This window comes from Streptomyces sp. NPDC030183, assembly GCF_055573455.1.
The window spans coordinates 124458-236065 of the sequence record NZ_JBVIBK010000014.1; the positions used below are offsets into that span (position 1 = coordinate 124458).

At 71.9% G+C, this 111608-nt stretch carries 94 protein-coding genes and 1 pseudogene (1 of these 95 only partly in view); 48 read left to right on the forward strand and 47 right to left on the reverse strand.

The genetic code is table 11. The features are described 5' to 3' along the window. The 5 genes and pseudogenes from ACZ4Z2_RS18660 to ACZ4Z2_RS18680 form a co-directional block, all read left to right on the forward strand. Positions 1-877: the 3' portion of an ATP-binding protein gene (locus tag ACZ4Z2_RS18660; protein WP_468077285.1), read on the forward strand. Its footprint begins 89 nt before the window's first position; 877 of the gene's 966 nt are visible here — the last part of the coding sequence; its start codon lies beyond the left edge, outside the window; its stop codon occupies positions 875-877. Positions 878-975: 98 nt separating this feature from the next. Beyond that, entirely contained in the window at positions 976-1368 is a 393-nt protein-coding gene (locus tag ACZ4Z2_RS18665) for an SCO5389 family protein (protein ID WP_468077287.1), read from the forward strand. Between the two features lie 323 nt (positions 1369-1691). Next, positions 1692-2021 (forward strand): annotated as a pseudogene (locus tag ACZ4Z2_RS18670) (PAS domain S-box protein); the annotation flags it as partial. Positions 2022-2735: 714 nt separating this feature from the next. Further along, the gene (locus tag ACZ4Z2_RS18675) at positions 2736-5372 is read left to right on the forward strand and encodes a SpoIIE family protein phosphatase (protein WP_468077461.1); all 2637 of its coding nucleotides are present in this window, start codon (positions 2736-2738) and stop codon (positions 5370-5372) included. Between the two features lie 286 nt (positions 5373-5658). Further along, positions 5659-6924, forward strand: coding sequence for an SdrD B-like domain-containing protein (locus ACZ4Z2_RS18680; protein ID WP_468077289.1), 1266 nt, complete (start codon positions 5659-5661; stop codon positions 6922-6924). Between the two features lie 176 nt (positions 6925-7100). On the opposite strand, the gene ACZ4Z2_RS18685 is transcribed toward ACZ4Z2_RS18680, so the two are convergent. Then, on the reverse strand, positions 7101-7904 hold the full coding sequence (locus ACZ4Z2_RS18685; protein WP_468077291.1) for a hypothetical protein: 804 nt from the start codon (positions 7902-7904) through the stop codon (positions 7101-7103). Positions 7905-8083: 179 nt separating this feature from the next. Here ACZ4Z2_RS18685 and ACZ4Z2_RS18690 point away from each other — a divergent pair, with 179 nt between their 5' ends. Beyond that, complete coding sequence (locus ACZ4Z2_RS18690) at positions 8084-8434, forward strand: LuxR C-terminal-related transcriptional regulator (protein WP_468077293.1); 351 nt, start codon at positions 8084-8086, stop codon at positions 8432-8434. Between the two features lie 263 nt (positions 8435-8697). Here the strand turns inward: ACZ4Z2_RS18690 and ACZ4Z2_RS18695 are convergent, their stop codons facing one another. Further along, positions 8698-9138 (reverse strand): hypothetical protein, encoded by a 441-nt coding sequence (locus ACZ4Z2_RS18695; protein ID WP_468077295.1) that lies wholly within the window; start codon positions 9136-9138, stop codon positions 8698-8700. Positions 9139-9387: 249 nt separating this feature from the next. Beyond that, entirely contained in the window at positions 9388-9939 is a 552-nt protein-coding gene (locus ACZ4Z2_RS18700; RefSeq protein WP_468077297.1) for an RICIN domain-containing protein, read from the reverse strand. Positions 9940-10097: 158 nt separating this feature from the next. On the opposite strand from ACZ4Z2_RS18700, the gene ACZ4Z2_RS18705 reads away from it, so the two are divergent. Further along, positions 10098-10589, forward strand: a complete 492-nt coding sequence (locus ACZ4Z2_RS18705; RefSeq protein WP_468077299.1) for a DUF3515 domain-containing protein — start codon at positions 10098-10100, stop codon at positions 10587-10589. A gap of 136 nt (positions 10590-10725) precedes the next feature. Next, positions 10726-11319, forward strand: a complete 594-nt coding sequence (locus ACZ4Z2_RS18710; protein ID WP_468077301.1) for a TlpA family protein disulfide reductase — start codon at positions 10726-10728, stop codon at positions 11317-11319. Here the strand turns inward: ACZ4Z2_RS18710 and ACZ4Z2_RS18715 are convergent. Further along, positions 11306-12427: a hypothetical protein gene (locus ACZ4Z2_RS18715; protein WP_468077303.1), complete on the reverse strand. Its 1122-nt coding sequence runs from the start codon at positions 12425-12427 to the stop codon at positions 11306-11308. The genes ACZ4Z2_RS18710 and ACZ4Z2_RS18715 overlap by 14 nt on opposite strands. Before the next feature lie 283 nt (positions 12428-12710). Here ACZ4Z2_RS18715 and ACZ4Z2_RS18720 point away from each other — a divergent pair, with 283 nt between their 5' ends. After that, entirely contained in the window at positions 12711-13898 is a 1188-nt protein-coding gene (locus ACZ4Z2_RS18720) for a hypothetical protein (protein ID WP_468077305.1), read from the forward strand. Positions 13899-13991: 93 nt separating this feature from the next. Here the strand turns inward: ACZ4Z2_RS18720 and ACZ4Z2_RS18725 are convergent, their stop codons facing one another. Beyond that, positions 13992-14732: a L,D-transpeptidase gene (locus ACZ4Z2_RS18725; RefSeq protein ID WP_468077307.1), complete on the reverse strand. Its 741-nt coding sequence runs from the start codon at positions 14730-14732 to the stop codon at positions 13992-13994. Further along, positions 14722-15225, reverse strand: coding sequence for a SigE family RNA polymerase sigma factor (locus ACZ4Z2_RS18730; RefSeq protein WP_468077309.1), 504 nt, complete (start codon positions 15223-15225; stop codon positions 14722-14724). The genes ACZ4Z2_RS18725 and ACZ4Z2_RS18730 overlap by 11 nt, the downstream gene beginning before the upstream one ends. 133 nt (positions 15226-15358) lie before the next feature. Here ACZ4Z2_RS18730 and ACZ4Z2_RS18735 point away from each other — a divergent pair, with 133 nt between their 5' ends. The 4 genes from ACZ4Z2_RS18735 to ACZ4Z2_RS18750 all read left to right on the forward strand — a co-directional run bounded on the left by ACZ4Z2_RS18735 (position 15359) and on the right by ACZ4Z2_RS18750 (position 17857). Continuing rightward, a complete protein-coding gene (locus ACZ4Z2_RS18735) occupies positions 15359-15523 on the forward strand; it encodes a hypothetical protein (protein WP_468077311.1) in 165 nt (54 codons plus the stop codon). 133 nt (positions 15524-15656) lie between these two features. Further along, a complete protein-coding gene (locus tag ACZ4Z2_RS18740) occupies positions 15657-16238 on the forward strand; it encodes a hypothetical protein (RefSeq protein ID WP_468077313.1) in 582 nt (193 codons plus the stop codon). 114 nt (positions 16239-16352) lie between these two features. Beyond that, entirely contained in the window at positions 16353-17012 is a 660-nt protein-coding gene (locus ACZ4Z2_RS18745) for a SigE family RNA polymerase sigma factor (protein WP_468077315.1), read from the forward strand. Then, a complete protein-coding gene (locus ACZ4Z2_RS18750) occupies positions 17009-17857 on the forward strand; it encodes a hypothetical protein (RefSeq protein WP_468077317.1) in 849 nt (282 codons plus the stop codon). Before ACZ4Z2_RS18745 ends, ACZ4Z2_RS18750 begins: the two co-directional genes overlap by 4 nt. Positions 17858-17904: 47 nt before the next feature. Here ACZ4Z2_RS18750 and ACZ4Z2_RS18755 read toward each other — a convergent pair whose 3' ends face one another. Continuing rightward, a complete protein-coding gene (locus ACZ4Z2_RS18755; RefSeq protein ID WP_468077463.1) occupies positions 17905-19248 on the reverse strand; it encodes a tetratricopeptide repeat protein in 1344 nt (447 codons plus the stop codon). A 1086-nt stretch (positions 19249-20334) separates the two neighbouring features. On the opposite strand from ACZ4Z2_RS18755, the gene ACZ4Z2_RS18760 reads away from it, so the two are divergent. Further along, positions 20335-20682 (forward strand): MerR family transcriptional regulator, encoded by a 348-nt coding sequence (locus ACZ4Z2_RS18760; protein ID WP_468077319.1) that lies wholly within the window; start codon positions 20335-20337, stop codon positions 20680-20682. A gap of 15 nt (positions 20683-20697) precedes the next feature. On the opposite strand, the gene ACZ4Z2_RS18765 is transcribed toward ACZ4Z2_RS18760, so the two are convergent. Continuing rightward, entirely contained in the window at positions 20698-21465 is a 768-nt protein-coding gene (locus tag ACZ4Z2_RS18765; protein WP_468077321.1) for an alpha/beta fold hydrolase, read from the reverse strand. A gap of 834 nt (positions 21466-22299) precedes the next feature. Here ACZ4Z2_RS18765 and ACZ4Z2_RS18770 point away from each other — a divergent pair. After that, positions 22300-23364, forward strand: a complete 1065-nt coding sequence (locus tag ACZ4Z2_RS18770; RefSeq protein ID WP_468077465.1) for an SGNH/GDSL hydrolase family protein — start codon at positions 22300-22302, stop codon at positions 23362-23364. 67 nt (positions 23365-23431) lie between these two features. On the opposite strand, the gene ACZ4Z2_RS18775 is transcribed toward ACZ4Z2_RS18770, so the two are convergent. Together ACZ4Z2_RS18775 and ACZ4Z2_RS18780 are read right to left on the reverse strand one after the other, a co-directional pair. Beyond that, the gene (locus tag ACZ4Z2_RS18775; RefSeq protein ID WP_468077323.1) at positions 23432-23713 is read right to left on the reverse strand and encodes a DUF397 domain-containing protein; all 282 of its coding nucleotides are present in this window, start codon (positions 23711-23713) and stop codon (positions 23432-23434) included. After that, positions 23673-24521, reverse strand: coding sequence for a helix-turn-helix domain-containing protein (locus ACZ4Z2_RS18780; RefSeq protein ID WP_468077325.1), 849 nt, complete (start codon positions 24519-24521; stop codon positions 23673-23675). Before ACZ4Z2_RS18780 ends, ACZ4Z2_RS18775 begins: the two co-directional genes overlap by 41 nt. A gap of 162 nt (positions 24522-24683) precedes the next feature. On the opposite strand from ACZ4Z2_RS18780, the gene ACZ4Z2_RS18785 reads away from it, so the two are divergent. Further along, the gene (locus ACZ4Z2_RS18785; protein ID WP_468077327.1) at positions 24684-26657 is read left to right on the forward strand and encodes a YncE family protein; all 1974 of its coding nucleotides are present in this window, start codon (positions 24684-24686) and stop codon (positions 26655-26657) included. A gap of 90 nt (positions 26658-26747) precedes the next feature. On the opposite strand, the gene ACZ4Z2_RS18790 is transcribed toward ACZ4Z2_RS18785, so the two are convergent. Continuing rightward, a complete protein-coding gene (locus ACZ4Z2_RS18790; protein WP_468077329.1) occupies positions 26748-29546 on the reverse strand; it encodes a hypothetical protein in 2799 nt (932 codons plus the stop codon). Positions 29547-29948: 402 nt separating this feature from the next. Between ACZ4Z2_RS18790 and ACZ4Z2_RS18795 the strand changes: the two genes are divergently transcribed. The 4 genes from ACZ4Z2_RS18795 to ACZ4Z2_RS18810 all read left to right on the forward strand — a co-directional run bounded on the left by ACZ4Z2_RS18795 (position 29949) and on the right by ACZ4Z2_RS18810 (position 36753). After that, a complete protein-coding gene (locus ACZ4Z2_RS18795) occupies positions 29949-31931 on the forward strand; it encodes an Ig-like domain repeat protein (RefSeq protein ID WP_468077331.1) in 1983 nt (660 codons plus the stop codon). Positions 31932-32126: 195 nt separating this feature from the next. Next, positions 32127-34121, forward strand: coding sequence for a YncE family protein (locus tag ACZ4Z2_RS18800; RefSeq protein WP_468077333.1), 1995 nt, complete (start codon positions 32127-32129; stop codon positions 34119-34121). A gap of 234 nt (positions 34122-34355) precedes the next feature. Continuing rightward, on the forward strand, positions 34356-35072 hold the full coding sequence (locus tag ACZ4Z2_RS18805; RefSeq protein ID WP_468077334.1) for a response regulator transcription factor: 717 nt from the start codon (positions 34356-34358) through the stop codon (positions 35070-35072). A gap of 88 nt (positions 35073-35160) precedes the next feature. Next, positions 35161-36753, forward strand: coding sequence for a sensor histidine kinase (locus ACZ4Z2_RS18810; RefSeq protein WP_468077336.1), 1593 nt, complete (start codon positions 35161-35163; stop codon positions 36751-36753). 247 nt (positions 36754-37000) lie between these two features. Here the strand turns inward: ACZ4Z2_RS18810 and ACZ4Z2_RS18815 are convergent, their stop codons facing one another. After that, the gene (locus ACZ4Z2_RS18815; protein ID WP_468077338.1) at positions 37001-38254 is read right to left on the reverse strand and encodes a hypothetical protein; all 1254 of its coding nucleotides are present in this window, start codon (positions 38252-38254) and stop codon (positions 37001-37003) included. A 104-nt stretch (positions 38255-38358) separates the two neighbouring features. Next, positions 38359-39639: a PP2C family protein-serine/threonine phosphatase gene (locus tag ACZ4Z2_RS18820; RefSeq protein ID WP_468077340.1), complete on the reverse strand. Its 1281-nt coding sequence runs from the start codon at positions 39637-39639 to the stop codon at positions 38359-38361. Between the two features lie 177 nt (positions 39640-39816). Between ACZ4Z2_RS18820 and ACZ4Z2_RS18825 the strand changes: the two genes are divergently transcribed. Both ACZ4Z2_RS18825 and ACZ4Z2_RS18830 read left to right on the forward strand, forming a co-directional pair. Beyond that, a complete protein-coding gene (locus ACZ4Z2_RS18825) occupies positions 39817-40287 on the forward strand; it encodes a hypothetical protein (protein WP_468077342.1) in 471 nt (156 codons plus the stop codon). A gap of 298 nt (positions 40288-40585) precedes the next feature. Then, entirely contained in the window at positions 40586-41515 is a 930-nt protein-coding gene (locus ACZ4Z2_RS18830; RefSeq protein ID WP_468077344.1) for a hypothetical protein, read from the forward strand. Here ACZ4Z2_RS18830 and ACZ4Z2_RS18835 read toward each other — a convergent pair. Further along, on the reverse strand, positions 41421-42878 hold the full coding sequence (locus ACZ4Z2_RS18835; protein WP_468077346.1) for an aminotransferase-like domain-containing protein: 1458 nt from the start codon (positions 42876-42878) through the stop codon (positions 41421-41423). The genes ACZ4Z2_RS18830 and ACZ4Z2_RS18835 overlap by 95 nt on opposite strands. A 116-nt stretch (positions 42879-42994) precedes the next feature. On the opposite strand from ACZ4Z2_RS18835, the gene ACZ4Z2_RS18840 reads away from it, so the two are divergent. From ACZ4Z2_RS18840 to ACZ4Z2_RS18860, 5 genes are all read left to right on the forward strand, one after another. Then, positions 42995-43774 (forward strand): alpha/beta fold hydrolase, encoded by a 780-nt coding sequence (locus ACZ4Z2_RS18840; RefSeq protein ID WP_468077348.1) that lies wholly within the window; start codon positions 42995-42997, stop codon positions 43772-43774. A 99-nt stretch (positions 43775-43873) separates the two neighbouring features. After that, the gene (locus ACZ4Z2_RS18845) at positions 43874-44344 is read left to right on the forward strand and encodes a DUF7144 family membrane protein (RefSeq protein ID WP_468077350.1); all 471 of its coding nucleotides are present in this window, start codon (positions 43874-43876) and stop codon (positions 44342-44344) included. A gap of 138 nt (positions 44345-44482) precedes the next feature. Next, positions 44483-45496 (forward strand): endonuclease/exonuclease/phosphatase family protein, encoded by a 1014-nt coding sequence (locus tag ACZ4Z2_RS18850; RefSeq protein WP_468077352.1) that lies wholly within the window; start codon positions 44483-44485, stop codon positions 45494-45496. 93 nt (positions 45497-45589) lie between these two features. Continuing rightward, positions 45590-47620, forward strand: a complete 2031-nt coding sequence (locus ACZ4Z2_RS18855; protein WP_468077354.1) for an FUSC family protein — start codon at positions 45590-45592, stop codon at positions 47618-47620. Positions 47621-47736: 116 nt separating this feature from the next. Further along, entirely contained in the window at positions 47737-47952 is a 216-nt protein-coding gene (locus ACZ4Z2_RS18860; protein WP_468077356.1) for a hypothetical protein, read from the forward strand. Between the two features lie 105 nt (positions 47953-48057). Here ACZ4Z2_RS18860 and ACZ4Z2_RS18865 read toward each other — a convergent pair whose 3' ends face one another. Further along, positions 48058-50127, reverse strand: coding sequence for a PhoX family protein (locus ACZ4Z2_RS18865; protein ID WP_468077358.1), 2070 nt, complete (start codon positions 50125-50127; stop codon positions 48058-48060). Positions 50128-50371: 244 nt separating this feature from the next. On the opposite strand from ACZ4Z2_RS18865, the gene ACZ4Z2_RS18870 reads away from it, so the two are divergent. From ACZ4Z2_RS18870 to ACZ4Z2_RS18880, 3 genes are all read left to right on the forward strand, one after another. Beyond that, complete coding sequence (locus tag ACZ4Z2_RS18870; protein ID WP_468077360.1) at positions 50372-52480, forward strand: VWA domain-containing protein; 2109 nt, start codon at positions 50372-50374, stop codon at positions 52478-52480. Positions 52481-52636: 156 nt separating this feature from the next. Continuing rightward, positions 52637-54352 carry a methionine--tRNA ligase gene (gene metG / locus ACZ4Z2_RS18875; RefSeq protein ID WP_468077362.1) on the forward strand — a complete coding sequence of 572 codons (1716 nt, stop codon included), beginning with the start codon at positions 52637-52639 and terminating at the stop codon, positions 54350-54352. Positions 54353-54426: 74 nt separating this feature from the next. Beyond that, positions 54427-54792: a PH domain-containing protein gene (locus ACZ4Z2_RS18880; protein WP_468077364.1), complete on the forward strand. Its 366-nt coding sequence runs from the start codon at positions 54427-54429 to the stop codon at positions 54790-54792. 319 nt (positions 54793-55111) lie between these two features. Here the strand turns inward: ACZ4Z2_RS18880 and ACZ4Z2_RS18885 are convergent, their stop codons facing one another. Next, complete coding sequence (locus tag ACZ4Z2_RS18885; protein WP_468077366.1) at positions 55112-55477, reverse strand: cupin domain-containing protein; 366 nt, start codon at positions 55475-55477, stop codon at positions 55112-55114. A gap of 283 nt (positions 55478-55760) precedes the next feature. Between ACZ4Z2_RS18885 and ACZ4Z2_RS18890 the strand changes: the two genes are divergently transcribed. From ACZ4Z2_RS18890 to ACZ4Z2_RS18900, 3 genes are all read left to right on the forward strand, one after another. Then, positions 55761-56432, forward strand: coding sequence for a nucleotidyl transferase AbiEii/AbiGii toxin family protein (locus ACZ4Z2_RS18890; protein ID WP_468077467.1), 672 nt, complete (start codon positions 55761-55763; stop codon positions 56430-56432). Next, positions 56429-56617 (forward strand): hypothetical protein, encoded by a 189-nt coding sequence (locus ACZ4Z2_RS18895; protein WP_468077368.1) that lies wholly within the window; start codon positions 56429-56431, stop codon positions 56615-56617. The genes ACZ4Z2_RS18890 and ACZ4Z2_RS18895 overlap by 4 nt, the downstream gene beginning before the upstream one ends. Before the next feature lie 126 nt (positions 56618-56743). After that, on the forward strand, positions 56744-57169 hold the full coding sequence (locus ACZ4Z2_RS18900; RefSeq protein ID WP_468077370.1) for a hypothetical protein: 426 nt from the start codon (positions 56744-56746) through the stop codon (positions 57167-57169). Positions 57170-57280: 111 nt separating this feature from the next. On the opposite strand, the gene ACZ4Z2_RS18905 is transcribed toward ACZ4Z2_RS18900, so the two are convergent. Genes ACZ4Z2_RS18905 through ACZ4Z2_RS18915 form a run of 3 tightly spaced genes read right to left on the reverse strand, consistent with a single transcriptional unit; the run spans position 57281 to position 59721 of the window. Continuing rightward, the gene (locus ACZ4Z2_RS18905; RefSeq protein ID WP_468077372.1) at positions 57281-58069 is read right to left on the reverse strand and encodes an ABC transporter permease; all 789 of its coding nucleotides are present in this window, start codon (positions 58067-58069) and stop codon (positions 57281-57283) included. After that, on the reverse strand, positions 58066-59022 hold the full coding sequence (locus ACZ4Z2_RS18910; protein ID WP_468077374.1) for an ATP-binding cassette domain-containing protein: 957 nt from the start codon (positions 59020-59022) through the stop codon (positions 58066-58068). The genes ACZ4Z2_RS18905 and ACZ4Z2_RS18910 overlap by 4 nt, the downstream gene beginning before the upstream one ends. 30 nt (positions 59023-59052) lie before the next feature. Then, entirely contained in the window at positions 59053-59721 is a 669-nt protein-coding gene (locus ACZ4Z2_RS18915; protein WP_468077376.1) for a DUF4097 family beta strand repeat-containing protein, read from the reverse strand. Between the two features lie 224 nt (positions 59722-59945). Between ACZ4Z2_RS18915 and ACZ4Z2_RS18920 the strand changes: the two genes are divergently transcribed. Further along, on the forward strand, positions 59946-60716 hold the full coding sequence (locus tag ACZ4Z2_RS18920) for a GbsR/MarR family transcriptional regulator (protein WP_468077378.1): 771 nt from the start codon (positions 59946-59948) through the stop codon (positions 60714-60716). Positions 60717-60799: 83 nt separating this feature from the next. Here the strand turns inward: ACZ4Z2_RS18920 and ACZ4Z2_RS18925 are convergent, their stop codons facing one another. From ACZ4Z2_RS18925 to aspS, 3 genes are all read right to left on the reverse strand, one after another. Beyond that, a complete protein-coding gene (locus ACZ4Z2_RS18925; protein ID WP_468077380.1) occupies positions 60800-61399 on the reverse strand; it encodes a GOLPH3/VPS74 family protein in 600 nt (199 codons plus the stop codon). A gap of 32 nt (positions 61400-61431) precedes the next feature. Continuing rightward, on the reverse strand, positions 61432-61776 hold the full coding sequence (locus tag ACZ4Z2_RS18930) for a hypothetical protein (protein ID WP_468077382.1): 345 nt from the start codon (positions 61774-61776) through the stop codon (positions 61432-61434). Positions 61777-61953: 177 nt separating this feature from the next. Continuing rightward, positions 61954-63717, reverse strand: coding sequence for an aspartate--tRNA ligase (gene aspS, locus ACZ4Z2_RS18935; protein ID WP_468077384.1), 1764 nt, complete (start codon positions 63715-63717; stop codon positions 61954-61956). A gap of 362 nt (positions 63718-64079) precedes the next feature. On the opposite strand from aspS, the gene ACZ4Z2_RS18940 reads away from it, so the two are divergent. Then, complete coding sequence (locus ACZ4Z2_RS18940) at positions 64080-66380, forward strand: SpoIIE family protein phosphatase (RefSeq protein ID WP_468077386.1); 2301 nt, start codon at positions 64080-64082, stop codon at positions 66378-66380. A 206-nt stretch (positions 66381-66586) separates the two neighbouring features. On the opposite strand, the gene ACZ4Z2_RS18945 is transcribed toward ACZ4Z2_RS18940, so the two are convergent. From ACZ4Z2_RS18945 to ACZ4Z2_RS18960, 4 genes are all read right to left on the reverse strand, one after another. After that, positions 66587-67627 (reverse strand): AI-2E family transporter, encoded by a 1041-nt coding sequence (locus tag ACZ4Z2_RS18945; RefSeq protein WP_468077388.1) that lies wholly within the window; start codon positions 67625-67627, stop codon positions 66587-66589. A gap of 220 nt (positions 67628-67847) precedes the next feature. Further along, on the reverse strand, positions 67848-68504 hold the full coding sequence (locus tag ACZ4Z2_RS18950) for a hypothetical protein (protein WP_468077390.1): 657 nt from the start codon (positions 68502-68504) through the stop codon (positions 67848-67850). Between the two features lie 80 nt (positions 68505-68584). Continuing rightward, complete coding sequence (locus ACZ4Z2_RS18955; protein WP_468077392.1) at positions 68585-69556, reverse strand: pirin family protein; 972 nt, start codon at positions 69554-69556, stop codon at positions 68585-68587. A 155-nt stretch (positions 69557-69711) separates the two neighbouring features. Further along, positions 69712-70218: an SseB family protein gene (locus tag ACZ4Z2_RS18960; RefSeq protein ID WP_468077394.1), complete on the reverse strand. Its 507-nt coding sequence runs from the start codon at positions 70216-70218 to the stop codon at positions 69712-69714. Between the two features lie 149 nt (positions 70219-70367). Between ACZ4Z2_RS18960 and ACZ4Z2_RS18965 the strand changes: the two genes are divergently transcribed. From ACZ4Z2_RS18965 to ACZ4Z2_RS18975, 3 genes are all read left to right on the forward strand, one after another. Continuing rightward, positions 70368-72194: an acyl-CoA dehydrogenase gene (locus ACZ4Z2_RS18965; protein WP_468077396.1), complete on the forward strand. Its 1827-nt coding sequence runs from the start codon at positions 70368-70370 to the stop codon at positions 72192-72194. 180 nt (positions 72195-72374) lie between these two features. Continuing rightward, positions 72375-73673, forward strand: a complete 1299-nt coding sequence (locus tag ACZ4Z2_RS18970; protein WP_468077398.1) for a M18 family aminopeptidase — start codon at positions 72375-72377, stop codon at positions 73671-73673. 119 nt (positions 73674-73792) lie between these two features. Further along, positions 73793-74032, forward strand: coding sequence for a DUF6458 family protein (locus tag ACZ4Z2_RS18975; RefSeq protein ID WP_468077400.1), 240 nt, complete (start codon positions 73793-73795; stop codon positions 74030-74032). Positions 74033-74081: 49 nt separating this feature from the next. On the opposite strand, the gene ACZ4Z2_RS18980 is transcribed toward ACZ4Z2_RS18975, so the two are convergent. Beyond that, a complete protein-coding gene (locus tag ACZ4Z2_RS18980) occupies positions 74082-75932 on the reverse strand; it encodes a thioredoxin-like domain-containing protein (protein ID WP_468077401.1) in 1851 nt (616 codons plus the stop codon). A 176-nt stretch (positions 75933-76108) separates the two neighbouring features. On the opposite strand from ACZ4Z2_RS18980, the gene ACZ4Z2_RS18985 reads away from it, so the two are divergent. Then, positions 76109-76603, forward strand: a complete 495-nt coding sequence (locus ACZ4Z2_RS18985) for an LURP-one-related/scramblase family protein (RefSeq protein WP_468077403.1) — start codon at positions 76109-76111, stop codon at positions 76601-76603. Positions 76604-76694: 91 nt separating this feature from the next. Here the strand turns inward: ACZ4Z2_RS18985 and ACZ4Z2_RS18990 are convergent, their stop codons facing one another. Then, on the reverse strand, positions 76695-77489 hold the full coding sequence (locus ACZ4Z2_RS18990; protein ID WP_468077405.1) for a carbon-nitrogen family hydrolase: 795 nt from the start codon (positions 77487-77489) through the stop codon (positions 76695-76697). Positions 77490-77725: 236 nt separating this feature from the next. Between ACZ4Z2_RS18990 and ACZ4Z2_RS18995 the strand changes: the two genes are divergently transcribed. Further along, positions 77726-78550 (forward strand): maleylpyruvate isomerase family mycothiol-dependent enzyme, encoded by an 825-nt coding sequence (locus ACZ4Z2_RS18995; RefSeq protein ID WP_468077407.1) that lies wholly within the window; start codon positions 77726-77728, stop codon positions 78548-78550. 96 nt (positions 78551-78646) lie between these two features. Here the strand turns inward: ACZ4Z2_RS18995 and ACZ4Z2_RS19000 are convergent, their stop codons facing one another. Further along, positions 78647-79957: an MFS transporter gene (locus ACZ4Z2_RS19000; protein WP_468077409.1), complete on the reverse strand. Its 1311-nt coding sequence runs from the start codon at positions 79955-79957 to the stop codon at positions 78647-78649. Next, positions 79954-80640, reverse strand: coding sequence for a GntR family transcriptional regulator (locus ACZ4Z2_RS19005; protein ID WP_468077411.1), 687 nt, complete (start codon positions 80638-80640; stop codon positions 79954-79956). The genes ACZ4Z2_RS19000 and ACZ4Z2_RS19005 overlap by 4 nt, the downstream gene beginning before the upstream one ends. Positions 80641-80939: 299 nt before the next feature. On the opposite strand from ACZ4Z2_RS19005, the gene ACZ4Z2_RS19010 reads away from it, so the two are divergent. Beyond that, a complete protein-coding gene (locus ACZ4Z2_RS19010) occupies positions 80940-81791 on the forward strand; it encodes a D-alanyl-D-alanine carboxypeptidase family protein (RefSeq protein ID WP_468077412.1) in 852 nt (283 codons plus the stop codon). A 186-nt stretch (positions 81792-81977) separates the two neighbouring features. Further along, on the forward strand, positions 81978-83045 hold the full coding sequence (locus tag ACZ4Z2_RS19015; RefSeq protein ID WP_468077414.1) for a BRO-N domain-containing protein: 1068 nt from the start codon (positions 81978-81980) through the stop codon (positions 83043-83045). A 117-nt stretch (positions 83046-83162) separates the two neighbouring features. Here ACZ4Z2_RS19015 and ACZ4Z2_RS19020 read toward each other — a convergent pair whose 3' ends face one another. The 4 genes from ACZ4Z2_RS19020 to ACZ4Z2_RS19035 all read right to left on the reverse strand — a co-directional run bounded on the left by ACZ4Z2_RS19020 (position 83163) and on the right by ACZ4Z2_RS19035 (position 88938). Then, complete coding sequence (locus tag ACZ4Z2_RS19020; protein ID WP_468077416.1) at positions 83163-84620, reverse strand: dihydrolipoamide acetyltransferase family protein; 1458 nt, start codon at positions 84618-84620, stop codon at positions 83163-83165. Positions 84621-84631: 11 nt separating this feature from the next. After that, the gene (locus tag ACZ4Z2_RS19025; RefSeq protein ID WP_468077418.1) at positions 84632-85651 is read right to left on the reverse strand and encodes an alpha-ketoacid dehydrogenase subunit beta; all 1020 of its coding nucleotides are present in this window, start codon (positions 85649-85651) and stop codon (positions 84632-84634) included. Between the two features lie 2 nt (positions 85652-85653). Further along, complete coding sequence (pdhA, locus tag ACZ4Z2_RS19030) at positions 85654-86877, reverse strand: pyruvate dehydrogenase (acetyl-transferring) E1 component subunit alpha (protein WP_468077420.1); 1224 nt, start codon at positions 86875-86877, stop codon at positions 85654-85656. A 492-nt stretch (positions 86878-87369) separates the two neighbouring features. Then, positions 87370-88938, reverse strand: coding sequence for a protein kinase domain-containing protein (locus ACZ4Z2_RS19035; protein WP_468077422.1), 1569 nt, complete (start codon positions 88936-88938; stop codon positions 87370-87372). A gap of 390 nt (positions 88939-89328) precedes the next feature. Here ACZ4Z2_RS19035 and ACZ4Z2_RS19040 point away from each other — a divergent pair, with 390 nt between their 5' ends. Further along, positions 89329-90969: a protein kinase domain-containing protein gene (locus tag ACZ4Z2_RS19040; RefSeq protein ID WP_468077424.1), complete on the forward strand. Its 1641-nt coding sequence runs from the start codon at positions 89329-89331 to the stop codon at positions 90967-90969. 118 nt (positions 90970-91087) lie between these two features. Here the strand turns inward: ACZ4Z2_RS19040 and ACZ4Z2_RS19045 are convergent, their stop codons facing one another. Further along, complete coding sequence (locus tag ACZ4Z2_RS19045) at positions 91088-91630, reverse strand: bacterial proteasome activator family protein (RefSeq protein WP_468077426.1); 543 nt, start codon at positions 91628-91630, stop codon at positions 91088-91090. A 202-nt stretch (positions 91631-91832) separates the two neighbouring features. Between ACZ4Z2_RS19045 and ACZ4Z2_RS19050 the strand changes: the two genes are divergently transcribed. Beyond that, positions 91833-92237 carry a hypothetical protein gene (locus ACZ4Z2_RS19050; protein WP_468077428.1) on the forward strand — a complete coding sequence of 135 codons (405 nt, stop codon included), beginning with the start codon at positions 91833-91835 and terminating at the stop codon, positions 92235-92237. A 242-nt stretch (positions 92238-92479) separates the two neighbouring features. Here the strand turns inward: ACZ4Z2_RS19050 and ACZ4Z2_RS19055 are convergent, their stop codons facing one another. Continuing rightward, on the reverse strand, positions 92480-93460 hold the full coding sequence (locus ACZ4Z2_RS19055; protein ID WP_468077430.1) for an NAD(P)H-quinone oxidoreductase: 981 nt from the start codon (positions 93458-93460) through the stop codon (positions 92480-92482). A gap of 264 nt (positions 93461-93724) precedes the next feature. Here ACZ4Z2_RS19055 and ACZ4Z2_RS19060 point away from each other — a divergent pair, with 264 nt between their 5' ends. Together ACZ4Z2_RS19060 and ACZ4Z2_RS19065 are read left to right on the forward strand one after the other, a co-directional pair. Beyond that, positions 93725-94747, forward strand: a complete 1023-nt coding sequence (locus ACZ4Z2_RS19060) for an ATP-binding cassette domain-containing protein (protein ID WP_468077432.1) — start codon at positions 93725-93727, stop codon at positions 94745-94747. After that, positions 94744-95592, forward strand: a complete 849-nt coding sequence (locus tag ACZ4Z2_RS19065; RefSeq protein WP_468077434.1) for an ABC transporter permease — start codon at positions 94744-94746, stop codon at positions 95590-95592. Before ACZ4Z2_RS19060 ends, ACZ4Z2_RS19065 begins: the two co-directional genes overlap by 4 nt. 60 nt (positions 95593-95652) lie before the next feature. Here ACZ4Z2_RS19065 and ACZ4Z2_RS19070 read toward each other — a convergent pair whose 3' ends face one another. From ACZ4Z2_RS19070 to pdhA (ACZ4Z2_RS19095), 6 genes are all read right to left on the reverse strand, one after another. Then, on the reverse strand, positions 95653-96744 hold the full coding sequence (locus ACZ4Z2_RS19070) for a potassium channel family protein (RefSeq protein ID WP_468077436.1): 1092 nt from the start codon (positions 96742-96744) through the stop codon (positions 95653-95655). A 112-nt stretch (positions 96745-96856) separates the two neighbouring features. Beyond that, on the reverse strand, positions 96857-98218 hold the full coding sequence (locus ACZ4Z2_RS19075; protein WP_468077438.1) for a molybdopterin molybdotransferase MoeA: 1362 nt from the start codon (positions 98216-98218) through the stop codon (positions 96857-96859). Further along, the gene (locus ACZ4Z2_RS19080) at positions 98215-99255 is read right to left on the reverse strand and encodes a DUF6457 domain-containing protein (RefSeq protein ID WP_468077439.1); all 1041 of its coding nucleotides are present in this window, start codon (positions 99253-99255) and stop codon (positions 98215-98217) included. The genes ACZ4Z2_RS19075 and ACZ4Z2_RS19080 overlap by 4 nt, the downstream gene beginning before the upstream one ends. A gap of 163 nt (positions 99256-99418) precedes the next feature. Next, complete coding sequence (locus ACZ4Z2_RS19085; RefSeq protein ID WP_468077441.1) at positions 99419-100957, reverse strand: dihydrolipoamide acetyltransferase family protein; 1539 nt, start codon at positions 100955-100957, stop codon at positions 99419-99421. After that, positions 100957-101961, reverse strand: a complete 1005-nt coding sequence (locus tag ACZ4Z2_RS19090) for an alpha-ketoacid dehydrogenase subunit beta (RefSeq protein WP_468077443.1) — start codon at positions 101959-101961, stop codon at positions 100957-100959. Before ACZ4Z2_RS19090 ends, ACZ4Z2_RS19085 begins: the two co-directional genes overlap by 1 nt. Further along, positions 101961-103094, reverse strand: a complete 1134-nt coding sequence (gene pdhA, locus ACZ4Z2_RS19095) for a pyruvate dehydrogenase (acetyl-transferring) E1 component subunit alpha (protein ID WP_468077445.1) — start codon at positions 103092-103094, stop codon at positions 101961-101963. The genes ACZ4Z2_RS19090 and pdhA (ACZ4Z2_RS19095) overlap by 1 nt, the downstream gene beginning before the upstream one ends. Before the next feature lie 189 nt (positions 103095-103283). On the opposite strand from pdhA (ACZ4Z2_RS19095), the gene ACZ4Z2_RS19100 reads away from it, so the two are divergent. Then, positions 103284-103769 carry an Lrp/AsnC family transcriptional regulator gene (locus ACZ4Z2_RS19100; protein ID WP_055542543.1) on the forward strand — a complete coding sequence of 162 codons (486 nt, stop codon included), beginning with the start codon at positions 103284-103286 and terminating at the stop codon, positions 103767-103769. A 175-nt stretch (positions 103770-103944) separates the two neighbouring features. On the opposite strand, the gene ACZ4Z2_RS19105 is transcribed toward ACZ4Z2_RS19100, so the two are convergent. Together ACZ4Z2_RS19105 and ACZ4Z2_RS19110 are read right to left on the reverse strand one after the other, a co-directional pair. Then, positions 103945-104535: a TetR/AcrR family transcriptional regulator gene (locus tag ACZ4Z2_RS19105; RefSeq protein ID WP_468077447.1), complete on the reverse strand. Its 591-nt coding sequence runs from the start codon at positions 104533-104535 to the stop codon at positions 103945-103947. Then, positions 104532-106049, reverse strand: a complete 1518-nt coding sequence (locus ACZ4Z2_RS19110) for a 3-hydroxyacyl-CoA dehydrogenase (protein ID WP_468077449.1) — start codon at positions 106047-106049, stop codon at positions 104532-104534. The genes ACZ4Z2_RS19105 and ACZ4Z2_RS19110 overlap by 4 nt, the downstream gene beginning before the upstream one ends. Before the next feature lie 147 nt (positions 106050-106196). Between ACZ4Z2_RS19110 and paaN the strand changes: the two genes are divergently transcribed. Beyond that, complete coding sequence (gene paaN, locus ACZ4Z2_RS19115; protein WP_468077451.1) at positions 106197-107888, forward strand: phenylacetic acid degradation protein PaaN; 1692 nt, start codon at positions 106197-106199, stop codon at positions 107886-107888. A gap of 159 nt (positions 107889-108047) precedes the next feature. Here the strand turns inward: paaN and ACZ4Z2_RS19120 are convergent, their stop codons facing one another. Genes ACZ4Z2_RS19120 through ACZ4Z2_RS19130 form a run of 3 tightly spaced genes read right to left on the reverse strand, consistent with a single transcriptional unit; the run spans position 108048 to position 111260 of the window. Then, positions 108048-108887 carry a TrmH family RNA methyltransferase gene (locus ACZ4Z2_RS19120; RefSeq protein WP_468077453.1) on the reverse strand — a complete coding sequence of 280 codons (840 nt, stop codon included), beginning with the start codon at positions 108885-108887 and terminating at the stop codon, positions 108048-108050. Between the two features lie 19 nt (positions 108888-108906). Beyond that, positions 108907-110274, reverse strand: a complete 1368-nt coding sequence (locus ACZ4Z2_RS19125; protein ID WP_468077455.1) for an HTTM domain-containing protein — start codon at positions 110272-110274, stop codon at positions 108907-108909. Then, positions 110271-111260 (reverse strand): DUF5819 family protein, encoded by a 990-nt coding sequence (locus tag ACZ4Z2_RS19130; protein WP_468077457.1) that lies wholly within the window; start codon positions 111258-111260, stop codon positions 110271-110273. The genes ACZ4Z2_RS19125 and ACZ4Z2_RS19130 overlap by 4 nt, the downstream gene beginning before the upstream one ends. Between the last annotated feature and the right edge of the window lie 348 nt (positions 111261-111608).

Consider the following 111608-nt stretch of genomic DNA (forward strand, 5'->3'; position numbering starts at 1 on the left):
GCTCGTGGCGATCGACGGGGACATCAACCAGCATCTGGCGCACGCGCTCGGCCTCGACGAGGACGAGACGTTCGGCGCCCCGCCGCTCAGCTCCCGCACCGGTGAGATCAAGGACCACCTGCGCGGCGGCAACCCACGGATCGTCTCCCGCGAGGCGATGGTCAAGACGACCCCGCCCGGCCGGGGTTCGCGCCTGCTGCGGCTGCTCGGCGACGACGACGTCCACCGCACGCACGTACGCGAGGTCGGCGGCGTCCCGCTCATGGTCACCGGCGCCTTCGACGAGAGCGACCTCGGCGTCGCCTGCTACCACTCCAAGCTCGGCGCGGTGGAGCTGTACCTCAACCACCTCGTCGACGGGCCCGGCGAGTACGTCGTCGTCGACATGACCGCCGGCGCCGACGCCTTCGCCTCCGGGCTGTTCACCCGGTTCGACATGACGTTCCTGGTCGTGGAGCCGACCCGGAAGAGCGTGTCGGTGTACCGGCAGTACCAGGAGCACGCCGCCGAGTTCGGCGTCCCCGTCGCCGTCGTCGGCAACAAGGTCACCGGCGAGGACGACCTCCTCTTCCTCAAGGAGCACGTCGGTGACGACCTGCTCGCGCACTGCGTGCAGTCCTCCTACGTCCGCGCGCAGGAACAGGGACGCGGACAGGGCGAGTTGGAGTCGCACAACCGGCGCACCCTGGAGCGACTCAAGGAGGCCGTCGACGCCCGCACGAAGGACTGGGCGGCCTTCCAGCGCCACGCCGTCGAGTTCCACCTCCGCAACGCCGCGGCCTGGGCGAACGCGGCGACCGGCCATGACCTCGCCGCCCAGGTCGACCCGGAGTTCCGCCACGGGCCGCAGGCCCTGACGCCGGCGACGCCCTCCTGAGCCGCCGAGGCCGAGCCGACGTCCGGCCCGGCCCGCCGACGCACCCCTCTCCCTTCCCCTTCCCCCTTCCCCGGCACATCCACAGAACAGGAACACCCATGTCGCTCGACGTCTCCCCGCAGTTGCTCGCCGACGCAGAGAAGGACGAGGTGCGGGAGGAGGAGTTCGTGGAGACGGTGCGTACGTCGCTGCCGTACGCGTACGACCTGATCTCCGCCCTGGCCGATGAACTGCGCGCGGGCGGCGCGGAGTTCGCCGACAACCAGACGCCGCCGCCGTCGGAGAAGGAGCGCGGGCAGCTGCTGCGGGCGCTGTCCAGCGACGCGATCCGGGGCAGCCTCGAACGGCACTTCGGGGTGGCGCTGGCCTTCCAGAACTGCCACCGGGTGGCGGTGTTCCCCGCGGAGGCGCGCGGCGGGGCGACGTACACGAAGTTCACGTCGCTGCGGTCGCAGATCCTCAACCAGTCGCCGGAGTTCCGCGACTGCTGACGCCCACGCGTCCCCGAGCCGGACCGATCGTCCCCTCCGCCCCCTCTCGCGGAGGGGGGCGATCGGTCCGACACATGGGAGCGCGGGGGGCGTACGGGGGCGCATTACCGGCGTACGGCCGCACGGTCAGCCGGGTCGGGTGCGGCGGTGTCGTCGGCTCGTCGGCCTTCGCGCGTACGGCTTCGTCCCGTTCCCGCCCGATCCCGGCGCCGAGCGCGTCGCGGTCGGGCGCCCCTGGTGCGGCCGTCCCCGCCCTCGGGGCGCGGTGCCGGGTGAATCGGGCCGTCACGAGTTGGCCTGTTCGCGATCACACAAGGTGAATAATGGGGTCAGAGGGCGTCTCAGCGACAGAGAGGGTCGCCGTGGGGACCGACAGGGACAGTGCAGTCACCCGTCAGCGCTTCGACGTGGCCGACGCCGCGCCGCTGCTCATCGACGCGGACGGGATCGTGACGAGCTGGACCCGGGACGCCGAGCGGCTCTTCGGGTACCCGGCCGACGAGATCCTGGGCCGCGGCGTCCGTACCCTCCTGACCCCCGAGGACGGCGCCCGCATCGCCCACCTGGCCGACACCCACCGCCCCCGCGGCGGCTGGTCCGGCATCCTCACCGCCCGCCACCGCGACGGCCACTACATCCGAGTGATGGTACGCGTCATCCCGGCCTGCGAGTGGACGCAGGAGACGTCCGCCGGGGGGACGGAAGCGGACACGGCGAGGGGGGTGGGCGAGGACCCAGCCTGGGCCCGAAGGAGTCACTCCGCCGCCGAAGGCGAGGGTTGCAGCGCCGGGGACGGGGGTTGGAGCGCCCCGAGCGACGAGGGCGTTGCGAGCGCCGGGGGCGGGGCCGAAGGGCGGGGTGCTGCCGGGCCGGAACGGCCGGGTATCGCCGGCAAGGCCGAACGGCGGGGCATTCCCGCCGAGACCAACAGGCCGCGCGTCACGACGAGGACCGACGCCGGGACGTACCAGACCGACAGGACGACGCCGGCCGCCCACACCACCCCGGCCGAACCGACCGGTCCAACCCGCCCGGCACCCGAACCGACCGGTCCAACCCACCCGGCACCCGAGCACACGGCTCCGGAACACGCGGCACCCGAACCGACCGGTCCAACCCGCCCGGCACCCGAACCGACCGGTCCAACCCACCCGGCACCCGAACCGACCGGTCCAACCCACCCGGCACCCGAGCACACGGCTCCGGAGCACGCGGCACCCGATCGCACCGCCCCGACCCGCCCGGCAGGCGGTCGCGCCGCACCCGTTAGGCCAGTTGGTGGAGCGGCGGGGCGGGAGCAGGCGTTCCGTTCCGGTGTCGAGCCGGTTGAGCCCGGGGCGGCGTCGTGGCGGTCCGCCGGGGTTCCCGTGCGGCCCGTGTCCTCGGCCGAGCCGCGCCCGAGTGACGCCGGAGGAAGCCGGTTCGGTCCTCCGGGCTCACCGCCGCGAGCCCAACCCGGGCCGTCCCGGGGGACCACGCCTCAGTCGGCGGGCCCACGCCCCGCCCACGAGCCCGCGCCCCGGCCCACGCAACCGCCCAGCGGCGCCCCCCAGCCACCGACGAACCCGACCCCCGCGTCCCGGCGCCCGCCCGCCCAGGGCCCCGCGCGCCCCTCGCCCGGCACCCCCCACACGCCGCCGCAGCCGTCCCCCCAGGGCCCGCGCCCCACCGCGCCGCCCGCGGTCCAGCCCTCGCCCGGTGCCCCCCAACGCCCCGGGGGCCCTTCGCGAGATGCCCTCCGCCCGGTCGTACCGCCGTCGACGGCCGCGCGCGACAACGCCCCGCCGGAACCGCACCCCGGTGCGAACCCCGCATCCCCCGCGCTCCCGCCGTCGGCCCCCGGCCATGAGTTGAGCACCGGCGCCGACGCCAGCCAGGGCGCCGGCGCCGGTACCTCCCGGACCGCTCACTGGATCGCTCTCGTGTCCGACGCGACCGAGGCGCCCGGTTGGGACATGAGTCGGACCGTGCTGGAGCGGATGACGGCCCGGTCCCCGATCGGGATCGCGATCGTCGACACGGACCTGCGGTTCGTGTGGTCGAACACGGCGTTGGAGCGGTTCGGCGGCGGACGCGCCCACGAGCGGGTGGGGTTGCGGCTGGGCGAGGTGCAGCCGGGCCTGGCCGCGGACCGCATCGAGGCCCAGATGCGCAAGGTCCTGGAGACCGGCGTCCCCGTGCTCGACTACGAGCACGTCGGCCGGGTCAGGTCCGCCCCGCACCGCGAGACCGCGCACGCCATGTCCTTCACCCGCCTGGAGGACGACCACGGGCGCCCCATCGGCGTCTACTACACCGTGATGGACGTGTCGGAGCGCCACCGCGCCCGCACCCGCCTCGCCCTGCTGGACCGGGCCGGTGAGCACATCGGCCGCACCCTCGACGTCCGCCGTACCGCCCAGGAGCTGGCCGACGTCGTCGTCCCGGCGCTCGCCGACTTCGTCACCGTGGACCTCCTCGACTCCGTGCTGCGCGGCGCCGAACCGGGCCCCCTCGGCGACGGCTCGGTCCCGCTGCGCCGCACCGGCCAGCAGTCCGTGCGGCCCGGTGTGCCGGAGGCCGTCGTGGAGATCGGCGCCGTCGCCTCGTACGCGGCCGGCTCGCCCCCCGTGCGCGCGCTGGTCAGCGGACGGTCGTGGTCGGAGCCCGGCCTGGACCCGAGGTCGGCGCAGTGGGCCGCGGCCGTCCCCGGCGGCCGGGAGCTGCCCGCCGACGCGCTGGGCCTGCACAGTGCGATGATCGTGCCGATCCGGGCGCGCGGCATCACCCTCGGCATCACCACGTTCTTCCGCCGCGACCGCCAGGACCCCTTCGACGCCGTCGACCTGGGCCTCGCCGAGGAGATCGTCGGCCGCGCCGCCGTCTGCGTCGACAACGCCCGCCGCTACACACGCGAGCGCGACGCCGCGCTCGTCCTGCAGCGCAGCCTCCTGCCGCGCCGGCTGCCCGACCAGGACGCGGCCGAGGTCGCCGTCCGTTACCGCCCCGCCGACGAACTCACCGGCGTCGGCGGCGACTGGTACGACGTCATCCCCCTCTCCGGCGCCCGCCTCGCGCTCGTCGTCGGCGAGGTCGCGGGCCACGGCATCGACGGCGCCGCCGCCATGGGCCGCCTCCGTACGGCCGTCCGCACCCTCGCCGACCTCGATCTGCCGCCGGAGGAGGTGCTCGCCCACCTGGACGACATGGTCGCCAAGTCGGCCCGGCAGGAGGGCGAGGAGCCGGGCGGGGGCAGCGTCGAGACGGTCGGGGCGCGCTGTCTGTACGTCGTCCACGACCCGGTGTCCGGCGCCTGCTCCATGGCCACCGCCGGCCACCCGGCCCCCACCCTGGTCGCCCCCGACGGCACGGTCACCCGCCCCGAACTGCCCGAGGGCCCGCCCCTCGGCGTGGACGGCCAGCCCTTCGAGGCCGTGGAACTGGAACTCCCCGAGGGCACCGTCATCGCCCTGCACACCGACGGCCTCCTCGCCGAGGCCGGCCCCGACGCCCTGTGCCGTGCCCTCGCCCGGCCCGAGTCCTCCCTCGACCGGCGGGCCCAGCGCGTCCTGGACGCCCTCGCCCCGGCCCGCCCCACCGACGACGTCGCCCTCCTCCTCGCCCGCACCCGGCGGCTGCCCGGCCACCGGGTCGCCTCCTGGGAGATCCCCGCCGACCCGGCGTTCGTCGCGGAGGCCCGCAAGACCACCGCCCGCCAGCTCGGCGTCTGGGGCCTGGACGAGCTGGCTTTCACCACGGAACTCGTCGTCAGCGAACTCGTCACCAACGCCATCCGGCACGCCGCCGGGCCCATCCGGCTCCGCCTCATCCTCGAACGCACCCTGATCTGCGAGGTGTTCGACGGCGGCCCGACCGCACCCCATCTGCGCCACCCGCGCACCACCGACGAGGGCGGCCGCGGTCTGTTCCTCATCGCCCAGTTCACCCAGCGCTGGGGCACCCGCTTCCTTCCCGAGGGCAAGGTCATCTGGGCGGAACAGTCCCTGGCGGACCCGCTGGGGTGAGAGGGGGCGTCCGTGCCGTACTCCGGGTGGGGGCGTCGCCGCCGGGGCGGACGGGTGAAACGGGACGAGAGGGCCCTGGCCGCCGTCCGCGCCCCGAGCGGGTCCTGTGCGTCCGGCCGCGTCCTGTGCCCCGTTCAGCCTGATTAGCGGTTCTCCGCGCTTCGTATGAATGCAGAGCCGACGTCGGGCACCGGGCTCCGTCGCCTCGGCGCGGACCAGGAACGGGCGGGCAGCGCGAATGCGAGACGTGGTGCAGCGAGGAAGACGGGGACGGTGTGCGGGCCTGGTGCTCGCCGTGGCGGCGGCCCTGGCGGTCGCCCCGGTCACCGGGACGGCGGCCGGCGCCGCAACGGCGGGCGCCACGGCGGCGGGTGCCACGGCGGCGGGTGCCACGGCAGGTGCCCCGGCGCGTGGTGACGGCACGGTGACCGTACGGGTCGTCGAGGAGGTCGACGCCGACGGGCTGTACGACCGGGAGCGGGAGGCGGGCATGCCGGGCGTGCGGGTCACGCTGACCGACGACCGCGGCACCGTGCTGGCGGGGACGACGGACGCCGACGGGGTCGTCCCGTTCCGCCCGGCGGGCTCCCCGTTGCGGGGCGGGCGGTACCGCGTCCAGGCCCACAACCCCGACCTCGCCAACCTCCGGCCGGCTCTCGCGGGCCACGGTGACGGCCCGGACGTCATCCGGAGCCCCATCGGCTTCGTCGACGTCTCCGGCGCCCGCGACACCACGTACACCACGGGCTTCTGGGCGCCCGGCGTCCACCGCCGGGAGAACGCCGAGCCGGAGCCGGAGGCCCGCCGGGCACCGGTGCAGATCGGCGACCGCGTCTGGTTCGACACCGACGGCAACGGCGTCCAGAGCCCGTCCGAACCGCCGGTGCCGGGCGTGCGGGTGACGTTCGAGCCGACGTCGTCCGGGCCGGTCCTCACGACGACGACGGACGCCGACGGGGAGTACTACGTCGGCACGGCGCAGGGGCTGCTGCCCGGCACCACCTACCGGGTGTCCTTCGACCACCGCGGCGTCGACGCGAGCGCGCTGCCCGGGCGACCGGACAAGGCCGAACTGCTGTGGACGGCGCGGGAAGCGGGCTCCCACCGGCTCCTCGACTCCGACGTCGACACGTCCGGCGTGAGCACGGTGTACGTCGGCGACCCCGGCTATGTGAACCACACCGTCGACGCCGGTCTCACCAAGGCGCTGCGGCTGACGCTCGCGAAGGTCGACGGGGAGACCCGGCGTCCGCTGGCCGGCGCGGTGCTCGGCCTCTGGGAGGACAGCAACGGCACACCCGGGCTCCAGCGGTCCGGCCCCGGCGGGGACAGACTCGTCGGGGACTGCGCCACGTCCGGCGAGGGCCGCTGCTCGTTCGGGAAGCTGGCCGCCGGCACGTACTACCTCGTGGAGACCGGCGTTCCCGAGGGCCACGTCCTGCCGGCCGACCCGGTCAGCGGCCCGTACGCCCTCACCCCGAAGAACGCCTCCCAGGGCACCGGCCTGCTCGTCCGCCTCGACGGCGAGCGCGCACAGCAGCCCCGGCGGTGACGACCGGGCGGGTGGTGGGACCGGACGACACGGCCGGGTCCGGGCGCGCCACACGGCACCCCCGATGGGACCGGCCCTGACCAGGGGCCTGAGGGTGCCGTGCGCGGCCCGGGGAGTGGGGCTCCCGGGGGAAGGATGGGAGCCGCTTCCCCCGGGAGAGCGAGGGAGACCGGACGTCAGCCGTGGATCAGCTGGGCGGTCCAGGTCTTGGTGTGGCCGGTGACGGCCTGGTCCTTCGCCACGGCCTTGCCGACGGACTGGACCCGCGGGGTGGCCTTCCACGTGACGTCGGCGCGGGCGATGCCCTTGACGGCGACCTTCACCGCGCCGCCCTTGATCGTGTACGCGGCGTTGACGTTGGTGACCTGGGCCTGGGCGCGGGCGTTGCGCTGGACCTTGCCGTTGACCACGTTGTAACGGAGGGTCAGCTTCTCGGTGGTGACCGGGATGTTGTAGATCTTCTCGGTCGCCGTGTAGGTCACGAGGTGGCCGCCCTTGAGGCCGCCCTTCGAGGACACGCTGTGGACGAACTTGACGTCCGCGTTGTACGAGGTGACGTCCGTCACCGGGGTGTTGAGGGTGCCGTTGAGCTGCTTGAAGAGCGACCCGTAGATCTTCCCGTCCTGGAGGTACGTCACGAACCGGGCCTTCTTGGCGGCCGGCAGCGCGGAGAAGGCCTTCAGGGTGCTCTTGGCCTCGGGCGTCTTCTGGGACTTGAGGTAGGCGACATAGCTGCCGACCGTCAGCTTCGCCGGCAGCTTCCCCGCGGTCCCGGCGGCGACCGTCTGTACGTCCTGCTGCGGGCCGGACACGGCGGCGGACGCGGCCGGCGCGAGCACGGCGACGGCGGCGGCTCCCGCGACGGCGGCGGCGGTGAGGCGGCGCGCGCTGAGGCGGCGCGTGGTGAAGCGGCTGTGCACAGTGATCTCCCCGTTGATGATGTGCCGTTTGGTACTGCTCGCGATGAGCTTAGGGAGCAACGGAGTTGACCGAAATTGTCCCTTCGGGCAGTGGCCTTGGGGGATCCCCCCACTGTGACGTGGCCGTGTCATTACAGGGTTCTTCTTGTCAGTAGCGGACGCTAAGTTGGAGGGAGATCGCCGCCGCACCCGGGGCACGGGGCTCTGTCGGGAAAAGCGGCATCGGGAAGGACAGACCCATGACCAAGAGGTCTGACGTAGGAGACACCGCGTGCGCCTACCGGCGCACGGGAGCCGATCCGGTCCGGGACATCAGCAGGCTCAAGACGCTGACGGACCGGGAGAAGGAAGTCCTGCTTCTGCTGGGAACGGGCCTGGGCAACCGTCAACTCGCCCGTGAACTCGGGATCGCCGAGCGGACGGTGAAAGCGCATGTCGCCCGAATAGTGGAGAAACTGCAGCAGGAGACCCGGCTTCAGGTCGCGGTGCTCTCCGTCCTCGCCCATGAGCTGCTGTGCGCCGATCCCCGGTGCGCGTGCGGCTCGACCACGCCGCTGTCGTCCCGCCTCGTCGGGGCGTCCGCGGTCTGAGCGTCGGCCGCGACCGGCCCAGCGTCCTCGACCACCGGTCCCCAAGGGCGTTGCACGGCGTGGATTTGATGTTCGCTTGTGGAAATTTCAACTCTCCTCAGCGGGAGAGACGAACCAACTCATCGCAACGGAAACGACTTACGGGGTGAATATGACTATGCGTCGAATGTCCGAAGCCATGCGGGTGGCGGCCGGACCCGGATCGGGGTCCGGCCCGAGGAGCTGACCTGAGGGTGGGGGCCCGCCGCAGGGCGGGCCCCCGCTCAGGTCCGGATCACCCGGCCCGAGGGCGCCGTCGGCACGAGGCGGTCGTAGCCCCAGGCGCTCAGGCCCATCGCCATCACGAACTGAAGGTCCAGCAGGGCGACGGTCATCATCACGAAGGCCCAGTCGACCGACTCCGCGAGACCGCCCCCGCCCCACACCCCGCCCAGCACCGCGCACACCAGCACCAGGAACGCGTAGACCGAGACGTCGATGGTCGCGGTGCGCCAGCGCGACAGCGCGGGGAGCGCCTTGCGCACGACGGTCAGCACGGCGACGGCCAGGGGAGGGAAGAGCAGCCCGCCCCCGGCGATCATCCCGAGCCCGAGGTCGGCGAGGGAGAACCCCCCGCCCACGTGCACCACGAGCGTGCCCCACAGCCAGGAGGGCAGGGTGACCAGGGCGGCGTACCCGGCCGCTCGGCTCCACGATGTCAGCATGTGCGCGCTCCTCGGATCCCCGTCGCCACCGGTGGTCGACCGGCGGCGGTCCCCGCCGTGGTCGGCCGGCGGAGGACCACAGGAGTCTCTCAGCCGGGCGGGTGCCCGCACGGGCCGGGTGCCCGCGCGTCGGGTCGCGGGCCGGCCGGGGTCCCGGCACCACGGGTGCGGCGAACGGCCTGCTCACCCCCTCGGGCGAGCAGGCCGTTCACCATGTCCCCGCCGCGGTCGGCGGGACGGGCGGGTGGGTCAGGACAGACCCCACTCCTGCTTCTTGCGCGCGGCGTCCGAACCGCCGGACGGCGTGATCGTGATCTTGGTGCCCGAGGCGTCGCTGTTGGCCGTGATCACCTTGTTGGCGAGCCTGCTGATGATCTTGCTGCCGCCGAGGGCCCACTGCTGACCCTTGGACTTGTTGCAGCTCGACTGCTTGACCTGGGTGTTCGTCGCGGCCGACGACACGGACAGGCACTTCTTGGAGTGCTTGTTCTTGATCACGAACAGCCGGGCCTGGTTCGGCTTGTTGTTGTTGATCCACACGAGGTCCCACCGCTGGGTGGTCGCCGTCCTCGAACAGCCCCGCAGTTTCAGCACGGCCCCGTTGCCCTTGGCGTTGTCCATCGACAGGCACATACCGCTCTTGCCCCACACCTTCTCCAGGCGCACGTTGCCGTAGCCCTTCGGAATGGTGTCCTGCGCCGCCGTGGAGGCCGCCGATGCCGGAATCGCCCCGCCCGCCAGCAGCGCACCCGCGACACCCGCGAGCACCAGGCCCTTCGCCCCGTTCTTCACCAGGACCACGTCTCCTTCGCAATCGCGTACTCGGATCACCAGGAGCCTAGGTTCCCGCAGGTGAGAGGGGTATTGACTCTTAGGTCACTGCCCCAAGGTGCAACGTGTCACCATGGCCGCCCCGGCCCGCCGGAAGGGCCCGCGACCGCCCGCCGTACGATCGCGTCATGCTCCGCCGAACCCGTATCGCCCTCCTGGCCACCGGCGCCGTGGCGCTCGTCACCGCCGCCACGGTCACGGTGCGGGTGCTCAGCGAGCCCACCTACAGCTTCACCGCCGCCCCCCACGCCGGGAATCCCGCGTGCGCCCGGGTCAGCGCGCGGTACCCGGACCGGCTGGCCGGGCTGGACCGGGCGGACACCGACACCGAGGGCGCCGCCGTGTACGGCGACGGGGCGATCGTCGTGCGCTGCGGGTTCCCGAGCCCCAAGCCCACCGAAGACCCGTGCACCCAGGTCGACGGCGTGGACTGGGTATGGCGCGCGGACGAGCGGCGCGAGGGCCGGCAACTGCTGATCACCTACGGCCGGGAGCCCGCCGTCGAGGTCCAGGTGGCCCCCGACCGGGCCGCCACCGACGCGGTCCTGGTCGGCCTGTCCGGCATCGTGAAGCCGCTGGAGCAGAGCGGCGAGTGCCTGTCCCTCGCGGACACCCCGTAGCGGACGGACGCCCGGTGGCGGGGCGCTGCACGGCCCCTTCCGCCGAGCCCGGCGAGGGGGGTTCTAGGCCCTGTCGCCTAGGGTGGAGGGCGGGTCCGGCCGGTCGGCGGATCCGGGGCAGGGAGTAGGGACACAGGTGGCGACGAAGAGGATCTCGCGGGCGGTCGTGTGCGCGATCGCGGCCGGTGTGGTGCTCGCCGGCTGTACGACGACGAAGACGCTCCGGACCGACGAGGCCGGGGCCGGGCAGTCCGACCGGTCGGAGGGGTCCGCGCTCCGGCGCGTCGCGGCGGCCCAGCGCGAGGACGCGCCGGACTTCTCCGGCACCACCGTCGACGGCCGCCCGATCCGCCTGTCCGACTACCGGGGCGACGTCGTCGTGGTGAACGCCTGGGCCACCTTTTGCGGTCCCTGCCGCGCCGAGTCACCCGCGCTGGACCGGGCGCAGCGGGAGCTGAAGGACCAGGGCGTACGGGTGCTGGGCGTCAGCTACGACGCCGGCCGGAAGAACGCCCTGGCCTTCCAGAAGGAGCTGGGGCTCTCCTACCCCAGCCTGCACGACCCGGGCGGCAGACAGTTCCTGAAGCTGCCGCGCGGCCTGGTGAACCCGCAGCTCCTCCCCTTCACCCTCTACATCGACCGCGAGGGCCGGATCGCCGGGGCGACCCAGACCCCCGTGACCACGGACGACGTGCGGAACGCCGTCACGCCGATCCTCAAGGAGAAGTAGCCCGGGCCTCGTCCCGGTACTCGTCCGAGGAGTCGTCTGAGTCACTGGAGTCACCGGAGTCCCCTGACTCGTCGGCTTCGCCCGAGTCGCCGGAGCCGGTGTCGCCGTCCCCGGTGGCCTCCTCCGCTGAGCCGTCGGTGTCGTCGTCCGGGGCCGTCCCGGCGGACTCGTCCGAGGGCTCGCCCCGCCCGCCCGAGTCCTCCCTGCCGGTCTCCTCCTCGTCCCGCTCCGCCGACGGCGTCCCCTTCTCGCCCTTCTTCGGCTCGCCCTTCTTCGTCCCGCCCTTCTTCGTCCCGTCCTTCTTCGTCTTCTGCTCCGCGAGGACCTGCCGGAGCCGCTCGGCGCCGGCGCGGGCGGCCTCGCGGGTGGCGTCGTCGTCGATGCCGTACAGGCCGCCGTGGGTGAGGAGCACCGCGGTGTCGCCGATACGGATCACGGCCAGGTCGAGGGTGAGGGCGCCCTCGTCGCCGTCGACGTCGCCGCTGACGACCAGCCGCAGCCCCTGCCGGGCGTCGCCGAGGCCATCGGGCAGGTCGACGGGGCTGACCTCGGCGGCGTACTCGCGGTCCCCGAACCCGGTGATCGTGAACTCGCGGCACTCCTGTGCGAGCCCGCGGAAGTGGTCTAGCCGTTCGTCGACCTGGGCCCTGTCGTAGGCGCCCACCTGGTAGCGCAGCTGGGAGCCGTACTCGCCGTCGTCGAAGCCGGTGACGGCCCGGCCGCCGCGCGGCTTGCCGAGCAGGTCCTCGGCGTAGAAGGCGTCGAGGAGTTCCTGGCACTCGGGGCGGTCGGTGCGGCCCTTGAGGAGGCCGTCCCGCCAGGTCGCCGCGCCCTGGGTGCCGGACCAGGCGCCGCCGAGGTCGCCCTCGCGGAGCAGCGCGCTGCGGGCGCGGGCGTCGGTGAGGGCGGGGGCGGACCGGGCGGTCGGCGAGGCGGGGAGCGTGGCCTCGTCGACGGCGGCCTCGGGGAAGCCGCGCGGCGGCCCGGCCCGGTCGGCCACGCAGGCCGTCACCGTGCCGAGGAGCAGCCCGGCGCCGAGGAGCGGGGCGAGGACACGGCACGTACGGGGCGTACGACGAGACGTACGAGGACGCGTACGACGGCGCATGACGGAGCCTTTCGGGAACAGGGCGTTTGGCTCTACCGCAGCACCGCCCGGTCCGGCCCACCAGCGGAAGGGGGACGTACGGGTGAGCGGTGCCGGACGGCCCCGTCCCACGGCGCGGCGCCTTGCCCTTAGGGGCACTGCCCTCAAGGGCACTGCCCCAGGAGCCACTTACGCACCGTCACCTCCCTTACCTACGGTCATGGCAGGCGCCTGACACGAGACACCCGAAGGCTGTCCCTCCCACGGGCGCCGGCGTCATCGCAGTGGACGAAGGAGAAGAAACATGCGGCTTTCCCGGTTGGCGAAGGCAACGGCCCTGTCCGTGGCTCCGCTCACCCTTGTCGCGGGCGCCTACCAGGCGACCGCGCTCGCCGGCCAGGACACGGCGGCCCCGCGGCCGGCCGCGGGTGCGTTCTCCGCGTCCGCGCTGTCCGCGAAGGCCGACGCCGGTCTGAAGGACGTCTCCGGCTTCGCGGCGGACTCGGCGCAGAGCAGGAAGCTGAAGACGCAGGGCTTCTCAGTGGTGAGGTCCGCGGCCGGCGAGACAGCGGTCGTCGACTCCTCCATGGCCCGCGAGGGCGTCACCACCGCCGCCGGCAAGGGCTTCGTGGAGCTGTCCTGGAAGGGCTACGCCGAGGACGCCCGGTACGTCGTCGCCCGCGACGGCAAGGACATCGCGACCCTGGGCGCCGGGGTGACCTCCTTCCGCGACACCGCGGTCGAGGCGGGCGCCCGGTACACGTACCAGATCATCCCGATCCTGCCGAAGGGCGGCGCCAAGGGCTCCCAGCTGTACGGCGTGAAGGTGGCCGTGCCGGAGTCCTCGTCGCTGACGGGGATGCGGGAGGCGGCGGTCGAGCGGGCCACCGCCGCGGGGGCCGCCTCGACGACCACGCTGACGTGGGTGGGCTTCATCCCGCAGAAGTACGTGGACGCCCCGCTGGCCGGCTGTGACTACGGCAAGAACTTCAAGTTCGGCGGCGACAACCACAGCGACTTCGACTGGAAGTCCAGCAAGTTCCGCTTCGCCCTGCACGCCACCATCACCTGGCGCGACAAGAAGGTGGTGGCCAACAAGCACATCAACCCCACCACCGTCTATGTGAAGAAGACGAGCAAGTTCGTCGCGAAGAAGACCGCCAGCGCCAAGAACGTCTACGCGAAGAAGCTGGGCGGCAGCGGCAACTCCGTGGACATCCGCATGAACGTCCACGCCACCAACCCGTTCTGCAAGGGCCTCGGCGGGGTGAAGGGCGCGGCGTCCGGCGCGTTCACCATCAACATGACCAAGAGCGGCAACTGGACGATCCGCTCCGGCAAGCACCGGCTGTACCCGAACCACTTCATCTACATCTACGACGGTGGCCAGGTCACCAAGGTGTACACCCGCAAGCACGGCAGCACCGCGTGCCTCATCGGCTCCGCGACCTGCCCCGAGGCGGACCTGACGGGCCGCTACGGCAAGTTCTAGGGGTGGCCCTTGGGGGTGTGCTGGGCGTCCCGAGCGCCGGGCACACCCCCCTTTCTTGCGTGTCCCGGTCGCGGGGGTGGCGTCACGGTGGGCTCACGGTGCCGTGGTCGAGGCCGTGGACGGGGCCGTGGTCCGGGCCGCGGTGGGTGTCGCCGCCGACGCGACGATCTCGATCACCGCGCCCTCGGGCAGCTGCTCGTAGAGCCAGGCCGCGTCGGTGCGCCCGAGGGCGATCCAGCCGGTGGTGGCGTCGTAGCCGCCGGACGCCTTCTGGTCGGTGAGGGCGGCGGCGACATAGGTCCGGGGGCCGGGCTTCTCGCCGGGCGGGGTGCCCGTCCTGTCCAGCGGGGACAGTTCGAGGACCCAGCGCAGGCGCACCTCGTAGAAGTCGTCGAGGCCCGCCGTCCCGCCGGAGACCAGCCGGACGGTCTTCTTCCCGGTGACGGTCATCAGGCCCGTCGGCGTCGGTGTCCTCGCGGCGCCCACGGATACGGGGAGTTCGCGGCCCTCCGTGGCCAGCACCCGGCGGGACAGGTCGACCGTGGCATAGGGGACGCCCTGGCTGGGGGAGGGGGCGGGTACGGAGCTCTCGAGCGGCGACGAGCGCTGTTCGGCGCCCAGGCCGGCGCCGTGGCCGGTGCCCTCGCCGGTGACGTGCCCCGTGAGGACGGCGGCCAGGGTGGCGGCCGCGCAGCCCCCGGCGAGGAACGCGGTCGTCCGGCGGCGGTGCCGGCGGCGTCCGGCGACGGCACGGATCCCGGCGCCGGGCATCCGCGGCGCCGTCTCGGCGGCTTCGGCCAACTCCCGCAGGCGGCGGGTGAGTTCATCGGACACGGCCGTGCTCCTTCTCGCCCCCGCCGGGGGCCAGTTCGCGTGCCAGGGCCGCCCGGCCGCGGGACAGCCTGGCCTTGACGGTGCCCACGGGCGCACCGGTCTCGGAGGCTACCTGCTCGACACTCAAATCGCACAGATGGTGCAGGACGACCGCCATGCGCTGCGCCTCCGGCAGTCTTCGCAACGCGTCCACCAGCACCGCCCGCTCCGGTTCCGGGCCGGGCGCGTGCTCCGGGGGCGGGTCGCGGCGCATCAGCTCCAGCCAGCGGCGCGCCCGCCGCCACCGGCTCACCGCGAGCCGCATCGCCACCGTCCGTATCCACGCCTCGGGCGCCCCGTCCGCGAGGAACTCCCGCCGCCGGTCCCAGGCCCGGACGAACGCCTCCTGCACGACGTCCTGCGCCTCGCCGTGATCCCCCGTGAAGGCGAAGAGCTGGCCGGTAAGCCGGGGGAACGCGGTGGCGTAGAACGCGTCGAACTCTTCCTCGGTCATGTCCCCGCCGTCATCGACTATGTCACCGGGCCGCTGTGCAACCCGGTCGCCCCCGTCGTGCGTACAGGTCCCGGACGTACGCCACGTACGCCCGACATCGAAACACACGCAGGACTCATCGCAGGGGGGACCAATGACCTCGGGAGCCGGGCGGACACGCCGACGTCTCGTCCGTGTGCTGACCGCCGGCGCGCTGGGCGCCCTGGTGCTGGCGGGCTGTTCGAACAGCGGAGAGGGGGTGCGGGACGAGGGGCCGAGCAAACTCTCCACGGCCCGGCACATCGCGGTGCGCCACTGACCGCCGGGCCGGGAACCCCGTGCGGAACCTTTTTCGCCCCGCGTGTCATCCGACCCGTGCGGCACAGGGGTTTACGGGGTGTCAGACCAACAGAGCCACATGGCACATCTATGGGGGTTGTCCGTTCATGCACATGGCACGGATGCACAAGTACGTCGCCGTCGCAGCGCTGACCACGCTGCTGGCGGGGGCGCCGACGCTGTCGTACGCCGTCTCGCGGGGGGAGACGGCGCACGGCACGGCGGTCGCGGCCGAGGCGGCCGCCGCCGCGAGGAAGGCGCCGACGCCGAGGATCGTCAAGCCCGGTGAGCACGTCGTCGCCGCGCCCGGCTTCGAGCTGTGGCTCACCGCCGAGGGCAAGCACTGGGTGGAGCCGGACCTGCCCGACATGGAGCAGTTCCGCAGCGTCGTCGACGGCAACATCGACCTGAGCCGGCCCGGCGTCTCGCTCCAGGCGGGCGGCCACGAGGGTGTCTACCACCTCTCCGGGATCTACTACGGCGGCAAGGGAACCGCCTCCCGCGTGCAGGTGCGGACGAGCGAGGGCATCGTCCACGGCAAGCTGATCGAGCTGGCCGGGAAGCCGGGCTGGGGCGTCTGGTACGCCACCACCCCGCTGCCCGACGACGACAGCGGCGAGGACTTCCTGCGCGGCGTCACCGTCTACGACACCAAGGGCCGGGTCTACTCCCAGCTCCGGATCCCGGGGGTCTGACCAGGCGCCCCGCAGGGCGCACCGACACCCACGTGACCGTGCGGGCGCGGGAACCGACCATTCCCCGCCCGCACGGCACGCTCCCCCACGCTCCCGACCCGAGGACCGTCGTCCGTGCCGCACGAGAAACCCGGATCGCCCGAGGACGGCGACTTCGCCGCGTACGCCACCGCCGCCTGGCCCCGTCTGGTGCGCACAGCGCACATGCTGACCGGCGACTTCCACGAGGCCGAGGATCTCGTGCAGACCACCCTGGCCAAGGTGTACGCCCGCTGGCGGCGCATACCCCGCGACGACATCGACTTCTACGTACGGCGCTCGCTGGTCAACAACAACATCAGCCGTGTCCGCAAGAGACGTGTGGCCCATCTGCTGACCCCGTTCCTGCCCGAGCGGGTGCACGAACGGCAGGCCGGGCACGCCGACTCGGTCGCCCAACGGGCAGCGCTCGACCAGGCGTTGGCGGCGCTGTCGGCGCGGCAGCGGTCCGTGCTGGTGCTGCGGTTCTGGGAGGACCTCAGCGAGACGGAGACAGCCCAGCTGCTCGGTTGCTCCCTCGGCACGGTCAAGACCCACGTCCGCCGCGGCCTGGCCGCGCTGCGCACCCACCCGGCGTTCACCTCCGACGACCCCCCGGCCACCGCGACCACCGACGGCGGCCGGGGCGACCCCGCCCCCGCTGGGGGCACCGCCGCCCCGGTCGAGGGCGGCCGGGCCGCCGCCGCCCCGTTCCCCCCGTCGCCCCGCTCGCCCGTCCCCGGAGCCCGCCCATGAACCACCCGACCACCGGGACAGACGACCCGACCGGCACCGGTGCCGGTGCCGAAGCAGGAGCCGAAGCCAGTGCCGGGGCCGGGGCCGGTAGTGAGAGTGACGCCGAGGCGACGGGGCGGCGGTTGCGGGCGGTGTTCGCCGAGGCCGCGGGCGGCATCGCCCCGCCGCCGGTACCGCTGGAGGCCATCCGGCGCGACGGCCGCCGGCGGTTGCTGCGCCGCCGGGCGGCCGCGCTGAGCACCGGCTGCGGCCTGCTGCTGCTCCCGTTCCTCGTCCTGGCCTTCCGCCCCGACGGCCCCGCGGACTCCGTCGAGCCGATGGCACCGCCGGTCTCGGCCCCCGCCGCGACCCGGTCCTCGCCGCCCCCGTCGAAGCCGCCCGCCGGGAAGGTACGCGTCCTGGCACCCGGCGAGCGGGTCACCGCCGAGGACGGGTCGGAGTTCTGGCTCACGGCGGAGGGCAAGCACTGGATCACACCGGAGCCCGAGCCGGGCGTGACCCCGATGGAGGAGTTCCGCAGCGTCGTCGACGGCAACCTCGACACCTCCGAGCCCGGTATCTCCCTCCAGGGCTCCGGCTCGGCCTCCGGCGGCTACCGCGTCTCCGGCCTCTTCTACGGCGTCCGCACGGCCGCCGCCCGCGTGGAGATCCGGGCCTACGACGGCACCGCGATCAACGGCACGGTCCTGCGGCTGCGCGGCAACACCCGCTGGGGCGTCTGGTACGGCCAGGTGGAGGCCCCGAAGGAGACCGCCGACCCGACGGAGTTCGAGGACCCGGTGCGCAAGGTCACGATCTACGACGGCGAGGACAAGGTGATCGCGGAGATGGACTTCGGACACTGACGGGAGACGGACGACGGCAGCGGTACGGCCGCGCCGAGGCCCTGTCGTCAGAGCGGGGGCTGGGCCGGGGCGGGCCCGAGGGTGGTGGTGCCCGGGGCCGTCCGGTGACCGAGGCCCGTGCGGTACGCGTCGAGCGCGGCCTCGACCCGCCCCGTCCGGCGGAAGAGGTCGCCCAGCAGCCGGCACAGGTCGGCGAGGTCGCCCGCCGCTCCCGCCCGCTCCAGCAGGCTCAGAGCGCGGACGTAGTGCTCCTCGGCTGCCTCGGTGTCCCGGGCGTCCTCGGCGATGATGCCGAGGAGGCGGTGGGCGGCGGCGGAGTGCAGGGCGCCGCGTTCGGAGTGGAGGTCGGCCAGGACCTCCCGGAGGAGCTCGGCGGCTTCCTCGGACTTGCCGCGGCGGTGCAGGACGTCGGCGAGTTCGACGGCGACCTGGCTGGTGTAGAGGGCGGCGCGCTTGGCGCAGAGCATGCGGCGGGCTTCGCGCAGCTCGGCCTCGGCGCGTTCGTAGTCGCCGTTCTGGGCGTGGAGGTAGCCGCGCATCCAGTGGCAGTTGGCCAGCTCGGTGCGGATCTGGAGCTGCCGGTACAGCTCGGCGGCCTTGGCGAGGGACGCGTCGGCCTCGGCGATCCGCCCCTCGGCGATCATCGTGCGGGCGACGGACCGGTGCATCCGGGCGACGAGGGCCGGGTCGCCGGACCGCGGGGCGAGGGCGAGGGCCAGCTCGGCGGCCTGGGCGGCGCGGGCGTGGGCGCCCATGTCCATGTAGGGCGCGATGACGCCGGTGTAGAGGAGGAGCAGGGCGTCGGGATCGTGCAGGCCGTTGCGGTTCAGCTCGTCGAGGGTGGACTCGAACAGGTAGCAGGAGTAGCGGAGTTCGCCGGCGAGGTAGTGGGCGACGGCGCGGCCGCGCAGGGCGGGGACGCGGGCGGGGAGGGGCGCGTCACCGAGCCGCCGCTCGGCCTGTTCGAAGCGGAGCCGGGCGGTGTCCAGGTCGCCGGTCTCCAGCGCGCACTCGCCGAGGCCCAGCAGGGAGTCGGCCTGTTCCGCGACCAGTCCGTGCTCGTCGGCCTCCGCGAGCACGGAAGCGAAGCACTCGGCGGCGGCCTCCGTGGCGCCGGTGCCGAGGGTGCGCTGCGCGCCGGTGAGCCGCAGCCGCAGTTCGGTGGCGAAGCCGGCGGGCCGTCCGGTGGCCAGTTCCTCGTAGCCGACGCCGAGCCGCTCGGCGATATGCCGCAGGGCGGGTTCCGAGGCGCGGACGCGTCCGGACTCCAGGGTGGAGATGTACGCGGGGGTGTACGCGGGCTCCGCCAACTGCCGTTGTGTGAGGCCGCGTTCCGTCCGCAGTCGCTGCACTCTGCGCCCTATGACCTCGGGGTCGTCACGCTCGGCCATACCTGCCATGACGTAAGCATGCCAGTAAGCCGGCTTATGCCGGCCGCTTTACCCCAACTGCTCACGTGCCTCTTGCCGTTCACAGGCCCAAGTCCTACGTTGAGCGACGCGCTGTGCGCGTTCGGCCACGCGGTCAGCCCCGCACCCTCCGCCGCTGAGCCACCCAGCCACCCAGCCACTCAGCCCATCGCCGGCAGTCGCCCCCGCTGCCGCCGCAGCCGCTGCGAGGTCGCCGTGCTCCGAGAACTCCTCACCCGCCTCGCCCGTCCCCTGGCCGCCGCGCTGCTGGCGGTGGCGGCCCTGATGACCCTGGCCGGCGCCGTCCCGCGCTGAGCCGGACGGGGTACGGCACCGGGGGCGCCCTCCGGCCGCTCAGAACTCCGCCGTGTCCAGCGCGAACCCGAGGGGCGCGGGCAGAGACACGGTGAGCCCGAGCTTGCACCGGGAGCTCTTGGCGTACTCGTCCGCCGAGGGCTCGGAGCGGATGACCGCCTCCCGCCTCCCCGGCCTCCCTGTCGATCAGCGGGTAGAGCGGGATCCCGGCGCGGGCGTAGCCCTGGATCTTCTTCTCGCGGTCGCGCTCGGCGGTGCCGTCGGAGGTGACGGCGCTCTCGGCGTAGACCGGCAGCACCCAGGGAGAAGCCTTCGAACAGCTGACCGACAGAAAGACTCCCCTGACCTTGTTCCGAAAATCTGCAGCCGCCGCAGTAGACATTTTCCCGGCAACGTCCTACCGTTTTTCCCGTACCCCTTGAGTCGAAGAGGGCACGGCAGACATGAACTGCCGTGCGAGCAGGTCAAGCAGTACCGCGTCATCCAGAAGTACGACCGTGCAATCGAAGGTAAGGAGCAGACGCCATCAGGATCGCCCGGGCGAGGAAGAAGTCCGCCCGGGTCACCGCAGGCCCCGGATTGGAAGGTGGTCCCCGGTCACGCATCCGCGATCCCCGCAGTCCCGCCCTCCCAGGCGGACCCTGCGGATACAGAAGACCGGCGCAGCGCGCCGGTAGATGGTGGTAGAAGCTCGGGGCTCGGGTGCCGTACGGCGCCCGAGCCCCCCGACGTGTTCTCCGAAAGAAGAGGTCTATGCCCCCTGCCAGTTCCCGCCTCACCGACAATCTCGACGACGACGACTACCCCGCCTACACGATGGGCCGGGCCGCCGAGATGCTCGGCACCACCCCCGCCTTCCTCCGCGCCCTCGGCGAACACCGCCTGATCACCCCGCTGCGCTCCGAAGGCGGTCACCGCCGCTACTCCCGCTACCAGCTGCGCATCGCCGCCCGGGCCCGTGAACTCGTCGACCAGGGCACCCCCATCGAGGCCGCCTGCCGCATCGTCATCCTCGAGGACCAGCTGGAGGAGGCCCAGCGCATCAACGAGGAGCTGCGCGCGCGGGGCGGCGGCGCGTCGCGGCCGAGGTCCACGGCCTGACCGGCAGCGGGCGCGTCAGCCGGTCAGCGCCGCCGCCGTCGCCCGTACGAACGCCTCCGGGTTGTCGAGCATGACGTTGTGGCCGCAGTCCGGGACGGGTACGACGCCCACCCCGGACGCGGTGAGGGCGTCGGCGCCGGGGAGGGGGCCGTCCGCCTCGGGGTACAGATACGTACGCGGGATCGTCAGGCCCAGGAGCAGCTCACGCATGGTGGGGCGCGTGCCCCGGGCGAGCCCGACCGCACTGCGGTACAGCGCCTCCGGTCCGGCCAGCCGCATCGTCGCCCACCACCGCGCGCCGGCCCGCTCGGCGAACTCCTCCCGGCCGCCGGACAGGAACTCCTCCTCGGAGTAGGCGGCGATGCCGTTGCTGCCGACGACGCCGTGGGCGGGCGTGAGCGGATCGAGGTTGGAGTCGACCAGCACCAGCCTCGACACGAGGTCCGGGTGCCGGGACGCCAGCACGATCCCCACGGAGCCGCCCATACTGTGCGCGACCAGCTCGGCACCGGCGACCCCCGCCGCCGTCAGCGCCCGGGCGAGCGCGTCGGCGTGCGCCTCCAGGGAGTAGTCGAAGTCCGCCGGGCGGTCGCTGATCCCGTGCCCCAGCATGTCGACGAGCAGCGACCGCCGCCCGGAGAGCGAGGGGTGCGCGGCCACGGCCGTGAAGTACGGCCCCGACGCGGCCCCCAGCCCGTGCACATACACCCGGCAGGGCTCGGCCCCCGCCCACTCCACCCACCGAATCCGGTCCCCGGCCTCCGTCACCACGGCCTCACGCACGCGTTCTCCCCCTTCACTTGACCAGAGGAGAACCTACCTACCGCCGACGTCGGATCCCTCGGCCGGCTGACTCTGCGCTCGGTTACGTCGCGGCACCGGAGCCCCCACCGGCATCGAGCACGGCGCCGGGGAACGCCGGAGGCGTGCGCGGTCGTTCGCCGCCACCGGCCTCCCCCAATCACCACGGTCGGCTGAAACTGCGGGACCGGTTATCTGTCGGACCGTGAATTCACCTGAGTACGGGATGAGTTGAAGCACAGCACTCGATGGCGGGAACGATGCGCCACGCGTTCCGACTCCGCGGAATGGGTGGACCGCATTGACCTCAACGGCGCTATTCCGCAATCCGCTTCATTCGACCAGTCGAACATGAGGAGCCGGCGTTTAGTCGACTTGTCGAACAACAGACCAAGCACTGCTCCCGCGCAGGTGACGGACGTTCGCGAGGACTTTCGCCGCCCGGTCGATCACTCAGTGAATGGCTACCGACGGGTCCGGTCACCAATTCCCGCCCCGTCGGGACTTTCTGGTGATTACACGTGTCGTCGTGACCTTCTACTTGTCCTTTCCCCATACCGAATTCGGTGACAACACTGCTAGATTGACGCCGCGTCTCCGACGTCCGAGTCAAACAGGCTGCGGACCAGGAGACATTCTCCCCCTGGCCTTCACAAGAAGTCCACATTCGGGTACCCGGAAACCGTAGCGGCCCAGTTTCGCTGCTTCCAGCGAGCTTCACCCCGCTCCTCGGGTATTCACCCCCCCATCACCAGAAAGCACACCCAAGTGAAGAGATCCCTTCGGCGCTTCGGCCCCCCTGTCGCCGTCGCCGCCCTGACGATCGCGCTGGGCACGCCCGGTCTCGCCACCGCCGACGAGGCGGCCGACAGCCAGGACGCCACGTACTACATCTCGCTCGGCGACTCCCTGGCCTCCGGATACCAGCCGGACGTCGACAAGGACACCGACGCCGCCTACACCGACCAGCTGTACGCGCAGCTCAAGCAGCGCACCCCCGGGCTGAAGCACATACGCCTCGGCTGCACCGCTGAGACCACCGAGTCCCTGATCAGCGGCGGCAAGTGCGACTACCCGAACGCCAAGTCCCAGCTGGACGCCGCCGTGAAGGCCATGGCCCAGCACCGCGGCAAGGTCGCCTACGTGACCCTCAGCGTCGGCGCGAACGACATCCTCCTCAACTGCGTCAGCCCGGTCGGCACCCTCGACGGCGCGTGCCTGAACAGCCGCAGCCAGAGCATGGCGAAGAACCTCGCCCAGATCACGGGCGCGCTCCGCCAGGCCGGCGGCAAGAACACCCAGTTCGTGGGCTCGACGTACCACAACCCGTTCCTGGCGGCCTGGGCACAGGGCCCCGCGGGGCAGCAGGCCGCCAAGGAGTCGGCGCCCCTGATCAAGGCCGCCAACACCGGGATCACCCAGGTGTACAAGTCCACCGGCTTCAAGGTGGCGGACGTGGCCGCGGCGTTCTCCTCGGACGACTTCACCACCCAGGTGAACGTGCCGGGCGTGGGCGAGGTGCCGGCGAACGTGGCCAAGATCTGCCAGCTGACCTGGGCGTGCACGAAGAAGGACCCGCACCCCAACGCCGAGGGCCACAAGGTGATCGCGGGGGCGTTCGCGTCGGTGATCACCAAGAGCGACGCGCCCGGTCCCGGCGCGTCCCCGAGCCCCACCGAGTCGGCCACACCCGGCACCGGCACGGACGGGGACTCGGACAAGGGCGAGGAGGCGAACGACCCGAAGACGAACGGTGGTCTCGCCGAGACCGGCGGGTCCAGCAGCACGCCGCTCATCGCGGGTGCGGGCGCCACGGTCGTGGCGATCGGTGCGGCCGCGATCTACTTCGCGCGTCGGCGCCGCGCGGGCGAGGACAGCTGACGAGCAGCGGGCCGCCCCCGACGACGCGGGCGGCCCGCTCCCCGTCCGACCTCGGCTACGGCTGCGGCTACGGCTGCTGACCGCCGGACGACACGTGGCCCAGGAAGACGGAGAAGGCCGCGGCCGAGAGGGTGAGGGTGCCGCCGCCGGGGTTCTTGGAGTCGCGGATGGCTATGTGAGGGGTGAGGGGGGCTACTTCGACGCATTCGCCGCCGGTATTGCCGCTGTGGGAGGACTTACGCCACTGGGCGGTGCCGAGGGGGGCGCACTCGACGCACTGGCCGCCGCTGCTCCCGCTGTACGACGACTTACGCCACTGAGTGCGCGTCAGATCCGGGCTGCTCCTCATAGCGGTCCTCCATCACACGGGCGATCAACGCCGCCGACTCCCTGGGGGAGAGTGCTTCGGCCTGCAAGCGAGCGTAACCGACCGAACGCTCCCTGATTACTTGCGGATTGGCCGTCATATGGCCTTGGTCGTAACTCTCGCTGTAGTGGAGGTCAGGGTCGTCGTCGAACCGCAGAAGAGTGAAGGACCCCATCATGCCGGCGTGCTGGCCGACCGAGAACGGGAGCACCTGTAGCTCCGTCCAGGGACGCCCGAAGAAGCCGAGCAGGTGGGCCAGCTGTTCCCGCATGACCGCTCGGCCGCCGATCTCCCGGTACAGGACCGCCTCGTCCAGCACCGTCCACAAGATCGGTGGTTGCGCCCGCCGCAAAATGCGCTGGCGCTCCATCCGCGCCGCGAGCATCTCGTCGAGCTTGTCCCGTTGTTCCACGCCCAGCACCGCGCGTGCGTACGCCTCGGTCTGGAAAAGCCCGTCCACCAGCTGACACTGGTACGTGGAGACGTACGTCGCCCTCGCCTCCATCTCCGCGAACGGCTGGAACCACGTCGGCAACTGGCTGCGCAGCACCAGCCCCACCAACCGCGAGAAGAACCCGTCCGTCATGAGCGCCGCGTCCAGGCGCTCCGCGAACTCCCTCGTCGGGACCTTGTTGCCCGTCTCGATCTGCCCCACCAAGGAACCCGTGCAAAAGATCGTTGAGCCCAGGTCCCCCTGCGTCAGGCCCGCCTCCTCTCTGCGGCGGCGCAGCTCCGAGCCGAAGTAGTCCAACGGCGAGGCACTGGGGTCCAGTCGGCGTACGTTCGACATGCACCGAGCGTAACCACGCGAGCACAGGTACGTGGTCGAAAACGGGAATGACCCCCCGTGCCGCTTCTGTCAGAGGCGTGACTTAGTCTTCGCTCACTCGCCCGCGAGTCGAACAGACATACGCGGCGCTCTCTCGCTTTTCGTTCCGGGGGGTTCGAAAACGTGCGTATCCGCACTCTTCCGGCTGCCACCGCGCTGGCAGTCCTCTTCAGCTCGGCCGCGCTCGCGGTCGGGACGGCCGCCCCGGCGGCGGCCGACAGCACCATGGTCCTTCCGGTCGCGTCGAGCGCGGACATCGCGGTGGACGGCGTCCACCAGCGGGTCTTCATCAGCGACCCGCACAGCGGCAAGATCGTCGTCACCGACTTCCACGGCATCGTCGTCAAGCAGCTGACGAACCTGCCCGGCGTCCAGGGCCTGGAGCTGTCCGCGGACTCCGGCACGCTGTACGCGGCGGTACGGGACGCGGACGCCGTCGTGGCCGTCGACACGGCGACGAACACCGAGTCCGCCCGCTACACCGTGGGCGACGCCCCGGTGAGCGTCGCGCTGGCCGGCGGCAAGGTCTGGTTCGGTTACGGCGCGGCCGGCAGCGGCGACCTCGGTTCGCTGGACCTGTCCGGTGAGCAGCCCGTGGTCGCGCTCGACCAGGACACCACGCACCTCTGGTACTACGCGCCGATCCTGGACGCGGCGCCCGGCGCCGGCTCCCTGCTCGCGGGCGAGACCGGCGGCAGCAAGCTCGCCGTGTACGACGTCGCGTCGGGCACCGCGAGCCGCACGGCGGCCGTGGACACCGGTGGTTCGAACATGGGCGACCTCGCGGTCACCCCGGACGGGCAGCGCGTCATCGTGGCGAGCGGGGCCCCGTACCACCACCAGGTGTTCAAGACCTCCGACCTGACGGCGGACGGCACCTACGCCAGCGACACCTACCCGAACTCGGTCGCCGTCGCGGCGGACGGCACGGTCGCGGCGGGTATCGACGGCATCTACGAGCCGGACATCTACGTCTACAAGCCCGGCTCCACCACCTCGGTCCGGGAGTACGACTTCCCGAACACCGGCGGCAGCAGCGGCGGCGACGAACTGCCCGACTCGGGCCTGGCCTGGGTGCCGGACGCGTCCCGCCTGTTCGCGGTGACGTACAACGACGAGGGCGTGTACTCGCTGCGTGTGCTGGAGGCGCCCACCAAGGCCACCACCGCCATCAGCGTGAACGCGCCCGCCACGGCCACCCGCGCCAAGCAGCTCACCGTCACCGGAAAGGTCACCTCGAAGGCGGCGCTCCCGGCCGGGGTGAAGCTGACGGTGACCCGCACCGACCTGGAGAACACCTCGGGCAAGGCCCTCGCGGACGTGACGGTCGCCGCCGACGGCACGTACTCCTTCACCGACACCCCGACCGTCGGCGGCAAGGTGAAGTACACGGTGCGCTACGCGGGCGACGCCGACCACGCGCCGGGCTCCGCCTCCGACACCGTCGAGGTCTCCCGCGCCACGCCCACGCTGACGCTCAACAAGAACCGCAACACCTACGCGTACGGCGCGGACGTCACGTTCACCGCGCACCTCGGGACGACGTACAAGAACCGCAAGCTGGAGATCTGGGCCGACCCGTACGGCTCCGACAAGCCGAACACACTGGTCAAGTCCGGCACGGTGAACTCCTCGGGCAACCTCTCGGTCACCCTCGACCTGAAGCGGGACACCAAGGTGTCCGTGAAGTTCGCGGGCGACGCGCGCTACAAGCCGAGGACGGTCACCAACACCGTCTACACCAAGGTCAGGATCTCGTCCTCGATCGGCGGCTACTACAAGACGCAGTGGGCGTGGAACCACACCTACCACTACATCCGCCAGTCCAAGGACCCCGTCCTGAAGACGACGATGACGTACTACCCGGGCCGCAAGCAGCGCCTCCAGCTCCAGGCGTACTACCAGGGCGCCTGGCGGGACGCGGGCTCGGAGTACTTCGCGCTCGGCACGTCCGGCGTCTCCGAGGTCACGCTCACGGGCACCCCGACCACGAACGTCCGCTTCCGGTTCCGCTCGGAGTACCACGACACGACCTCCGGCGACAACGTCAACACCACGACGTACGGCGCCTGGAAGTACTTCATCTTCACCAGCTGACGCGCCACGCCCGGTCCGCGGGCCGAGCACGGCGGAGGGGGCATGGACCATCACCTGGTCCATGCCCCCTCCGCGTTCCGGACGCGTGTCCTACGAGGCGTCCACGACCGTCCCCGTCGACTCCAGGCCCGGCAGCGGTTCGCCGTCCCAGCCGGTCAGCGCCAGACGCAGCGACTCGGCCGGCTCGGTCACCCGGTCCTTCACCGTCGGGACGGCGACGTCGGCGGAGGTGCGCCCCGCCCGGACGTAGAACGTGATCCACAGGCCGCCCGCCTGCGACAACGGGCGCTCCGGGCCGGGCAGCTCATCGAAGCTCCCCAGCCAGCGCGGGTCCACGTCCTTCGTGGACAGCTCGACGCCCTCGGTGACCGGCAGCACCCGGGCCTCCTGGTGGAGGTCCACCTCGGCCGGCGCCGAGAACGTCACCCGCCAGGTCAGCTTCTCGCCCTCGGTCACCCGGCCGGCCACCGGCTTCAGCGCCATCACGGGCGCCGGGTCGTCGTCCTCCACGACGACACCGCCCGCGTACGTGCCGACGACCGCGCCGCGCACGGCCTTGGCGAGGAGGGAGTGGTACTCCTCGCCACCGAAGCGGGTGTCGCCCTTGACCACGACCGGCACGTCGATGGGGCTCACCCCGGGCCGCACGGTGACCGTTCTGTCCACGGTGCGTCCGGTGTCCCGGTCCAGGACCGAGAAGCGGACCTTGCCGCTGCCGTGCCCGGAGACCGCGACGGGGACGTGGTAGGTGCGGGTGCCGGAGTCGCCCTCCTTGACCCTGAGCCGGCCGATGTCGACGCGCGGCAGGGCGGCGGCGGTGACCGCCGGGGTGCCCGGCGCCCAGCCCCAGGCGTCCATCATCCAGGCCTGCCCGGAGCGCGACCGCGGGGTCAGAGTGAGGGACTTGACGTGCTTGAGGTCGAATCCGCCGCGGCCGGCCGCGGTCAGCGGCACCCGTAGCTCCCGCGCCCAGTAGGAGGCGGTGCGCTCGGTGCCGGGCAGCCCGTCGGCCTTCACCCGGCCGAGCTTCGCGCGGCGTCCGGTGGAGTCGGTGAGGGACACGTCCAGTGCGGTGCCGGAGGTGTTCGGCGGCACGATCACCCGCAGCGCCAGATGCGTGGCACCGGACAGGGACACCGGCTGGGCCGGGGTGACCTTCGTCGCCCTGCCCGCCGCGGACCACTTCATCGCGACGGCGCCGCGCCCGGTCTCCTTCTCCGACTGCCACCAGGCGAAGTGCGGGGACGCCCCCTTGACCTTCCTGCTCAGGCAGACCCTGGAGGGGGACGGGTCGACCGCGGCGCACAGCCGGCCGCCGGTCACCTTCACCCCGTTGTCGGGCAGGAACCCGCCGGTGCGGCGGGCGCCGACGGCGTGGGTGAGCACCCTGGCCGGGTCGGCCGACGGGGCGCGCCGGTTCGAGCCGTCGAGCAGCGGGCGGACCCGGTCGTCGCCCGCCACGAACAGCCGGGCCGCGGCGGCCGTGTAGGTGGCGCCGGCCTTCTGCTGCTGGCCGGCGGTGAGCCGGGTGCGGCTGCGCGGGGAGCACACCTTGTCCCGGTGGTGGCCGTCCGGGTCCTCCCAGAAGTCGTCGTCGGCGGGCGCCTGGGCCTGGCCGGGCGTCCACTCGCTGTTGAAGAAGTTGTGGTTGGCGCCCACGACGTACACGGCGCTGTGCAGGGCCTTGCCCTTGCTGACGCCGCGCGTGCCGTCCACGTACACCTCGCCCTGGAGGTCGGCGACGTCGCCGTCGCAGCCGGGCAGGATCGTCACGGACGGGACGTCGGCGACGGGGTTGTGGCCGAAGATCGTGGGCCCGATGAGCACGGTGCCGCGGATCTTCCAGCGGACGGGACCGCGGTAGCCGTCCTGCGCGGCGGGTGCCGGATAGAGGCTGTCCATCGCGGCCCGGTTGACGCCCTCGCCGCCGCGCGAGTGGCCGACGAGCAGGACACGGGCGAGGTCGGTCTCGGGCGCGTCGCGCACCACGGCCGGGGCGTCGCGCCGGTGGGCGGTCCAGTCGGCCCACTTGGCGAGGTGCTGGCGCACCAGCGAGGAGCGGGCCTGCGCGCCGCCGTCCTCGGCCTCACCGTCCTGGCCGTTGATGCCGTTCGCCGAGATCGACACCGTCATGTAGCCCTGGGAGGCGAGCAGCTTCTGGTCGCGCAGATAGCCCTTGTAGCTGGGGATCGCCTTCTGGCCGGCCGGGCAGGGCCAGTCGCCGCTCACGTCGTCGCCGCCCGGCTTGTAGCAGGTGCCGTGCCGGCCGTGCAGGAACAGCGCGAGCGGCCGCTTGCCGGTGGCGCCCTTCGGCGCGACGACGACGGCCCGCATCTCGACCGGCTGGGCGAAGCCGGGCAGCTTCACCGGGGGGAGGTCGTACTCGCCGGAGACCGTGCCGTACGGGCCCGGCTTGCCGGGGTCGACGGCGTTCGCCGAGGGCTGGGCCGGAAGTCGCCCCTCGTCCGGCGCGGCGCTCCCGCCGCCACCGGAGCCGCCGCCGTCACCGGAGCCGTCGGCCCTGCCGGTCCCGGCGTCCAGCCGCCGCCCGGCCGCGAGCACCCGGAGGTCCTCCAGCGGGGTGTCCTGGTCGAGGGCGAGCCGGAACGTACGCCCGTCGGCCGCCGCCCTCGGTACACCGAGCAGCCGGTCTCCGGCGTGGAACTCGACCCGGGCGTCACCCATGGGCACGGTCCGCTCGGACCGCCAGACCAGCTCCCGCTCCGCCCCTTCACCGGTGACACGCCACCCCGGCGGCAGCCCTCCGTCCGAGGCCGTCGCCGACGCCTCGGTCACCGACGGCGGCCGGGCCTGCGCCGCCCCGGGTGCTCCCGCCAGTGCCGCGAGCACGACCACGGCGGCGACACCGGTTCGCCGGGCATGGTTCAAGGGTCCCTCCCCACGCTTCGAACGCGGGCGCCCCACCCGTACCGGAAGCGCCTCACGCCACGGAGGAGGCGAAACGGAATCCGTAGGTTGCCTGTGCCCTCGAACCGGCTTGCGCATCACGGGACATGGGCCGTCGACAGCTGGCGAAGAGCCCGGGGTGTGTCTCGAAATACACCCAGAGACAACCGTGCGGGGTCGACATGAACCGACGACTGCAAGGGCGCAAAACCGCAGTTCATGGCGAGCTGGAGAGCAAAGGAGGACTCCGTGGGGACTCCTGAGGGCCCCCTCCGGAAACCCGACCGATGGCTTGATCTAGTCTTCGCGCAATGCGCCCGTGTACCGCCCTGGAACACGCGACGCTCTCTCGTTCCGCGTTCCGGGGGGTTCGAACACGTGCGTATGCGCACTCTTCCGGCTGCCACCGCGCTGGCCGTCCTCGTCAGTTCGGCCACGCTCACCATGGGGGCGGCCTCTCCCGCGGCGGCCTACGCCGAACTGCCGGTCACGTCGGTCGGTGACATCGTGGTGGACGCCGTCCATCAGCGAGTCTTCGTCAGCAACCCGCTCGGCGGCCAGATCGTCGCCACCGACTACGCGGGCAGGACTGTGAAGACCGTGCCCTCGCTGCCCGGTGTCAGAGGTCTGGAGCTGTCCCCCGACTCAGGCACGCTGTACGCGGCGGTGCCCGGCGCCGACGCGATCGTCGCCGTCAACACGGCGACCCTGACCGAGGTCAAGCGCTATGCGACGGGCGGGGGCACCGACCCGCAGTACCCGGCGTGGGCCGGCGGCAAGCTGTGGTTCGGCTACGGCACCGCCGACCAGGGCGACATCGGCTCGCTCGATCCGTCCGCCGCCTCCCCTGTGATCACACTGAACCAGGACCCGAACCACCCCTGGTCCGCGGCGCCGGTCCTGGCGACCCACCCGGGGGCACCCCACACACTGGTGGCGGGCGTCAAGGACGTCAGCCCGTTCTCCCTGGCGGTCTACGACGTGTCCTCGGGCACGGCCACCCGCACGGCGAGCGGCCCGAACGCCGTCGACTCCGTCGGCGGCAATCTGCGGGACCTCGCGCTCGGCGCCGACGGCTCCCAGATCGTCACGGCCGGCGAGTCCCCGTTCCACCACCAGGCGTTCAGGACGTCAGATCTGGCCCCCGACGGCATCTACCCGAGCACCTACTGGCCGACGGCCGTCGAGATCGCACCCGACGGCACGATCGCGGCAGGCGTCGACCACTGGAGCGACCCGGTCGTCTACCTCTACGAACCCCACGCGACCACACCTGTCCGCACGCACACATTCAGCGATAGCAACGGCGCCGGCAACGGCCGGGTCGTGCCCGGCGGCCTGGCCTGGACACCCGACGAGTCCCGCCTGTTCGTGATCACCAAGGACGAGGACGGCTCCTTCACCTTGCGCGCGCTGACCGACCCCACCAGGGCGGCGACAACCGTCTCGGTCGACGCACCGGCCACGGCCACCCGTGCCAAGGAACTGACGGTCACCGGCAAAGTGAGCTCGGACCTCGCGTTCCCCGCCGGGACCACCGTCGCGGTGACCCGCACCGACCTGGAGTCCCCGTCGGGCAAGGCCCTCGCGGACGTGCCGGTCACTGCCGACGGCACGTACTCCTTCAAGGACATCCCGCCCTCCGGGGGCACCGTGAAGTACACGGTCTCCTACCTGGGCGACGCCGACCACACGACGAGTTCCGCCTCCGACACCGTCGCGGTCTCCCGCGCCACGCCCTCACTCACGCTCAACAAGAACGGCAACGTGTACGCGTACGGCGCGGACGTCACGTTCACCGCGCACCTCGGCACCACGTACAAGAACCGCAAGCTGGAGATCTGGGCCGACCCCTACGGCTCCGACAAGCCCAACCAGCTGGTCAAGTCGGGGACCGCGAACTCCTCGGGCAACCTGTCGGTCACCCTCGACCTGACCCGTGACACCAAGCTCACCGCCAAGTTCGCCGGCGACGCCCGCTACAAGCCGGTCACGGCGACGAGCACCATCCACACCAAGGTCAGGATCTCGACCTCGGTCAGCGGGTACTACACGACCCGGTCGGTGTGGAACCACACCTACCACTACATCCGCCAGTCCAAGGACCCGGTCCTGAGGACGACGATGACGTACTACCCGGGCCGCCAGCAGTTCCTCCAGCTCCAGGCCTACTACCAGGGCTCCTGGCGGGACGCGGGTGCGCAGTACTTCCCGCTCTCCACGTCCGGTGTCTCCGCGGTCACGCTCACGGGCACCCCGAGCACGAACGTCCGCTTCCGTTTCCGCTCCGAGTACCACGACAGGAACGGCGACAACGTCAACACGACGACGTACGGCGCCTGGAAGTACTTCATCTTCACCAGCTGACGCGGCCCCGAGTTCCCTGTCCGGAAAACGCCGCTCGGCAGCCTCTCCACCTCGGCACCAGCGGACGTAGCGGGGTTCGGGACGCCCCTGTGGGTCCCGTGTCAGTGGCTTGATCTAGTCTTCGCTCAATGTGTCCGTGTACCGCCCAGGTACTCGGGCCGCTTTCTCGCTTTCGTTCCGGGGGGTTCGAAACACGTGCGCAGACGCACCCTTCCAACGGCCACCGCACTGGCCGTTCTGTTCAGTTCGGCCGCGCTCGCGGTCACCGGGGCCACCCCCGCCGCGGCCGACACCAGCACCCCGCTGCCGGTGCAGTCGACGGGCGACATCGTCGTCGACGGGGCCCACCAGCGGGTCTTCGTCTCCGACCCGGCCGGCGGCAAGGTCGTCGCCACCGACTACGCGGGCCAGGTCGTCGGCACCGTGGCGTCGCTGCCCGGCGCCAAGGGCCTGGAACTGTCCCCCGACTCGGGCACGCTGTACGCGGCGGTGCCGGGCGACGACTCCATCGTGGCCATCGACACGGCGACGGTCACCGAGGCGAAGCGGTACCCGACGGGCGAGGGCACCGACCCCCAGTACCCGGCGTGGGCCGGCGGCAAGCTGTGGTTCGGCTACGGCGCCGCCGCCCAGGGCGACATCGGCTCGCTGGACGTGTCCGGCTCCGACCCCGTGGTCACCCTCAAGCAGGCCGGCGGCTGGTACACGGCCCCCATCCTGGCCTCCACGCCCGGCGCCCCGAACACCCTGGCGGCCGGCGTCGAGGGTGTGAGCCCGGCCACCGTGGCCGTCTACGACGTGTCGTCCGGCACGCCGGCGAAGACGACGACCGGCCCGAACACCAACGACTACGTGGCGAGCAACCTGCGCGACCTCGCCCTCACCCCGGACGGCTCCCACCTCGTGGTGGCCAGCGGCGCCCCGTACTACCAGCAGGTGTACAAGACGTCCGACCTGACGCCGGACGGCAAGTACCCCACCGACGCCTACCCGAACGCCGTCAGCATCGCCCCCGACGGCACGGTCGCCGCGGGCATCGACGGCATGTACGAGCCGGACGTCTGGGTCTACGAGCCGGGCACCACCACCTCCGAGCACGTCTACGACTTCACGGACACGGCCGACGGCACCGGCGCGGGCACCCTCGTGCCCCGCGGCCTCGCCTTCGCGCCCGACGAGTCGCACCTGTTCGCGGTGGTCGCCACCAGCACCGGCGGCTACGCGCTGCGCGACCTCGACGACACCGTCCCGGCGCCCACGACGCTGACGGTCGCCGCGCCCGCGACGGCGACCCGCGCCAAGGAGCTGACGGTCACCGGCAAGCTGACCTCGGACACCGCGTTCGCCCCCGGCACGTCCCTCACCGTCACCCGCACCGACCTGGAGTCCCCGGCGGGCAAGGTGCTCGCCCCGGTCACGGTCGCCGCGGACGGCACGTACTCCTTCAAGGACACCCCGCCGGCCGGCGGCTCGGTCACGTACACCGTCTCCTACGCGGGCGACGCCGAGCACGCCTCCGCGAACGCCTCCGACACCGTCGAGGTCTCCCGCGCCACCCCCACCCTGACGCTCGACAAGAACGGCACCACGTACGCGTACGGCGCGGACGTCACGTTCACCGCGCACCTCGGCACCACGTACAAGAACCGCGCGGTCGAGATCTGGGCCGACCCCTACGGCTCCGACAAGCCGAACAAGCTGGTCAAGTCGGGGACCGTGAACTCCTCGGGCAACCTGTCGGTCACCCTCGACCTGACCCGTGACACCAAGCTCACGGCTAAGTTCGCGGGCGACGCCCGCTACAAGCCGGTCACGGCGACGGGCCGCGTCTACACCAAGGTCAGCGTGTCGACGACCCCGAGCCGCCACTACAAGACCAACTACGCCTGGAGCCACACCTACTACTACTTCCGCAAGTCCGTGGACCCGCTGTTCACGACGCGGATGACGTACTACCCGGGCCGCAAGTACCGGGTGGAGATCCAGGGGTACTACGAAGGTGCCTGGCACACCACGGGCAAGGAGTACTTCGCCCTGGAGTCCGGCGGCGTGGGCGCGGTCGAGCTGACCGGCACCCCGAGCACGGGGGTGCGTTTCCGGATCCGGTCCGCGTACATCGACACCACCTCCGGCGACAACGTCAACACGACCACGTACGGCAGCTGGAAGTACTTCATCTTCACCAGCTGACGCCCCGTCGTCCCCCGATCACCACACGAGCGCGTCCGGATCAACTCCGGGCGCGCTCAGGGGCGTTGGGGACGGATGAGGGGGAGGCAGGGTTCCCGTTCCCGCTGTGAGGAACGAGTCATTCCGAATCATTCCGAAAGCGGTCTCCCTTACCTGCCGGTACGTGTGAGGATACGCGGACCCTGCCGAAACTTGAGATCTCAATCTGAGGTCACGGTCGCAAAGGAACAGGACATGACCGCCCCTGTGCCCTCTGTTGTCTCTTCGGACTCGGGCCGTCTCCTCGTCGTCGACGACGAGGAGGGGATCCGCTCCATGCTCACCATGGCCCTGGAGTTCCTCGGCTACCAGGTGATCCCCGCGGCCACCGGGCGCCAGGCGCTCCAGGCCGTCACCCGCCACGACCCGGATCTGATCCTCCTCGACGTCAACCTGCCCGACCTCGGCGGCTTCGAGGTCTGCCGGACGCTGCGCGAGCGCGGCAACGCGGTACCGGTGCTCTTCCTCACCGGGCTCGGCGGCGTCGACGACCGGGTGCGCGGTCTCGACATGGGCGGCGACGACTTCGTCACGAAACCCTTCGAACTGAAGGAGGTCGCGGCACGGGTCCGCGCGCTGCTCCGCCGCGCGGGCGGCGCCCCGCCCGCCGCCGACCGCAACCGGCTGCGCGCCGGGGAGGTCCAACTCGACGCGGACGCCCACCAGGTGTGGGCCGCCGGCCGTCCCGTCGACCTCACCACCACCGAGTTCGCCCTCCTGCGCTACCTCATGGAGAACCCCGGCCGCGTCCTGTCCCGCGGGCAGATCCAGGAACGCGTCTGGAACCACCGCGACGAGGGCTCCGGTGTCGTCGACACGTACATCTACTATTTGCGCCGCAAACTGGGCGAACCGGGCCAGTCGCTGATACGCACGGTCCGGGGGGTGGGCTACCAGCTGTGCACGAACTGAGCGCACGCGGGAACGCCGCCCACGGCAGGAGGGCCGGCGAGAGCGCCGGGACAAGGGCGCGCCGCCGCCCCCGGCGAGGAGCGGACGGATGAGCGGGTTCACCGGACTGGGCGAGACCATCAGGGCCGCCGGACTCCTCGCGACGGACACCCCCGGCGAACAGCCCCGCCGGGACGCCGGCCGCGCCGTGCCCGAACACCCGGCCCGCCCCGCTCTCGCCTGCGGACGCACCGTCGCCTTCTGGCTGATCGCCACCCTGGCCACCCTCGGCACCGTCGGCGCGCTCTCCGCGCACACCCTCGCCCACCACCTGACCAGCCGCGCCGACCGCGAGATAGAGCGGTTCAGCCGCCTCGCCTTCCCGCCGTCGGCAGCCCCCGGACAGTCGGCGCCGGGCCCGTCGTCCAGGTCGGAGGCAGGAACGTCCACGGCAGCCGGACCGGACCCGGCGGCGACACCCCGGTCGAAGACCGCCACCCCGGCCACCCCTGCCGCTCCCGGTCCGGCGGCCACGCCCAGGTCGAAGACCGCCACCCCTGCCGCCCCTGGTCCGGCGGCGACACCCCGGTCGAAGACCGCCACCCCGGCCGCCCCCGGTCCGGCCGCGCCCCGGACGTCCCGGCGGTCCTCCGCCCCGCTCGCCCCGCCGCTCCTCGACAGCAACACCCTCGTCCTCGTCCTCGACGCGCGCGGCCGGGTCGTCGAGCGCTACCCCGGCTCGGCGGGCCTGCCCGCCTTCCCCGCCCTGAACCCCGGCCGGCTCAAGGCGTACGCGGCGCGGTCCGACCCCGCCGGGTTCGGCGAGGCGTACCGCGCCCAAGTGGTCCGCGTCCCGCTGGCCGGCCGCACCCACGCGGGCAGTTACGTGGTCACCGCCCGCTCCACCGCCGAGGACCGGCGCGCCGTCGAGCGCCTGCTCCAGGTGGAGACCACCGCCGCCCTGCCCCTCCTGGCCACCGTCCTGTTCGGCGCCCGCCGCCTCGGCCGCCGCGAGATGCGGGAACGGCAGGAGACGGAACGCCGGCTGCGGGAGTTCATGGCGGCCGCCGGCCACGAGCTGCGCAACCCGCTGACCACGATCTCCGGCTACGCCGAACTCGCCCGCGTCGGCGACCCCGCCTTCGAGCCCATGCGGCAGGAGGCGCTCGGCCGGATCGCCACCGAGGTCGGCCGGATGAGCACCCTCATCGACGAACTCGTCCTGCTGACCCGTCTCGACCTCGGCCAGCCCCTGCACCTGACCTGCGTGGACCTGGCCCAGCTCTGCCGCGACGCCGCCTCCGCCGCCCGGGACTGCCACCCCGACCACCCCGTACGGCTGCTCCTCGCCCCCGGCGACCACACCGTCACCGGCGACCCGCTCCGCCTCCACCAGCTGGTCGCCAACCTGCTGAACAACGCCCGCGTGCACACCCCGCCCGGCACCACCACCACACTGGGCCTCGGCACGGAGGACGGCTACCGCGTCATCGAGGTCATGGACGACGGCCCCGGCATCCCCCGGGAACTGCGCGCCCGCCTCTTCGAGCCCTTCGTCCGCGGCGAGGCGACCAAGGCCCCGGGCAGCGGACTCGGCCTCAGCATCGTCACCGCGATCGCGACGGCCCACGGCGGCACGGTCCTGCTCGAACCGTCCAGCGACGGCGCGTGGTTCAGGGTGCGGCTCCCGGCACCCCTGTGATGCGGAGGAGGTGTGAACAGTTGGCGAGGGGAGGTGCTTTTTACCGAGACTTGACGAGTTTCGGATCAGCCTCTGATCACCCCTGGATCCGATCCGGATCCGCGCCCGCTTAAGTGATCGACGTGCGGGGGCGCATCAATGGTGCGACCTCGCACAACTCCCCCTCCGAGGTCGGCCCGGCGCACACCCTGATCGACGGCTCATCGATCTACGACGAACGGAACGACGGCTCATCGGCCCGGCTCGGCTAACCGGGTACGTGCTGGGCCGACCTCAACTCGGCCAGATGCTCCCGCACATGCCGCAGCGCCCCGGCCCGCCGCCCCGGCACCCGGCTCCGCAAATCCGCCAGCCGCAGTCCCAGTTCACCGGCCCGCTTCGGGTCGCCGATCTGCCCCCACTGGTGGTGGGCCCGGTCGACGGCCGTCTCCACCGCCGGGTCGTCCGCCTCCTGCCCCGCCGCCAGCCGCGCCTCGGCCACATCCATCCAGGTCGCGCAGCTCCGCGCCGCGTCCCCGGCGAACATCGCCAGGTCGGCCCGTACCTCCCGCCAGTGCAGCACCTCCGCCGCGCCCGCCCCGAACTCCCGCCGGGCGGCCTCCTCCCGGCGGGCGGCCAGAGCGTCGGCCTCGGCATGCCGCCCGTCCTGCACGGCCGCCGTGATGGCGAGATGAGGGTCGTCGGACTCGCAGACCCCGGCCCCCGCGGGCGGCGCGCCGGCCGGCTGCGGCAGGACGGGGGGCGGGTCCGCCAGGTCGCCCGCCGGGTACGGCAGGACGGGGGGCGGGTCCGCCAGGTCGCCCGCCGGGTACGGCAGGACGGCGGGCGGGACCGGCAGGGCGGCGCGGGGGGCCGGCAGGGAGCCGCCGCCGGGGGCCGTCGGGTCCTGGGCCAGGAGGATGTCCCCGTACTCCGTCGTGCGCAGCAGCACCTGCTCGTGCAGGACCGCGGGCGCCGGGCGCTGTCCGCTGCGCAATATCGTCGCGAGCGCCTTCATGTACTGCGGTACGGCCACGCCCCGCCGGGACGGCGGCGGCGCGATCCGCCCGTACACGCGCACCCCGGGCCCGGCCCCCAGCGGCCGCCCCGCGAGCTGCCGCCACACCTCCGCGTCGGCGTGCAGATCGAGGAACAGGGTCGTGGACCCGGGGGCGCGCAGCCGGAGTTCCTCGGCCAGCCAGTGCCAGGGGAAGGCGGTGTAGCGCACGGTCGCCGGGGTGGTGCGGGCCAGCGCGAGATGCACGAGCCGCTGCTTGCGGTCGAGTTGCAGCTGTCCCGTGAGGTACACCGTGAGCGGGCCGGGCGCGGTGGCCGCCGCCCGCAGCCGCGTGAGCACGGCCTGCGGTTCCAGGGGGTCGGCCAGTTCGACGACGTTGGCCGTGCCGGTGCCGGACAGCACCTCGGGCGAGACGGCCGCGAGCACGGGAAGCACGGAGGCCGCGTCCACCAGACACCCCTTGCCCACGGGCGAGGCCGCGAGCAGCAGCACGGTTCCGGGCATCGTTCCCTCCCCATCGATCACGTACGCCATCCAGCACCGTAACCGCTGCGCGTGCAAACGGGGGAAAGTACCGGGTGGGAACGCCCCGTTCAGGGAGGTTCCGGTCAGGGGACCGCGTCGGCGCCGGGAGGACGCCCCGTACCGGTACCGCGGCGCACCACGAAGATCGTCGTGTCGTCGTCGAGATGGCCCCCGGTGTGGCCGAGGACGCCGTCGTGGACGAGGCGCACAAGGGCGTCCGGGTCGGTGGCGGCACGCGGATCGGCGGCGAGCGCCCGGCTCAGATACGCGTGCAGCGGGAAGAACACCCCGTCCCCGTCCCGTGCCTCCGTCACCCCGTCGGTGACCAGCAGCAACGACTCGTCGGGAGCGAGGCGCACGGTGACGCCCGCGCCGGGGCCACCGGCCCCCGCTCCGGACGGGCCACCCGGGACGGCCGGCCCCGGTCCGTCCGCGGGCTTCAACTCGCTCAGGCCCAGCGGCAGTCCGTCGCGCAGGGTGAGGACGCGTACGCCGTGGGGGGAGACCAGGAGCGGGGGTTCGTGGCCGAAGTTGATGATGTCGACGGTGAGGGTGCCGAGGCCCTTCGTGTCGGGGCCCCAGTCGGTGCGTTCGCTGCGCAGCTCGGGGAAGTCGAGGAGGACGGCGGTCGCGAAGCGCTCCGCGTCGTCGCGCCCGACGTGGGCGCAGTACCGGACGTGCCGGATCATCCGCGTCTCCAGCCGCTCGGCCACGGTGCCGGGGTCCTCCTCGTAGAACGCCGCCTCGCGGAACGTGCCGAGCAGCACGGACGCCGCCTCCACCGCCGTGAGGCCCTTGCCCTGCACGTCGCCGACGAGGACGCGGGTACCGTGCGGGCTCGGCTGGATGTCGTAGAAGTCGCCGCCGACGCGGGCCTCGCTGTCGGCGGCGAGATACACCTCGGCGTGGTCGAGGCCCCCGACGTGCGGCGGCAGCTGGCGCAGCAGGATCTTCCGGGTGGTGTCGACGACGGCCCGCATGTGCAGCATCCGCTCCTGCCCCCGCAGCCGCACCGCGCAGGCCAGCACGGACATCACACCGCCGAGGGCGAGGAGGATGAAGTCGGGCAGGCCGGTGCGGTACTGGTGCGGCCACGCGTTGTCGCCCGCGACGTACACCAGCATCGCCAGGACGGCGAACAGCGCCGTCGTCCACACCCGGCAGACCGCGGCGGCGATCCCCGGCACCAGCACCAGCCACGAGATGACCCGGAAGTCGCCGCTGGTCACCCAGTCGAGCACGGGCACGGCGCAGAGCACGACCAGCGGCGGAAGCCAGGCGACGCTGCGGCCGCGCACCCGCAGCGGCTGCTGCCGCTCCACGGGGTCCGGCGCCCGGCGCGCACGCGGCATCGGCATCCGCATGCCCCACAGCGAAACACGCGCCCGCGCCCCGCGCATCCCGGGCGGCCCGGGGTCAACCGCCCTCCCCCCTCCCCCCGCCCGCTCGTCCCCGTACGCCGACTTGCCGACGGGACGCCCCAGGTGTGACCTGGTAAGCGGGGCGGGCAGTCGCGGGGGAGGGAAGGAAGGAGTGCTCCCATGGCTCACACGGCACCCAGGCCGGGCGCACCGATGCACGGGGCGACGGGCGGGCCGGTGACGGGGACGACCCCGGCCACACCCGACGTCTTCGGCCCGCGCACCCACACCCTCGCCCGCTGGACCCTGGCCGCGGTCATCGGTCTCGTCTACGGCTACTGGGCGGCGGCCCTCGACCGCCACGGCGGCCCGATCACCGGCTGGAACCTGCTGTTCGGCTTCGTGACCGCGTTCGTGTTCGCCGCGCTGTACCTCGCCGTGCAGGCCGTCGCGCCCCGCCTGCGCCGGGAGCCGCACGCCGCGCTGTGGGCGGTCTTCACGGGCTGCGCCTTCGGCTTCCTCTACAGCCAGAGCGGAGACAGCGTGCTGCTCTGCACGGTCCTGTCCGTCATCATCGCCGCGGCCGTCTTCGTGACGACGTTCTACCGCTACTACACGCACGAGGACGCGGAGGGCAATCCGCGCGTCTGACGACGAGTGCGGGTGCGTTGTGGTTCCTCGCGCAGTTCCCCGCGCCCCTGAAGGCTTCGGGCCTGCGGCCCCGGCCTTCAGCTGGAAAGCACGGGCGCAGCCCCGGTCGCTTTTCAGGGGCGCGGGGAACTGCGCGACCAGCCCCCACCCAACCGCACCCGCCCACCAACCACCCGGCCCCGAGCCACCAGGCGCCCCCGGCCCGGCGGAGCCCGTTCGGCTTGTCCTGGGGGGCCATTCGCAGTCAGACGCGGCCTGAGCGCTCGCGCGACGGCCGCCGGGGCACTTGCCTGAAAACGTGCTCCCTCGTGCCCGCGGCGCCCTGTCCGCCGCGCTGATCCTGCTCGCCTGCCTGCTCGCGCCGGTGGGCGCGCTGGCCGCGTGGGCGACGTACGAGATCGGGGACCGGGCCCGCTACGAGGCTGTCACCGCACCGCTCGCCGCCGACCCCGACGTACGGGAGGCCCTCGCGGACGCGGTCGCCACCGGGATCCTGCGCGAGGTGCGCGTGGGGCCCCCGCTGCGCGAGCCGGTACGGGCCTTCACACACGACGCGGCCCGGTCCTTCACCCAGACCGAGGCGTTCCGTACGGCGTGGCACACGGCCAACCGGGCGGCCCACGACGCGGTGCTGCGTGCGGTGCGCGAGGAGAGCGGCGGCGGCAGTGCGCACGGCGCCCGGCCGGTGACCATCGACCTGGCACCGGTCGGCGAGCGGGTCAAGCGGCAACTCGCCCGCGACCACGTGCCGTTCGCGCATCGCATCCCGGTCGCGCACACCGAGCTCACGCTGCTGTCGGCGGAGGAACTGGTCCAGTTGCGGAAGGGGTATCGCATGCTCGAAGTCGCCGCGTTCTGGTTGCCGGTCGGCGCGCTCGTGCTGGCCACGGCGGGCATCCTGGTCGCCACCAGGCGCCGGCGGGCGGTGTGCGCCACGGGGCTCGGCACGGCGCTGGGCGGCGCCCTGCTCGGTGTCGCCGTCGCCCTCGGCCGCCATCTCACCCTCGCCGACCTGCCCCCGGACGTCTCCCCGGCGGCCGCGGGCGCCGTCTACGACGCCCTCACCGCCACGCTGCGCACCGTCACCTGGGGCCTGCTGGCCCTCGGTGCCGCCGTCGCCGCGGCGGCCTGGCTCACCGGCCTCCTCGGGCGACGTCGCCCAGCAGCGCCAACGCCTCCGCCAGCTCCCGCGGACCCGTCGACGCAAGTCCCAGCCGGACACAGTTGAAGGCGCTGACCCGCACCGGGCGCGCCCCCGGCCCCGCCCCCGGCCGCCCCGATGTCTCCGGCGCACCCGAGCCCGTCCCGGCCGGCGGGACGCTGAACGCCGGTCCCGGGGTCACCGCCACCCCCCGTTCCGCCGCCGCCGCGCAGAACGTGTCGGCCCGCCAGGGCTCCGGCAGCTCCCACCACGCGTAGTAGGCCCGGGCGTCTCCCCGTACGGCGAACCCGGCGAGACGCTCGCGCACGAGCCGCTGCCGGGCCGCCGCGTCCTCACGCTTCGCCGCGACCAGCCGCGCGACCGTCCCGTCCGAGATCCACCGCACCGCCGCCTCCAGGGCGAACCTGCCCGCGGCCCATCCCCCGGACCGCAGCGCGGTCCCCGCCTCCTCGGCCCGCCCCTCGGGCACCACGAGGAACCCGACGGTCAGCCCCGGCGCCACCCGCTTGGACAGCCCGTCCACGACATACACCCGCTCCGGCGCGTACGCCGCCAACGGCAACACGCCACCGCCGCCCGGCCCCTCCCCACCCTCGTCCTCGTCCTCGCCCGCGCCCGCGCCCGCGCCCGCGAGGAACGCCCAGATGCGGTCCTCCACCACCGGCAGGTCCAACTCCCGTGCCACCGAAGCGAGTTCGGCCCGGCGGGCGTGGGGCATCGTCGTGGACGTCGGGTTGTGCAGCGTCGGCTGCACGTACACCGCCGACAGGGGGGCCGTACGGTGCGCCGCGGCCACCGCGCCGGGCAGCAGACCGTCCCCGCCCGTCGCGAGCGGCACCAGTGTCACCCCCAGCCGTCCGGCGATCTCCTTGACCAGCGGATACGTGAGGGACTCGACCCCGACCCGGCCGCCGGGCCTGACCAGATGCGCGAGGGCGGCGGCGATGGCCTGGCGGGCGTTCCCGGCGAAGAGGAACCGCTCCGGTTCCGGACGCCAGCCGGGCACCGCGAGCAGCCCGGCCGCCGCCTCGCGCGCCGCGCCCGTGCCGTTCGCCGGCACCAGGCCCAGCGCGTCCCCCAGCACGTCCGTGCGCAACAGCGGCGCGAGACCGGCCGCCAGCAGCTCCGCCTGGCCGGGTACGGAAGGGTAGTTGAGCTCCATGTTCACCGGCGCCGAGGAGACCGGCTCCGCCAGCGCCCGCCCGGCCCCCGCCCCCGCCGGCGCCGCCCGTACGAACGTGCCGCGCCCGACCTCGCCCACCACCAGCCCGCGCCGCACCAGTTCCCCGTACACGCGCCCGGCCGTGGACCCGGCGATCCCGCGCCGCCGGGCGAACACCCGCTGCGGTGGCAGCCGGTCCCCCGGCCGCAACCGCCCGGCGGCGATCTCCTGCGCGATGCGGTCGGCGATCCGCCGGTAGTCGCTCACCACGTCACAGCCCCGCCCTCACCCGGGCACGCCGCGCACACCGCGCCACGCCCGCATTGCACCGAGGGCAAAGATCCTATTGCACCGAGGAGTTGGGGCCGCCTAGGGTCGAACGCATGGCACCCTTCCTCGCATACGAGGACAAAGGGGAAGCAGGCGCGTCGGCGCTCCCCCTCGTCCTCGTCCACGGCCACCCCTTCGACCGCACGATGTGGCGGCCCCAGATCACCGCGTTCGCCGCGTCCCGCCGGGTCATCGCCCCCGATCTGCGGGGTTACGGCGCCTCCCCGGTCGTGCCGGGCGTCACCCCCCTCTCCGTCTTCGCGGAGGACGTCGCGGCGCTCCTCGACGACCTCGGTGTCACCGACTTCGTCCTCGCGGGCCTGTCCATGGGCGGGCAGATCGCCATGGAGTGCTACCGGCTCTTCCCGCACCGCGTCCGCGGTCTCGTCCTCGCCGACACCTTCCCGACCGCCGAGACCGAGGAGGGCAGGCGCGCCCGGAACGCCATGGCCGACCGGCTGCTGCGGGAGGGGATGGGCGGGTACGCCGACGAGGTGCTGTACAAGATGGTCGCGCCCTACGCGGACGCCCGGGTCGCGGCCCATGTGCACGGCATGATGACGGCGACCGACCCCGTGGGCGCGGCGGCGGCCCTGCGCGGACGCGCCGAGCGCCCCGACTACAACGCGCTGCTGACCCGCGTCACCGTCCCCGCGCTGGTCGTCGTGGGCGCCGACGACGAGTTCACCCCGGTCGCCGACGCCGAGGCCATGCACGCCGCCCTCCCCGACTCCGTCCTCCAGGTGATCGACGGCGCCGCCCACCTGCCGAACCTGGAACGCCCGGACGCGTTCAACAAGGCGCTGGAGGACTTCCTGGCCCGGCTGGACTGAGCCCGGGCCCCTCACCCGTTCGGCCTACAGCGCATGCGGCGCCCCCCGCGCCGCGTGAGCATGCGGGTGAGCTGTCCGCCCTTTTGAGGAGGCCCTCTCATGGCCCAGCACAGCACCGAGCCGCGTTCGAACGCCCACACCCACCAGACCATCTCGACACCGACGCCCCCGCAGGGCAGGCACTCGGGTTCGTCCTGGGCCATCGGCGGTACGGTCTTCGCCGGTGTCCTCATGATGGTCGGCGGGGTGCTGGGCATCCTCAACGGCATCGCGGCGATCGCGACGGACGACGTCTACGCCACCATCGGCGACTACGTGTTCGAGTTCAGCCTCACCACCTGGGGCTGGATCCACCTCGTCCTCGGAGCCGTCGTCGCCTTCGCCGGCTGGGGCGTCCTCCAGGGCCGTGACTGGGCCCGTGGTGCGGGCATCGCCCTGGCGGCCCTCTACGCCATCGCGTACTTCATGTTCCTGCCGTACGCGCCCCTCTGGGCGGTCATCGTCATCGCCGCGTCGGTCTTCGTGATGTGGTCCCTGGCCACGGCCCCCGACCGGGAGCCCCGTACCTGACCCGCCGACGGCCGCCGAGGGCCCCCGTCCTCGCCGCCCGGGGACCCCGGACCGCCGCGCCGCGCGCAACCTTCGGGCCGCCCACCCCGTCCTTGAACGAGGAGCACAGAACCACCGCGGGCGAACGGAAGGCCGGCCTTGGAGAGCACGACCATCGAGCGGCCGGAGCCCGTCGGCACCCGCCGCCGCACGCACGGCGGCAAGAAGGGCTTCGGCTTCCTGCTGCTGCTCGGGGTGACCGCGGTCGTCCTCTGCCGGGTGACCGGCATCGACGCCCTCACCCCGGTCCCCCAGCTCCTCGCGTTCCTGCCCTGGCTGCTCGCCCCCACCGGCCTCGCCCTGCTCCTGTTCGCCGTGGCCCGCTCATGGACCGGCCTGACCTGGGGCGTGGTCCTGCTCGGCGCGCTGGCCTGGTACATCGAGCCGTACGGGAAGACGACCGCGCCGGACGGGCCGGTCCTCGCCCAGCTCCGGGTCATGACCTCGAACGTGCACTTCGGTGACGGCACCGCCGCCCTCGTCAAGGCCGTGAAGCGCGAGCGCCCCGACATCGTGTTCGTCGAGGAGTGCCAGGCCACCTGCTCCGCCACCCTCCGCGACACCTTCGGCGACCTCAGCGGCGACAAGCCCGCCTACCCCTACCGCCGGGCCGTCGAGGGTTACGGCTCCGACGGCTCCGTCATCCTCAGCCGCCACCCTCTCAAGGGCACCGACCCCGTCCCCGGCACCATGGGCATGCCCGGCGCCGTCGCCGACGTCGAGGGCCACCCCGTACGGCTGCAACTGGCGCACCCCATGCCGCCGCTGCCCGGAGAGGTGGGCACCTGGCGGCGGGAGCTCGGCGCGCTGCGCGCGTACGCGGCGGCCGACACCCGTACCCCCACCATCGTCGCCGGGGACTTCAACGCCACCCAGGACCACGCGGTCTTCCGCGACCTCCTCGACACCGGGCTCAGCGACGCCGCGCGGCTGACCGGGGACGACCGACGAGCGACATGGCCCTCCCGGACCACTCCGAGATTCGGCGCCCAGATCGACCACGTCCTCGTCTCCTCGAAGGACTTCTCCGCCCGCGAGACCCGCTTCCTCAAGCTGCGCGGCACCGACCACAACGCGGTCGTCGCCGATCTGACCCTCCACCAGCGCAAGTGACGCCGGGACAGGGCGGGCACGGCGCGCCGCCGTCGCCCCCAGCCCACCGAAACCTCACATAATCGGGCGATCTCCGGCGGAGATAATGGCCGCATGTCCCGCCCGTTCGCCATCGGCCTGACCCCGCCCGACTGGCTGGTCCGCAACCTCCAACCCCAGCAGGCGCCGCCCGTCAACCGGCCCGCCGTGGCCCGCGCGGCGGTCGCCCTCACCCTGCCGCTCGCCCTCGGCCTCGCCGCCGGCCGCCCCGAGTACGGCGCCCTCGCCTCGATGGGCGCCCTGTCCGGCGTCATCAGCGACACGGCGGACGCGTACCGCATGCGGCTGCTGAACATCGCGGTCCCCCAGCTGTTCAGCGCCCTCGGCATCACCCTCGGCTCGCTCGTGTTCGGGCACGGCTGGGTGACCGTCGCGGCGCTCACCGGGATCGCGCTGGTCTCCGGGATGATCTCGACGATCGGCGCCGTCGCCTCCGTGTCGGGGCTGCTGCTCCTCCTCAACTCCGTGGTCGGCGCGGGCCTGCCCATGCCGGGCGACTGGTGGCTCGCCCCGCTCCTGATGACCGGCGGCGGCCTCCTCGTCCTCGTCCAGGCCCTCCTCGCCTGGCCGCTCAGGGCCGGCGTACCGGAACGCGCCTCCGTCGCCGAGACCTACCGGAAGGTCGCCGACCTGCTCGCCGCGACCAGCGCGACCAGCGCGGACGCCGCGACCACCGCGGACGCCTCCGACGCGTACGACACCGCGCGGCACGCCGTCACCCAGTCCCTGAACCAGTCCTACGACCTGATCCTCGCCCGCCGGGCCCGCCACCACGGCCGCAGCCCCGACCTGGTCCGGCTCCTCGCCCAGCTGAACGCGGTCACCCCGCTGGTGGAGGCCGCCCCCGCCGTACGCCTCTCCGGGCGCCCGCTGCCCGACGAGATCCCCACCGCCGTACGCCATGTCGCCGAGGCCGTCGCCACCGGGTACTCCGGGCCGCTGGGGCTGCGGCTGCCCACCCCGGGGAGCGAGACCGGCAAGGCGGTCGACCAGGCGCTGCGGCACGCCGCCGAGGTCGTCACCGAGGGGTCGCCGGACGCGCTGACCCGGGCCGACGACCACCTCGGCCGGACCGCCCCGCTGCGGGTGCGCGCCGCACGGGCCGCCCGCGACGTTGCCCTGTCCGCCGCGTCCTGGCGCTACGGCCTGCGCCTCGCCCTGTGCATCGGCATCGCCCAGGCGCTGGTCTCCCTCGTCGCCGTGCCCCGCTCCTACTGGGTGGCGCTGACCATCACCTTCGTCCTGAAACCGGACTTCGGCTCGGTGTTCTCCCGCGCCCTGCTGCGGGCCCTCGGCACGGTCGTCGGGCTGGTCGTCGCGGCGGCGATCCTCGCGGAGGTCCCGCGCGGCTGGTGGGACGTGCCGGTGATGCTGTGCCTCGCCCCGCTCATCCCCGTCTTCACCCCCCGCGGCTACGGCTACCAGACCGCCGCCATCACCCCCGTGATCCTGCTGCTCTCCGACATCCTCAACCACCAGGGCACCGGCCTGCTCGTGCCGCGTCTCGTCGACTCGCTGGTGGGCTGCGGCATCGCCCTGGTCGCCGGCTATCTGTTGTGGCCGGAGAGCTGGCACGCCCGGGTCGGGGCGCGGCTCGCGGACGCCGTCGCCGACACCGCCGCCTACGTCGAGCACGTCTTCGGGCCCGGCGCGGAGGACCCCGCCGGGCGGGCCCGGAAGCGTCGCCGCCTCTACCGCGACCTGTCCGCCATCCGCACCGAGTTCCAGCGGGCGCTGACCGAACCGCCGCCGACGGGCCGGCGGGCCGCGGCCTGGTGGCCGCTGGTGGTGGCGGTCGAGCGGATCGTCGACGCGACGACGGCCGCGCGGGTGCGGGTGCGCCAGGGGGCGCAGCCGCCGTCGCCCGCCGAGGTCGGCCAGGTGACCCTCCAGCTGAGGGAGCTGGCGGACGGGCTGCGGAGGACGGACGTCCTCTACGCGGTCCGGTCCGATCTGAGCGGGCCGCCGGGGAGCGTGCTGGAGGCGCTGCGCCAGGAGGTGGCGGCGGCCCGGGCGATCACGTCACCGCCCGACGGGGAGGTCCTCCGGCAGGGGCGGGGCGGTCAACCCGACGCAGGGCGCTGAATCGTTACGCCCGCCCCGCACGGGTGACGAGAGGCGCGTTCGCAGGAGGAAAGCCGTAATGATCGGATCCGTCCAACCGGACGATTCACTTTCTTTCTGACAAGGGGATGTTCGCCATGCGGCGCACCGCCACCGTCCTGCTCGGAACCCTCGCCCTCGCCGGCGCCCTGGCCCCGGCCGCCCACGCGGTCCCGGACCCGGCGGCCACGGTCACCTGCCTCGCCGAGACCCCCGCCGGTGTCGCCGAGCTGGCCGACCCCGCCGTCCTCCTCGACCCGGCCGGCCTGCTGGACCCGGCCGCCGCCCCCGGCGTGAGCTGCCTCGCCCCCTGAGCGGCGCGACGACGCACCGCGGGCCGTCCTCCCCACCGGGAGGACGGCCCGCGTTCGCATCTGCACGGACCAGCGGTCCGTGACCCCAGGTGCCCCTGAACTCGCTCAGACGCCGATGTCGCAGCCGTCCGCGCGGTAGACCGCCACGACCGCCGGACGGACGATCTTGCCGGGCCCGTCGGGCCAGGTGCTCTTGGGGTTCTCGACGGAGGCGCCGTCGAGCTCACCGGGGTGCTGCACCGCGACCAGGACACGGCGGTCGCCGATGATCGGACCGCAGGTCTCGGCACCGCTCGGCACGGTGAGGAACTGCTTCAGCTCACCACGGCGCTCACCCCTGGTCGCCACGCCGAAGAGACCGTCGTGCGAGCCGAGCTGGTTGCCGTCGGTGGAGATCCACAGGTTGCCGTACGGGTCGAAGGCGACGTTGTCCGGGCAGGAGATCGGCGAGACGTCGTCCTTCGGGAAGCCCGCGAAGTACGTCGCCGGGTCCTCGGGGTCGCCCGCGACGAGGAAGAGCAGCCAGGCGAACTTCGTGCTCTCGGGCCGGTTCCAGCGCTCGGTGAGTTCGAGGACCTGGCCGTGCTTGTTGGCGTTGCGCGGGTTGGCCTCGTCGGCGGCGGCGAAGCCGGTCCTGCCGCGGTTGGAGTTGTTGGTGAGGGCGACGTAGACCTTGCCGGTGACCGGGTTGGGCTCGATGTCCTCGGGGCGGTCCATCTTCGTCGCGCCGACCTTGTCACCGGCGAGCCGCGTGAAGACGAAGACCTCCTCCGCGGTCATCCCGTCGACGTGCGAGACGGCGCCCTTGGCGGTGGCGGTGGCCAGCGGGATCCACTCGCCGCTGCCGTCGAACTCGCCGTCGGCCGGGAGCTTGCCCGTGCCGTCGATCTCGATGGCGGGGGAGTCACCGGTGAGCTTGGCGACGTAGAGGGTGCCCTCGTCGAGCAGCGAGAGGTTGTGCTCGCGCACGGCGCGGCCCGTCCCCTTCTTCATCCGCTTGCTGCTGACGAACTTGTAGAAGTAGTCGAAGCGCTCGTCGTCACCGGAGTAGACGACGGGACGGCCGTCGGCGGTGAGCCGGATGGTCGCGGCCTCGTGCTTGAAGCGGCCGAGGGCGGTGTGCTTGCGGGGCGTGGACGTCGGGTCGTACGGGTCGAACTCGACGACGTACCCGAAACGGTGCGCCTCGTTGGGCTCCTGGGCCAGGTCGAACCGCTTGTCGAACCGCTCCCACTTGCGCTCGGTGGCGCCGGTGCCGACGCCGTACCGCTTGTCGGTGGGCCGGCTGCCGTTGGCGAAGTACTGGTTGAAGTTCTCCTCGCCGTGCAGCGTGGTGCCCCAGGGGGTGGTGCCGCCGGAGCAGTTGTTGAGCGTGCCGAGGACCTTGCGGCCGGTCGGGTCGGCGGAGGTCTTGAGCAGGTCGGAGCCGGCGGCGGGGCCGGTCAGCCGGAACTCGGTGGTGGCGGTGACCCGCCGGTTGAGGTGGTGCCGGGGCACGGCGGTGAGCTTGCCGGTGCGCCGGTCCTCCTCGACCACGACGGCGGAGAGGCCGTGCGCCGCCCAGGCGACCTCGACCTGGTCGCGGGTCGGGTTGGCGGCGTCGTAGCCGCGGAACATGAGCACCTCGTCGGTGTACTCATGGTTGGCCACGAGGAGCTTGCGGCCCCGCTCGCCGGGGAGCGGCAGCAGCGCGAGGAAGTCGTTGTTGTAGCCGAACTGACCGGCCTGGGCCGCGCCCGTCTGGTTCTCCGGGTCGAACGCGGGGGCACCGCGCAGGATGGGCTCGCCCCAGCGGATCACCACGTTCTGCCGGTAGCCCTCGGGGACGGTCACGGCGTCGGCGGTGTTGGGCTCGACGGCGGTGAACCGCAGACCGCGGGCGGCCCTGCCCTTGGGCGTGCTCTTGGCCGCGCCGGTGGTCCCGGCGGGGGCCGCGGCGGCCCGCGGGGCGGTGCCGAGCGTCGTCGCGGTGCCGGCCGCGGCGGCCACGGTCACGACGGCGGCGGCGCGCATCACGGACCGGCGGCTGAGCGCGGAGGCGATGACATCGCCCACGTATTCATTGGTACTGGTGTTCGGCACCTCGTGGAAGCAGGCGTCACCACAGCGGAACCGACAGGTCAGGGCGGAACGGCCGCCGGGGTGCGAGCCGATCATGGGCAGCAGCTTGCGCACGTTGCGCTCCCTCTTATGTGCCTTTGGTGTGAGCGCGACGTTAGGGGCGCGTGTGTTCGAGAACGGGGACGGAGAGTGAACGGCAGGTGAACCCACGGCAGTTGAGGCGGTATTGACAGCTCCCGGTCGCGGAGTTAGTGAAACCTCCCGCCCCACCCCAAGATCGCCAATCGCGGCGGCTAACCTTACGTGTCCGTCCTGGCCAGGGATTGACGGGCTACAACTCACGCGAAGGGTTGCGCACATGGGCATTCTCTCTCTCCTGCGGAACGCGTTCTCCCGCTCACGCAAGGGGCGCGACACGGTCCCTTCGCAGGAGGCGGAGCAGGTCTCCCCGACAGAGCCGACCACCACGACCCCCGAGGGGAGTGCCGCATCCCTGCGGGACGCCGAGCCGGGTTCCCTGCGGGACGCCGACGAGCCGGGTGCCGCGCGGGATGAGGAGCGGGGCTCCTCGCGGGAGACCGAGCCGAAGCTTCCGGCCCAGGGGCCCGGCACCAAGCCGGCCTCGTCCGTCGCCGACGAGCTGGTCTCGGCGGCCTTCGACAACGTGACGGTACCGAAGCCGCGGACGCCTGCGGCGACAGAGCCGGAGGACACGGCGCCGGCCGCGGGGGCGGAGCCTGCCGCGGCGCCGGCCGAGGTGACCGAGCCCGAGCCGGCCGCCGAGGCTGAGCCGAAGCCGGTCGCCGAGGTGAAGGACGAGGCGGAGCGCGCGCAGGCCGAGGCGGAGGTGGAGAGAGAGGCCAAGGCGGAGACCGGTGCGCCGGTGACGGAGCCGGAGGCCGAGCCCGCGGCGGCGAAGACCGAGGTTGAGGAAGCGGCGCAGCCCGAGGAGGAGCCGGTCGCGACAACCGCTGAGGCGAAGGCGGAGGCCGAGGCAGAGGCCGCGTCCGAGGCCGCGTCCGAGGCCGCGTCCGAGGCCGCCGTCGAGGCTGTCGACGCCGACAAGGAGGCTGAGCAGAAGCCCGAGGCGGTCGCCGAGGCTGAGCCGACGGTTGCGGAGACCGCCGCCGAAGCCGAGCCGATCGCGGAAGCCGACGCGGCCGACGCGAAGCCGGTCGCGGAGAGCGAGCCCGAGACCGAGGCGGAGCCCGCTGTCACGGAGACCGACGCGGCGGCCGACACGGCCGAGGCGAAGCCCGTCGCCGAGAGCGAGCCCGAGGCGAAGCCCGCCAGTGCGGAGACCGACGCCGTGGCCGACACGGCCGACGCGAAGCCCGTCGCGGAGAGCGAGCCCGAGACCGAGGCGGAGCCGACCGCCGCGACGGAGGCCGACGGCGAGCCGCAGGCCGAGCCGGACGCCGCACCGCAGGCCGACGCCAAGCCCGAGCCCAAGCCCGAGCCCGAGCCCGAGCCCGAGCCGAAGGCTGCCAAGGTTTCCGAGCCGGAGGCCGACGTCGAGGTGGAGCCGCAGGCGGCCCCCGTGGCGGAGTCCGAGCCGGAGGCGGCCGAGCCCGAGGCGGCCGAGGCGCCCGAGCCCGAGGCCGCCCCCGAGGTCGTGGCGGCAGCCGGCGAACCCGAGCAGCCCGCCGACGCCCCCGAACCCTCCACCACACCCGAACCCACCACCACCCGCGAACCCGCACCCTCCAACACCCCCGAACCCGCCGGTGACGACGCGAGCGGCACGGGTGGGGCGGGTGTGCCCGCCGGGGCGGGGGCCGACGGCGAAGCCGAGGCCGCACGCCCCGCGACCCCCGCCACCCGCATCCGCTCCCGCGCCCCCGGCCTCTCCACCGCCTACAAGACCGCCGGCACCGTCCTGAAGAAGCACGGCCTCACCGGCGCCCGCGCCAAGGTGTACCTCGTCCTCGACCGCTCCGCGTCGATGCGCCCGTACTACAAGGACGGCTCCGCCCAGGCCCTCGGCGAGCAGACCCTCGCCCTCGCCGCCCACCTCGACCCCGAGGCCACCGTCCCCGTCGTGTTCTTCTCCACCGAGCTCGACGGCACCGGCGAGCTCACCCTCACCGAGCACGAGAACAAGATCGACGAGCTGCACGGCGGCCTCGGCCGCATGGGCCGCACCAGCTACCACGCGGCCGTCGAGGAGGTCCTCGCCCAGCACCGGAAGTCGGCGGACCCCACCGCCCCCGCCCTCGTCGTCTTCCAGACGGACGGCGCGCCGGACGCGAAGACCCCCGCCACCCAGGCGCTCACGGACGCCGCGAAGAACCACCCCGGCGTGCACTTCGCCTTCGTCGCCTTCGGTGACCCGGAGAACAAGGCGTTCGACTACCTCCGCAAGCTCAAGACGGGCAACGCCTCGCACTTCCTGGCCGGCGAGACCCCGCGCGAGCTGACGGACGCCGAGGTGTACGAGGGCATCCTGGCCGACTGGCGCCCGTAACCCTCACCGGCCACCGGCCACCCGCGTCCCCTCACCGGGACATCCCGTGCCGCCCGCTTCCCACCCCGCAGAACGGGAGGCGGGCGGCACCCCCGTGTCGGCTAGGATTTCAAGACTCACGCCTTACGAAATCGACCGACCTGGGAGCATCCCCCGATGGCTCGACACCTCATCACCAGCGCCCTTCCGTACATCAACGGGATCAAGCACCTGGGCAACATGGTGGGGTCCATGCTCCCGGCGGACGTGTACTCCCGGTACCTCCGCCAGCGTGGCCACGACGTCCTGTACATCTGCGCGACGGACGAGCACGGCACCCCGGCGGAGCTGGCGGCGAAGGAGCTGGGCCTCCCCGTCGACGAGTTCTGCGCGCAGGCGCACGACGCGCAGAAGGCCGTCTACGACGGCTTCGCCCTCGCGTTCGACTACTTCGGTCGCAGCTCCTCCGCGCAGAACGTCGAGATCACCCAGCACTTCGCCCGCAAGCTCAAGGAGAACGGGTTCATCGAGGAGCGGGCGATCCGCCAGGTGTACTCGCCGACCGACGGCCGTTTCCTCCCGGACCGCTATGTCGAGGGCACCTGCCCGCACTGCGGCTACGACAAGGCCCGCGGCGACCAGTGCGAGAACTGCACGCGCGTGCTGGACCCGACCGACCTGATCGACCCCCGCTCCGCGATCTCCGGCTCCACGGACCTGGAGGTCCGTGAGACCAAGCACCTGTTCCTCCTCCAGTCGAAGCTCCAGCACGAGGTGGAGTCCTGGGTCGCGGCGCACGAGGACCAGTGGCCGCAGCTGGCGTCGTCCATCGCCCGCAAGTGGCTGACCGAGGGCCTGCACGACCGGGCGATCACCCGTGACCTCGACTGGGGCGTCCCGGTCCCCGCGGACACCTGGCCGGAGCTGGCCGCCGAGGGCAAGGTCTTCTACGTGTGGTTCGACGCGCCGATCGAGTACATCGGCGCGACGAAGGAGTGGTCGGACCAGGACCCGGAGAACCGCGACTGGAAGTCCTGGTGGTTCGACGTCGACACCGACGTCCGCTACACGGAGTTCATGGCGAAGGACAACGTCCCCTTCCACACCGTGATGTTCCCGGCCACCGAGCTGGGTGTCCGGGAGCCGTGGAAGAAGGTGGACGTCGTCAAGGCGTTCAACTGGCTGACCTACTACGGCGGGAAGTTCTCCACGTCGCAGAAGCGGGGCGTCTTCACCGACCAGGCCCTGGAGATCCTCCCGGCGGACTACTGGCGCTACTTCCTGATCGCCAACGCCCCCGAGTCGGACGACTCGTCCTTCACCTGGGAGCACTTCACCGCCACGGTCAACAAGGACCTCGCCGACACCCTCGGCAACTTCGTCAACCGCGTGCTGTCCTTTTCCCGGAAGCGCTTCGGCGACGAGGTCCCGGCGGGCGCGGCGGCCGGTGAGGCCGAGGCGAAGCTGGGCGAGGAGATCGCCCGTCTGCTCGCGGAGTACGAGGAGCACATGGAGGCGCTCCAGTTCCGCAAGGCGGCGGCCGCGCTGCGCGCGCTGTGGTCGGCGGGCAACTCCTACCTGGAGGAGAAGGCCCCCTGGCTGGAGATCAAGACCGACCAGGAGGCCGCGGCGCTCACCCTGCGCACCGCCATGAACCTCATCCACCTCTACGCGGTGGTCTCCGAGCCCTTCATCCCGGCGTCCGCGTCCGCCATGCGCGGCGCGTTCGCCCTCAAGGACGACACCGCGACCTGGGTCACCCCGGAAGAGGCCCGCTCCCTGGACTCCGTCCCGGCCGGCACCCCCTTCACCGTCCCGCCCGTCCTCTTCGCCAAGCTGACGGAGGACGACCTGGAGACGTACAAGGAGCGCTTCGGCGGCGACCCGTCGTAACGCTGGGGCAGCCGCCCGGAAGCGCCGCGTGACCGGAAGCAACCCCAGGGGCCCGGGCGGGCGTCTCCGGATACATGGCACTGTTCGGAAACGCGCACACCGTCAATCCCGGCAAGGCCCAGCAGGACTACGCACGTCTGCTGGGCCACGGTGAGCAGGTCCACGCCGCGTTCCTGCTGATCCGCGACACGATCCTGTTCACCGACCGCCGTCTCATCCTGATCGACAAGCAGGGGATCACCGGCAAGAAGGTGGAGTACCACTCCGTCCCGTACCGCAGCATCACGCACTTCTCGGTCGAGACGGCCGGCCACTTCGACCTCGACGCCGAGCTGAAGATCTGGTTGTCCGGCACCCCCGAACCGATCGAAAAGACGTTCACCAAGGGCGTGGACATCTACGAGGTCCAGGCGATCCTCACCCAGTTCGTGGCCGGTTAGCTCAGCCACGCGTGGGGCCAGGAATCCCCAGGGAGTTCCGGCTCCTCCACCTGTCCGCCCAAGTTTGAGCCTTCGTCAACGCGCCCCACATCCGGCGGCAGCGGGTGCGGGGCGCCAGCAGTCGACGCGCCGCTCGTGCCACCAGCTGACCGAGTCAGCCACACCCTGACCAACGACCTGCCATACGATCCTCTGCGCCGCCAGGCCCCCGCCTCCCTGGCCCGCAACTGCCACCCCTGCCGCCTTGGCGCCCGCCCGCCGGGCCTCCGCCCGACAGGCAATCGGCCCGCAACCGCGACGGCGGGATGCTGAGTGGCGGTCAGCCGAGGTTGGACTTGATGTGACCGATGACCTCCTCGAACTCCTTCCGGGGTGAGAAGTCCACGTACTCGCAGTCCTCCAGCGCCTCCGGCACATGGCCGGGCGCCCAGTAGAAGGCCTCGCCCGCCTCGTACGTCGTGTCGCCCTCCTTGGTGTGCATCACCAGGCGGCCCTTGAACATGTAGCCCCAGTGCGGGACCTGGCACAGACCCTCGGGCTCGTCCTTCAGGGCGGAACTCATGTCCGCGCCCTTGGGGAGCCGGACGAAGGCGACCTCCGTGTCCCCGCCGATGTCCTGCATCCGCAGTTCGACACCGTCGCCCTCGATCTCGACGGGTACGTCCTTCCGTGTGACTGCCCTCATGCCGGCCTCCATGAGTGCTCGGGCGGGGCCTTCCGGAAGCTCCACCACTCCTTCCAGTCTGGCCCCACCCGTCACGGCGCGCAGAGAACGGCTGGGCGGATGACCGCGCGGTCGAGGTGCGCCGGGGTGAGAAGAGGAGGGAGGGCCGGGGGTCGTGATAAGCCATGTCCATGGCCCCACCCCCCACCACTCCTCAGGCCCGCGCGTGAACGACCTCCCCGAGCCGGGTCCCCACGACCCGGTCCTCCCGCCCGAGCCGGGTCCCCCCGACCCGGTCCTCCATCTGCTCACCGACATCCTGGCCCTCGGCGCCCCCTACGCCCTCGCCGTCACCGGCGACCACGCGGTCCGGGCCCACGGGCTCACGGAGAGCCGCCCGCCGAGCCGTGTGCTGGAGGTGGCGACGGAACACCCGGCCCCGATGGACGAGATCGCCGGCACCGTCCGCACCGGGCTGGCGGAACGCGGCTGGCTCGTGGAGGAAGCGGAGACCACCCCGCTCTCCGCCCGGCTCCTCGTCACCGACCCCACGACGGCGGAGGAACGCACCCTGGACATCCTCAAGGAGTCCCTGTGGCGTCCGGCGGTCGAGACCGCGCTGGGCCCGACCCTCTCCCTGGAGGACGTGGTCGGTACGAAGGTCCGGGCACTCGCCGACCGGAACACCGCCCGCGACCTCGTCACCGTTCACGCGGCCGCCGCCCACTGGACCGTCCCCGAACTGGAGGAACTGGCCCGGCGCCACACCTCCGCCACCGCCTCCACCTTCGACCTCGCCGACCTCCAGTCCCGGCTGGAGGCCACCGAGTGGCTCGACGACCGGGAATTCGCTCGCCAGGGCCTCGACGAGCAGGCCACCATGGCACTCCGCCGGTGGGCCCAGTCCTGGGCCGCCGACATCGCCGAACGCCTGCTGGAGGAGGAGGCGTTGACACCCCCGCCGGAGGCCGAGTGAGCAAACGCCGTTACGTCGCCCGAGGTGTTCCCGGCGGCTACCGCGTCTACGACCACCGCCGCCGGGGCTGGTGGGGCGACCTCTACGAACTCTGCCCCGACGACCTCCTGAGAGAGCTGAACGGCGGCAAGGACCCGCGGAAGCTGTCCGCCCTGCTAAAGCGGTACCGGGCACTGAAGCGATAGCCCGCGCGGGGCGGGGGGCGCGAGCAAACCGGGAGCCGGTGCGGTCAAGTCAGGGCTCGTGGAACCGGGGCCCCTCGTCGGGCGTTTCCGGCCTACAGGGGTGCGGAACGCACGAAGGGGCTGGGGATGGGCACGGAGATCGCCGCACTGGTGGGCCGGGCGGGACCGTATCTGACGGCGGCCGTGGCCGCGTACGGCACCGGGGCGCTGACCCCGGCGGAGCGCGCGGCGGTGGAGACGACGGCGGACATCGGGCGCCGGATGCTGGCGGCGACCTGGCGGCACCGCGACGAGCGAGGGCGGGCCGAACTGACGGCGGCCGTGGCGGACGCGGCGGCGGAACCCGACGACGAGGACGCGTCGGCGGCCCTGCGCCAGCAGATCAAGCGGGCCCTGCGCGAGGACGAGGAACTGCGGCGTGAGCTGACGGCCCTGCTGCCGGCCCCCGGGAACCGGCACGTGACGGTGACGGCCTCGGGCCCCCGCTCGATCGCCGCCGGCGGCGACATCGGCGTGGCGATCACCGGCGACGGACACGCCACCCCCGGGTGACGGCACACGAACGGGGCGGCGTACTCCGACGCCCTGTCGGTGTACGCCGCCCCGGGTGGGACGAGGTGCGGAGGGGACGGGTGCGGGTGGCCGCCCGCGCTGTCACGGCGGTTACTTCGGGTCGCCGTCGAACTTCGAGGTGGACCAGAAGTAGCCGAGGACCGCGAGGCCGACGCACCAGGCCACGGCCAGCCATCCGTTGTGGCCGATCTCGGTGCCGAGCAGCAGCCCGCGCAGGGTCTCGATGGCCGGGGTGAACGGCTGGTACTCGGCGATCGGCTGGAACCAGCCGGGCATGGTGTGCAGCGGCACGAACGTGCTGGAGATCAGCGGCAGGAAGATCAACGGCATCGCGTTGTTGCTTGCGGCCTCGGCGTTCGGGCTGACCAGGCCCATCCCGACGGCGATCCAGGTGAGCGCCAGGGCGAACAGCGTGACCAGACCGAAGGCCGCGAGCCACTCCAGGACGGTGGCGTCGGTGGAACGGAAGCCGATGGCCACCCCGACGGCCCCGACGAGGACCACGCTCATCAGGCACTGCGCGACACTGCCGACGACATGCCCGACGAGCACCGACGCGCGGTGGATCGCCATCGTGCGGAAGCGGGCGATGATGCCCTCGGTCATGTCGTTCGAGACGGACACGGCGGTGCCGATCGTGGTGGAACCGATCGTCATCAGCAGCAGGCCCGGCAGCAGGTAGGCGACGTAGTCGGAGCGGTCGGCGCCGCCGCCGAGGCCGGCGCTCATCGCGTCACCGAAGATGTAGACGAAGAGCAGCAGCAGCATCACCGGCGTGAGCAGCAGGTTCAGCGTCATCGACGGGTAGCGCCTGGCGTGCAGGAGGTTGCGGCGCAGCATGGTCGTCGAGTCGCGGACAGCGAGGGAGAGGGAGCTCATCGCAGGGCCTCCTTGGTCTGGGCGGGGATGTCGGTGCCACCGGTGAGGGCGAAGAACACGTCGTCGAGGTCGGGGGTGTGCACGGTCAGTTCGTCGGCCTCGACGCCGGCGGCGTCCAGCCGGTCGAGGACGGAGCGCAGGTCGCGCTGGGAGCCGTCGCTGGGGATCCGCAGGGTGAGGGCGTCGTCGTCGCCGGTGGCCCGGGCGAGTGCGGCGGCGGCCGTCCGGTGGGCGACCGGGTCGGAGAAGCGGAGCCGGACGTGCCCGCCGGGGATCAGCCGCTTCAGCTCCTCCGCGGTGCCCTCGGCGGCGATCCGGCCGTCGTGGAGCACGGCGATCCGGTCGGCGAGCTGGTCGGCCTCCTCCAGGTACTGGGTGGTGAGGAAGACGGTCACGCCGTCCGTGACCAGCTCGCGGATGATCTGCCACATGGTGTGGCGGGAGCGGGGGTCGAGGCCGGTGGTGGGTTCGTCGAGGAAGATGACGCGCGGGTCGCCGACCAGCGTCATCGCGATGTCGAGGCGGCGCTTCATGCCCCCGGAGTAGGTGGAGGCGGGCTTCCCGGCGGCCTCGGTGAGGTCGAAGCGTTCCAGCAGTTCGGCGGCGACCCGTCGCCCCTCGCTCCGGGGCAGGTGGTGCAGGTCCGCCATGAGGAGCATGTTCTCCTCGCCGGTGATGAGCCCGTCGACGGCGGAGAACTGCCCGGTGACCCCGATCGCGGCGCGGATCGCCTGCGGGTCGGCGGCCGGGTCGTGGCCCGCGACCCGGACCTGGCCGCCGTCGGCGGTGATGAGCGTGGACAGGATCTTGACGGCGGTGGTCTTGCCCGCCCCGTTCGGGCCGAGCAGGGAGAAGATCGTCCCCTCGGGGACGGTGAGGTCGACGCCGTCGAGCACGACCTTGTCGCCGTAGGACTTGCGCAGCCCGTTCGCCGCGATGGCCGGGGTGGTCATGGTGGGTGCTCCTTCTCAGGGCCGGGAGGGTCAGAGGCTGCGGGCGGTGATGTCGCCGCAGGAGGTGGTGGCGCGGATGGCGAGCGCGGTGGTGCCGTCGTTCTTCAGGGCGTTGCTGACGCGGCCGTAGGAGGTACCGGCGTCCAGGGCGGCCGAGACGCCGGGGGCGGCGGCGACCGAGATGTCACCGGACTCGGTGCGGAGCACGACCGTGCCGCCGAGGGCCTCGCCGATGCGGATGTCGCCCTGCTGGGTGCTGATCTCCGCGGGCCCGCCGAGGCGGCCGACCGCGATGTCCCCGGCCAGGACGGCCAGGCGGGCCCGGGCGGTCTCGTCGAGCTTGACCTGGCCGAGGGCGCCGTCGACGGTGACGTCCCCGAGCCGTCCGACGCCCCGGAACTCGACGCCCGCCGAGGTCGCCTCCACGTGCGAGCCGGCGGGAAGCTGGACGGTCACCTCGACCGAGCCGGCGGGGCCCACGAGGCGGTTCTTGGCCGGCGCCTTCGCGGTGATCCGCAGGGTGCCGTCGGCGTACTCGACGGTGGTCCGCTCGGCGAGCTGAACGTCCCGGTCCTTGGAGGGGTCCACGGGCCGGACCTCGACGGCGGTGTCGGCCCGGTCGGCGGCGATGACCTGCACCCGCCCGGCCTGGACGTCGAGGACGGCGGCGATCGGGGCGGGGGTGGCGAACTTCTGCATCGTGCTCTCCTCTGACTCGTTGTTTCCGACGAGAGAAAAGCTACGTTGCATTCGAAATATCGGCAACTAGTTCGTTGCAGCGGATCGTTGTTATTGCTGGTGAGAGCGGTGAAATCATTGCAACGGCATCAGGATTAACGCAACGATCGCAGCATCGCTTCGTTGCAATGAAATGGAAGTGAACGCTATAGTGGGGGCACTCGCGGACCACGAAGGAGACGCCCATGCCGGGAGGCAGGCTCACCCAGCCCGAACGTCAGCAGATCGCCCTGGGGCTGGCCGACGGTCTCGCCTACGCCGAGATCGCCCGACGCCTCGACCGCCCCACCTCGACCATCACCCGCGAAGTCATGCGCAACGGCGGCCCCACCGCCTACCGGGCCGACCTCGCCCACCGCGCCACCGAACGCCGCGCGCAGCGGCGCCGGCAGGCCGCGCCCCGCGATCCGTCGGCGGCCACGCAGGCGTACGGGCGGGACACCGAGGCCGTGCGCGAGTTCGAGGAGACGTTCGCGACCGTCATGATGGCCTCGGGCATGCCCAAGATGATGGCGCGGGTCATGGCCTGCCTGACCCTCACGGACACGGGCAGCCTCACCGCGTCCGAGCTGGTGCAGCGCCTCCAGGTCAGCCCGGCGTCCGTCTCGAAGGCGATCACGTATCTGGAGGGTCAGGCATTCGTCCGCCGGGAGCGCGACGAACGCCGCCGCGAGCGCTATGTCGTCGACGACGACATCTGGTACCAGTCGATGCTGGCCAGCGCCCGGGCTCTCAACCAGGTCATCGAGATCGCCCGGCAGGGCGTCGGAGTCCTGGGCCACGACACCCCGGCCGCCGTGCGCCTGGAGAACGTCGCCCGCTTCCTCGACTTCGTCAGCGAGAGCACGATGCGCGCCGCGGAACAGGCCCGCGAGGTACTCCACACGAAGCCGGGCAGCGGGAAGACGCCCGACAGCGGGGAGACCGAGAGCCAGAACCCCGACGCCGAGGGGTGACGAACGGGAACAGCGGCAGCGTCGACCGGGGGACGTCCGGCTCCTGAGCGGGGCCCCTCACCAGTGAGGGCCGGGACCACCGGTCACGTCGCCGCCGTGATCACCACGACCGTCGTCGCCATCGTCGCGGCGGTCAGCGCGGCCGACGCCGCGGCGGCCGTCTCGGCCATACGGCGGAGCGCGGGGTCGGCCCAGTGGCGTTCCGCGATCTCGGTCATACGCCGCTCGACCGCCGCCGACTGCTCCTTGCCCAGCCCGGGGAAGACCAGTTCCCGCAGGTCGGCGTGGTGGAGCAGAGTGATCAGTGCGGCGGTGCGGTGGTCGGGATCGCTTCCTTCCAGGACGGCCGCCGCGAGACGCCCGCGCAGCGCGGCCTCCACCGTGCCGTCGGCCTCCGGGTAGACGGTGGTGCGGAAGACGAGGAGGAGCCGGCGCCTCTCCTTTCGGATCAGGCCCTTGTCCAGCACACCCCGCAGGGCCGTCTCGTACTCCTCGGTCCGGTGCTCGTTGATCCACTTCTCGGCGTCGTCCGGCAGCACCGCGTCCTCCGGGTCACCGGCGAGCGCCCGTTCCAGCAGGGCCGCCGCCGCGATCGCGTGCTGCGTCCGCAACGGCAGCTTCGCCTCGCCCGTGGAGTCGTCCAGGGAGAGGAGGAGGATCTCCTCACCGAGCGTCGTGGGCACGGGGACAGATGCTGAGGGCGGCGTGGTCATGATCAGTAGGACGCGTCGGCCCCGTACAGCAGTTCCCTCCGCTCGGCCCCGTCGCCCGCCCGGTCCGGCCCCAGCGCCCTGCGGGCCACCCGCACGTGACGCAGACCCTCGGCCGCCGCGCGGACGACCTCCTCGTACTGGTCCGGCGTACGGGCGGCCGCCAGTCCCGCCCGGGCGCTGCGGAGGCGTTCGGCGGCGTCGGCCAGGGACCGGGCGGCGGCGCCGTCCGCGCCGACCCGCGCCCGGTCGGACACCGGTGCCCGATCGTCCCCGGAGCGCCGCTGGACGACGACCGCGACCACCGCCCCGAGGAACAGCAGCGGTGCGAACGACACGGCGATCTCCATGGCCTCCTCCACCTCCCGGCGTTTCCGTCCCCTACGGGTTCCTCACCTCCGCGTCCCCTCACCCACCCCATGCGCACGTCGCACAGGAACGCATGGAAAAGGGCCCTGAAATCGGCGAACGATCTCAGGGCCCTTGCCCTTCAAGCCTCCACGAGGCTTGCCGTGCTCATGTGCGTGCTACTTCGGCTGGGGCTTCCGCACCGAGAGGTGCAGCTCCCGCAGCCGCGCCTCCTCCAGCTCCGTCGGCGCGCCCATCATCAGGTCCTGGGCGTTGCCGTTGAGCGGGAAGGCGATGGTCTCGCGGATGTTGGGCTCGTCGGCGAGGAGCATGACGATGCGGTCGACACCCGGGGCGATACCGCCGTGCGGCGGGGCGCCGAAGCGGAACGCCCGCAGCATGCCCGCGAACTGCTCCTCGACGGTGTCGCGGTCGTAGCCCGCGATCTCGAACGCCTTGAGCATGATCTCGGGCTCGTGGTTCCGGATGGCGCCGGAGGACAGCTCGACGCCGTTGCAGACGATGTCGTACTGCCAGCCGAGGATGTCCAGCGGGTCCTGGGTCTCCAGGGCCTCCAGGCCGCCCTGCGGCATCGAGAACGGGTTGTGCGAGAAGTCGATCTTCCCGGTGTCCTCGTCCTTCTCGTACATCGGGAAGTCGACGATCCAGCAGAACCGGAAGACGCCCTCCTCGAAGTGCCCGGCGCGCTTGGCGGCCTCGACCCGCACCGCGCCCATGATCTTCGAGACCTCGTCGAACTCGCCGGCGCCGAAGAACACCGCGTGGCCCGGGGCCAGCGACAGACGCTTGGTCAGCTCGGCGACGTTCTCCTCGGTGAGGAACTTGGCGATCGGGCCGCTGAGGGCACCGTCCTCGCCGACCCGCACCCAGGCCAGGCCCTTCGCGCCCTGCTCCACCGCGTACTCGCCGAGCTGGTCGAAGAACTTCCGGGGCTGGCCGGAGACGTCCGGCACCGGCAGCGCCCGCACGTGCTTGCCGGCGAACGCCTTGAACTCCGAGCCCTCGAAGATGTCCGTGATGTCGACCAGTTCCAGCTGGGCGCGCAGGTCCGGCTTGTCGGAGCCGTACTTGAGCATCGCCTCGCGGAACGGGATCCGCGGGAACGGGGAGGTGACGTGACGGCCGTTGCCGAACTCCTCGAACAGCTCGGTCATGAGCTTCTCGATGGGCTGGAAGACGTCCTCCTGCTCCACGAAGCTCATCTCGACGTCGAGCTGGTAGAACTCGCCCGGCGAACGGTCCGCGCGCGCGTCCTCGTCGCGGAAACAGGGCGCGATCTGGAAGTAGCGGTCGAAGCCCGAGATCATCAGCAGCTGCTTGAACTGCTGCGGAGCCTGGGGGAGGGCGTAGAACTTGCCCGGGTTCAGACGCGAGGGCACGACGAAGTCGCGGGCGCCCTCGGGGGAGGTGGCGGACAGGATCGGCGTGGCCATCTCGTTGAAGCCGAGGGCCGTCATCTTGTGACGGATGGCGCTGATCACGGCCGTACGCAGCATGATGTTGCGGTGCATGCGCTCACGGCGCAGGTCGAGGAAGCGGTACTCCAGACGCCGCTCCTCGTTGACCCCGTCCTCGGCGTTGATGGTGAAGGGGAGCGGGGCGGCCGCGCCGAGCAGCTCGACCTCGCCGACCTCGACCTCGACCTCACCGGTGGGCAGGTCGGGGTTCACGTTCTCGGCGCCGCGGGAGACGACCTTGCCGTCGACGCGGACGGTCGACTCCTTGGAGATCTTGTCCAGCGCCTCGTACGCCGGCGTGCCCGGACGGGCGACGAGCTGCGTGATGCCGTAGTGGTCGCGCAGATCGATGAAGAGGATGCCGCCCAGGTCGCGCCGATTGTGCAGCCAGCCACTCAGCCGGACGTCGGTGCCGACGTCAGAGGCGCGGAGCTCGCCGCAGGTGTGGGACCTGTACCGATGCATCGTCGTTCATCCAGCCTTCGCTGATCGGGGATCTGGGACCGTGCCACACGGTTCACCGTCCGTGTTTCACGTGAAACACAGCCAAGGGTACCGGGCACCCCAAGATCGCCTCCCCACCATTTACCGCCGCCCGCGGGGGCAACCGCGTCCTACGACGTCCCGGACACCGCTCTCCCGCCCTGGACACCTTTCTCGCATGGATACGCACCGTCACAGCCATAGCCAGGACCGCAAGCGGTTTCTGTCGATAACGTCAACCGCTGTCACCGCCGTCGCCGCCGATCGCGGTCGTCCCGGCTGCCGCTCGGTGCCCGGTACAGCTTCGGTGGCACGGTCCGATCGGCTGTTCTTAGAGTGGGTCAATGCGCACTGGTGAGCCCCCGCCCACCGTGGAGGACGTCCTGTCCGCCCTGGCGACGGGACTGTGGACCTGGGACAGCGCTGCCGGAACCGTCACCGTCGACGCCGAAGCAGCCCGGCTCCTGGGGCTGCCCCCGGAACCGGCCACCCTCACCCAGGCCGGCGCGCGGTCGAGGCTGCACCCCGTCGACTGGAACGAGATCGTCTCCGTCGTGCAGCTCGCCGTCGCGGAGGACACCCTCGCGGAGGTCCGCATCCGGATCATGGACGAGCAGGGCCGCGTCGTCCGCACCGTCCGCAGCCGTTCCAAACCGACCTTCGACCCGGTGCGCCGCTCGGTGGAGCTGATCGGCACCATCCAAGAGGTCACCGAGCCCTCGCCGCAGACCGCGGCCCGCGCCCCGGCGGCCGTCACCGGCGACTGGCGGCGCTCCCGCGAGGCGTTCCTGCTGGACGCGGGACGGGCGCTGGCCGAGGCGCGGTCGACCGCGGAGGTGCTGCGGGTCGCGGCGGGCCTGGCGATGCCGGGCTTCTCCCCGGACGGGCTCGCCGTGTTCGGCGTGGAGGGCGACCGCCTCACCGTCATCGGTCACCACGGACACAACCAGGGCGACGAGGGCCCGTTCACCCATATGCCGCTGGAGACGGACTATCCGGCCGCCGAGGTCGTGCGCACCGGCCGCGCCGTCTACCTCTCCTCCCCCGAGGACTACAAGTCCCGCTACCCCACCGCCTGGCCGCTCGCGGAACAGTTCGACCGCCAGTCCTGGGCCTTCCTGCCACTGATCGTCGCCGGCCGCACCATGGGCGCGTGGATGGCCGGCTTCACCTACCCGGTCGCCTTCACCCCCGACGAGCGCTCCGTCCTCACCACCGTGGCCCGGATGCTCGCCCAGGCGCTGTCCCGCGCGGGCGCCGCCGAGACCGAGCGCGAGCTGACCGACGGTCTCCAGCGCACGATGCTGCCCACGCTCGGCCCCGGGATACCCGGCATGAGCGTCGCCGCGCGCTACGTCCCCACCGGCGGCGGGCTCCAGGTCGGCGGCGACTGGTACGACATGATCGCCCTGCCCAGCGGCCGCTTCGCCCTCGTCATCGGCGACGTCCAGGGCCATGACGTCCGCGCCGCCGGGCTCATGGGCCAGCTGCGCATAGCCCTGCGCGCCTACGCCTCCGAGGGCCACCCGCCGGACGCGGTCCTCTCCCGCGCGTCCCGCTTCCTGCACGGCGTCACCGCGGACACCTCCGGCGACACCTTCACCGACCTGCGCTTCGCGACGTGCCTGTACGTGGAGGTCGACCCGGTGACCGGGGTGCTGGACATCGCCCGCGCCGGGCACCCCGACCCGGCGATCCGCATGGCCGACGGCACGGTACTGGTCCGGCCGACCCCGGGCGGCCTGCCCCTCGGCATCGACCCCGACGCCGACTACCCCACCACCCGCCTCGTCCTCGAACCCGGCGAGACGATGCTCCTGTGCACCGACGGCCTCATCGAGACGGGCGGCCACGACCTGGACACGGGCTGGCGCCGCATCCGAACGATCCTGGAGTCCTTCGACAGGGCCCCGCACGAGACGGATGGCAACGCTGTCGGGAGCGACGGCCCGGAAACCGGCGTCGGCCTCGGCCGGCAGGGCTCGGCGGTGGCCGGTTCGGCGTCCGGAGGGCTCCCCCTGCTGAACGGGCTCGCTCCCGGGCGGCTGGAGGCGCTGGCCGACGCCCTGGTCCAGGGCGTGCACGGTCCGTCCTCCCATCACACCCCCGGCCCGCTCGCCGACCGGCGCGAGGACGACATAGCGATGCTGCTGCTGTCCCGGGGCACCGAGGGGTCCGACCGCGGTGACACCGTGGGCGTACGGGCCCCGATACGCCGTACCGCCCTGACCGTCGCCCAGGCCGAGCCCGAGCGCATCGCGGGGGCCCGCCAGCAGGTCCGCGAACTGCTGCACGACTGGACCTCCGACGACCAGGTCGACTCGGCGGTGCTCCTCGTCTCCGAGATGCTCACCAACGTCCTCGTCCACACCGACGCCGACGCGCTCCTCGTCGCCGAGATGACCGGCGACGGCGGCAAGCGCCGGATGCGGATCGAGGTGACCGACGCCAGCGACGACCTCCCCCACAAACGCCGCCCCGGCGAGCTGGCCTCGTCCGGACGCGGTCTCGTCCTCATGGACGTCCTCGCGGACGCGTGGGGCGTCGACCCGCGCGGCGACGGCAAGAGCATCTGGTTCGAACTCCACGAGCCCTCGTTACCGACGGCCCCACCCGACGAGCCGGCGAGGCGAGCCGACCGGTGACCACCGTGCCGCACCCGAGCGCCGGTCCGCGCCCAGCCGTGCGTCCCACACCACTGGGTCGCTCCCGTCTGACGGGTCGCTCCCGCCTGAACGCCGCTAGGGCCTGTCCGACCATTCGGGTCGTCGCCCGAAGGGCGGCCGCGCGGCGTCAGGTGCGTGCTCTCGGGGTGCCGGCCCCGGGGCCTCGTAACATTGTCAGACAGGTTCTAGGCGACCCGCTCCTTCGTGTACCGGTCCCGTAGCTCGTGGACGACCCCGAAGGCCGCCGCGGTCAGCGGTACCGCGAGGAGCATGCCGAGGACGCCGGCCACCGAGGCGCCCGCGGTGATGGCCAGCATGACGATCGCCGGGTGCATCTGCACCGTCCGGCTCTGGATCATCGGCATCAGCACATGCCCCTCCAGCACCTGCACGGCGAGCACGATCCCGAGCGCCCACAGCGCGATCACGGCCCCCCGGTCGGCGAGGGCGACGAGCACCGCCACCCCGCCCGACACGACGGCGCCGAGATAGGGGATGTACGCGCCGACGAACACCAGCGCGCCGAGCCCGACCGCGCCCGGCACATCGAGGATCAGCAGCCCGACCCCGATGCACGTGGCGTCGATGAGCGCCACCAGGGTGGTCCCGCGCATGAACCCCTCGACGGCCTCGAACGCCCGCCGCGCGATGGCCTCCACCGTGTCTGCGATCCCGCACGGCGACAGCGCCCGGATGGCGCCGGCCACCCGGTCGGAGTCCCGCAGGAAGAAGAAGACGAGCAGCAGCGCGAGGACGGCCATGGCGATGGCCTCGCCGACGACGCTCACCCCGTTGATGACGTTGGACGCCGCCGTCCCCCCGAACCGGCCCAGCAGTTCCTTGGCGTTGGCGGCGAGATCGTCCAACGAGGTGCCCGCCGCGCCGAAGTGCCGGGTGACGTCGTGGGCCGCGTCCCTGAGCGAGGCGATGATCTGGTCCCCGGTGCCGATGAGCGCGGCGACCACGACGTACACGGCCCCGCCGACGACCGCGACCACCGCGACGCAGGTGAGCCCCGCGGCGAGCGACCGGTGCACCCGCGCCCTGACCAGCCGCCGGTGCAACGGCCCGAGCAGCGCGGCCCCCAGCAGGGCGAGCAGCACCGGGGTGACGGCCGTCCGGAACTCCACGCACAGCGCGATCCCGACGTACACGACCCCGGCGACGAGCAGCACGACGGCGCACCAGGCGGCGAGACGCCGCACGGGTTCGGGGAGCAGCTGCACGCCTCCAGCGGACCACGGCCACCCCGCCCTGTCGTGCGCGGACACCCGGCCGAGTGACGCGACGGCCCCGCGCCCCACCACGGACCAGCCGCCCGCCCCCACCACAGACCGGCACCCCGCGCCCCACCACTGACCAGCCGCCCGCCCCACCACAGACAGGCCGTGCCCCAGCACCGGCCGAGCCGCGCGCCCCGCCCCCGCCGCCGCCGGGCCGGACCCGCTACTCCGCGACCGGCGGACGCGCGATCAGGACCACCCCCGCAGCCACCGTCCACAGGGCCATGAGGAGGACCGTGAGCCAGGCGCTGAACGGGCCCGCGCAGCAGAGGACGGCGATGCCGAAGCCGGACCAGCCGAGCCAGGCGGGCACCGCGCGGGTGGTGACGCCGGCGCGCCAGACGGCGAAGAGCAGCACGGCCGCCGCCGCCATCGCCGCGATGAACCCGGCGTACGCGACGTCCATCAGCAGCATGGCCACCATGGCCGTCCCCGGTCCCACCACGAACGTGTCCGTGTTGAGGGCGGAGACGGCGTAGATCCCACTCGTGATCGTCGCGACCATGGTGAGCACGGCGAACACGATCCCGCCGGTGAGCACCAGCGGGGAGCGGCGGCCGACGCGTCGGGCGAGCGCGGACAGGAACCACAGGAACAGGAAGGTCCCGGCCAGCATCACCAGGGTCATGGCCTCGGTGAGCTCGAGGTTGCTCTCGTCGCGGTAGAAGGCGGCCAGAGGTCTCGTCGCGGCGGCGGGTCCGTGAGCTGGGGCGCCGTCCGCGCCGTCGGTGTCGAGGTAGTCATGTCCACCTCCCGCACGCCAGGACTCGTCTCCAGTATGCGCCGTATGGATCTTTTGTCTCTCCTTCTCCTCCCGCACGCCTGAGGCCCCGCACGCCTGAGGCCCCCGCCCGGTCGGGCGGGGGCCTCAGGACAACGGCTCGCGGGCGGAGCCGGCGGTCAGATACCGCCCTCGGTCATCCCGTGGACCGCCGGGATCGTGCCCAGCCGGCCCTTCTGGAAGTCCTCGAACGCCTGCTGCAGCTCGTCGCGGGTGTTCATGACGAACGGACCGTAGTGGGCCATGGGCTCACGGATCGGCTGTCCGCCGAGCAGCACGATCTCCAGGTCGGGCGTGTGGGAGTCCTGCTTCTCGTCCGCCCGCACGGTGATGGACGAACCCGCCCCGAAGACGGCCGTCTGACCGAGGTGGATCGGACGCCGGTCCACCCCGACGCTGCCGCGCCCCGCGAGCACGTACGCCAGCGCGTTGAAGTCCTCGCGCCACGGAAGCGTGATCTCCGCGCCCGGGGCCACGGTGGCGTGGAGCAGCGTGATCGGCGTGTGGGTGATGCCGGGCCCCTGGTGCCCGTCCAGCTCACCGGCGATGACGCGGAGCAGCGCGCCGCCGTCGGGGGTGGTGAGCAGCTGGACCTGGCCGCCGCGGATGTCCTGGTATCTCGGGGCCATCATCTTGTCTCTGGCGGGGAGGTTCACCCACAGCTGGATGCCGTGGAAGAGACCGCCGGACATGACGAGGGACTCCGGTGGCGCCTCGATGTGGAGGAGACCCGAGCCGGCCGTCATCCACTGGGTGTCGCCGTTGGTGATGGTGCCGCCACCGCCATGGCTGTCCTGGTGGTCGAAGATCCCGTCGATGATGTAGGTGACGGTCTCGAAGCCGCGGTGCGGGTGCCAGGGCGTGCCCTTCGGCTCTCCCGGCGCGTACTCCACCTCGCCCATCTGGTCCATCATGATGAACGGGTCGAGGTGGCGGTAGTTGATGCCGGCGAACGCACGGCGGACCGGGAAGCCCTCGCCCTCGAAACCGCTGGGCGCGGTCGTCACGGCGAGCACCGGACGGGCCACCGCGTCGGTCGACGCGACAACACGGGGCAGGGTCAGCGGGTTCTCGACGGTCACTGCGGGCATGTCGGTACCTCCTTGTGCGCTCACTTTAGTTGATTGTTGAACTTTCTGCCAGGCCTAACGACGAACGCCCGGAGGACATTCCCTCCGGGCGTTCCACTCGTCCCGCCGTGAACCGCGGGACGCGACCGGGAGCCGAGCCCCGACCGAGCGACCAGCTATCCGTACATGCGCCGCATCGCGAACTCCACCATCTGCTCCACCGCCTTCGCGTCGAAGACCATCCGGTGCTCCCCCTCCATGTCGAGGACGAAGCCGTAGCCGGTCGGGAGCAGGTCGATGACCTCGGCGCCCGTGATCACGAAGTACTTGGACTCCTTGCCGGCGTACCGGCGCAGCTCCTTGAGCGAGGTGAACATCGGAATGACCGGCTGCTGCGTGTTGTGCAGCGCCAGGAACCCCGGGTTGTCACCGCGCGGGCAGTAGACCTTGGACGTCGCGAAGACCTGCTGGAAGTCCTCGGCGGCCATCTGACCGGTAGTGAAGGCACGCACCGCGTCCGCCAGGGACGGCGGGGACGGCTCCGGATACAGCGGCGGCTGCTGCCCGTAGCCCCCGCCCATCGGGCCGCCGGGCATCTGCTGCCCGGGCATCTGCCCGGACATGGGCTGCTGCGGCGGGGCGTACTGCTGCTGAGTGCCAGCGCTCTGGTCGTAGCCGTACATGCGGCAAAGCGTAACGAGTCACAGATGACCCGATCGGGGTTGCTTCTTATTACCGGTGGGTAGCATCATCGGAGGAAGCTACTTGTTGGTATGTGAACTAGCGCGAGGATCCAGTCCCTCGCCGATCCCTCTTCTACGGAGCCGTCGCCATGGGGCACTACAAGTCGAATCTCCGCGACATCGAGTTCAACCTCTTCGAGGTGCTCGGGCGCGACAAGCTGTACGGCACCGGCCCGTTCGCGGAGATGGACACGGACACCGCCAAGAGCATCCTGGAGGAGCTGACCCGTCTCGCCGAGAACGAGCTGGCGGAGTCCTTCACGGACGCCGACCGCAACCCGCCGGTCTTCGACCCGGAGACGAACACCGCCCCGGTCCCGGCCTCCTTCAAGAAGAGCTACAAGGCCTTCATGGAGTCGGAGTACTGGCGGCTCGGCCTGCCCGAGGGCATCGGCGGCACGACGGCCCCCGCCTCCCTGATCTGGGCCTACGCGGAGCTGATCCTCGGCTCGAACCCGGCCGTGTGGATGTACTCCTCCGGCCCGGCGTTCGCCGGCATCCTCTACGACGAGGGCAACGACGTACAGAAGAAGATCGCCCAGATCGCGGTGGAGCGGACCTGGGGCTCCACCATGGTGCTCACCGAGCCGGACGCCGGTTCGGACGTCGGCGCCGGCCGCACCAAGGCGATCCAGCAGGAGGACGGCTCCTGGCACATCGAGGGCGTGAAGCGCTTCATCACCTCCGGTGAGCACGACATGGAGGAGAACATCCTCCACTACGTCCTCGCCCGCCCCGAGGGCCACGGCCCCGGCACCAAGGGCCTGTCCCTCTTCCTCGTCCCGAAGTACCTCTTCGACGTCGAGACCGGCGAGCTGGGCGAGCGCAACGGCGTCTACGCCACGAACGTCGAGCACAAGATGGGCCTGAAGGCGTCCAACACCTGCGAGATGACCTTCGGCGACCGGCACCCCGCCAAGGGCTGGCTGATCGGCGACAAGCACGACGGCATCCGCCAGATGTTCCGCATCATCGAGTTCGCCCGCATGATGGTCGGCACAAAGGCGATCTCCACCCTCTCGACGGGCTACCTCAACGCCCTCGAGTACGCCAAGGAGCGCGTCCAGGGCCCCGACCTGGCGAACTTCATGGACAAGACCGCGCCCAAGGTCACCATCACGCACCACCCCGACGTCCGCCGCTCGCTCATGACGCAGAAGGCGTACGCGGAGGGCATGCGCGCGCTCGTCCTCTACACCGCCTCCGTCCAGGACTCGATCGCGGTCAAGGAGGCCGCCGGCGAGGACGCCTCCGCCGAGCACGCCCTGAACGACCTGCTCCTCCCGATCGTCAAGGGCTACGGCTCCGAGAAGGGCTACGAGCAGCTCGCCCAGTCCCTGCAGACCTTCGGTGGCTCCGGATTCCTCCAGGAGTACCCGATCGAGCAGTACATCCGCGACGCCAAGATCGACACCCTGTACGAGGGCACCACCGCCATCCAGGGCCAGGACTTCTTCTTCCGGAAGATCGTCCGCAACCAGGGCGCCGCGCTGAACTCCCTCGCCGAGGAGATCAAGAAGTTCCTGGCGCTGGGCGAGGGCGGCGAGGAACTGGCCGGCGCCCGCGAGCACCTCGCCAAGGCCGCGGTCGAGCTGGAGGCCATCGTCGGCCTGATGCTCACCGACCTCGCCGCGACCGAGCAGGACGTCAAGAACATCTACAAGGTGGGCCTCAACACCACCCGCCTGCTCCTCGCCTCCGGCGATGTCGTCGTCGGCTACCTGCTCCTCAAGGGCGCCGCCGTCGCCGCCGAGAAGCTCCCGAACGCGTCCGCCAAGGACAAGGCCTTCTACACCGGCAAGATCGCCGCGGCCAAGTTCTTCGCCGCCAACGTCCTGCCCGGTGTCACCCTGGCCCGCAAGGTCTCGGAGGGCGTCGACCTCGACCTGATGGAGCTGGACGAAGAGGCGTTCTGACCGCCCGGCCCCGGCCTCGGCCCCAGGCGGCGCCGCCACCGGGGCCGAGGTCACCCGCCGGCCGGGCCGGGTGGTGGACGGGCCCTGCCCGGCCGTCCACCACACCGTCCCCCACTCCTCACACCAGGGCCCGCTCCCAACGCCGGGAGCGGGCCCTCGTACGTCGTTAAGGTGAACCCCATGCGCACACCCCCACGCTTCGATCGCGGCCACACCGACGACCTGATGACCTTCCTCGCGGCAAGCCCGTCCCCGTACCACGCGGTGGCGAACGCCGCGGAGCGGCTGGAGAAGGCCGGCTTCCGCCAGGTGTCCGAGACGGACGCGTGGGACGGCTCCCTGGGCGGCAGGTACGTGCTGCGCGGCGGCGCGATCATCGCCTGGTACGTACCGGAGGGCGCCGAACCCCATACGCCGTTCCGTGTCGTCGGCGCCCACACCGACTCCCCCAACCTGCGGGTCAAGCCGCGCCCCGACAGCGGCGCCCACGGCTGGCGCCAGGTCGCCGTCGAGATCTACGGCGGCCCGCTGCTCAACTCCTGGCTGGACCGCGACCTCGGCCTCGCCGGCCGGCTCTCGCTGCGTGACGGCACCAACCGCCTGGTCAACATCGACCGGCCCCTTCTCCGCGTGCCCCAACTCGCCATCCATCTCGACCGTTCCGTCTCCTCCGAGGGTCTGAAGCTCGACAAGCAGCGCCACCTCCAGCCCGTCTGGGGCCTTGGCGACGACATCCGCGACGGCGACCTGATGGCCTTCCTGGAGCAGGAACTGGGCCTGCCGGCCGGCGAGGTCACCGGCTGGGACCTGATGACCCACTCCGTCGAACCGCCCGCCTACCTGGGCCGCGACAAGGAACTGCTGGCCGGCCCCCGCATGGACAACCTCCTCTCCGTGCACGCCGGTACGGCGGCGCTCGCCGCGGTCGCCACCTCCGGTGACGGCCCGTCGTACATCCCCGTCCTCGCCGCCTTCGACCACGAGGAGAACGGCTCCCAGAGCGACACCGGCGCCGACGGACCGCTCCTCGGCGGGGTCCTGGAGCGCTCGGTGTTCGCCCGCGGCGGCTCGTACGAGGACCGGGCCCGCGCCTTCGCGGGCACGATCTGTCTGTCCTCCGACACCGGTCACGCCGTCCACCCCAACTACGCCGAGCGGCACGACCCCACGCACCACCCGCGCGCCGACGCCGGCCCGCTCCTCAAGGTGAACGTCAACAACCGCTACGCCACGGACGGTTCGGGCCGCGCCGTGTTCGCCGCCGCCTGCGAGAAGTCCGGCGTTCCGTTCCAGACGTTCGTCTCCAACAACTCCATGCCGTGCGGCACGACCATCGGCCCCATCACCGCGGCCCGGCACGGTATCCAGACCGTCGACATCGGCGTCGCCATCCTCTCCATGCACAGCGCCCGCGAACTCTGCGGCGCCAAGGACCCCTACCTCCTGGCGAACGCCCTGGCCGCGTTCCTGGAGGGCTGACCGGCACCCACCCGGCCCCCACCTGTTACTGGCAAGCCAGTTCGGGTACCCGGAGTCCACCGGTAGGACCGAACGACCGGAACGACCGGCCGACCCAACCGGACTGGGAGGGAACACTCATGGGTTTGGGCGGGTGCATCATTCTGATCGCCGTGGGCGCCATCCTCACGTTCGCCACCGACTGGGACATGCAGGGGGTCAACCTCGACCTGGTCGGCATCATCTTCATGATCGTCGGACTCATCGGCGTCGCGACGTTCAGCAGCATCGCCAAGCGCAGGCGGGTCGTGGTGCCGTCCACGACACCCGTCATCGACGAGGAGCGGCACCACCACCGGGACGGCTACGGCGGCGTGTGACCGCCCCGGTGGGCGAGGAGAACGACGAGGGCGGCGAGGGCCGACGGGCTCAGCCGAGGCCGGGTGTGTCCTCGTCCATTCCCGCGAGCACCAGCGGCAGCCGGTCCGCGCCACCGGACGACACCCGGACCGGCACGCCCCAGTCCTGCTGGTGCACATGGCAGGCCGGGTACTCGTTGGCCGGGTCGTCGTCGCAGGACGCCGCCATCGCCGAGACGTGCAGGACGCCCTCGGATATGGAGGGGTCCAGCTCCAGCGTGCGCGACAGGGCCGTGTCCGCGCCCGCGCCCCGCAGCAGCAGTTCGGGCGGCGTGGAGGAGACGAGCAGACGGGTCGACGGGCCGTACCGTTCGTCGAGCTTCTGCCCGGCCGGCGCCCGGAACACGATGTCCAGCCGGAGGTCTCCGGGCGCGACCTCGGTGGCCGCGCGCCGGGTCCGGTGAGCGACGGCCTCGACCTTCACCGTCTCCTCGGGCAGCCGCAGCCGGGTCAGCCGGTGGCGGGCGGACTCGACGACCACGATGTCGTCCCTGACGAGCACCGCGTCACTCGGCTCGCGCAGGTCCGTCGCGAGGGTCGTCACCTCGCCCGTGGCGGGGTCGTAGCGGCGCAGCGCGTGGTTGTAGGTGTCGCTGATCGCCACCGAGCCGTCGGGCAGGGCCGTCACCCCGAGCGGATGCTGGAGCAGCGCCTGGTCGGCGGCGCCGTCGCGGTGCCCGAAGTCGAACAGTCCGGTGCCGACCGCCGTGTGGACCGCCCCGTCGAGATCGACCCAGCGCAGCGCGGACGTCTCGGAGTCGGCGAGCCACAGCCGGTCCGCGGTGGCCGCGAGCCCCGACGGCTGCGCGAACCATGCCTCGGCCCCCGGGCCGTCCACGAGTCCCTCGTTCGTCGTGCCCGCCGCCACGGCCACGGTGCAGTCCTCCGGGTCGTACGTCCACAGCTGGTGGACACCGGCCATCGCGATCCACACCTTGCCGGCGAAGACGGCCACGTCCCACGGTGAGGACAGGTCGACCTCCCAGGCCGGGCCGGAGGTGGGCGAACCCTGCCACCACTGGCGGCCCGTGCCCGCGAGGGTGGAGACCTCGCCGGTGGCCGGGTCGAGGCGGCGCAGCGCGTGGTTCACGGTGTCGGCGACCACCACCGTCCCGCTGTCCAGCAGCGCCAGACCCTGCGGCTCGCTGAAACGGGCGTGCTCGGCGCTGCCGTCCACGAAGCCGCGCTCACCGGCGCCGTACCGGCGGACGACGGTCTCACCGTCCGGGGCGAGCCGCACCAGCTGGTGCCGGGTGGTGTCGCTGACCAGGAAGTCCCCGTCCGGCAGGAGCAGCGCCTTGCCGGGGAAGCGCAGCACCGTCGGCTCGGGGTCCGGCGCCACATACGGTCCGTCGCCGCGCCGCAGGGTGCCCTTCGCCTCGTGCTCGGTCTCCAGCTCGGTGACGAGCCGCTCGATGGCGTGCGCATGGCCCTCGCCGGCGTGTTGGGCGACCACGTATCCCTCGGGGTCGATCACGACGAGGGTCGGCCAGGCCCGTACCGCGTACTGCTTCCAGGTGGCGAGCTCCGGGTCGTCGAGGACCGGGTGCTCCACCCCGTACCGCTCGACGGCGTCGACCACCGCCGCGTGCTCCGCCTCGTGCGCGAACTTCGGCGAGTGCACCCCGATGACGACCACGGTGTCGCGGTGCTTCTCCTCCAGCTCCCGCAGCTCGTCCAGGACATGCAGACAGTTGATGCAGCAGAACGTCCAGAAATCCAGCAGCACTATCTTCCCCCGCAGGTCAGCGAGGGTGTACTGCGTCCCGCCCGTGTTCAGCCAGCCGCCCTTGCCGACCAGCTCGGGGGCGCGGACACGGACACGGCGGGGTGCGGGGTGCTGGGTCGTGGAATCGCTCATGGATCAAGGGTGCCACTTGTGCCCGGTCCGCCGCGGAGCCTGTGGAAAACCCTCGGCACACCCTGTGGACAAACGTCCGCCCCCGCCTGTGGACAACGTACGCCCAGGGCCGGGACCTGCGCCCTTTCGGCCCAACGGCGACGTTTGGCGGCGGGCGCCGGGGAACGCCTGAGGTCATGAGATTCCTCGTACGCGACCGGATCCTCGGGATCGGTGACGACTACTGGATCGAGGACGACCACGGCAGGAAGGTCTTCCTCGTCGACGGCAAGGCCCTGCGGCTGCGGGAGACCTTCGAGCTGAAGGACACCGCGGGGCGGGTCCTGATCGTCATCCGCAAGAAGTGGTTGGCGTTGCGCGACACCATGGAGATCGAGCGGGAGGGCGAGCCCCTCGCCACGGTTCGCCGCAAACGCCTGTCCCTGCTGCGCAACCACTACCGGGTGTCGCTGACGGACGGCACGGAACTGGACGTCAGCGGCAAGGTCCTCGACCGCGAGTTCCTCATCGAGTACCAGGGCGAGGCCCTCGCCGTCGTCTCCCGCAGATGGCTGCACGTCAGGGAGACGTACGGCCTGGACGTCGTCCGCGAGGACGCGGACCCGTCGCTGCTGATCGCCGTGACGGTGTGCGTGATCAACCTGGCGGAACGGGAGAGGGGCATCGGCTGAAGAGGGCCAGGAGGGCTGCGCCGCGGCCGACCGGGCCGATGGGTCAGCGGCGGGCGGGGGGCAGCGGCGCGGGGGGTCAGCGGCGCGGGGGTCAGCGGCGCGGGGGCTCCAGGCCCAGCAGCCGGTCCTTGATGGCCGGGAACTGCTCGCGGGTCGTCGCCACCTTCGCCGGGTCGAGTTCCACGGTGAGGACCTCCTCGTCGGCGCCCGCCTCGGCCAGCACCTCTCCCCACGGGTCGACCACGATCGAGTGACCGGCCTGCGGAACTCCCGCGTGCGTGCCCGCCGTTCCACAGGCGAGGACGTACGCCTGGTTCTCGACGGCCCTGGCCCGGGCCAGCAGCGTCCAGTGGGCGCGCCGGCGTTCGGGCCAGCCGGCGGGGACGACGAAGGTCTCGGCGCCCGCGTCGACGAGGCCGCGGAAGAGTTCGGGGAAACGGAGGTCGTAGCAGGTGGCCACGCCGAGGGTGGTCGCCGGCAGCCGGACCGTCACCAGTTCGGCGCCCGCGCCCATCAGCACGGCCTCGCCCTTGTCGAAGCCGAAGCGGTGGATCTTGCGGTAGGCGGCGGCGAGCTCACCGGAGGGGGAGAAGACGAGGGACGTGTTGTAGAGGGGGCCTTCGGGGTCCCGCTCGGGGATCGAGCCGGCGTGCAGCCAGACGCCCGCGTCGCTCGCCGCCTTGGCCATCGCCTCGTGGGTCGGCCCGTCGAGCGGCTCGGCCTCGGCGGTGAAGGACTCGAACGCGAACGCGCCGGTGGTCCACAGCTCCGGGAGGACGACGAGATCGGCACCGGCCTGCTCACGGACCAGCGAAGCCACCCGTCGCCTACGCGAATCGACCGATTCGCCCTCGTCTACACCGATCTGAAGGAGCGAGGCGCGCACACTACCACCGTCCTGGCATTCGAGCCGTCAAACACGGGCCTACGATCGTCACACGAAAGCACTGCCGGGGTGCCGCACAGCAGCGTAACTTAACGTTCCACAGCACCCACTGACCGCCGCCGACGCCCACTCACCGCCGTCAACGCCGACGCCCCCACCGAAGACCACCCGCCGCCACGTAGCCGACACGTACCGACCGTACTGACACGTACCGACCGCCCGAGGGGTCCCGTTCCGTGAGTCTGCATCCCACTCTTCAGCCCTACGCCGACGCCTGGACCCACGCAGTGGACGCGATAGCCGAGTTGGTGGCGCCGCTCGTGGAGGGCGAGTGGAACAGGCGGACACCATGCCCCGGCTGGTCGGTGCGCGACGTGGTCTCCCATGTCATCGGCATGGACTGCGAGATGCTCGGCGACCCGCGCCCGATCCACACCCTCCCGCGCGACCTGTACCACGTGCGCACCGAGCACCAGCGGTACATGGAGATGCAGGTCGACGCCCGCCGCCATCACACGGCGCCGGAGATGACGTCCGAGCTGGAGTACACGATCATCCGCCGCAACCGCCAGCTGCGGAACGAGTCGCGGCAGCCGGACCACAAGGTGCGCGGCCCGCTCGGCACGGAACTGACCCTAGAACAGGCCATGCGCAACCGCGCGTTCGACACCTGGGTCCACGAGCAGGACCTGCGGGCGGCGCTGGGCCGGCCGGGGAACCTGGACTCGCCGGGCGCGTACATCGTGCGGGACGAACTGCTCTCCGTCCTGCCGAAGGTCGTCGCGGAGGACGCGCAGGCCCCGCGCAGCTCGGCCGTCGTCCTCGACGTGCACGGCCCGGTGGAGTTCATCCGCACGGTCCGCGTCGACATCCAGGGCCGCGGCACCCTGGAGACCTCACCCGCGCTCGGCCCCGCCGCCACCCTCACCCTGGACTGGGAGACCTACGTCCGCCTCGCCTGCGGCCGCGTCACCGCCGACAGGGTCGCCGACCGCATCAAGGCGGAGGGCGACCCGCACCTGATCGCAGCCATCCTCCACGCCTTCGCGGTGACGGTGTAGCGGACGACAGCGGAGCGACAACCGCTCCGCCCGCCCACTCCACCGGCCCGCTCACTCCACCGGCCCGCTCACTCGGACCCGGCCCGGAGTGGGCCCTCACACGGGTACGTGCACCGTCTCCACGCGGCTGGCGACCAGCCGTTCGCGTTCGCGGCGGGCCGCTCGGGCGCGCAGGCGGAGGATCTGGGTCAGCCCCAGGGCCTGGAGGACGAAGACGACGGAGAAGGCCACGCGGTAGTTGTCGTCGGTGAGGTCGAGGAGGACACCGACGGCCAGCAGGGTCGTCATCGAGGCGACGAAACCGCCCATGTTGGTGATTCCGGAGGCGGTGCCCTGCCGTTCCGGCGGATTCGCGGGACGGGCGAAGTCGAACCCGAGCATCGAAGCCGGACCGCAGGCGCCGAGCACCACGCACAGGACGATCAGCAGCCACATCGGCGCGTGCTCACCGGGGTGGATCAGCGTGGCCGCCCAGACCGCCGCCGTCATGAGCACCGTGCCGAGCGCCAGCGGCAGCCGCGCCGCATGGTGCCGGGCGACGATCTGGCCGTACACCAGTCCGACCACCATGTTGGACAGGACGACGAGGGTGAGCAGGTCACCGGCGGTGGCCCGGCTCAGCCCCTGTGCCTCCACCAGGAACGGCAGCCCCCACAGCAGCAGGAACACCATCGCCGGGAACTGCGTGGTGAAGTGCACCCACAGCCCGAGCCGGGTGCCCGGCTCCCGCCAGGACGCCACGATCTGCCGCCGCACGTACGCCGCTCCCTGGTGCGGGAAGGACGCCGGCTCGTGCCCGTCCGGGTGGTCCTTCAGGAACAGCGCGGTGAGGACGAGGACGACGAGCCCGGCGACCGAGCTGCCCGCGAACGCCGCGGTCCAGCCCACGCCGTGCAGCAGCCGGGCCAGCACCAGCGTCGACACCAGGTTGCCCGCCATGCCGGCGAGCCCGGCGAACTGCGCGATCAGCGGCCCGCGCCGCGCCGGGAACCAACGGCTGCCGAGCCGCAGCACGCTGATGAACGTCATCGCGTCACCGCAGCCGAGCAGCGCCCGCGAGGCCAGCGCCATGCCGTACGACGGCGCCAGCGCGAAGCCGATCTGGCCGGCTGTGAACAGCACGACTCCCAGTGTCAGCACCTTCTTGGTGCCGAGCCGGTCCACCAGCAGACCCACGGGTATCTGCATGCCCGCGTACACAAGGAGTTGGAGGATCGAGAACGTCGACAGGGCGGAGGCGCTCACATGGAAGCGGTCGGCGGCGTCGAGGCCGGCCACCCCCAGCGACGTACGGAAGATGACGGCGACGAAGTAGACCGAGACACCGATGCCCCAGACGGCGAGGGCACGGCGGCCGCCGGGCGGGTCCCCGGGCAGCGCGGACGGGGACGGGGCGGGGCGACTCAACGGACTTCCCCCCGCGCCAGGTTGGAGAACCAGTTCACATGCTGGTGGACGAGGCTCACGGCCGCCTCCGCGTCACCCCCGCGCAGCGCCTGGAGGATCTCCTCGTGCTCGGTGAGCGTCTTGGTGATGCGGTCGGGGTGGGCGTGCATGACGGCGACACCCATGCGCAGCTGCCGGTCGCGGAGCTGGTCGTAGAGGCGGGAGAGGATCTCGTTGCCGCCGCTGCGGACGATCTCGGCGTGGAAACAGCGGTCCGTCACCGCCGCGCCTGCCAGGTCCCCGGCGGCCGCCTGCGCCTTCTGCTGTTCGAGCAGCTCTTCGAGGCGGGCGATGAGCCCGGGTGACGCCGGGACCGTCTTGCGGACCGCGTGCTCCTCGACGAGCTGCCGGGTCTCGACCACGTCCGCGATCTCCTGCGCGGAGACCGGCAGGACCAGCGCGCCCTTCTTCGGATAGAGCTTGATCAGCCCTTCGACCTCCAGCCGCAGCAGCGCCTCCCGCACCGGCGTGCGGGACACCCCGACCGCCTCGGCCAGCTCACCCTCGGTCAGCAGCGTCCCGCCCTCGTAGCGACGCTCCAGCACACCCTGTTTGACATGCGTGTACACACGGTCGGCGGCCGGAGGACGCTTGACGGCCGGGGCTGCGGGCGAACGGGGCTTCGAGGGTGCTGCGGAGGCCATGGCCACAGCATAGATACAACACGTACGCATCGCCCGCCCCGTCCACGATCCGGGACGAACCCCCTGCGACACCCATCCTGGAGCCGTCGGGAAGCTGTGAGATGGACCTGAATTGACCCCCGTGCCACCCGCGGCACAACCTTTTGTGCTACTCACTTGTCACACGAGAAGCGGCCCTGCTGTGCCTGCCGACCCGGCTTCCAACCGGCCGCGCTCCTCAGACATTTGACACAATCGGGGTACTTGACTTGATTACCGCCATAAAGGGTGCACGTGTCCGCAGAGCCGCTGCCGTAGTCATGACCACCGGTGCGCTGGTCGCCACCGGCGTTCTCGGCTCCGCTCCGGCGCAAGCCGCTCCCGCGAAGCCGACGATCACCGCCGCGGGCGGTTACGTGATGAACAGCGGTACCGGCAAGAGCCTGTACACCAAGGCCGCCGACACGAAGCGTTCCACCGGCTCCACCACCAAGATCATGACCGCGCTGGTCGTGCTCAGCCAGTCGAACCTCAACCTCGACAGCAAGGTGACCGTCCAGAAGGCGTACAGCGACTACATCGTCGCCAACAACTACGCCTCCAACGCCAAGCTGATCGTCGGCGACAAGGTCTCCGTCCGCCAGCTGCTCTACGGGCTGATGCTGCCGTCCGGCTGCGACGCCGCCTACGCCCTCGCCGACAAGTACGGCACCGGCTCGACCCGTTCGGCCCGCGTGAAGTCGTTCATCTCCAAGATGAACAGCAAGGCCAAGAGCCTCGGCCTGACGAACACGCACTTCGACTCCTTCGACGGCATCGGCAACGGCGCCAACTACTCGACGCCGCGCGACCTGACGAAGCTCGCCAGGGCCGCGATGAAGAACACCACGTTCAAGTCGGTCGTGAAGACGAAGTCGTACACGGCCAAGACGATCACCAAGTCCGGCGCGACCCGCACGATGGCGCCGTGGACCAACACCAACCCGCTGCTGGGCACCTACAGCGGCACGATCGGCGTGAAGACCGGTTCCGGCCCGGAGTCCAAGTACTGCCTGGTCTTCGCCGCCACCCGCAACGGCAAGACGATCATCGGCACAGTTCTCGCGTCCTCGACGATCGACAACCGCGCCATCGACGCCAAGAAGCTGCTGAACTACGGCTTCGCCGTCTGATCCTGAGAACAGCCCTCGGGCCACCTTCCAGGAGGTACGAAGGGGGCCACCGCCGACAGCGGTGGCCCCCTTCGGCGTTCCCCCGCAAGCCGGTCCCCGGATCTTCGCTCGCGATAGTGAACATCACCCATTCAGCTGGCATATTCGATTTCCTCCGCCCTACGTTCCGCAGCGGAGGTGGTTCACATGATCGAACCCAGCAAGCACCAACCCGACCCCCGCACGCAGCGCGACGCCATCGACGCCGGTGACTTCGTGTACGCGGCCACCGGAGCCCGCGTCCGCCGACTGACCATGCCGGACGGGACGCATTGGTTCCCGGCGGTGGACGTATGCAAGCGGTTGGGGCACACCAACACGCAGAAGGCACTCTCGGACCATGTCCCGGACGACCATCGAGAGATTCTTGAGACCCTAACTGGGGGTTACGGTCTCGGCATTCCCGCAGGTAGAGAGTGGCGTCGAGACTTGAACGTCATCTCTCTGCAAGGTCTCATCCTGCTCGTAGGAGCCTGCACCAAGCCGGAGTGCGCGCCCTTCAAGCAGTGGGTCGCCGAAGTGATCGAGACCATTCAGCGCGAGGGCTCCTACACGCTGGAGGAGGCCGAGGTCCAACCAGTCGGCCCCGGCGCCCCCATCGCCTACGCCATGCCCGAGCAGATCGCCGACGCCATCGTGCGGCTGGAGGAGCGCAACCTCCAGGCCGACGAGCAACTCGCCATGGCCCAGCAGAAGTCACTCGCTCTGCAAGAGCAAATGCTGGAGACGCAGCAGACGATGCTGCAGACACAGCGACAGATGGTGGACACCCAGCAACAGATGGTGGACACCCAGCAAAAGATGCTGGAGACGCAGCAGCAGATGGTCGAGATGCAGCGCGCCGGTCTCGTCGCCCAGCAAGCCATGGCTCAGGCCATGGAGCGCATCGCCAACCGGCTCGACGCCCTCTCCGTCGAACGCCCGGCCCCCTCCGCCACCGCGTTCGAGACGCACCCCACCACCGAGTCGGTGCTGGCCGACTGGCGGGAGCGGTTGTCGGTGACGGCGGATGTGTGGACGGTGGCCGTGGTGATCGCCCCGGTGCTCGTCGAAGAGGGGGAGCTGCGTCAACCGCTGGAGGCGATCGCCGCCCGTACGGGGCTGTCCGTGCCGCGCGTCAACGACTGCCTGCGGCTGCTGCGCAAGCACGCCTGCATCCGCCCGCAGGGCGCGACGGAGGACGGGGCGCCGGTGTACGTGCTCAACCAGCGCTGATCGCAGCACTGATCCACAGCGCTGACGGGGCCCGGGCGGGCCAGGACGAAGGGGCCGGTCGCAAGACGAAGTTGCGACCGGCCCCTTCACCATGAGCCTATCCGGCACAAGGCGGTGTCACGCCCAGGTGATCAGCCTCTTCGGCTGCTCCAGGATCGCCGCGACGTCCGCGAGGACCTTGGACCCCAGCTCCCCGTCGACCAGCCGGTGGTCGAAGCTGAGCGCCAGGGTCGTGACCTGACGCGGCTTGACCTTGCCCTTGTGGACCCACGGCTGCGGCTTGATCGCGCCGACGGCGAGGATCGCCGACTCACCGGGGTTCAGGATGGGCGTGCCGGTGTCGATGCCGAAGACGCCGACGTTGGTGATGGTGACCGTGCCGCCCTGCATGGCGGCCGGGGAGGTGCGGCCCTCCTTCGCCGTCGAGACCAGCTCGCCCAGGGACTCGGCGAGCTGCGGCAGCGTCTTCGCGTGCGCGTCCTTGATGTTCGGCACGATCAGACCGCGCGGGGTGGCGGCGGCGATGCCCAGGTTCACATAGTGCTTGACCACGATCTCCTGGGCCGCCTCGTCCCAGGAGGCGTTGATGTCCGGGTTGCGCTTGATCGCGACCAGCAGGGCCTTGGCGATCAGCAGGAGCGGGTTCACCCGCAGGCCCTGCATGTCCTTGTCCTGCTTGAGCTCCTCGACCAGCTTCACCGTGCGCGTCACGTCGACCGTGACGAACTCGGTGACGTGCGGCGCGGTGAACGCCGAGCCGACCATCGCGGCGGCCGTCGCCTTGCGGACGCCCTTGACGGGGATGCGCGTCTCGCGGGCGCCGTCGTACGACACCACCGGCGCCGGGGCGGCGGGGGCCGTGGACGGGGCGGGCGCGGGGGGCGTCCCCATGACCGGCTCGGGCGCCTTCGGCGGAGCCGCCGCCGCGTGGACGTCGTCGCGGGTGATGATGCCGTCCGGGCCGGACGGGGTGACCGTCGTGAGGTCGACGCCCAGGTCCTTGGCCAGCTTGCGCACCGGCGGCTTCGCCAGCGGGCGCGGTGCGGTGACGCCGTGCGGGCCGTGGCCGTTCAGCTCGCCCTGGACGCCCTGGAGGGCGGTGGCACCGTACAGGGTGTCCTCGACGGGCGCCGCGGCGGGCGGGACGCCCTTGCGGGGGCGCCGCTTCGTGGACGACTCGGCGACGCCGTAGCCGACGAGGACCGGCTTGCGGCCCTCCGGCTTCGCCGGCGCGGGCGCGGGCTTCGGTTCGGCGACCGGTTCCGCGGCGGGCTTCTCGGGCGCGGCCTCCTCGGCCGGTGCCGGGGCGGCGCCGCCCGACACGTCCACCGCGATGATGGACGTGCCGACGTCGACGGTGGTGCCCTCGGGGAAGTGCAGGGCGCGTACGACGCCGTCGTACGGGATGGGCAGTTCGACGGCGGCCTTGGCCGTCTCGACCTCGCAGACGATCTGGCCGTCGGTGACGGTGTCACCGGGCTGGACGTACCACTTGAGGATCTCGGCCTCGGTGAGTCCCTCGCCCACGTCGGGCATCTTGAACTCGCGCGGGGACGTGTCTGTCATCGTCGTCACGGACCTCTCCCTCAGTACGCCAGCGAGCGGTCGACGGCGTCGAGCACCCGGTCCAGACCCGGCAGGTACTCCTCCTCGAGACGCGCCGGCGGATACGGGGCGTGGTAGCCACCGACCCGGAGGACGGGTGCCTCCAGGTGGTAGAAGCACCGCTCGGTGATGCGGGCGGCGATCTCGGCGCCCGAGCCGAAGAAGACCGGGGCCTCGTGGACCACGATCAGCCGGCGGGTCCGCTCCACGGACGCCTGGATGGAGTCGAAGTCCAGGGGGGACACCGACCGCAGGTCCAGGACCTCCAGGGACTTGCCCTCCTCGGCGGCCGCGTCGGCGGCCTCCTGGCAGAGCTTCACCATGGGGCCGTAGGCGGCGAGGGTGAGGTCCGTGCCCTCACGGACGACACGGGCCTTGTGCAGGGGGCCGGGGATCGCGTCCGGGTTGACCTCGGCCTTGTCCCAGTAGCGGCGCTTCGGCTCGAAGAAGATCACCGGGTCGTCGCTCTGGATGGCCTGCTGCATCATCCAGTAGGCGTCCGACGCGTTCGACGGCGAGACCACCTTCAGGCCCGCCACGTGCGCGAACAGCGCTTCCGGGGACTCCGAGTGGTGCTCGACGGCGCCGATGCCGCCGCCGTAGGGGATGCGGACGACGACCGGCAGCTTGACCTTGCCCAGCGAGCGGGCGTGCATCTTGGCGAGCTGGGTGACGATCTGGTCGTACGCGGGGAAGACGAAGCCGTCGAACTGGATCTCGACCACCGGGCGGTAACCCCGCAGGGCGAGGCCGATGGCCGTGCCGACGATGCCCGACTCGGCGAGCGGGGTGTCGATGACCCGGTCCTCGCCGAAGTCCTTCTGGAGGCCGTCCGTCACCCGGAACACGCCGCCGAGCTTGCCGACGTCCTCGCCCATGACGAGGACCTTGGGGTCGGCTTCGAGGGCCGTGCGCAGCGATTCGTTGATCGCCTTGGCCAGCGCCATGTTCTTCGGCGCCGAGATCGGCGCCGACGCCGATGTCGCGGTCTGCGTGGTCATCGCTACTTGCCCTCCTCTACGTCCACGTCGGCGAACGACGCCTGGTACGCGGCGAACTGCGCGCGCTCCTCGTCCACCAGCGCGTGCCCGTCCGCGTACGCGTTCTCGAAGATGGCGAAGTGGTCCGGGTCGGGCATGGCACGCACCACTTCGCGCACTCGCCTTCCCAACGCCTCGCTCTCCGCTTCGAGTTCCGCGAAGAATCCCTCGTTCGTGTCGGTTTCGGACTCGAGGTAGCTGCGCAGGCGCGCGATCGGGTCCTTCGCCTCCCAGGCCACCCGCTCGTCGTCGTGGCGGTAGCGGGTCGGGTCGTCGGAGGTGGTGTGGGCGCCCATGCGGTACGTGTACGCCTCGACCAGGGTGGGGCCCTCGCCCCGGCGGGCGCGCTCCAGCGCCCACTTGGTGACCGCGAGGCAGGCCAGGACGTCGTTGCCGTCGACGCGGACGCCCGGGAAGCCGAAGCCCTGGGCGCGCTGGTAGAGCGGGACGCGGGTCTGCTTCTCGGTGGGCTCGGAGATCGCCCACTGGTTGTTCTGGCAGAAGAACACGACGGGCGCGTTGTAGACCGCGGAGAACGTGAACGCCTCGGCGACGTCGCCCTGGCTGGAGGCGCCGTCGCCGAAGTAGGCGATCACCGCCGAGTCGGCGCCGTCCTTGGCGATGCCCATGGCGTAGCCCGTGGCGTGCAGCGTCTGGGAGCCGATGACGATCGTGTAGAGGTGGAAGTTGTTGCCGTTCGGGTCCCAGCCGCCGTTGTTCACGCCGCGGAACATGCCGAGCAGATTGGTCGGGTCGACGCCGCGGCACCAGGCGACGCCGTGCTCGCGGTAGGTCGGGAAGACGTAGTCGTCCTCGCGGGTGGCGCGGCCGGAGCCGATCTGGGCGGCCTCCTGGCCGAGCAGCGACGCCCACAGGCCCAGCTCGCCCTGGCGCTGCAGGGAGGTGGCCTCGGCGTCGAAGCGACGGGTCAGCACCATGTCGCGGTACAGGCCGCGCAGCTCGTCGTCGGTGAGGTCGGCGACGAACGGGTCGTACTCCGCGTTCTTGACGCGCTTGCCCTCGGGCGTCAGCAGCTGGACGAGCTCGGGCTCGGCGCCGCCGGTCGTCTTCTTCGCAGTGGCGCGCCTGGTGCCGGTGGTGCCGGCCGCCTTGCTGCCGGTGCTGCCGGTCTTGCCTGCGGCGCTGCGTCGCGTCGTCTTGCGCGCGGCAGTGCTCTCCACGGTCACGTGTGCTCCTCCGTCGGTCCGGCCCCCGGGATTGCCGGAAGACCAGTGCGGCTCGCCTGATCCCGGAACCCGTGCACGGGGTGGGTGCCCTTGGCCGGGAACAGACGTGACAGGTGCCCCGGCGAGCGCCCTGCACGAGGCACGTTACCCAGTGCTCCACATTCCTGTGAAACCCCTACTGACCTGGGATTTTCCTTGGATTTCCAAGTATTTCGGTACTAGGGGATCCAAGTAAGTCGGGTCGGGAGGGAACACCTGCTGGTCACAGCACTGGTCACAGCCCGGCAGGGGGCCGGAACACCGGCACGTTATCCCGGCCACCCCGGCCACGGGAAGAGTTCTCTTCGAGGGCCGTTAGGGGGCGCTCGGCGCGCCGGTACGAAAACCCCACAAGAAACCCCGTATGGGAGCCCACAACGCCCGTATGGGAGCACGTAACGCCCGTATGGGAGCACGCAAGGGAAAAGGCCCCCGGAAGGGGGCCTCGCTCCGTCACTCCTCTTCGCCACCGGTGACACCGCTCGTCAGACCGCCGGCGTCGGCGCCGCCGGTCTCCTCGCCGGGCGGGGAGCTCACCGGGGGCTCGGGCTCCTCCGAGTTCGTCGGCTCCTCCTCCGGGGGCTCCTCGCTGGTCGGCTGCTCGGCCGGCTCGCTCTGCGTGGGCTTCTCGCTGAAGCTCGGCGTCTGCGGAACCGAGGGCGTGTAGTTCTGGTTGTTCCCCGAGTCGGTGCCGCCGCCCGAGTCGTCCTGGCTCTCCTCGGCGCTCGGCGACTCGTCGTCCTTCTTGTCCTTGCTGGACGAGGAGGCCGACGGCGACTTGGTGACCTCGTTGCCGTTGCCGGTCTTCTCGCCGTTGCCGTTCAGCGCCAGGGCGACGCCGGCGGCGATGGCGATCACCGCGAGGACCGCGAGGATCCACAGCTTGCCGCGGCCGCTGCCCCGGTTGCCGCCGCCCTCGAAGCCGCCGTCGTCACGGCCGCCGCCGTAGCCGGGCAGGATCGGCTGCGGGATCTGCGAGGTGCCCTCGCCGGGGTGGGGCATGACGGCCGTCCCGGCCATACCGCCCGGCGGGGTGTGCCGGCCCTCGTGCATGGTCACGGGCCCGGTGTTCCAGGTGCCCGTGTGGCCGCCCTGGTCGTACAGCATCTGCAGGCCGTACTGGACGAGGCCGCGCATCTCCTCGGCCGTCTGGAAACGGTCGTCGGGCTCCTTGGCGAGGGAGCGCATGACAAGCCCGTCGAGCTCCGGCGGCGCCGCCTCGGCGACCTCGGAGGGCGGGACCGGGATGTCCTGGACGTGCTGGTAGACCACGGAGAGCGGGGTCTCGCCGACGAAGGGAGGGCGCAGCGCCAGCAGTTCGTAGAGGAGGCAGCCCGTGGCGTACAGGTCGGAGCGGTGGTCGACGGCCTTGCCGAGCGCCTGCTCCGGCGACAGGTACTGGGGCGTGCCCATGACCATGCCGGTCTGGGTCATCGTGGTGGACGCGCCGTGCAGGGCGCGGGCGATGCCGAAGTCCATCACCTTCACCGCGCCGTTGGTGGTGATGATGACGTTGGCCGGCTTGATGTCACGGTGCACGATGCCGTGCTGGTGGGAGTAGGCGAGCGCCTCCAGGACACCCGAGACGATGATCAGCGCCTGCTCGGGGCCCGGTGCCTCGGCGTTGAGCAGCAGGTCACGGATGGTGCGGCCCTCGACCAGCTCCATGACGATGTACGGCACGGGGGTGCCGTTCACGACGTCCTCGCCGGAGTCGTAGACCGCCACGATGGAGTGGTGGTTGAGGCCGGCCACGGACTGCGCCTCGCGCGTGAAGCGCGCCTTGGAGACGGGGTCCTCGGCGAGGTCGGAACGCAGCAGTTTGACCGCGACCGTACGACCGAGGCGTACGTCCTCGGCGGCGAACACCTCGGCCATGCCGCCCCGGCCGAGTCTGTGCGTCAGCCGGTAACGACCGTCGCCGACAAGCCCGCCGTTGCCCCACTGTTCCGGCGCGTCTGACATTCCGCCGCCAGTCGCCTCGGGGTCGGACGGGCCCTGAGAGCGCTGCTGCTGTGCCATCAGTCCTCGCCGTCGTTTCTGCCCGCGGTCCGCGCGGTTCTTGTTACGGTCTCCGTCGGCCACGCTACAGCCTTCACGCAAGGGGCCGGTCCGACTTGGACGCGCGACCGCCATCGAGGGGCTCGCGGCGGAATCAAGGTGAATTCAGAGGTTGACCGGCCATGAAACCCGCCCCGCGCGCACTCGTGCAAGTTCTGTGTACCGGGCGTACGCCCCCTGTAACGCTTCCGCGACGCTTCTTTCGCGTACGGTCACGGAACGGGCACCGCGCTTGACGTGTCAGTGCCCTGGGGCAGACTTGGCCGGGAATAGCACAAAGGATCACCAGGATCACCGATCGCGGACGCCCCGTCGAGGGGCTTCGCGCGCGCCGATGGGGGACGCAGGAAGATGAGCCAGGACGCCGCACAAGGCCGGTACGCGGGGCGTTCGCTCGCCGGCGGCCGCTATCAGCTGCGTGACCTGCTCGGCGAGGGCGGCATGGCCTCCGTCCACCTCGCGTACGACTCGGTGCTCGACCGACAGGTCGCGATCAAGACACTTCACACCGACCTCGGCCGCGAGCAGGCCTTCCGTGAGCGCTTCCGCCGCGAGGCGCAGGCCGTGGCGAAGCTCACCCACACGAACATCGTCTCGGTCTTCGACACCGGCGAGGACGAGCTCGACGGCATGACGACGCCGTACATCGTCATGGAGTACATCGAGGGCAGGCCGCTGGGCTCGGTCCTCGACGCGGACATCCAGCAGCAGGGCGCGATGCCCGCCGACAAGGCCCTGAAGATCACCGCGGATGTGCTGGCGGCGCTGGAGATCAGCCACGAGATGGGCCTGGTCCACCGGGACATCAAGCCGGGCAACGTGATGATGACCAAGCGCAATGTCGTCAAGGTCATGGACTTCGGCATCGCCCGCGCCATGCAGTCCGGCGTCACCTCGATGACGCAGACCGGCATGGTCGTCGGCACCCCGCAGTACCTCTCGCCCGAGCAGGCCCTCGGCCGCGGTGTCGACGCCCGCTCCGACCTGTACTCGGTCGGCATCATGCTGTTCCAGCTGACGACCGGGCGGCTGCCGTTCGAGGCGGACTCGCCGCTGGCCATCGCCTACGCCCATGTCCAGGAGGAGCCGGTCGCTCCCTCCTCGATCAACCGTTCCCTTCCGCCGGCCATGGACGCCCTCATCGCCCGCGCGCTGAAGAAGAACCCGAACGAGCGGTTCCCGAGCGCCGAGGCCATGCGGGACGAGTGCCTTCGGGTCGCCGCCTCCCTCCAGCCCGTCGCGCCGAGCATCGTGCCGGGCGCCCAGACGTCGAACGGCTCGGGGGTGTCCTCGGCGGTCTTCCCGCCGATCGACCACACGGGCATGCCGCAGTCAGGCAGTGTCCAGACGCCGTACCAGCCGCCGTCCACGGGCGGGTTCGGCCACCCGACGCCCGCGCCGGCCCCGTCGTACGGCTATCCGCAGCAGGGCGGGTACCAGACGCCCCCGCAGACCGCCGCGTACGCGCCTCAGCAGGGCACGGCCACCCCGCCGCCGTACAACCTCACGCCGCAGCACTCCTCCCTCTCCGCCGGGAACTCCGGGGGCGGCAAGAGCAACAAGGGTGTCATCGTCGGCGCGATCGTCGTCTCGCTCGTTGCGATCAGCGGTCTGATCACGGCGCTCGCGCTGAACGGCGGGGATGACGAGGGCGGCGGCCCCGGAGCGAAGGCGTCCTCCTCGCCGACCGTGGTGGAGGGACACAAGGGCCCCGACACGTCGAAGGTCATCGACACCACCGAGTGCACGGAGCCGGTCGAGTCCTACAACGACCCGGAGAAGGTCGAGCTCCCGGACTTCACCTTCAAGAACATCGACTCGGTGAAGAAGTGCCTCCAGGCCGCGGGCTGGGAGTACGACACCAAGAACGTCGACGAGAACGCGTACGGCGAGGGCACGGTCATGGAGCAGTACCCCTCGGCGAACGAGGACGTCGACCCCAAGCAGATGCCGACGATCGTCCTCAAGGTCTCCACGGGCAACCCGGCCTGACACCGGCCGCCAGCGATGGGGGAAGGGCCCGGCACTCCGAGTGCCGGGCCCTTCCCGTGCGGACGGTGGGGGTGGCCGCGGGCCTTGGGGCCCCGGGGGGCCTTGGGGCCTTGTACGGCTAGAGGTACGGGCCGCCGGAGCGGCCCACGGTGCGAGGGTCGTCGTCACCCTCGTGGCCGCCCACGCCGGGGGGCAGGGCGCGGCGCATCTGCTCCAGCTGGGCCCGGGCGGCCATCTGCTGGGCGAACAGCGTCGTCTGGATCCCGTGGAAGAGGCCCTCGAGCCAGCCGACCAGCTGGGCCTGCGCGATCCGCAGCTCCGCGTCGCTGGGGATCGCCTCGTCGGTGAAGGGCAGGGAGAGCCGTTCGAGTTCCTCGACCAGCTCGGGGGCCAGCCCGTCCTCCAGTTCCTTGACGGAGCTGGCGTGGATCTCCTTCAGCCGGGCCCGGCTCGCCTCGTCGAGGGGTGCCACCCGCACCTCCTCGAGCAGCTGCTTGATCATGCTGCCGATGCGCATGACCTTCGCGGGCTGTTCCACCATCTCCGTCACCGGAACCTCGCGGGAGTCCTCGTCTCCTCCGCCGCCCACCGCCAATCCGTCCTGGCCCACGACCAGGATCTGGGGCTGTTCGGGCGACCGTTCGTTCCTCGGCATCTCCATGCCGCCATTCTCTCGCACGCCTGCACCTCATCACCGTGGTGCCCCCCACGGAGGGTGATCCACCGTTCACATACGAGGTCGGGGTGGTCGGAGGCGGAATTCGCCGGCCGTCTGGGGCCCCCGGATCCTTCCGGATGCCGAGGTGCCGGCCGCGTGTGACGCTGAGGCCGTGGTTCCTCGATTCCGGCTCTGTTCGTCGCGCGTGACGGGACTGGTCCTCGTCGCGGGACTCCTCATGGTCCCGGTGGCAGGCACGGTGCCGTCCGTCCACGCGGCTGTCGAGCCCGACCCCGCCTCCTCCCGGGCCGGCAGCCGCGCGGGCGAGGGAAGGGAGCGCCCGGGACGCCAGGACGCGGGACTCACGGACCTGGAGGACCTGTACGAGGATCCCGGGGAGCCGCCCGCGGATCCGGAGGCCCTGGAGGACCTGGTCACTCCCGATCCCTCGGATCACGCAGCGCTGCCCGCCGCCTCCCCCGCCGGCCGGCCGGGCGCCGGGGCCACCGAGGGCCCCGTACTGGAGGCCCTGGCCCTGGGCGGCGGCCTCATGCTGATGGGCGTGGGCCTGGGCCTGGCCTTCGTGGGCCTGCGGATCCGGAGAGGCTGAGGGACGGCGACCACGCACGGCTCCTCGTACGGCTCCTCGTACGGCTCCTCGTACGGCGTTCGAGTGGCTTGTACGGTCACTCGTACGGGTCATCCCGGCGGCCCGGGCCAGAGCGGCGGAGGGCAGGCAGCCGGCGGCGAACGGCGAGCGGCAGGCGACGACGGCAGGCGACGACGGCAGGTGGTCGGTGGGTGCGGCCGGCCGATGGTGACCGACGGCCGGCCGCACCCGCCTCATCCCTGTTACGGCACCACCAGCAACACCTTGCCCACGTGGCCGCTCTCCTCCAGGACCCGGTGGGCCGTGGCCGCGTCGTTCATCGGGATCTCCTGGTCGACGACCGGGCGTACCAGACCATCGGCGACCAGCGGCCACACGTGCTCACGTACGGCGGCGACGATGGCCCGCTTCTCCTCCAGGGGCCGGGCGCGCAGCGAGGTCGCGCTGATGGCGGCCCGCTTGGCGAGGAGCGCCCCGATGTTCAGCTCGCCCTTGATGCCGCCCTGCATGCCGATGATGGCGAGACGGCCGTTGACGGCGAGGACCCGGACATTGCGGTCGAGGTACTTCGCCCCCATGTTGTCGAGGATGACGTCCGCCCCCTTGCCGTCGGTGGCCTTGCGGACCTCCTCGACGAAGTCCTGCTCGCGGTAGTTGACCAGGATGTCCGCGCCGAGGTCGGCGCACTGCCGGAGCTTCTCCTCGGTGCCCGCGGTGACGGCCACCTTCGCGCCGACCGCCTTCGCCAGCTGGATGGCCATCGTTCCGATGCCGCTGGAGCCGCCGTGGACGAGCAGGGTCTCGCCCGGACGAAGGTGGGCGATCATGAAGACGTTCGACCAGACCGTGCAGACCACCTCGGGCAGCGCTGCCGCCCGGCGGAGGTCGAGGCCGGAGGGGACGGGGAGCAGCTGGCCGGCCGGGGCGACGACCTTCTCCGCGTAGCCGCCGCCCGAGAGCAGCGCGCACACCTCGTCGCCTACGCTCCAGCCGGACACACCGGGCCCGATCGCCGCGACCCGCCCGGAGCACTCCAGGCCGGGGTAGGGGGAGGCGCCCGGTGGCGGGTCGTAGAAGCCCTGCCGCTGGAGCAGATCGGCGCGGTTCACCGCGCTCGCCGCCACCTCGATGAGCACTTCGCCCTCGCCGGGCTCCGGGTCGGGGACCTCGTCCCACACCAGGGCCTCGGGTCCACCGGGTTCGGGAATCGTGATCGCATGCATGAGGGGACGCTACTCCTCGCCCCTCCGCCTCTCCCAGAGTGCCGGGGTCGGTACGCGACCACACCGGTCACGCCCTCGACCGCGCCCGGCACCTCCTCGACCCGCGGAGGCGGCACCGCGGCGGCGGAAATAGGGGTGCGTTCTCTCTCCGTCGGGAGGACCGTGGAGAAATCACGCCCGCACGGCCGATGAGTTCTGCTGGAACCGGCGGTCTCCCCTTGCGTAGCCCCGGACACGGGCCCTGTACGCGGAAGGACCTCAGACATGAGCGCACAGACATCCGGCCTCGCGATCGAGACCGCGGGTCTGGTGAAGACGTTCGGTGAGACCCGGGCCGTCGACGGCGTCGACCTGGCCGTGCCGGCCGGCACGGTCTACGGCGTCCTCGGCCCGAACGGCGCCGGCAAGACCACCACCGTGAAGATGCTCGCCACGCTGCTGCGGCCCGACGGCGGTGAGGCCCATGTCTTCGGTCATGACGTCGTCCGCGAAGCCGACGAGGTACGCGGCAGGGTGAGCCTGACGGGGCAGTACGCGTCCGTGGACGAGGACCTGACCGGCACCGAGAACCTGGTGCTGCTGGGGCGGCTCCTCGGTCACGACAAGCGGGCGGCGCGCCTTCGCTCGGAGCAGTTGCTGGAGGCCTTCGGACTGAGTGAGGCCGCCGGAAAGCAGGTCAAGCACTACTCGGGCGGTATGCGGCGCCGGATCGACATCGCCGCGTCCATCCTCAACACCCCGGACCTGCTGTTCCTCGACGAGCCGACGACCGGCCTCGACCCGCGCAGCCGCAACCAGGTGTGGGACATCGTCCGCGCGGTGGTCGCCCAGGGCACGACGGTGCTGCTGACCACGCAGTATCTGGACGAGGCGGACCAGCTGGCGTCCCGGATCGCCGTCATCGACCGCGGCAAGGTGATCGCGGAGGGCACGAAGGGCGAGCTGAAGGCGTCCGTGGGAGCCGGTTCCGTCCATCTGCGGCTGCGTGACGCGGTCCAGCGTCCGCAGGCCGAGGAGATCCTGCGGGTCGCGCTCGACGCCGAAGTGCAGCGGGAGCCGGACCCGGTGGCGCTGACGGCGCGCGTGGGCGGCGGATCCGCCAACGGCCAGGGGGCAGCCGAGGCCGCGGCCCGCGCCCTGGCCGAGTTGGCCCGTGTCGGTGTCGTCGTCGACAACTTCTCGCTGGGGCAGCCCAGCCTGGACGAGGTGTTCCTCGCCCTCACGGGACACGACACGAAGGCCCACGACTTCCGGAACGACGAGAAGAAGGACGAGGCGGCGGCATGAGCACCGCGACCAGCACCGACAGCAAGGAACTCGCCCCCGTCAGCGCCGAGTCGCTCGCCGCGCTGCTCATCGCCAAGGAGCGGCCGCCGCGGCCCAGCGCCCTGTCGGCGTCCCTGACCTTCGGGTGGCGGGCGGTCCTCAAGATCAAACACGTCCCGGAACAGCTCTTCGACGTCACCGCCTTCCCGATCATGATGGTGCTGATGTACACCTACCTCTTCGGCGGTGCCCTGGCCGGCTCCCCGAAGGAGTACATCCAGTTCCTGCTGCCGGGCATCCTGGTGATGTCGGTCGTGATGATCACGATGTACACCGGCGTCTCGGTCAACACGGACATCGAGAAGGGTGTCTTCGACCGGTTCCGATCACTGCCCATCTGGCGGCCGTCGACGATGGTCGGCTACCTCCTTGGCGACGCCCTGCGGTACGCCATCGCGTCCGTGGTGATGCTCACCGTCGGTCTGATCCTCGGCTACCGCCCGGACGGCGGCGTCGTGGGCGTGGTCGCGGGCGTCGCGCTGCTCATCGTCTTCTCGTTCTCGTTCTCGTGGATCTGGACGATGTTCGGGCTGATGCTGCGCACCGAGAAGTCGGTGATGGGCGTCAGCATGATGGTGATCTTCCCGCTGACCTTCCTGTCCAACGTCTTCGTCGACCCCGGCACCATGCCGGGATGGCTCCAGGCGTTCGTCAACAACAGCCCGATCACCCATCTGGCGTCGGCGGTGCGCGAGCTGATGGCGGGCGAGTGGCCCACGGCCGAGATCGCCTGGTCGCTCGGCTGGTCCGCCCTGTTCGTGCTCGTCTTCGGACCGATCACGATGCGGCTGTACAACCGCAAGTAGCCGTAACGACGTGAGGGCGCCCCCGGAGAGTACGTCTCCGGGGGCGCCCTCATGAGGCGGCTACGGGAAGTGCTTGGTCTCGGGAGTGATCTTCGTGCCCGGGGTGGCGCGGACGATGGTGATGAGCCGGTCGGTCACCTGGAGTTCGCCGATGGACGGGTCGTCGTAGCCGAGCACCCGGTGGCCCCGCAGCACGCTGACGACCAGGTCCTCCGTCTCCCGTACCTTGCGCCCCACCTCGGCCTTTATGACGGGCCGCTCGACGATGTCGAGCCCGCTGCCCTGCTGGATGAGGTCCTCCATGACCATGCCGGCGGCGGGGCTGAGCACCGAGAGACCGAGGAGCCGTCCGGCCGCGCTGGCACTGGTGATGACGACATCGGCCCCGGACTGCTTCAGCAGCGGTGCGTTCTCCTCTTCCCGAACGGCGGCCACGATCTTCGCCCCGCGGTTCATCTGGCGCGCGGTCAGCGTGACGAGGACGGCGGTGTCGTCCCGAGCGGTGGAGATGATGATCTGCCGCGCCTTCTGCGCCTCGGCCCGCAACAGCACATCGCTGCGGGTCGCGTCCCCCACGATGCCCGCGTAACCGTCGGCCGTCGCCGCCTCGATCACCTTGGAGCTGGGGTCGACGACGATGACCTGCTCCTTCTTCAGTCCCGTCGCGCAGACGGTCTGGATCGCCGACCGCCCCTTGGTCCCGAAGCCGACGACAACGGTGTGCTCCCTCAAGGCCGCCCTCCAGCGGTTCAGTCGCCATTCCTCGCGCGTGCGCTCCGTGAGGACCTCCAACGTGGTGCCGACCAGGATGATCAGGAACAGCACGCGCAGGGGTGTGATCACAAAGATGTTGGTGAGCCGGGCGGCGTCACTGACCGGGGTGATGTCGCCGTATCCGGTCGTCGAGAGGGTGACGGTGGCGTAGTAGAACGCGTCCAGCAGGTCAACGCTGCCATCAGAGTTGTCGTTGTAGCCGTCGTGGTCGGCGTAGACGAGGAACGCCGTCGCGACCAGGACGAGCAACGCCATCGCCAGCCGCTTGCCGACCTGGTGGCTGGGGCGCTCGACCTCCCTCTTCGGCAGCTTCACCGGATGCGTCACATGACGCTCGTCCGCCGTGCGGGCAATCACGTCATAACCCGGCAGTTTCACGTGAAACACTCCCCGTTTCCCCGTACATCCCCTGGCTGTACTACGCGTTCGTGTGCCCGTTGTTTCACGTGAAACCCCCTGACGCGCAAGGCAAGTTGGGCGCAGCGATGTTTCACGTGAAACACACCTGGATTCCCGCGGTCGCCCAGGGCAGGTCGAGCAGTTCCAGCTCCTGACCGGGACGGGCACCGCCGGGTGGAACGACGGCGAGGGCATCAGCGGTGGCGATGCCGCGGAGCATAGCGGGACCGTTGTAGTGCAGCGGTACGGCGTCGTCACCGCGCAGGGCGACGGGGATGAGCCGGGTGTCGTACGGGTGTCCGTGCACCGCCTCCCGCAGCGGCATCCCGTACGGCTCGGGCGCGGCCCGTCCGGCCAGGGTCCGCAGGAAGGGCTCGGCGAGGGTGAACAGCCCGGAGACGGCGGCCAGGGGGTTGCCCGGCAGGCCCACAAGATGCTGGTTCTCCTTGGTGCGGGCCAGCAGCATGGGATGGCCCGGGCGCACCTTGACGCCGTCGACAAGGAGTTCGGCACCGATGCGGCGCAGGGTGGGGTGCACATGGTCGACGGGTCCGGAGGCCGTCCCGCCCGTGGTGACGATCAAGTCGGCGGAGGAGGACCGCACGGCCTCGTACAGGGCGTCGGCCGCATCGCCGAGTCGGCGTACGGCAATGACCTCGGCGCCGAGCGCCCGTAGCCAGGAGGGCAGCATCGGGCCGAGGGCGTCGCGGATCAGGCCCTCGCGCGGAAGCCCCTCGGTGAGCAGTTCATCGCCCAGGACGAGCAGTTCGACGCGGGGGCGGGGCAGCACGGTCAGGGTGTCGTACCCGGCGGCCGCGGCGAGGCCCAGTGCGGCGGGGGTGAGCAGTGTGCCGAGCGGCAGCAGTTGGTCGCCGTTGCGGCACTCCTGGCCCCGGGGACGGATGTCCTGACCGTGTGCCAGGTCCCTGGTGGCGTGCAGTCGGCCCTTTTCGTCGGTGCGGCCGTGTTCGCTGCGCAGGACGGCGGTGGTGTCGAGCGGGACGCGTGCGCCGGTGGCGATCCGGACGGCCTCGCCGTCGGTGAGCCGCTCGGGCTCACCGTGCCCGGCCAGCACACCGTTCTCCCGGACGGTCCACGGGCCAGGGCCCGCCACCGCCCAGCCGTCCATCGCCGAGGTGTCGAAGGAGGGAAGGTCGGTGAGCGCGGTGAGCGGGGCGGCGAGTACCAGCCCGAGGGCGTCCTCGACGGTGACGGAGAGCGGGGGCCGTCGTCCGGAGGAGCGGGCGGCGCGCTGGGCGACAGAGCGGGCCTCGGGCCAGGCGGTGGCCCGGTGGTGATCGTCCTTCCCGGCCCGCTGCGCGTCAGGATGACCCTCGGCGGGGGTGCCGGAGGCGGGGCGGGCTGAGCGCGGCCCCCGGACGGGCCTGTCATTGGCCACGGCCAGCGCCTCCTCCACGTCCACGTCGAGTTCCTCGGCGTCCTGGGCGGTCATCCGGCGTCCGGGGCGGAGTCGGGGGCACCGGACGTGGACCGGGCTTCGGCGGAGTCGGACCTGGCGTCCGAGGCGCCGGCGGTGGCTTCGTCGGCCCAGCCCAGTGCCAGGGCCGTGGCCTTGCGGGCGGCCTCGGCGACCGCTTCCGGGCCTCCCCCGGCCTTCGCTGCCGCGTAGCCGACGAGGAAGGTGGTCAGCGGGGCCGCCGGCCTGGCCACGTTGTGGGCGGCGTCACGGGCGAGGTCTAGCAGCTCTCGGGTGTCGACATCGAGGTCGATGCCCAGCTCGTCCTTGACTGCGGAAATCCATTCATCCAACACGTGGCCATGCTCCCTGATCCGTGCGCGGGCGGCGGCGATGTCGTCCCAGGTGTCGCAGTCGAACGACGCGAGGGGGTCGGTGATACGGGTGAGGTGGAGCGCCCCGACCAGCCGCCGCAGGGGCAGCCCGGCCGTCCCCCCGTGCTCGACGCCGAGCCGCGTCAGCTCCCGGCGCAGTGCGTCGGCCCGGTACGCGGCCACCAGGGGCTGATCGCGACCCCCGGGGTCGGTGACGAGGACGCCGTCGGCGGGGGCGGGCGGGGGGCCGTCGGGGGCTCCGGCGGGCGGGACCGCGGGGGAGCCCTCTGGCGCCAGGGCACCGGCCCGAGGGATGTCGACCGGGAGGGCGTCGGCCCGGAGGGTGTCGATCAGCCGCCGTACCGTCTCCTCGGCGAGGAAGGGCAGGTCGGCGGAGAGGACGACGACGTACGGGGCCGTGGTGTGGCGGAGACCGGCGTCCAGGGCGGCGAGGGGGCCGCCACCGGGGGGTTCCTCGCGGGTCCACAGCACGGGCCGGGCGGTGGGGCGGGGGTCGGCGACGACGACGGTCGTCCGGGCCCCGGCGCAGGCGGCCAGCACCCGGTCGAGCAGGGCGCGTCCGCCGACGCGCACCCCGGGCTTGTCGGCGCCGCCCAGCCTCCGGGCGGCACCCCCGGCGAGCACGACGGCGTCGTACGCCTCGGTACCGGGGCCGCCCGGCGGCTCGTACGCGCTCATCCACCGAGTATGCGTGTCCGGGCGATCACAGGGAACGCGGGGACGTCACGTGATCCCGGCCGCTCGCGAAAGCGGGCGCCAGGAGAGCCGGGCGGCGAGGACGGTCGAAGGCCGCCGACCCCTGAGGCGGAGTCGGCGGCCATGCACCGGGCGACGTACGGGGTCAGAGCGTGCGCAGCAGCACCGCCGGCTGTTCGACGCAGTCCGCGACGTAACGCAGGAAGCCGCCCGCTGTCCCGCCGTCGCACACCCGGTGGTCGAAGGTGAGCGAGAGCTGCACCACCTGTCGTACCGCCAGCTCGCCCTGGTGCACCCACGGCTTCGGGATGATCCGGCCGACGCCGAGCATGGCCGCCTCGGGGTGGTTGATGATCGGCGTGGACCCGTCGACGCCGAACACGCCGTAGTTGTTCAGCGTGAAGGTGCCGCCGGTGAGCTGGGCCGGCGTGAGCGTCCCCGTCCGCGCGGCCTCGGTGAGGCGGGCGAACTCCGCGCTGAGCGACTCCGCGTCCCGCGCGTGGGCGTCCCGTACGACGGGCACGACCAGCCCTCGCTCGGTCTGCGCGGCGAACCCGAGGTGCACCTGATCGAGGCGCACGATCTCGCGGGCCTCCATGTCGACCGTCGAGTTGAGCTCCGGGAAACGGGCCAGCGCGGCGGTGCAGATCCGGGCGAGCAGCGCGAGAAGGGAGATCTTCGGGCCGCCGGCCGCGTTCATGGCCGCGCGGGCGTTCATCAGCTCCGTCGCGTCGGCGTCCACCCAGCAGGTGGCGTCCGGGATCTCGCGTCGGCTCCGGGAGAGCTTGTCGGCGACGGCACCGCGCACACCCCGCAGCGGGACACGGGTGCCGGAGGCGGTCTCCGCACGCGCGGGCACCGCGCCGGACGCCCCGGCGGACACCGCGGTCGGCTGAACGGCGGCCGTGGGTGCGGTCGGCGCTGCCCCGACACCAGCGGTACCGGCGGCACTGGCGATACCGGCCCGCAGGGCCTGCTCCACATCGGCCCGGAGGATCAACCCGTCCGGGCCCGAGCCACGCAGCTTCCGCAGGTCCAGCCCGTTCTCCCGGGCGAGACGGCGGACAAGGGGAGAGATCACGGGCACAGGACCGTCGCCGCGCACCGGATCACCGACCACCGACCCCGGCCCACCGGCGAGCGCGGTGGCGTCGGCGAGCGCCCTCTCGGCGACCACAGCGGTCACCCCACCGTTCACCGCCCCGCCGGCGGTCCCCGCCGGAGTTGCGGAAGGAGTTGAAACAGCCGGAGACGTCGGAGCCGTAGGCCGCACCCTCCTGCGTCGCTTCGGCGCCTCTGAAGTGCCGTACCCCACCAGTACGTTCCCGGAGCCCTCGGCCTTCCCCGCGGCGCCCGACCCCTGTGCGGAGCCGGATGCCTGAGCGGCGCCCGTACCCTCCGCGGCGTCCGACGACCCGGCGGCACCGCCGGCGACCGGCGCCCCCGCCGCGACCGTCAACAGGGGCGCTCCCACGGGCAGTTCCGTGCCCTCCTCGCCGAAGCGGGCGGTGACGACGCCGCCGTAGGGGCAGGGCACCTCGACCATCGCCTTGGCCGTCTCGACCTCGACGACGGGCTGGTCGATGGCGACGACGTCGCCGACCTGGACCAGCCAGCGGACGATCTCGGCCTCGGTGAGCCCCTCACCGAGGTCGGGCAGCTTGAACTCCAGGACCTGGGCCATCAGTTCTCCGCCTCCCACTGCAGGCGCCCGACCGCGTCGAGGATCCGGTCGACGCCGGGCAGGTGGTGCCGCTCCAGCATCGGCGGCGGGTACGGGATGTCGAACCCGGCGACGCGCAGCACGGGCGCCTCCAGGTGGTGGAAGCAGCGTTCGGTGACCCGGGCCGCGATCTCGCCGCCCGGACCGCCGAAGCCGCCGGACTCATGGACGACGACGGCCCGCCCGGTGCGCCGTACGGACGCGGCGACCGTCTCGTCGTCGAAGGGCACCAGCGAGCGCAGGTCGACGACTTCGAGGTCCCAGCCCTCCGCCGTGGCCGCCTCGGCGGCCTCCATGCAGACGGGCACCGACGGGCCGTAGGTGATGAGCGTGGCGCTGCGGCCCGCGCGGCGCACGGCCGCGCGGCCGATCGGCTCGACGGACTGCGGTTCCTCGGGGTTCCAGGAGTCCTTGGACCAGTACAGACGCTTGGGCTCCAGGAAGACCACGGGGTCGTCGGAGGCGATGGCGGCGCGCAGCAGCCCGTAGGCGTCGGCGACGGTCGCGGGGGTGACGACATGGAGACCCGGAGTCGCGATGTAGTACGCCTCGGAGGAGTCGCTGTGGTGCTCGACTCCGCCGATGCCGCCACCGTAGGGGACCCGGATGGTGATCGGCAGCGGCATGGCGCCGCGGGTGCGGTTGCGCATACGGGCGACATGGCTGATGAGCTGCTCGAACGCCGGGTAGGCGAACGCGTCGAACTGCATCTCGACGACCGGCCGGAGCCCGTACATCGCCATGCCGACGGCCGTGCCGAGGATGCCCGCCTCGGCGAGCGGGGTGTCGGTGACCCGGTCCTCGCCGAACTCCTTCGCGAGTCCGTCGGTGACCCGGAAGACCCCGCCTAGGGTGCCGACGTCCTCGCCCATGACGTGCACCGTCGGGTCGGCGGTCATGGCGTCCCGGAGGGCCCGGGTGAGCGCCTGCGCCATGGTGGCGGGCTTGAGAGCGACGGTGGTCATCAGTGCGCCCCTTCTTCTTCCGCCGCCAGCTCGGCCCGCAGCAGGGCCTCCTGCTCGCGCAGTTGCGGGGTGGGCTCGGCGTACACATGGGCGAAGAGGTCCATGGGGTCGAGCACGGGGTCCTGGTTCATGCGCTCGCGCAGATCGGCGGCCATCGTCTCGGCGGCGTCGCGCGCGGCCTGGATGCCGGCCTCGTCGATGAGGTCGCGCTCGGTCAGCTCGCGCTCCAGGAGCGTGATCGGGTCGTGCGCGCGCCAGGTCTCCACCTCGGCGTCGCCGCGGTAGCGGGTGGCGTCGTCGGCGTTGGTGTGGGCGTCGATGCGGTACGTCACCGCCTCGACCAGGGTGGGGCCGCCGCCCGCGCGGGCGTGGGCCACGGCCTCGGCGAGCACCTGGTGCACGGCGGCCGCGTCGTTGCCGTCGACCAGGCGGCCCGGCATGCCGTAGCCGACGGCCTTGTGGGCGAGGGAGGGGGCGGCGGTCTGCTTCTCCAGCGGCACGGAGATCGCGAAGCCGTTGTTCTGGACGAGGAAGACGACCGGGGCCTGCCAGACGGCGGCGAAGTTGAGCGCCTCGTGGAAGTCGCCCTCGCTGGTGCCGCCGTCGCCGACCAGGGCGAGCGCGACCACGTCGTCGCCCTTGAGGCGGGCGGCGTGCGCGAGGCCCACGGCGTGCGGGAGTTGGGTGGCGAGGGGGGTGCACAGGGGCGCGACGCGGTGCTCGTGCGGGTCGTAGCCGGTGTGCCAGTCACCGCGCAGCAGCGTGAGCGCCTGCACGGGGTCGAGGCCGCGGGCGACGGCGGCGAGCGTGTCGCGGTAGCTCGGGAAGAGCCAGTCCCGCTCCTCGAGGACGAGCGCGGCGGCGACCTCGCATGCCTCCTGGCCGGTGCTGGACGGGTACACCGCGAGCCTGCCCTGCTTGGTCAGGGCCGTGGCCTGCGTGTTGTACCGCCGGCCCCGCACCAGCTCCGCGTAGAGGCGGCGCAGCAGCGCGGGGTCGGCGTCGGCCGCCGAGTCGGTACCGAGCACGCGGTACGGACGCTCGTCGGGCAGCAGGGGCGCGGGGTCGGTGCGGGGCTGCCAGGCGGGGGGCGGTGTCGGATGGTACGCACCCCGCTGCTCCATGACCGTCATACGGCACCTCCTCGTGGGAGTGGCTCTGGGACGCGGCACGGTTGTGACGCGTCTCACCTACCGATTGTTCGGTCGATGACGCATTTTGGCTACAGGCACCCCAAGGCTGTGGACAAACGGTTCTGCACAGCCTCAAATGAACGCAACACGTCCATGCCAGAGAGGCGGGGGCACATGGCACCTGAACAAATGGCCGAGCCGCCCGAGCACGGCCCGGCCCTGCCGCCCCCCAGACCGCTGGACGCCATAGATCAGGACATCCTGCGCATGCTCCAGGCCGACGGCCGCGCGTCGATACGGTCCGTCGCCGAGCGGGTGCACGTCTCCCGGGCCAACGCCTACGCCCGCATCAACCGCCTCATCGAGGACGGCGTGATCCGCGGTTTCGGGGCGCGCGTGAACCACGAACGCGCCGGAAAGGGCACGTCCGCCTACATCACGCTGAAGATCGTGCAGAACTCCTGGCGCACCGTCCGCGAACAGCTCCGCCAACTGCCCGGTGCCGCCCACATCGCCCTGGTGGGCGGAGACTTCGACGTCCTGCTCCTGGTCCACACGGCGGACAACAGAGCCCTGCGCGAGGTCGTCCTGACCAAGATCCAGGGCATCCCGGAGGTCCTGAGCACCCGCACGCTGCTGGTCTTCGAGGAGGAGCACGTGGAACCGGAGGGGTGACGTGACCCGGGACGGGCGACGTCACCCAGGGCGGGTGTCCAGCGACGGGCGACCAGTGACCCGCGACGGGGGACCGCTGACCCCTGACGGGCGACCACTGACCAGCCCCCGGGCACACGCCCCCATAATTCGGACACGCAACCGAAACGCGAGGGTGAAATCCGGTCGAATGAGGTCAGTGCTGCGCGCGCAGCCCCGAGAAGACCAGATGCGCCACCGCTTCGGCCACCTCGCGCTCGCCCATCCCGCGCCCGTCCGGCCGGTACCACTCCACGATCGAGTTGATCATCCCGAACACCAGCCGGGTCGCGAGCCGCATCTCCACGTCCCCGCGCACGTCCCCGTCGGCGGCCGCGGCCTTCAGCAGCTCGGCGACCCGGTGGTCGAAGTCGCGGCGCCGCTCCAGCGCCCAGCGCTCGGTGTCGGTGTTGCCCCGCACCCGCAGCAGCAGCGTCACATAGGGCAGCTCGGCGATGAGGACCTCGACCATGCGCCGGACGACGTGCTCCAGCCGCTCCACGGCCCGCCCCACGCGCGCGGGCTCCTCGTCGAGGATCCCGAAGAGCTCGTCCAGCGCCCGGCTCACGGCCCGCCGCAGCAGTTCCTCCTTGCCGCTGACGTGGTGGTATATCGACGACTTGGAGATCCCGGCCGCCCGCGAGAGATGCTCCATGGACGTGCCGTCGTAGCCACGCTCGTTGAAGACCTGCACGGCGACGGAGAGCAGCGTCTCCGGGGTGTACGTGTCGCGCTTGGCGGTGGTCATGAGGAGGTGCCCTCCCGCTTGTCGGAGGCGTAGGCGTGGCGGTACAGCGCGAGGGAGGGCGCGTAGCGCCCGGAGGGGTCGCGCAGATGCAGGTCGTCGAGGAGGGCGTACGCCCAGTTGCGGCCCAGCTTGCGGCCCCACTCGAAGGGGCCGAGGGGGTAGTTGACGCCGAGCCGCATCGCCGTGTCGATGTCCTCCTCCGTCGCCACGCCCTTGGCCACGGCGTCGTGCGCGAGGTCGACGATCCGGGCCACCGTGCGGGCCACGATCATGCCGGGGGCGTCCCCGATGACGCTGACGTCCTTGCCGAGCGCCTGGAACAGCCCGATGGCCTCGGTGAGCGTCTGCGACGAGGTGTCCTGGGACGCCGACAGGGCGATCCGGGTGGCCCGCCGGTAGTCGAGCGCCAGGTCGAAGTAGACGACGTCGCGGAACTCCACCGACGTCTGCCCGTCCGCGAGGGCCAGCTGGCCGCCGCTCGGCAGCACCAGACGGGTGCCGTGGTCCTCGTCCTCCTCACGCACGCCGATGCCGGCCTCCCGGATCAGCGCGAGCAGTTCGGAGGCGGGCCCCAGGTCGCCCTCGGCGACGACGTACGCGGGCGCCGGGGCGTGTTCGGCGGTGTGCGGCTCGGGCCGCTCGGCGCCGTCCGCGTAGTCGTACCAGCCCTGGCCCGTCTTGCGGCCGAGCCGACCGGACTCGACGAGCCGCCGCTGGGCCAGCGAGGGTGTGAACCGCACGTCCTGGAAGAACGCCTGCCACACGGAGTGGGTGACGGACTCGTTGACGTCCTGCCCGATGAGGTCGGTCAGTTCGAAGGCGCCCATCCGGAAGCCGCCGCACTCGCGCAGCACCGCGTCGATGGTGGCGGGGTCGGCGGCCTGCGCCTCGTACACCGCGAACGCCTCGGCGTAGAACGGCCGTGCGATGCGGTTGACGATGAAGCCGGGTGTGTCGGCGCAGGCGACCGGCGTCTTGCCCCAGGCGCGGGCGGTCTCGTACGCGCGCGTGGCGGACGTGACGTCGGTGGCGAACCCCGACACGACCTCGACCAGCGGCAGCAGCGGCGCCGGGTTGAAGAAGTGCAGCCCGACGAAGCGTCCCGGGTTGCGCAGGGCGCCGCCGATGGCCGTGACCGACAGGGAGGAGGTGTTGGTGGCAAGCAGGCAGTCGTCGTCGACGACGTCCTCCAGCGCCCGGAACAGCTCTTGCTTCGCATCGAGGCGCTCCACGACGGCCTCGACGACGAGGGCGCAGTCCGCGAGATCGGCCAGGTCCCGGGCGGCGTGCAGCCGGGCACGCGCGGCGTCCCGGTCGGCGGCGGTCAGGCGGTCCTTCGCCACGAGCCGGTCGAGCCGGGCGCCGATCGCCTCGGCCGCCTCCTGGGCGCGGCCCGGCATGGCGTCGTACAGACGTACGGGATGGCCGGCCACCAGTGCGACCTGGGCGATGCCCTGGCCCATGGTGCCGGTGCCCACGACGGCCACGGGGCTGCTGAGGTCGAGTCCTGTCATGTGCGCGATCCTCCCGCACGGGGTTGTCCACAGATGCGGCGGACCCCCTTGTCCCGACCGATCGTTCGGTTACTCTAACTCTGTCCTCCTGTCGCTGCCCAGGTCAGGTCTCGACGCAGAGTCCCTGACGTGAGGAGTTGGTCACGCATGGCCGCCGAACTGTCCGCGCACGACCTGATCGCCCAGCACCGGCCCACCCTCGACGAGGCCCTGGAGGCGATCCGCACCCGCGCGTACTGGTCACCCCACCCCGAGCACCCCAAGGCGTACGGCGAGAACGGCAGCCTGGGCATGGCCGAGGGCAAGGCCGCCTTCGACGCGCTGCTCGGCACCCGCCTCGACCTCGGCCAGCCCGGCACCGACGACTGGGTGGGCGGCGAGACCTCCCCGTACGGCATCGACCTGGGCGTCACCTACCCGCACGCGGACGTCGACACGCTGCTGCCCGCCATGAAGGCCGGGCAGCGCGCGTGGCGCGACGCGGGCGCCCAGGTGCGCGCGGTGGTGTGCCTGGAGATCCTCAAGCGGATCAGCGACCGCACCCATGAGTTCGCCCACGCCGTGATGCACACCAGCGGCCAGGCGTTCATGATGGCGTTCCAGGCCGGCGGCCCGCACGCGCAGGACCGGGGTCTGGAGGCGGTCGCCTACGCGTACGCCGAGCAGACCCGCACCCCGGACGAGGCGGAGTGGACCAAGCCCCAGGGCAAGCGCGACCCGCTCAAACTGGACAAGCGGTTCAGGGCGGTCCCGCGCGGTATCGCGCTCGTCATCGGCTGCAACACCTTCCCGACGTGGAACGGCTACCCGGGCCTGTTCGCCTCCCTCGCCACCGGCAACGCGGTCCTCGTGAAGCCCCACCCGCGCGCGATCCTGCCGCTCGCGCTCACCGTGCAGGTGGCCCGCGGGGTGCTCGCCGAGGCGGGCTTCGACCCGAACCTGGTCGCGCTGGCCGCCGAGCGCCCCGGCGAGGGCATCGCCAAGACCCTCGCCACGCGCCCCGAGATCCGGATCATCGACTACACGGGTTCGACGTCGTTCGGCGACTGGCTGGAGGCCAACGCCCGCCAGGCACAGGTCTACACGGAGAAGGCCGGCGTCAACACGGTCCTCGTGGAGTCGACCGACGACTACAAGGGCATGCTCTCCAACCTGGCCTTCTCCCTGTCCCTGTACAGCGGCCAGATGTGCACCACCCCGCAGAACCTGCTGATCCCGCGCGACGGCATCACCACCGACGAGGGCGCCAAGTCCTACGACGAGGTCGTCGCCGACCTCGCCAGGTCGGTCGGCGGTCTGCTGGGCGACGACGCCCGCGCGAACGCCCTGCTCGGCGCGATCGTCAACCCCGACGTCAAGGCCCGCCTGGAGGCCGCCGCCGGTCTCGGCGAGGTCGCCCTGGCCTCCCGCGAGATCGCCAACCCGGAGTTCCCGGACGCCGTCGTGCGTACGCCGGTGATCGTGAAACTCGACGGCGCCAAGCCGGACGACGAGGCCGCGTACATGAGCGAGTGCTTCGGCCCGGTGTCCTTCGCCGTGGCCGTCGACTCGGCGGCGGACGGCGTCGAACTGCTGCGGCGGACCATCGCCGACAAGGGCGCGATGACCGTCGGCGCGTACACCACCTCCGACGAGGTCGCGGATGCCGTCGAGGAGGTCTGCCTGGACGAGTGCGCCCAGCTCTCGCTGAACCTCACGGGCGGGGTCTATGTGAACCAGACCGCCGCGTTCTCCGACTTCCACGGCTCCGGGGGCAACCCGGCGGCCAACGCGGCGCTGTGCGACGCGGCCTTCGTGGCCAACCGCTTCCGGATGGTCGAGATCCGACGCGAGGCGTAACGCACACCGGTCCGATTCGACCGTGGCCCGGCGCCCCCTCGGGGGAGGCGCCGGGCCATGTGCTTCCAGACGGCCACGCGTGTGCAGACGGGCGACGCGCGCGCAGGGGGCACCCGTGGTCGTGGTCGGAGGGCACCCATGCTCAGAGGGCACCCATGCTCAGACCGCGCCCATGCTCCAGTGGTAGAGCGTCATCGCCACGCTCGTCGCCAGGTTGTAGCTGGACACCTGGGGGCGCATAGGCAGCGACACCAGATGGTCGGCGCGCTCCCGCAGCTCGGCGGAGAGCCCGCTGCGCTCGGAGCCGAAGGCGAGCAGCGCGTCGTCCGGCAGCTTCAGGGCCCGGATGTCGTCCCCCTCGCGATCGAGGGCGAAGAGCGGGCCCGACGGCAGGTCGGCCACCTCCAGGCGCTCCACGGCGGTCGCGAAGTGCAGACCCGCCCCGCCGCGAACGACCGTCGGGTGCCAGGGGTCGAGGGTGCCGGTGGTGACCACCCCGGTCGCGCCGAAACCGGCGGCCAGCCGGATCACGGCCCCCGCGTTGCCCAGGTTGCGCGGGTTGTCGAGCACGACGACCGGCGCGGTGCGCGGAGTGTGCGCGAGCGCCGCCAGATGCGCCACGCGCGCGGGGCGCACCGCCAACGCGGCCACGCCTGTGGGGTGGGGCCGCGGCACGAGCGTGCGGTACGTCTCCTCCGGCACCTCGGCGAGCAGCGCGGCCAGCGGCTCCCGCACGTCCGGTGCCAGGTCGTCGGCGAGGGCCAGCGCGGCCGCACGGTCGGTGGTGACCGCCACCGGGACCTCGGCGCCGAAACGGAGGGCGTGCTTGAGGGCGTGGAAACCGTCCAGCAGGACAGGGGTGTGGACGGACGGGTCGGCCTGGACGGATGGGTCGGCCTGGACGGAGCGGTCGGCCTGGACGGAGTGGTCGGCGAGACGACGCCAGGTCCGCACCGGATCACCGTCCCCGTGCGCCGGTCGCGCCTGGGGCGCGCTCATACCGCGCTCACCGGATCGTTCATGCGGTGAAGCCTACGTGCGGCTGCTCGGCCGTCTCCTTCTCCGGAGGCGGCGACCCCTGCTCGGGCTGACCGGGCCGGCGGCGACCGCGCCCGAGCGGCACCCGGCGCACCACACCGTCACGCGCGCGTGCCGCCCAGCCGCCCGACCGCTTCAGGAACGACGTCGGCAGGAACACGGCGTCGGCGGCGATCATCGCGAGCGAGAAGATCGGCAGCCCGAGGACGACGGCGATCGCGGCGTGCTCGGTCATCATGACCGCGAGCAGGACGTTCTTGACACGCCGGTTGAAGAGCGTGAACGGGAAGGCGACCTGGGCGATGACCGTCCCGTACGTCACCAGCATCACCATGGTGCCGCTCGACGTCATCAGGTCGGAGAGCGCGGGCCACGGCGAGAAGTAGTCCAGGTGCAGCGGGTAGTAGACGGCCGTCCCGTCCTGCCAGCGCGAGCCCTGGATCTTGTACCAGCCGGCCGTCGCGTAGATCAGACACGCCTCGGCCATGATCACGAACAGGGCGGCGTTGTGCGCGAGGTTGCCGACGATGTCGAGCAGCACGCGGGGCCTGATGTCCGACTCGATCCGCTGTACGGCCCACCACACGCCGTGCACCGCCCACAGCCCCCAGAAGACGGTCAGCCAACCGCCCCAGAAGCCGCCGGGGACCAGACCGCCGAACGTCGCCACGAGCAGCACGAAGCCGAGTACACACCACAAGAGAGGGCCCACCCGGTCCGTCGGCGCCGCGCCCTTCCACTCCAAGCCCTCCCGCTCCAAGCCCTCCCGCTCCAAGCGCTCGCGCGCGCGCCGTTCGAGCCGGGCGTCCAGGGACCAGACCTGACCGCAGCGGAGGAAGACCAGGTAGATCGCCATGAGGTGGATGACGTTGTCGCCGCCGTCACCCATGAACACACTGCGGTTCTGCAGCGACAGCACACCCACCATGAACAGCACGCTCGCGGCACGGGTGCGCCAGCCGAGCAGCAGCATCAGGCTCGACAGCATGGCGAGGGCGTAGACGATCTCGAACCACACCATGCCGTCCGACCACATCAGGGTCGTGAACGCGCCGTTGCTCGCGATCAGTTGCTCCGCCAGGTCCCAGCTCCACGGCCCGTCCGGCCCGTACAGCTCACGCCGGTGCGGGAACTCACGCAGCAGGAACAGCAGCCAGGTCCCGGCGAAGCCGATACGGACGATCGCACTCTGGTACGGCCCCAGCGCATTGTCGGTGACCCGGGCGATCCCGGAGCCGATGACGGCGGAGAGACGCCCCAGGGGACCGCCGCTGGGGCCGCCATCGGCTCCGATCAAGCGGGTGGAGCCCGTGGAGCCGGGCGGGCCGGGCGGATGCATGGGGCTCATTCGGCGCTCGCCTCCGTGCGGTCGCGGTCGGTCACCGACCACCAGGACAGCTCGCGGATGGCGGGCTTGTCGGACACCTGTTCCTCGCTCCACTCGGGCGCCGGGACGTTGGTGGTACGGGACCGCACCTGTATCCGCTCGACGACACCAGCGGAGCCCCCGGCCCGCTCGCCGTCGAACTCGCGGTCGAGGCGCATCACCACGATGCGTCGCAGATAGCGCTCGGACAGCTCGCCGCGTGAACTCGTCGCGCGGTTGTCGGTGTCGTGCGTGGAGACGTAGAAGTCCCAGGCCCGGCGCAGTTCGTTCTGCTGGGTGTGGCTGGGCACCAGGTTGCCGTCGATGGCGGCGCCGTCCAGCGCGGAGAGGTCGTACCAGCCGGTCTCGCGTGAACCGCCGCCCGGCTTGCGGATCTCTGCCCGGACCTGCACGGCGATGTTCTGCTGCAACGGGTTCGGCGCGAACAGCTTCCAGTTCTGCTCGAACTCCGGGTACACCCAGTCGTCGACCGCCTGACCATGCTGCTTCGTCATGGTGTTCGAGGGCGCCACGTGCAGGAACACCATCCCGACATGCACACAGGCCACCACGGCGACCACGGCCAGGACGAGCGCCACGACGATCTGGTACGGCAGCGAGAGCGCGGCTATGCCGGACGCCGAGGGGGACGACGACGGCGGCGTAGCGAGGGCGCCGGGGGAAGGGGACGGCGTGGGGGGCGCGGAGGGATGCGCCTTCGCCGCCCAGGCCGGAGTTCGAGCCGGCACCGGCTCGGGGTCGGAGCCGGTGGCCGGGGCGGGGTCCGAGCCGGGGTCGAGGCCGGGGTCGAGGCCGGCCGCCGTTACGGAATCGGGGCGCGTCGTAGACGCGCCGGCGTCGGCCCTGTCACTGCCCCTGGCGGCCTCGTCGCTCGGGCCTATGGAGGCGGAGCCCTCGGGCTCGTCCGGCCCGTGCCGGGCGTTCGAGACCTCGTCGTTCGCGTCCATTCCGCCCCGCTCCCCGATTCCCACTCCCGGTCCGTTTCCCCACCGGAACTTACTCAGCCGCGCTCATCCGGCACAGTCCCGGTGGCCACAGCAGTCACATCGTCACACCGATCACACGGCACCCACGAGGTTATCCACAGCCTGTGACACCTTACGGCGCAGTGCTCCACCATTGAGGTGAGCGGCCAACCGATCGGGGCGGCCGCTCACGGGGGTGGTGCGGGGCGCGGGTGGGGGCATGGGGGCGGGGGGTGGGGTGCCTCTATGTCCTTCGTCAAGCGAGTCGAGGGCTCCTCGGCTCGTAGAAGGTTCCGTCGCGGAGCATGGCGAACAGGACGCTGATGCGGT

Coding starts and splice junctions, on each gene's coding strand:
- ACZ4Z2_RS18665 (WP_468077287.1), top strand. CDS start 976: ATGTCGCTCGACGTCTCCCCGCAGTTGCTCGCCGACGCAGAGAAGGAC.
- ACZ4Z2_RS18690 (WP_468077293.1), top strand. CDS start 8,084: ATGACCAAGAGGTCTGACGTAGGAGACACCGCGTGCGCCTACCGGCGC.
- ACZ4Z2_RS18695 (WP_468077295.1), bottom strand. CDS start 9,138: ATGCTGACATCGTGGAGCCGAGCGGCCGGGTACGCCGCCCTGGTCACC.
- ACZ4Z2_RS18705 (WP_468077299.1), top strand. CDS start 10,098: ATGCTCCGCCGAACCCGTATCGCCCTCCTGGCCACCGGCGCCGTGGCG.
- ACZ4Z2_RS18715 (WP_468077303.1), bottom strand. CDS start 12,427: ATGCGCCGTCGTACGCGTCCTCGTACGTCTCGTCGTACGCCCCGTACG.
- ACZ4Z2_RS18720 (WP_468077305.1), top strand. CDS start 12,711: ATGCGGCTTTCCCGGTTGGCGAAGGCAACGGCCCTGTCCGTGGCTCCG.
- ACZ4Z2_RS18730 (WP_468077309.1), bottom strand. CDS start 15,225: ATGACCGAGGAAGAGTTCGACGCGTTCTACGCCACCGCGTTCCCCCGG.
- ACZ4Z2_RS18735 (WP_468077311.1), top strand. CDS start 15,359: ATGACCTCGGGAGCCGGGCGGACACGCCGACGTCTCGTCCGTGTGCTG.
- ACZ4Z2_RS18740 (WP_468077313.1), top strand. CDS start 15,657: ATGGCACGGATGCACAAGTACGTCGCCGTCGCAGCGCTGACCACGCTG.
- ACZ4Z2_RS18750 (WP_468077317.1), top strand. CDS start 17,009: ATGAACCACCCGACCACCGGGACAGACGACCCGACCGGCACCGGTGCC.
- ACZ4Z2_RS18755 (WP_468077463.1), bottom strand. CDS start 19,248: ATGGCCGAGCGTGACGACCCCGAGGTCATAGGGCGCAGAGTGCAGCGA.
- ACZ4Z2_RS18760 (WP_468077319.1), top strand. CDS start 20,335: ATGCCCCCTGCCAGTTCCCGCCTCACCGACAATCTCGACGACGACGAC.
- ACZ4Z2_RS18775 (WP_468077323.1), bottom strand. CDS start 23,713: ATGAGGAGCAGCCCGGATCTGACGCGCACTCAGTGGCGTAAGTCGTCG.
- ACZ4Z2_RS18780 (WP_468077325.1), bottom strand. CDS start 24,521: ATGTCGAACGTACGCCGACTGGACCCCAGTGCCTCGCCGTTGGACTAC.
- ACZ4Z2_RS18795 (WP_468077331.1), top strand. CDS start 29,949: ATGCGCACTCTTCCGGCTGCCACCGCGCTGGCCGTCCTCGTCAGTTCG.
- ACZ4Z2_RS18805 (WP_468077334.1), top strand. CDS start 34,356: ATGACCGCCCCTGTGCCCTCTGTTGTCTCTTCGGACTCGGGCCGTCTC.
- ACZ4Z2_RS18810 (WP_468077336.1), top strand. CDS start 35,161: ATGAGCGGGTTCACCGGACTGGGCGAGACCATCAGGGCCGCCGGACTC.
- ACZ4Z2_RS18815 (WP_468077338.1), bottom strand. CDS start 38,254: ATGCCCGGAACCGTGCTGCTGCTCGCGGCCTCGCCCGTGGGCAAGGGG.
- ACZ4Z2_RS18820 (WP_468077340.1), bottom strand. CDS start 39,639: ATGCGGATGCCGATGCCGCGTGCGCGCCGGGCGCCGGACCCCGTGGAG.
- ACZ4Z2_RS18825 (WP_468077342.1), top strand. CDS start 39,817: ATGGCTCACACGGCACCCAGGCCGGGCGCACCGATGCACGGGGCGACG.
- ACZ4Z2_RS18840 (WP_468077348.1), top strand. CDS start 42,995: ATGGCACCCTTCCTCGCATACGAGGACAAAGGGGAAGCAGGCGCGTCG.
- ACZ4Z2_RS18845 (WP_468077350.1), top strand. CDS start 43,874: ATGGCCCAGCACAGCACCGAGCCGCGTTCGAACGCCCACACCCACCAG.
- ACZ4Z2_RS18855 (WP_468077354.1), top strand. CDS start 45,590: ATGTCCCGCCCGTTCGCCATCGGCCTGACCCCGCCCGACTGGCTGGTC.
- ACZ4Z2_RS18860 (WP_468077356.1), top strand. CDS start 47,737: ATGCGGCGCACCGCCACCGTCCTGCTCGGAACCCTCGCCCTCGCCGGC.
- ACZ4Z2_RS18870 (WP_468077360.1), top strand. CDS start 50,372: ATGGGCATTCTCTCTCTCCTGCGGAACGCGTTCTCCCGCTCACGCAAG.
- metG (WP_468077362.1), top strand. CDS start 52,637: ATGGCTCGACACCTCATCACCAGCGCCCTTCCGTACATCAACGGGATC.
- ACZ4Z2_RS18880 (WP_468077364.1), top strand. CDS start 54,427: ATGGCACTGTTCGGAAACGCGCACACCGTCAATCCCGGCAAGGCCCAG.
- ACZ4Z2_RS18885 (WP_468077366.1), bottom strand. CDS start 55,477: ATGAGGGCAGTCACACGGAAGGACGTACCCGTCGAGATCGAGGGCGAC.
- ACZ4Z2_RS18900 (WP_468077370.1), top strand. CDS start 56,744: ATGGGCACGGAGATCGCCGCACTGGTGGGCCGGGCGGGACCGTATCTG.
- ACZ4Z2_RS18905 (WP_468077372.1), bottom strand. CDS start 58,069: ATGAGCTCCCTCTCCCTCGCTGTCCGCGACTCGACGACCATGCTGCGC.
- ACZ4Z2_RS18910 (WP_468077374.1), bottom strand. CDS start 59,022: ATGACCACCCCGGCCATCGCGGCGAACGGGCTGCGCAAGTCCTACGGC.
- ACZ4Z2_RS18915 (WP_468077376.1), bottom strand. CDS start 59,721: ATGCAGAAGTTCGCCACCCCCGCCCCGATCGCCGCCGTCCTCGACGTC.
- ACZ4Z2_RS18920 (WP_468077378.1), top strand. CDS start 59,946: ATGCCGGGAGGCAGGCTCACCCAGCCCGAACGTCAGCAGATCGCCCTG.
- ACZ4Z2_RS18930 (WP_468077382.1), bottom strand. CDS start 61,776: ATGGAGATCGCCGTGTCGTTCGCACCGCTGCTGTTCCTCGGGGCGGTG.
- aspS (WP_468077384.1), bottom strand. CDS start 63,717: ATGCATCGGTACAGGTCCCACACCTGCGGCGAGCTCCGCGCCTCTGAC.
- ACZ4Z2_RS18940 (WP_468077386.1), top strand. CDS start 64,080: ATGCGCACTGGTGAGCCCCCGCCCACCGTGGAGGACGTCCTGTCCGCC.
- ACZ4Z2_RS18955 (WP_468077392.1), bottom strand. CDS start 69,556: ATGCCCGCAGTGACCGTCGAGAACCCGCTGACCCTGCCCCGTGTTGTC.
- ACZ4Z2_RS18960 (WP_468077394.1), bottom strand. CDS start 70,218: ATGTACGGCTACGACCAGAGCGCTGGCACTCAGCAGCAGTACGCCCCG.
- ACZ4Z2_RS18965 (WP_468077396.1), top strand. CDS start 70,368: ATGGGGCACTACAAGTCGAATCTCCGCGACATCGAGTTCAACCTCTTC.
- ACZ4Z2_RS18970 (WP_468077398.1), top strand. CDS start 72,375: ATGCGCACACCCCCACGCTTCGATCGCGGCCACACCGACGACCTGATG.
- ACZ4Z2_RS18975 (WP_468077400.1), top strand. CDS start 73,793: ATGGGTTTGGGCGGGTGCATCATTCTGATCGCCGTGGGCGCCATCCTC.
- ACZ4Z2_RS18980 (WP_468077401.1), bottom strand. CDS start 75,932: ATGAGCGATTCCACGACCCAGCACCCCGCACCCCGCCGTGTCCGTGTC.
- ACZ4Z2_RS18985 (WP_468077403.1), top strand. CDS start 76,109: ATGAGATTCCTCGTACGCGACCGGATCCTCGGGATCGGTGACGACTAC.
- ACZ4Z2_RS19005 (WP_468077411.1), bottom strand. CDS start 80,640: ATGGCCTCCGCAGCACCCTCGAAGCCCCGTTCGCCCGCAGCCCCGGCC.
- ACZ4Z2_RS19010 (WP_468077412.1), top strand. CDS start 80,940: ATGACCACCGGTGCGCTGGTCGCCACCGGCGTTCTCGGCTCCGCTCCG.
- ACZ4Z2_RS19015 (WP_468077414.1), top strand. CDS start 81,978: ATGATCGAACCCAGCAAGCACCAACCCGACCCCCGCACGCAGCGCGAC.
- ACZ4Z2_RS19025 (WP_468077418.1), bottom strand. CDS start 85,651: ATGACCACGCAGACCGCGACATCGGCGTCGGCGCCGATCTCGGCGCCG.
- ACZ4Z2_RS19035 (WP_468077422.1), bottom strand. CDS start 88,938: ATGGCACAGCAGCAGCGCTCTCAGGGCCCGTCCGACCCCGAGGCGACT.
- ACZ4Z2_RS19040 (WP_468077424.1), top strand. CDS start 89,329: ATGAGCCAGGACGCCGCACAAGGCCGGTACGCGGGGCGTTCGCTCGCC.
- ACZ4Z2_RS19045 (WP_468077426.1), bottom strand. CDS start 91,630: ATGGAGATGCCGAGGAACGAACGGTCGCCCGAACAGCCCCAGATCCTG.
- ACZ4Z2_RS19055 (WP_468077430.1), bottom strand. CDS start 93,460: ATGCATGCGATCACGATTCCCGAACCCGGTGGACCCGAGGCCCTGGTG.
- ACZ4Z2_RS19060 (WP_468077432.1), top strand. CDS start 93,725: ATGAGCGCACAGACATCCGGCCTCGCGATCGAGACCGCGGGTCTGGTG.
- ACZ4Z2_RS19065 (WP_468077434.1), top strand. CDS start 94,744: ATGAGCACCGCGACCAGCACCGACAGCAAGGAACTCGCCCCCGTCAGC.
- ACZ4Z2_RS19075 (WP_468077438.1), bottom strand. CDS start 98,218: ATGACCGCCCAGGACGCCGAGGAACTCGACGTGGACGTGGAGGAGGCG.
- ACZ4Z2_RS19080 (WP_468077439.1), bottom strand. CDS start 99,255: ATGAGCGCGTACGAGCCGCCGGGCGGCCCCGGTACCGAGGCGTACGAC.
- ACZ4Z2_RS19085 (WP_468077441.1), bottom strand. CDS start 100,957: ATGGCCCAGGTCCTGGAGTTCAAGCTGCCCGACCTCGGTGAGGGGCTC.
- ACZ4Z2_RS19090 (WP_468077443.1), bottom strand. CDS start 101,961: ATGACCACCGTCGCTCTCAAGCCCGCCACCATGGCGCAGGCGCTCACC.
- pdhA (WP_468077445.1), bottom strand. CDS start 103,094: ATGACGGTCATGGAGCAGCGGGGTGCGTACCATCCGACACCGCCCCCC.
- ACZ4Z2_RS19100 (WP_055542543.1), top strand. CDS start 103,284: ATGGCCGAGCCGCCCGAGCACGGCCCGGCCCTGCCGCCCCCCAGACCG.
- ACZ4Z2_RS19105 (WP_468077447.1), bottom strand. CDS start 104,535: ATGACCACCGCCAAGCGCGACACGTACACCCCGGAGACGCTGCTCTCC.
- ACZ4Z2_RS19110 (WP_468077449.1), bottom strand. CDS start 106,049: ATGACAGGACTCGACCTCAGCAGCCCCGTGGCCGTCGTGGGCACCGGC.
- paaN (WP_468077451.1), top strand. CDS start 106,197: ATGGCCGCCGAACTGTCCGCGCACGACCTGATCGCCCAGCACCGGCCC.
- ACZ4Z2_RS19120 (WP_468077453.1), bottom strand. CDS start 108,887: ATGAGCGCGCCCCAGGCGCGACCGGCGCACGGGGACGGTGATCCGGTG.
- ACZ4Z2_RS19125 (WP_468077455.1), bottom strand. CDS start 110,274: ATGAGCCCCATGCATCCGCCCGGCCCGCCCGGCTCCACGGGCTCCACC.
- ACZ4Z2_RS19130 (WP_468077457.1), bottom strand. CDS start 111,260: ATGGACGCGAACGACGAGGTCTCGAACGCCCGGCACGGGCCGGACGAG.